The organism is Tengunoibacter tsumagoiensis, assembly GCF_003967535.1.
Classification (GTDB): Bacteria; Chloroflexota; Ktedonobacteria; order Ktedonobacterales; family Ktedonobacteraceae; genus Tengunoibacter; species Tengunoibacter tsumagoiensis.
Genome location: NZ_BIFR01000001.1, coordinates 1,828,701 through 1,944,043, shown reverse-complemented (window position 1 = coordinate 1,944,043; position 115,343 = coordinate 1,828,701). Strand labels below are relative to the sequence as shown.

Here is a 115,343-nt window from a genome sequence, read left to right as displayed (position 1 = left end):
CCTCACCGGTCGTCAGTTCACCAACAGAGGTCATCTTAGGATGAAAGTAGCCCGCTTCCAGAATTTCAGCGCTGCTCTCAGAGGCAATCAAAGCGATCCGCTCATTGACCTTTAATGAGCCATCCATCACACGTAGATACGCAATCACGCCTTTATACGCATCATAGTGTGAGTCAAATACCAGGGCTCTCAGAGGAGCGTTGAGATCCCCTTTCGGCGGTGGAATATTTTTAATGATTGCTTCCAGAATATCCTGCGTCCCGATGCCTTCTTTGGCCGAGGCGAGAATACAATCTTCTTTAGGAATACCAATCACATCCTCGACCTCCTGGCGAACACGCTCTGGCTCAGCGCTGGGGAGATCGATCTTGTTGATGACTGGAATCAAGTCCAGATTCGCCTCTAACGCCAGATATAAGTTCGCCAGGGTCTGGGCTTCGATCCCCTGTGTCGAATCAACCACCAGCAGGGCCCCTTCACAGGCCGCCAGACTGCGAGATACCTCGTAGGTAAAGTCCACATGTCCCGGGGTATCGATCAGATTGAGCTCATATTCTTCTCCGTTTAATGCCTTGTAGCGCATCCGGACAGCCTGAGCCTTGATCGTGATCCCTTTCTCGCGTTCCAGTTCCATCTGGTCGAGCGTCTGCTGCATAAGCTCACGCTTGGAGACCGTCCCGGTAAATTCAAGCAAGCGATCTGCGAGAGTAGACTTGCCGTGATCAATGTGAGCAATAATGCAAAAATTGCGAATGTGTGCCAGATCAGTCATTCAATAATTCCTCCGCACAACACCTCATCTCCATCCTCACCACCATAAAAGACGGCGGCCTGGCCGGGTGTGATGGCCCGTTGTGGGTGTAGCAGTGTGACGTGAGCACGACCTCCCTCTAAAGGAGTAACTCGTGCCGGCTGTTCAGGAGCCTTATAGCGAACGCGCACCTGCGCATCAAAGGGCTCAGCAGGCGTCTCGCCGCTGAGATAGTGCATCTTTCCGACCACAAACTCCTGCTGGTCCAATGCAGTCGCTGGCCCAACGACAAGAGCGTTGTTGGTCGCATCGATCTTTAAGACATGGAGAGGCTCAGATGAGGTAATCCCCAGGCCTTTCCGCTGCCCGATGGTATAGTACGCCAGCCCACGATGCCGTCCCAGGGTCTTCCCCTCTTGATTATAGATGGGACCTGGACGAGGAATCGTGATCAGTGATGAAGACGATCTGGTGGCCCCAACGGCGACCAGCTCACGCTCCTCTTGTTCCTCACGCCTGGACTCTGCATAGCGATCAATAAAGCCACGGTAATCGTTCTGAGCCACAAAGCAGATCTCCTGGCTCTCTGCCTTTTGGGCAACGGTCATACCACGCTCAGCGGCCATTGCTCGTACCTGTGGCTTAGTAAAGCCACCCAGCGGAAAACAGGCATGGGCCAATTGATGCTGATTAAGGACGTGCAGGACATAGGATTGATCTTTATCTGGATCAACCCCTCGACGGAGACGGCGCTTCCCGCTTTTGACTGGATGATCGTCAACCTGAACATAATGACCCGTGGCAAGGTAATCAGCATCCAGAGCCAGTGCCCGGTTAAGCAGAGTGGTAAAGCGAATCTGCCGATTACAATTCAGGCAGGGATTGGGAGTACGACCAGCCACGTAATCTTCATAAAACGTATCAACGATCTTATCTTTAAATTCTTGCTCTACATTGACCAGATAAAAGGGGATATCGAGCATACGCGCAACACGCCGGGCGTCATCGACGGCTTCCAGCGAGCAACATTTATTCTGTACCACGCGCTCAACATCGCCATATTCAATCACGCCTGGTTCTGACCAGAGGCGTAGCATAATGCCAATCACCTCGTGCCCCTGCTCTTTTAGAAGCGCCGCGGCGACCGAACTATCTACGCCGCCGCTCATTGCGACGACAATTCGTGCCATGATTCACGTCCTGCTTGTTGTGACTAGAGTGTATCGTAATAGTAGATGATGGAAAAGCTTCTCCACTTCGTTCATACAAAATTCGTTCATACAAAAGAAGATGCAGAGAAGTGCGTAGAAAAAAGGACTAGCCATCTATCGGGGCTAGCCTTCCTCACGGTTCCATACATTCTGGTGATAGATTTGTTCTGCCCTTTATGTCCAACGTAAAGAGTAGCACAGCTCGACCCATTTGTCAAAGACACTTCTAGCCCAGGCGGATGGAGAGTCTCGACTACAGCATATGTTTCATGTATAATGAATGCAATCGTCTCGTAAACGCTCGATAGTACAGGTGCAGTAACGCCTTACGCTGCGTCTCACCCAGAAGGCAGGCGTTTCAAAAGAATCAATTCGCTCGTCCAGCTTGCACTATGGTGTGCCTGACGAGTAGGGAGCAAGCAAAATTATGCCAAAGAAATCTGCAAATTCACGCGCGACTGCGCAACGTCAAAAAGCCAAAGCTCAAAAGGGTTTTGAGCTGGTACGTCCCGCTACCGCGGAGGCAGAAGAGGAGATCGCACCTCTACCAACCAGAGCTCCAGCCGCTACCGCTACGCTTCCTGAGACGGAAGAGTACTCGGCTGAGCCCATCGTCCCTGCTACACCAAAAGGAGGGAGCGCCGCTGCACGTATGGCTGCCCGCCGTCAGGCTGGCGCTCGCGTTCAACAACAGCGCAATTCCGCTTCGCTCATTACAGCTGAACACTTTGCCTATGTGCGCAAAGATCTGATCTTTATCGCTATACTGGCTGTACTTATGATTGCCATTATTATTGGCGGATATGTCATCCTTGGCCGAAACTTCTAAGCATACGCAGACGCCCGCTTAGCTGCTCTGCACAGGATGGAAACAATCACTCATGCTTCTTAAGCCCCTCTCAATCAGGGCTTTAAGACGATGCCATGAGGAGATCTGCCCTATTTTGAAGCGCCTACAACCAGACCATATCACAGGCCAAAAAACAAGAGGCTCTGCCTTTGTTCACTTCTCAAATGAGCAGAGCCTCTTTGTTTTTCTTTACGTGACCCTCAACCTTCTTCTCCACACTACAAGCCAGCGGTCTTCTTCTGCACACACATAAGATAGCAGCAAGGTCAGTGTGTGAGAGGACCGGTCCCCAGACCTGTTAAGACACCGTGGCGATGGGCCGCTGGAATAGTAACGCCCAGGACACGCTGCATCGCCATTGTATGGCAGCAATCACCCCAATCATGGAAAAAGCGACAGGTGCACTGCCATTCGCCACTACTATATGTTGTGGTATGGACGTCGTTTTCGCCCTGAAAATTGGCTTCGAAACGCGTAAATTGAATGCGCTCAGGCTCCTCGGCGTACCGTTTGGCTTTCGCAATTTTGTTAATCATACTTGAGTTCATGTTCCTACTCTCCTTTTTAATCTGACAACCACTTCGTACCACATACCATCCAGCATACACTGCCCGGATGGCTTCGCTTAAACTCGCTCTCGTCGATCAATAAAAAGAAGTCTGGGTCCTCTCTTTCTCCTATGACTATCAGGGGCTGCACTACCAGTTGCCAATCAATAAAGCCTGTACAAGAAAATGCTTGAGTCTGTCCGGTGGATATGTGTGAGGGGAATAAAAAAAGCACCAGGGAAAATGTCCCTGGTGCACCCTTTATCTGTCAGCAACAGCCTCAGTCGCAGAGATCGTGTAAAATTCGATGATTGGACGCCCCTGCATTTCAATTGAGACTGTACACATAAGCAGCTCCACCTTCAACCCAGTATTCTTCTGAGTGGTCAAAACCTGTGTAGGCAGCACTCTCTCCTTAAGAGCAGTGGCCCTCAGGTTGAACGTCTTTAAACGTGAATGTCTCTTGCTGTTGGTGTGAGTATACCATAGAGATAGGTGAAAGTCCACCCTAAACGCTATGAATTTGCATCTCAACAACATTGTCAGCGTATTGTTTCTTATTCCACTCTACATCAATGCAGATCATTACAACCAATTGTTGAGATGTGCTCAACATTTAAGCAAACATTGATGGATCGCCACTGAACACGGAGTTTTCATGTCGCGTAGTGACCCCTTTTATGACCATCTCCTCTGCATCGGTGCACAATGTGACTTCTGGCCTGATATGGATACGGAACAGATGACAGTTCAGTCTCACAATTCTGATAGCTGAGTTCTGTTTCCTCTCTTCTTTATCGGCTCCAGGCCAGAAGACCCTAGTCTTGGTAGGCATGAGGCCAGGATAAGCTCGCAATTGCAACTAATCATGGTTAGTCGCAATTCTCTTCTCTTTTCTAAAGCGCCACCAGACAGCGACCCTCTTCTACTCTATCTCCTAAAGCGCCACCAGACAGCGACCCTCTTCCACCATATCCTCATACAGCTCACGCATCTGACTGGCGACGCTCTCCCAGCCAAATTTTAGAATCGATGAGCGGGCCGCTGCACTCATACGAGCGGCTAGCTCTGGATCGCTCAACAGAAGGTCCAGCCGTTCGGCAAAGAAGCCTGGATTACGTGGCACGAGAAAGCCGGTCTGACTATGCTGAATGACGGTGGTCAGGCCACCCGCACGAGTAGCCACCACTGGCGTTCCACAGGCCAGCGATTCAACCGCCGCCAGCCCAAAGCTTTCATGATATGAGGGAACGACGGTCACATCTACAGCACTATAGAGAAGCGGCATCTCGGCACGCGGACGCGCCCCCAGAAAATGGACGCGAGATGAAAGCTGGAGCTCCTCTGCTAAGTGGCGCAGTTGCTCAAGATCTCTATCGCCCTCCAGCTGCCCACCAACAATAACGACATGCGTTTTCTTCTGCATCAATCTGGCCGCATGCAGCAAAACATCTGGCCCTTTGAAAGGATCCAGTCTGCCTGCAAACAATAAGAGAGGCTGCTCTTCCGGCAGCCCAAGTTGCTCACGTGCCCATTTTTTCGATTGAGGGGTGAAGAGCTGTAAATCGACTCCGCAGGGAATGACTTCGACCTGCTGATCTGTACCTCCACAGCTACGCATTAATTGGGTTCGCTCATCAGCGGTGGCCGCAATGATCCGATCAACATGGTGGATCAGCCGCTGCTCCATCTCCAGGCGCAACGGAGGCTCAGTAGCAGCAGGATTTGCCTGCTGTTTCAAACGTGCCAGCGTGTGGAACATCGTGATATGAGGAATACCCCACGTACAGGCCAGGCGCATAGCCGCAACTCCAGACAACCAGTAATGACTGTGGATGACGTCATAGCGATTACCCTCGCGACGTCGAAACTCATCGATATGACGCGCAAATGTGGGGGTATATTGATATAATTCATCTTTATGGATCGGTGCTAGCGGGCCCGCTTTGATATGAATAACACGGGCATTGGGGGCAAGCTGGACGATCTGGGGAACCTGTTCGTCGGTCCAACGAGTAAATATATCGATAAGTATATTTTGTTTGGCAAGCTCGCGAGCTAATTCTCGTATATAAACATTCATGCCTCCTGCATCCTTCGTCTGCCCCGGATTTGCCAGCGGCGACGTGTGGATACTGAGCATGGCGATACGCAATAACATGTCAGATCTACTCCTCATTATTTTGTAATATTAATTAGCACAGATGCGAGGCCAATGCCCCTCGCTTGCATATTGTTTCTGTATGACCATGAGACGTCCTCCTTTCTTGTCCTATACGATATAACACTGCACACCGCTCCATCTATTTCCATCTGGCTGCCTACTGCGACGAAAAAGCCCTCTGCAGGCTGTTATTCCAGGCTACGCAGTTCTGCAATGGCTTCATACATCTCTTCAAGATCTGCGCCCGATCCCTGAGAGAGCTCTTGAAGGCACTCTACCCGGCGCTTCAATGCCTGTTGAAACTGCGTAAATTCCAGGCCAATCCACGATGCCAGGTCTTCCATGACTGGCTGCTCAGCGTGTTCAAAGCTATCTTCAGATTGATTCCAATGCGATAATTCGATTGGTAAGACTGCCTCTGGCCTGGCCGCATCTTCAAAAGGCTGCACAAAATGACTGGTAAACCAGCGCCGTCGAGCTGGATGGCTTTTCCCGACCAGGCCAATATTGATGATCAGGCCCAGACGACGAATCTCATGAACGCCCAGACGAAGATCATACTGGTACATGGAGAGGACATCGGCAATGGTATCCGCATGAACGCTGGTCGCGACATGATATCCCTGTCCCGGCAATGAGAGATAGCGACGGGCAATCCGGCCCCACATATAAATTGGCAGATGGTCGCTGACCTCATTACACAGTGCGTAGGTCCTGGCTGGTTCGATATCGGGCAGGCGCGTAAAGGCAAAGTTCTCATACATTCCAGACATATAGGCAATCGATGCCCCTTCAGGAAGAAATTGTAAAAGCGCATTCAAGGTGGTCGTCTTGCCAACGCCAGGCTGAGGATCAGTGGGGCCTGCGACGGTCAAAGAGGCACCATGCTCGAGCAAGAGCCAAATCAACGCTACAGTCTCAGGGTCCACACTCTGTAGAGAGATGATCTGGGCCATGGAGAGTGGACGTCGGGATTCATAATGCCAATAATACCGTTCGTAGGGGTCTCGAGGATCAAACATGGTCTGTTTCCCTTCTCTTTGCACTGAGGTTGGACATGATCTCTAACGCCATCTGGAATCTCTATTTTAACCTACTTTTTTAACTTACTTTGCTTCATTCGCCAACTTCCTGCGATTGCTCGGCGTCCTCCTTCTGTTCAATGGATGGGGCCGGCTCTTCATCCTTTTTTTTCTCCGCTTCAGGAGCCTTTAGCCAGCCTGGTTGCGGATTCCAACCTATCGAAACAACATGCGGGGGATGCTCTTGCGTGAGTTCGATCATACTTACAGACGCATTATCAATCATAATGGAGCTAGCTCGATTGATTGGTAGACCACTATAGTGAGCGACTAAAAGCTTGATAACATCTGCATGGGCCACAAAGGCCAGACGATCTCCAATTCCTTCTCGAGCACACCATCGTTCAACTGCGGCAACGACCCGTTGCTGAACCTGTGGAAAGGTCTCCACTCCTTCGGGCGCAACGGTTGGGTCCCTCACATAAGCGGACCAGGCCGGGTCTTGCTTGTTCAGTTCGCTAATAGTCTTTCCTGCCCAGGGCCCAATATTTGTATCCATGAGATCGGGCTCAAGCAGGATCTCCAGCTCGCGCCCCTGGGCCACAAATTCGGCTGTGGCATAGGCTCGCTCTAATGGGCTGCTGATAATCGCACTGATTGAAAGAACCTTTAAGGCCTCGGCCAGACGCTCGGCCTGCTTTTTTCCGGTCTCGTTGAGGGCCACTCCAGGGACCTGACCGGGAAGACGATGCTCTACATTCCAGGTCGTCTGCCCATGGCGGATGATCAACAAGGTCTGTTTCATAAATAGTTGTGAACTTTCTCTTTGAGAACGCTTGCTCTGGATCTGATTAGTGTTCTCGTGTATATGCAGCCATAACTGAGCGCGCCAGAGCCAGAAGCGTACTCCCACTCTGATCACGATCCAGCCCAACTGGAGCCAGCTTCCTGCTGCAAACAGCCAACGGCGCAAAAAATTCGTATGGACGGCGGTCAATATCCTTCTCTCTATCGACGTTCTGCATCTTATACTTGAGTACTCGCGAATGCCAATAGCCGAACAAATGGATTGTCTTTTATTGTACCAGCGTGAACCGCGTGGTTGCAACTCTACTATCTCGCAATCTCGTAACCGGTAAGAAGAGGGGGTCCCCGTCTTTTAGCACCCCTCACCTCCTGCCCAGTCCGCGCTCCCATACCCACCGTCGGGCCTGTAAACAGCCCTTCCTGAAGCAAGCGTTATGACGCGGTCTGCCGACCCTTTAATCCTGGCGGCGGAAGGCTGCAACTGGCTCAAAGCTGGCCGCCAGTTGCGAAGAACCTGTCGATGCGGTTGCGTTGGGCAATTTCTGTTGTATGCCCTTAATCAGATCGCTATTACAGACCTCACCGGGCTGGTTCCCCGTCATCTTACAGATGGAAGCGGTCAGATAATTGGCTGAGCCCAACATTCCCTGTGAGATGGGTGTATCAGACTTCTTCATCTCGTTGACAATGGTCTGATGATCGTTGCCAATCAGGACATCGGGCGCATAGAAAGAGCCTGTCGCCACATACTGATTGCCAATACTGATAAATGGGAAGGTATTCGCACTCTGGGCAGCGACATAAGGGGGGGCATCGTATGTCTGAATCAGCTTCTGCTGATCGCTGCTTAGCTGCTCCAGTGTCTCATGCTGTTGACCACTGACCTCAACCGGCACAAAATCAAGATATTGACTGTGGTAGGAGCCACCATGGAATGTATAGGTGGGAATACTCGCTTCGCTCGAAATGATCGCATCCAGGGGCTTGTCAAAAGAGCCAAATCGACTTAAGGCGATAATCATAGACCAGCGCTGAGCCCCGCAATAGGGGCAGAACTCGCCTCCCATGTAAAAGACCTCAGGCTTGCCATTGGGCCCCTGCAAAATAGGCGGATGACCATTGGCTGCTTTCATCAGACCATTGCTGCCAGTCTGGACGCTTCCAATCCCTACCTGTGCAAGCAGGTCAGGGGAGACATGCTGTAATTCATTGAAGACTGCTGGCTTAACCGGAACTGCTGTCGTCTGGTTGCGACTCGCAAGAAACACGAATAAACCAATCACAGCCGCCACTAACACAACCAGGCTCCCGATAAATATCCAGGGATTGACACCAGATTTTTTCTTGCCACGCTTTCCACTACCACGTGGAGCACGTCCGTTGACAGTATTTTGTGAGCGTTGCCTCTGCCGCCGCTCCAGTTCGCGCCGCTGAGCCGCCGAGGTCGTATGCTGTTTTGTCTTCGCCATCGCTGATGGATAACCTCTCTATGTGTAAAGTGTCTCAAAATGTATGCTTATTGTAGCATAATGACTTACGACTGCCTACAATCGAACCTCCCAGCCAGGGCTTTCCAATTCTCACAGAAGAGGCCAGAAGCCAGGAAAGGAGAGGAAGGCGGCTAGGGACGCTCAGCGGGCGCGACTGTGGCCCCTGTCTGGGGGGACAATGAATTGAGAAGGGGTCACAGATCAATTCATTGAGGCTGATGACAGGGGCCAGACCGCAGTCGCGCCCGAGAAATAACCTGATGCATTATTTTCCTCTTGTTCGCGCTCTTCCCGATGCGAGGGCCTCTGTGACCGTCAGAGGACCAACACAGAATGGGAAAGCCCAGCCTCCCAGCACCAGAGCACTCCCGAATGGTGTGGTACACTAGAGCTATACTTTTCCTATTTCCGATATAGACTATATGATAAACATGGAAGGTTGCTTGAACAATGTCTTCTCTTCACCAGCAGCGTGGCTTAACGCTTCCCCGCTTACAACATGTCTCTCTTCCCATTCCAACTGATGGTCAGGAACAGGTGCGTGCTTTCTATGGCCGCGTCCTGGGGTTTGTCGAAAAGCCTGTCCCACAGAGTCTGACAGATCGCGGCCTGGTCTGGTTTGCGGTTGGCGATGGAGAGATGGAGCTCCACTTTATTCCTGATCCCAATCATCCCGCCAATCCTGAGGAGTCGCGCCATATCTGCTTCGAAGTCCCGGATCTCGAAACCTATCGGCAGGCTCTGGCTGCGGCTGGCTATGAGATCAACGAAGCCGGACCTATCTTTAATCGGCCTCGCTTCTTCACACTCGATCCCTTTGGCAATAAGCTAGAGCTGACAACGATCCTCGGTTCGTATCTGGCTACTGAATAAGCACATTCAATACCACGGAAAAACACGTCCAGATTATGCTTGACAAAGAGAGCTGAATAAGGTACAATCCTAACCGTTGAAGCTTAAAGCCGAAAACGCGATGCCTCGTTCGTCTAGTGGCCTTGGACGCCGCCCTTTCAAGGCGGAGATCACGGGTTCGAATCCCGTACGAGGTATTATTTTTGCAGAGAAGCCTGACATCACTTTTATTTTGAGATGTCAGGCTTCTCTGTTATTAACGTCATTTCTCTATTTGAGGCAAACAAACTATGCTTAGTGTCGAAGATGCCCTTAGCCAGATGCTGGCTAAGATTACTGCACTCCCCACAGTACAGGTCTCTCTCTCTGAAGCACAGGGTCTCCTGCTTGCTACCGATGTGATTGCGCAAGAAGAGATGCCCCCTTTCGCCAATTCCGCTATGGATGGCTTTGCGCTACGCAGCTCCGATGTTCAGATACAGGATGGGCAATCCTCTCCCCTACGCATTATCGGCGAGGTGCCCGCTGGTTCTGTCTCCACAAAAACTATTCAGCCCGGCACGACAATGCGCATTATGACAGGTGCCCCTATCCCACCCGGAGCCGATACTGTCCTCCAGGTAGAGCTCACACGTCTGATTGATGACCAGCATGTTACCTTGCTTCGGGAATCCGCTCCCGGCAATAATATTCGCCCCGCTGGTGAGGATATGCAGCGCGGCCAGTTGATTCTCTCTCAAGGCACAGAGATTGGTCCCTGGGAGATTGGTATTCTGGCGGCCCTGGGTTGGGCAAAGGTTCCAGTCATCCGCCGCGCTCGCGTTGCGATTTTAGGCACTGGTGACGAACTGATTGAGATCGATCAACCCTTACAACCCGGCAAGATCCGCAATAGCAATAGTTATCTGCTGGAGGCCGCTGTCCGCCGAGCAGGAGCAATCCCATTTCGTATCGGTGTGGCGCTCGATACAAAGGAGAGCCTCCGCGCAAAATTGCTGGAAGCTGCCCGCTATGATCTCATCCTTACCTCTGGCGGCGTCTCTGTGGGAGAGTTTGATCTCGTCAAACAGATGATGGAAGAGCAGGGAGAGATAAACTTCTGGCGCATCAATATGCGGCCCGGCAAACCAGTTGCCTTTGGGCATATTGGTCAGGTTCCACTCCTTGGATTGCCTGGAAATCCAGTCTCAACGGCAGTCACGTTTGAACTTTTCGGTGGCCCTGTCATTCGCAAATTGCAAGGCCACACGCGCCTTTATAAGCCACAGGTTGAAGTCATCTTACAGGACAGCTTTACGGAGACTGCCTCACGCCGCCACTTTGTGCGCGCACATGTAGATTGGCAGGATGGTCAGCTGGTCGCTCAAGTCACTGGAGCACAGGGCTCTCATATCCTGACCTCTCTCCGCAATGCCAATGCCTTGCTGGTCATTCCAGAAAATAGCGGAGCGCTCCCCGCTGGTTCTCGCGTACGTGCGCTGATGCTTACCTGGCCTGAGGTCGCATCCGTTCTGGCACATGGGTGAGCACATTTACGGCGCTCATGCTGGTCTAACCTGAAATCCGATCAATACATTGAGAGCCGATAGCGCAGTTGGTCTCGCGAAAGCCCCAACCTTGCTGCAGCACGTACCTGATTACCATGACACTCTTTTAAAGCCTGTGCGATCAGCCTGCGTTCAATCTCTTGAATAAACGCAGGCAGGTTGATTCCTTCTGGCGGGAGCCGCAACTGCTGCGGAAATTCATTGAGACGCTGGCTATCAGCTACGGACAATTGGCGAATCTCGTCGGGAAGATCGCGCGCGCGAAGCACCTGACCATTACAAAGGATCTGCCCTCGCTCCAATGCATGACGTAGCTCACGAATATTGCCTGGCCAGCTATACTGCATCAGCAGCTCCATAGCCTCATCACTTATCTGAATGGTAGGAGCCCCATCAGTCTGCGCTAAATGCAAGAAATGATCGATGAGAAGTGGAATATCCTCTGTTCTTTCGCGTAATGCTGGGAGATAGATAGAAAAGACATTGAGCCGATAGAGAAGATCTTGTCGAAAAGCATTCTGTTTAACCGCCACAGCGAGATCCTCATTCGTCGCCGAGATCACCCGCAGATGTACTGTATGCTCATCTACACCGCCCACTGGACGAAAAGTCATCTCCTCCAGAAAGCGCAATAATTTGGGTTGCAACGGCAGGGGCATCGAGCTCACCTCATCCAGAAAAAAGGTTCCTCCATTTGCACGCATAAGATACCCCTCACGGCTCACATGAGCATCAGTGAAGGCACCGGCTTCCACTCCGAACAGCTCAGTCTCCAGTAGACTTTCAGGAATTGCAGCGCAATTAATGGGGACAAACTCATGCAACGCGGTCAGACTGGCTTCATGGATGGCATGAGCCACCACCTCCTTGCCTGTCCCACTCTCACCGAATAGCAGCACTGGCGTCCAGGGAGAGATTGCTACCTGGCAGACCAGTTCAATGACCTTTTGAATCGCAGGGCTCTTCCCAATCATCACCTGTTGAAGAAATGCTCTTCGTGCAGCTTCATCCTCATACAGATGGAGCGTTGATAGCGGTTTTGTCCACATACCCCGGCTTCCTCACCCCTCACAGAAATAGACAACGCTTTCGTTCAAGCTCTCTTAATACCCGTTATTCCCATTGCCTCCCATAGGAGCATATATACCATTTTGTGGAGCTAAGGGACCGCTTGGAAGAGGTTGCATTGGTTGAGGAGTGGTAATCCAGCCACGACCCGGAATAAAGGTAGCACCATTTCCGCCATTCCCCCATTGAGATTGCGTCTCAAAGGGCAGCGATGAAGGAAATTGAGGGGCAGCATCTGGCGCTGGCAACGGTGGGACAGATGCGGACCATGGAGACGCAGCGGCAGCAGCATAGCCAGGTGCCACATAGTTCGCGCTTAAGCCCAGGCCTGAAACATCACGCACGAGAGGGGTCGGCTCATTCATTGGCAACTGATCCGGCAACGATACATAAATCAGACCTTCAGCCATTAATTCCCCTGCCACCTGACAGACTAATTCCGGGAGCATAGAAAGCTCCTGACAGGCCATCTGTAACGTTGTCTTTCCATCGACGCGCGTTAAAATCCGCCATTGATCAGGGGTAACCTGGATCTGCGGATTCTGCTCTCGGAATGCCGAGAGATCAATGGGGATCAAGACCATATCCGGGCGCATAAACGAAGTATCGATCCGCCGGGGGGGCACAGGATTCATCACAGGCATTGGCTGCAATGAAGGGGCTGAAGGCCCGGTACCCAGACCACTCTCACCGCCAAGAAAAGAGGGAAAACCGCTCTCCCCACTCTGTTCCTCAAAGGGGGTGATAAATGGCTCATCATTCAACAAAGACTCATAAATAGGCTCGGTCGTAGGCAGAGAAGTTGCCATAATGGGAGGAACGAAGGCCGACTCATCCAAAAATTGCGAGGCCCCCATCAGCGTAGGAACGCGTGACACATGGGTGGCGGGCTTCACAGGCTGTGGCGTTATGGGTGGCTCTTGAATAATCTGAGACGTCAATGTGCTATACGTAGCAGGTGCAGGAAGAGGGGATGTTGGAGGGATAGGGCGTGCTATTTCTGCTTGCATCTTTAGCTGGGCCATGAGCTGTTCAGCCGAGGCAATGAGCACAGAGACTTCCATGGAGGCTAATAAACGATCCGTCGGAGCTGGCAGCCCCTCATCAAAATAAATATCCCCGCTTGACCAGGGCAACAGAGCTTGCAACACATCAACAGCTTTACTGATCGCCCAGTTGCGGAGTTCATCGCGGCTCACATAACCTAACTCCATCAGAGTCAGAGCGAAGCGCGTCTCGCTGAGATCGGCATTACCAATAACCAGAAGCGTTTCCTGAAACACCGTAGGTGAGATCACACCATCATGCATTAAGCGCTCACCAAGGGTGGCACTTGTTCGAACCGGGCCAATACACAGGAGCCGACCATCACGAAGATAAAATTCGACCCATTGAGCCCCTTGTCTGACAACAAGCAGACCTGTCTTTTGATGTGCCTCAATTCGCTGTAACACATTCGATAAACTGAATTGATCTAATGTCCCAATCAGCGACACAATACTTCACCGTCCGTCCAGAAAACGGCTCCCTGCATAGTATATGGCCTCTACGTTGTGGATACATATACCTGCGCAAGAGTCACTTACGACTTTTCGCAATACATATGCCAGTGCATCCCGTGTAGATGAGCGCAAAACATCTCGCACTTGAGAACCACTGCTAGAAGTGGGTGATACAGGGTCTCCTCTGGCACCCAAGAGGGTCAAAAATAATGCGGTAAAGACAAGTTCAGGGCAGATCATCCTGCCCTGATACGGAGGGAGAGGGATTCGAACCCCCGGGGCTGTTAACCCAGCTGTTTTCAAGACAGCCGCGATAGACCACTCCGCCATCCCTCCGCAAATAATATACCACACTCCTCTGAGAATTGGAAGGGGTTTCTCGACTTTCTTTTTTTTTACCAATCAGGTCCTATTCTACAGGTGCAGCGAGCTCAGATACTCCCATATATGGCCGTAGTACTTTCGGAATGATCACCGATCCATCCGCTTGCTGATAGGTCTCAAGGATTGCTGCCATGGTGCGACCCACTGCCAGACCTGAGGCATTCAGTGTATGAGGATACATGGCTGCTCCCTGTTGTGGCCGATATTTAATCTCGGCGCGACGAGTCTGGAAGGCCTCACAGTTGCTTATCGACGAGATCTCAATGTATTCATCCATTCCTGGCATCCAGACCTCTATATCAAAGGCACGAGCCGCCGAAAATGGCAACTGGGCCGCATCAAGAGCCACTACCCGATAGGGCAGCTCCAAAAGCTGCAAGATTCTCTCGGCATGTTCTACCATCTGCCGCAGAGCATTGGCGGATTCCGTCGGGAAGACATATTGAAATAGCTCGACTTTATTGAATTGATGGAGGCGCAGAAGTCCACGATTCTGTCGCGATGACGCACCTGCCTCACGACGAAATGCCGTCGTCCAGGCAACATAACGCAGTGGTAGCTCATCAAAAGAGAATGTTGTGTGGCTATGCAGACCAATTAACGGTACTTCGGCAGTGGGATTTAAATAAAGCTCGTCTTCTTCACACACATAGGCTTGCTCTTCAAATTTTGGAAGCTGACCGGATCCAACCATAACGGAACGCTTGACTAGCTGCGGCGGTAGTATCTCTGTGTAGCCATGAAGAGTGGTATGGGTATCAAGCATAAATGAGATCAGGGCCCGCTCTAATTTTGCGCCTGCGCCCCGCAAGGCAACGAAACGACTTCCTGCAATTCGCACGCCCCCTTCACTATCTATCAGTCCTAATCTGGCACCTACCTCCCAATGGGGCAGGGGCTTAAATTGGAAGGCGCTCTGATGCCCCCAACGGCGCAGTTCATTGTCGCCTTCCTGCTCGCTATTCTCTTTGACGCTCGCCTGTGGAAGGTTGGGAAGACTTAACAGTTGCAGGTTCAATCGCGTTTTAAGGTCTGAGCCCTGCAACTCTAGCTGCTGGAGCTCTTCCGATAAAAGCTTGGTCTGCGCATTCAAAACTGCACGCTTGCCAACAGGCAACGTTTTGATCTGCTCTCTTTGACTTTTGATAGTTGCATGTAAGCCATCGCAGCGTGTGATTAAGGCTCGCCTCTGCTCCGCCAGCCGTAAAATCTCGTCCAGATTGATGGAAAGACGGCGCTTACGCAGGCCTTCTCGCACGATGTCGGGATGCTGACAGATAAAATCTAGACTTAACATATGCTTCAGTATACCATATTTTTATCTTTTTCATGCTGCTCTGGTTCAACTTGTCTGTGCTCTGGGCTGGAATTGTCAATACCAAACAATATACAATAGATAGACAGAATTACATATAAAGTGAGGAGACATTTGAGGCATGGATACAACAATGCAATTACTCTGTTCCACAGGAGCATTTAGCCGCTTCCCTGACCTCACTGGCTATCAAGCAGTCCTGAAATATGGTCCACAATTACAGGTGGATGGCTTTGAATTGATGTTCTTTCCTGGCTGGTATGGCAATATTAAATGGGTTGGACAGGATCTCCAGCATTCTCAGCTCCGCTTTCCTGCTATGCATACAGAGAAATCTATCGGCTCTGCGCTCGGCCATGCCGATCCTGCTGAACGTGAACGTGGAGTCCAGTTGCTCGCTGAAAATTGCTTACTCGGCAGTATGCTCGGCACGAAGATTCTCATTCTGCATCTCTGGAATTGGCCGGACCTGGATAATAATCTGGAGAATAATCTCTCTGTTCTCAGTCAATGTCTGGATCTGGTTGACCGTTATGACCAGAAGCTGGCGATTGAGACGATTCCTGGCCGTCATTTTGATCCGCTGGTCAATGTTCATCGTGCTCTGACCTGTGATGCTCGCTGCTCAATCGCTCTCGATACGGAATTTTTAGCGATGTATAACCATACTGAGGATGTCTTCTCACATTCCTGGATCTGGCAAAAAAATTTAATGCAACATATTCATATTAAAGATTATGATGGGCAGGCTTTTCTCAATGGACAGCGCCGCTATCTCCATCCAGGCGAAGGCAAGATCAACTTTGATCAGTTTTTTGCCCAATTAAAAACTTCTCATTATATGGGCAATATTAGTCTGGAGTCCCCGGCTCTATTGAAGGATGGTGAGGTTGATATTCCCAGAATTCAGGAGAGTCTGGATTTCCTTCGTCACTATGTCTCATAACCATCGATATCAAACCTGTGTTTGTCTTACTTATATGCTGGCTCTTCTATCGATATTGCTCAGGCATTGACTTCTCTGTACGCTCATGGTACGATCTTTGTATGTTTAATGAGGTTATCTGCCGAACCGAGCAAGATAAGATCGCTCAGTTTCTGGCCTATCACAATCCATACAAAAACCTCTCGCATGTTTCCGCCGCATAAGCCTGGCACGATTGCTTATGCGGCGGAAAGCGGTGCCGATGCCTGACCTTGCCTTTCCTTTGTAGGCAGGGATCTTTCGCATTGTTTGTACTTCTCTCCTGCCCTCTCTCTTTTTCTTTCCTGCATAACGCTTCTTTCCTCTGCATAGGAGGCCAGGCTTTCCCTCTGCCTTTTCTTTCATTGTTTGTCTATGCCTGTGCCAGGCGCTCAACGTTCTATGCACAGAAAAGAAGGAAGAAAGTCTATGCTTTTCGCCACTTTTTCGAAGGTCAGCAAAGAATATGCTGGCAATATGGTCTTTGATCAGCTTGATCTTGAAATTCAATCCGGGCAGCGCATTGGTCTGGTTGGAGAAAACGGCTGTGGCAAATCCACTCTTCTCAAACTCCTGGCAGGAGTAGAAGAGCCAACAGAAGGCACGATTTCCTATAAACGCAAGCTGACGATTGGCTATCTCTCACAGGAGATGGACCCACAATCACTCCAAAAAACGGTGTTTGAGGTTGTTGAACAGGTCTCAGATGCGTTTAAAGCAATCCTCACTCAGCTCCGTCGCTTAGAACAACAGATGGCTGATCCCTCTATCTATCAGGATGCGGATGCGATGGAGGCGGTGCTAGATGCCTATGGACGAGCTCAGGAACTCTTTGAGGCTCAGGGGGGCTATCTGGTCGAGCACAAAGCCAGATCTGTTCTCACTGGACTGGGGATAACACCAGATCAATATACGCAAAAGGTCGGCACGCTTAGCGGTGGTGAGAAGAAAATGGTGAATCTTGCTCGTATCCTTGTGCAGACGCCTGATCTTCTCTTACTTGATGAGCCCGATAATCATCTGGATATCGAGGCGAAAGCCTGGCTTGAGCACTATATCCAGGATTATCCTGGGACGGTCTTTCTTATCTCTCATGATCGCTATCTTCTCGATCAAACGGTTCAACATATCTTTCAATTGGAAGATGGGACGATTGATAGCTATCATGGCAATTATAGTTATTATGTTGAGGAGCGTCAGAAACGCTTGCAGCAACGCTATGAAGATTATCAAAATCAACAGGGAGAGATGAAACGGCTGGAAGTGATGCTCCATCAGTATCGCGAATGGGTAAGGTTTAACGATAAGTTTGCTGGACGCTTACATAGTACAGAAAAGCGGATAGCTCGTATCAAAGAAGAGATGGCTCTCCGCCCAATCATGCAACGGAAGAAAATGAAGGTTCGACTGGACCCTGAACAGAGTAGTAAGAAGGTTCTGGAGATTAAAGGCCTGAGTCAATCTATTCAGACGCGGCAGCTCTTTCGGCCCTTTGATCTTACAATCCTGGCTGGCGAACGCATTGGGATTGTGGGCGCAAATGGCAGCGGGAAAAGTACCCTCCTGAAGATCTTGTTGGGACTCGTTTCACCAACTCAGGGGACCACACGCCTGGGCGTTAGTATTCTTCCTGGTTACTATGCTCAGGAGCAGGAGACCCTCCCGATGCAGAGTACGCCACTGGAATTTGTCTGCCGCCTGAAAGAGATGAGTGAGTCAAAGGCTGTCGCATTGTTAAGTCGTCTGCTCTTCTCTTATCGTACGATGCATACGACCATCAACAATCTCAGCGGCGGTGAGAAAAGTCGGCTCCAGATCGCCCGTCTGATGGTGACCGAAGCCAATTTTCTTCTCTTAGATGAGCCAACCAATAATCTCGATATTCCTTCTGTCGAGGTCTTAGAGGATGCTCTATTACAATTTGAGGGGACGCTATTGATGGTCTCTCATGATCGCTATTTTCTCGAGAAGATTGCGACCAGAATCCTGGCAATCGATAGCGCTGGCAATGTCAGGCTCTATCCAGGCAGCTATTCTTATTATCAAGAAAAGACCTCCCAGGAAAAGACCTTCCAAGAAAAGATCTCTATCAAATAGATTGAATAGCCATTGGCAGAAGGCACTCTAATGTAGTCCAGGGATGAAGAGCACTTATCCCTGGACTATCTGCTCAGCCCCTGGCTGGCTGGCCACTTTTTGTGAGAGGGCATGTATGGCATCTCGCCCTTCGCGGAACCCCACATGGTGCTCCTCGCTATAGGCGTACACGGCATTCTCTGTATTTCCTTGTGCAAGATATGAGGCCACACGTGGTGAAGCGCCAGCATTGATAAAGGCAGAGGCAGGAATGTAGGTCTGCTTGATCTTCATCCGTAGAGCCATCGCGCAACCAGCCGCAAGAACGAGCACAAGCACCACAATGAGTAAGATGTAGATGGGATCCATTTTGCTTCCTCCTAACAACATTGTTGCTATCAGCGTATCATCCATTTTAGCTCTTTGCAAGGCCATTTGCCAGTTAATCTATTTCACTCTTCAGGTGCGGATTTACGCTTTTCTTTTTAACCTTTACTATACTAAGAGAGAGAATGAATAAAAGCTATTAGTATTAAGGGGGACTTTTTTATGCAGAAACCACTTCAACGCTCTCTTATTCGTCGCTGTCTGATTCCTTGTAGTGCACTTCTCCTCTCGTTCGGGGTCAGCCTGCCGCTGCTGGCCAGACCAGTGGATCAGACGCTTATTCCACGCAACGTTGCGCTCATTGCCAATTCAGGTTCAGTCAATACTATCGGCTATAGAATTATTGTCTCTCCTGAAGGAAACGTCTCGTTTGTCGATGGGAAAGGATCAGGTCATGGCACGTTACCAAAAAAGTTTACCCGCCACTTTTTCCATGATCTTGCACAGGCTCATCCTCTCGATCAGTTGCCTGAAAAGACTCCATGTCTTAAGTCTTATACAACAGGGACAATTACTGAGATTCAATTCAATGGAGAGCATAGTCCAGATATCTCCTGTCCTGGCAATGATAAGGCCTCTGATCTCGAGGAAGATGTCCGTACCATCACCCGTTTCTTCCACATTAAAAATGTTTTGAATGATAAAGGCACTCCTATCCCACCGCAGAATTTTATTGCACGATAAGCTTCATTTTGGAGTTCTCGTTCGATTTAAGCAATGGGAAAGTGCAGTCTCATTTCACGTTGTAAATATGTGTAATTGAACGAAAAGTAGGGAAGGTCGCTTGTCTCCTTCCTGATCGTGAAGCTCCGCTATGCCCGCCCCTCCATAGCATTATTTCCCATTGGCTATGGAGGGCCCACATTGTGGAGCAGGAACAGAGGAAAGAGACAAGCTACTTTCCCTACTTTTCATTGTATGATATGTTTTTTATGCTTTATCCGACAAGGCAAGTAGGGCAGGTCGCTTGTCTCCTGCCTAAACGTTCCATTCCCCAATGCCAGCCCCTCCATAGCTTCTGTTCCCCATTTCCAGTTTCTCATTAAACCATAGAGGGGCTCACATCTCAGAGTAGGAACAGCGGAAAGAGACAAGCTTTCTCTACTTTTCATCGTATGATATGTTTTTTATGCTTTATCCGACAAGGCAAGTAGGGCAGGTCGCTTGTCTCCTGCCTCAACGTCCCATTCCCCAATGCCAGCCCCTCCATAGCTTCTGTTCCCCATTTCCAGTTTCTCATTAAACCATGGAGGGGCTCACATCTCAGAGTAGGAACAGCGGAAAGAGACAAGCGGCTTTCCCTACTTTACATTGCATGATATGTTCTTTCGTTTATAATAAGACAAGTAGGGCGTCTCCTTCCTGCTCTTCAAGCTCCACTATGCCAGCCCCTCCATAACTCAGTTTCCAGTTGAGCTATGGCGAATATTCAGGTTGTATATTAGATGGATTTGAGTTACACTATACAATGTTTATAAGGCATCAAACGTATAGGCACAGGCGTGGAGAGTCGATGATTACGGTAAGCAAGCTCACTCTCGATGGGGCGGTCAAGGTCCGTTATACAGGTGAGATCTGCCAGCAGAAGGCCACTGAGAGGGTTATTCGAGCTTACTGGACTCAGCCCACACTCGATCTGGGCTATACATCCTTTGAACCCAATGACTGTTTCATCGAGTATTATTATACAGAACGATGGTTCAATGTATTTACCATTTGTAGTGCTAATGGTCAACTCAAAGGCTGGTATTGTAACATTACCGAACCAGCAATCTTCTCAGATACCGGGATTCAACAGGTTGATCTCTTCCTGGATCTCTGGGTTGCACCGGATGGTCACTATCTCCTTCTCGATGAGGATGAGTTTGCCGCAGCCTCTCCTATGCTCAGCCAGCGACAGCAGCTTGGAGCACAACAGGGGCTAAACGAACTTCTTCGCTTAATTGAGCAACACGAGGAGATGTTTTGCACTCTCGATGCATGATAAGAATATCTGACGTTTCGGTCTATCTTGTGTGGAGTCACAACACTACTCCAGAAGGATAAATCTTGATGGTGGACACCAGGCCATTCGAGGCAATCGCCCCGAACGTTGTAGAGCTTGAGTCTCGGAAAAATCTTCGTAGTAAGATCCATGAATTAATTGATTTGACGTTGTCCAGTTCCCTCTCCACCAATGCGATACGTGAGCACCTTGACTTCTCTATGAATCAGTTTGGCCCCCGGTTTGCTGCTCACCTGGTACGAGCCCTCCAGCGCGACAACGCAGAAGAACGCGAAGCTATCGTCTGGCTACTGACCCTATTGCATGAGCCAACTACGATCCCATTGTTACAGCAACTCTCCTCTCAAGAGCAACAAAAACATCCCATCCGTCTCTCGGCCTCCCTGGCCCTGGCTGGTATGGGGGCCACGAAAGAGATGCTCTCCCCCAATAAACCAGCTCGCTTATATGCCATTAGCTAATCAAACTGTTCATGCGTGGATTGCAGAATAGTCTCCGCAATCCACCCCTTCGATCTCCCCACCGTTTGAATGCAGCTCCCACAGATCACTTTTCCTGAGAGAGTAGCTCTGTCAGAACAACAGCTATAGTCTGACATCTCCACAGTATCTAGATTGATAATCGTCATTAGACTATTTCAAATAAAATACTATACTTTATATGGCATGTCATGTTTTTCTGTAGCCAAAGCTAGAAATTGCTCTTTCTTTGGGAAAGGAACGTTCCTATGCGACATCTCCGCTATATAGGTAAGCCACTTCTCCTTCTTACACTCTTCTTTTCTTTCACTGCCAACACTTATGCTGACACTCCAAACTATCAACTTAGCGCAACTATGCAGGGGCCCAATATTCCGGCCTTTGGCTTCTGGGTCTTTGATACTAGCTGGGTCGATGCCAGTGCCCACCGCTACTACTTCTCGGACTCCAGCAATGCTCGTGTGGACATCTTTGATACTGATACCCATCAGTATCTCAATTCTCTCTCCGGCTTTACTGGCTACCACAACAATAGTGGAACTAAAGGTCCAGATGGCTTACTCGTTGATGACCAGCACCGCATCTGGGCTGGTGATGGCGATAGTACAGTGAAGGTATTCAATCAGGATTCATTGGAGCCCATTACTACCATCTCAACGGGGGGGAAAGCCCGGGCCGATGAACTCACGTATGATGCACAGGATCACTTGCTGGCCGTGACGAACGGCTCTGAAGTCCCTCCCTTCGTCTCGTTTATTGATACTCAGACCTACCAGGTAGTGAGCCGCTTGAGCATTCCTGGTGCCAATGGCATTGAGCAGCCTCATTGGGACCCCATCTCGCAGCATTTTCTGATCGCGATACCTACGACCAATGATCATCCTGGAGGGGAGATTGCTGTTGTTGATCCTCTTACGCGTTCTCTGCTCACGACCTATCCGCTGCCAGATGCCTGTCAACCAAGCGGGCTGGCCAGTGGTCCTGGCCGTCATCTGCTGGTTGGCTGCGATGGGAACCCTGTTGTGCTGGATACACGCAATGGCAATGTGGTTGCGACGATCTCGCAAGTGAGCAGCATTGATCAGGTCTGGTACAATTCCGGCGATAGACGCTATTACCTGGCGGCTGGACGTGATCCTGCTAGCCCCTCAATCGGCGTGATCGATGCGGAAAGTTTGCAATGGCTCACAAACATTCCAGTTGCGCCTAATTCCCACTCGGTTGCCGTCGATGCGCGCACAAATCAGGTCTATGTTCCTGAAATAGGTCAGGGCATTGATGTCTACTGTGCCCAATAGATAGGAGAGAGGCGATGGGCTCCTCTGTACTCCCAACAAGGGTACCTGGAAGTACCATCGCTTTTCTTTCCATTTCATGGCTCTTACTCCTCTTCTTTTCTCCGTTTATTCGCTTGTTAACCCAATTAAAAGGTTCCAATACGCTCTTTCTGCTTCTTCTTCTCAGTAATCTTAAAGGTATCCCTCACGTACCTTGCACAAGAGCCAGAAGTTACGATATGCTTATGAAGAAAAATATTTCGATGAAGGAGCGTGTACGCACTTGTCCATTAAACTTGCGATTCCACAACGCGAAAGCATAGAGCTTCAGCATGCCGTCTTTGACATCAACGGAACTCTAGCCATCGATGGTGTGGCGATTCCTGGTGTGTCTGAACGTTTAAAAACGCTTTCTGAGCAGCTTTCAATTCACCTGATTAGCTCTGGCACCCACGGGAATCTAAAAGAATTAGAGCAGGCACTGGGTTTTCCCATTCAGAATATTGTCAAGGGCGATGAGAAGATGCGCTATGTGCAGCAGCTTGGTGCCAGCAAGGTGATCGCCTTTGGTAATGGGGTCAATGATAATGGCATGTTGCGCCTGGCTGTTATTGGCATTGCTGTGCTGGATTCAGAAGGAACAGCTATGCGTGCCATTCAGGCTGCGGATGTCTTTGTCAATGGTCCAATCAATGCCATAGACCTCTTACTCAAACCGAAACGATTGATTGCTACGCTGCGCGATTAGGGTGGGCGAAGAAGAATATGAAGCCAGACCTGGCAGGAAGATCGGATCAACTGTCCGCCGATGATGGAGCCTCTAAAGGTTCATCATCGCGGATAGGGTTGCTCTATGTGGTTGTAGCAGTTTTGTTCTTCTCAACCAGTCCGATCTTTGTGCGCTGGGCCCAGCCTTTTAATCCAGTTGAGATTGCCTTCTGGCGTCTGACGATTGCAGCACTGCTGGTCTGTTGCCTGGGACTGCTCACCCATCAACGTTTGCTCTTGCGCCGTCAGGAGTTCCCTCGCTTTCTCTTCTACGGATTGATTACAGCCCTTCATTTCCTCTTCTATATCGCCGCCTTGAGCTATACGACGATTGCTCATGCCCTCGCCCTGACCTATACATCACCAATCTTTGTGACTCTTTTCGCGACCTTTTTTCTGAAGGAGCCGTTGCCGCTCCGTAAATGGCTGGGCATTGGAGTAGCGGTCATCGGAATTGCCATTATGGCTGGCTTCGAACCTCATTACAACAGTTGCTCGCTTCATGGGCAGTGCATGGTGCTGGGCGATGGGCTTGGCCTCCTTGCTGGTATCTGCTATGCCATCTACTCGATTGCCGGACGAGGCGAACGCACGCGCCATCCCATTTTTCGCTATACCACCAATGTGTATGGATTAGCTGCCCTCTGGCTCCTCCCTCTCACCCTTATCCTGGCCTTCACCCATACCTATCCTCCAACAGCAATCGCTGCACTGGTCGCACTCGGTATCTTCCCATTGGGATTAGGACATACCCTTTACAATGCCTCCATCCGCAAGATCCATGCTACCTATGCCAACCTCATTGCCTCCCAGGAGGTCACCTTTGGCATTCTCTTAGGGATCTTCTTTGTTCATGATATTCCTTCAACGACAACCTTTATTGGGGTGGGGATTACACTGGTCGGCATTATTGGAGTACTGATCTAACGCTCAGAGAGCCTCACGCTTCAACAGGGCTGGATCAACAATCCACCCTTCACTTGCATGGCCCTCTGGAATTCCATAGCCAGGCTGCTGAGAGGCCCAGGCCGCCTGAATGGCACACAACAGAGCATCCAATTGATCGCCCGTGGCATCTGCCTCAAGCTCTTGCCTGATCTCTGATGCAAGGGACAGCTCTATTCCATATTCTTTCTGTAAAAGAGGTGAGCAGAGGAGGGTCAACAGCTCCACTCGTGCCAGCCTCTGGTCGTTGGACTGCTTTTTCCGTTCGTCACTCTTATAGCTCCGTCTACCCAGCCACCTGCGTACCATGAGCGAGGGATAACCTTCAAACACAATCCTGGTATCGTTTCGTGGAAAACAGGGCCAGATGCTCACGCCAGAGGCAAGCAGGCGAGGTGCGCCCTGAAAGAACATTTTGGCAACAGGCACGCGGTAGAGCATCATTGGACTACAGGCTCCGGCCAGTTTATCTGTCAATCGCACATGATGCTTATCGCCAGCGGGGCGACCCGCACAATAATCCAGCAAGATCTTCTCAAACTGTTCTTTGGGAAGATTCGCAATAGATTGGATATATGCTTGCCAGATGGGAGACCAGCCAAGATCTGCCAGGAGACGAGGGGGAAGGCCAAAGGGAAAATCACAGGCCGCAAACCAGGGACCAGGGGTAGAAAGGAGATCCTCAAAATCTGGAAAGTTTATCAAGTGAATGCAGCGCTCAACCGTGAGCAGTCCAGCGCTCAGACGTGCCTGAACACAGGTAATTGGTTTGCGTCGGCCTGGAGCACTCGTAAAGTCCAGACCAAAACAGACACTAGCTGCGTTCCGCTCAGGTTGAGGGAAAGCAGCTAGCGTCAAAATAGCGTTCATGCAGGGTATCCCTAAGTACAACAGGAAGAATAGTCATCATCAAAATAAAAAATAATTAGAGCTGAGCCATGACGTTCTTACTGATTGCACGCAACGTTGCAAATACGCCCCGGCCATCTGAGGCCACCGCTTCAAAGCTGGGGATTCGGCGGCGGTTGAGATACCGTTCGAGTACAGGAACTGGGAGAGCATTGGGCATGTCACGTTTGTTCCATTGCATCACCAATGGGAAAGTGGACAGATCCTTGCCAATACGACGCATATTCATCTCGAGCTCAGCAATGCTCTGAACATTCTCCTCAAACTTCTCTGCCTGTGAATCTACCACAAAGACGATCCCATCGGCCCCATTGAGTACAGCCAATCGAGTCCGCTCATAGAGAATCTGTCCCGGCACCGTATACAGATGGAAGCGTGTACGAAAGCCGTGAACTGTCCCGAGATCCAATGGCAAAAAATCAAAGAACAGAGTCCGTTCAGTCTCCGTCGCAATGGAAAGCATCTCTCCACGAGCCTGAGGATTGATGCTACGATGAACATGCTGCAAATTCGTTGTTTTCCCACAATATCCAATGCCATAATACACAATTTTGCAATGGATTTCGTGGGTAGCTATGTTGATGAGAGCCATAAATGCCAGGTTCCCCTAATCGCGGAAGAGCAGATCAATGGTATCCTCGACGGATGAACGGAACTGTAAGTTGAGCACTGACGATTTCGTGCGCGTGGTATCGCTACGCACCCGCTCCAGTATCCTTCCCAGTTCATCTGAAGCCTTCTTCGAGAGCACTTTGACCAGGCCGATATGCGTGAGTTTATCAAATATAATCACAAGAAGCCATTGCTCCTCTACCATCGACGTATAGATATTCTCCTGGACACCTTGTTGAAAGATGTTTCGGAAGTCTTTCTCGTCAAGGAGCTTTGCGACTTCTCGAGAAGATGAAAAAACACCAGCGAGTAAAGCACCCAGGGCTGTCGCGTTTCGTCTTGTACCTGTTCCCTGTACAGCAACAACCTGACCGCTTTTGTCGATGAGCATTGCCGAGGTGGCATTGGTATCGTTCATCAACTTCACCAACACTGCTGAAATAGTCGTCAGTTCGCGATCGGAAATAATTAAGTTTGTCAGTTGTTCCATGGACGCGCCGCCCTCCGTGTACACGTCTGGCTTACGGTAAGATACACCATCACCATGTTTTTTTTGCGCTATGCTATATCTAGAGCCTCTAGTATCTCGTTACGGCTCGCTTTGACCAGATGGCGTACGCGACCAATATTCGAGGCATTCTCTGAGAGAGTGACAATTAAAGCAAAGTCTCCCAATGGGTCTACACTCACAAGCCCATGCTCATATTCTATCAACAGGCCCACAACGCTGCCGCGTGCGATATCCTGCCCCAATGCCTCGGCGGTGCCAAAACTTGTGGTCATAAGCGCACCTACCGCTTCCATATCCTCTTTGCCATCTCGCGACATGCCATCTATTAACAGGCCATCTCGACCGACGAGAAGTGCCTGGCGCACGCCTGGGATCGCTAAGAAACGGCCTAGCATTTGTTTGAGATCAACCATTCATTCCTCCGCATTGGCTGGCTGCCACTTTGTTCGGTGTCAAGTGGGTATGCGAACCTTGTTATTCTAGCTTATGCATTGAAGAGGTGCAATCATATGGGACATCTTGGCTAATCAGTAAATGTTCCCTAAGCACGATTCTATACTTTTGCTCGTCTTCAATCCAGAATAATGTGAGGATCGTTACAGAACCTGGCTCCTCTGAGGAGACTGACACAAGTTGGGCAGCCCGACCTGATTTTTACGACATTTCTTTTTTCTAAAAAGCTCTTTGCCTGCTCTACTCTCTTCGGATATGAAGTCTCTCTTACTATAATATATATGTATGCACATAACAACTATCTGGCCTATGATATCTAGCGAGTGTACTGTTCGTGTACTCACAATACTGTGAGGAAGTTTAAGCGAAGATTCCCATCTCTACAGAAATTTCTGTTGTGTGAGTGATAAAAATGTCGGGCATGGTAGAATATATAAGTATGAAAGATGCAATCTCTAGTCGACAACAAGGAGTGAGGCTCGATGGATGAACCCAATGCCCTGTGGATGCCTTCGCCTAATTTCTTTCCTGGTCGCTCTGGACAGGTTCCGCGCTGGCTGATTGTCCATGGAACGGCTGGCTTTGAGAGCGCTCAAGCGGTGGGCGTGTTTTTTCAAACGATGGAGGTCGCTACCCACTATACAATTGGTCGGGATGGCGTGATTGTACAGTCTGTTCGTGAGTCCGATGCAGCCTGGGGCAATGGTGGCGTGACTGAGGGACATGATCCCTGGTGGTCACGAGATCTCAATCCCAATCTGCTGACGATCTCGATTGAACATGTGAAGCCTTCGCGCGATAATTCAGATGATCTGACAGAGATACAGCGCGCGATAAGTTTTCAATTGATCAAACGCATCTGCACACGCCACGCCATTCCTCAACGGAGAGCCGATGCCGATGGCGGTATTACCGGACACTTCTCAATGGACCCGGTCAATCGCCACTTCTGCCCAGGACCCTATCCCTGGGAGGATCTCTTTCGCTATCTCAATCAAAGCAGACATACCTGAACGCTCAGGTTCTGTGCCCAGAAGGCTTTCAAATCACCCGCTCAATGAGCACGCGATCAATCAGACGCTCACAATGCGAAAGCTATCAACCTGAACCTCTATTTTTATAGAATATAAATGAATAGGTCCGACCGATAATTGACTGGTATCCGCGCTCGAACCATAGCTTACTAACTGATTGTTTATATAGAGGCCAACCCAGGACTTTTTTACCTCGACACGATAGGTGATCCAGTTATAACCCGGCTCAAAATCATGATACTGAGATGCCGTATTGGCCTCTGATGACGAGGATGGCACAAACAGGACTAAGGCTTCAGGATGAACGGCAAAAGTGTGCAGTGCATCGGGTGCGAGGAGGTTGATCAGACCAGCTTGATAGCCACTCTTCTGCTTTGCTGGATCAGCAATGACCTCAATCCCTCCACCAGACTGGGGGATCTTGAGGATCTTCAAATGGACTTCAACTACGTAGTTTTCAAGCTGTGGGGTATAGGGCGATGTAATTGTATACATCCCATTAGCGTCAGTCTTCAATGATGCATCACTTACCTGCCAGCCACTATCCCCCTGCCAATCGCCTAAACCTTTCGACCAATCAGATTGATAGAGGACTGTCCCGGCGGGCACTTCGGTTGGCGTAGGCTTGCTCGGATGGAGGGTCACTTTTTGCGGTGCTGATCCTGCACAACCGGTCAATAGAATGACAACCATAGTTATTAGTAAGCATACAGGCGTTAAAGAACAAACTCCATACGGAGCTTTGCGGTGTGTTATGCTAAAAGCAGCCAGAACACCATTCAACGGCGAAGGTCTATTACTCATTCGTACCCTTCTTTCGAAACAAAGGTCTGTCTCATTCACCTTTCTATAAAGAATTACGCTCAAAATTCAGTTTTTCTCTCAGTGCATAGCTATCAACTCTTCCGAAAAGAAAGGTTTCATACAGGGTGGCGAAACCCTTTCATAAACGTATACTTAGAGGAGAGAAGGAGGAATGGTCAATTCACATCTCTCTTTTACAGATAATAGGAGAATGTTAGCAATGGATGATACAGAAGAAGGTAAGGCTCTTCTTAAGGATACGCCAGAAATTGTTGATCTTGATCCCATCTCTCCCTATCACAGATCAGCAAGCAAACAACGCATCTCGCTTCGTCTGCTTATGCGTTTTATGATGGCAGCAGGTCTTCTCCTGGGAATTGGCGTACTTACTTTGATGAGCTGGCCTTATTTAACCCATTCACAGCAAGATCCTGCTCCAACGCCTCAATCTTTCACAGGATCGAGTCCACAGCTTCTCACTGCAGATAATACACTGTATCTTTATACAGGGAAAAACATTCAAGCATTAAAGCTCACGACAGGAGCTCAACTCTGGAGCTATCAGTCACCAGAAGAGATACACTTCGTCCAGACCAGTGCTGACAGTAATGTTGTCTTACTAGAAGGAAAAACAGGCAATCTTATTGCTCTCGACATGAAAACGGGAGAGTTTCGCTGGCAATTACATTTAACGTCAACAGGATGGAACATTTTAACTAGCTATAACAATACTATACTTCTATTTACAGCACCACAAGGAATCGTAGCTATACGCATGACTGACGGTTCAGAACTCTGGCAATATGGTAGTACAAATACCTTAAATATTGATAGTACACAAAATGATCTTACTCTGCTCGATACCTCCAATCAGATGGTGATACGACTGGATATTCAGACAGGGCAATCGATCATGAGCTATCATCTAGATGGTACGCTTAATGGGGTCATGCAAGGAAAGATCTATATCATCGAGTCTGATCAAAGCATGAGCGCAATTCAGCTGAGTGATGGCAAGAAACTCTGGAACTATAAAAATCCCAATCTAACGATAGGGTATCTCTTTTCAGTAGGAACCAATAATCAAGCGTATCTAACTTCTCAAGATGGTCAAATCTATGCAATTGGAACGGATGATGGACAGGAGCGATGGCATACCCGAATTGATAGCGGAGATCTGCCAGTGGTACTTGAGCAGGGAGATCTAGCGAATGAAAATGTTTTTCTGAATGGGAACGCGGGGATGCTGGCTATTATCAGCTCAGTTGATGGCAAGGTTCTATGGAAAACAACAAAAGCTGTTTACAATACACTATCCTGTGCACCAACCATTATCTGCTTCCAAACAGACAATGGCGTATTAAGTGCAGTTGATAGAGAAAGTGGAAGTGAGCTCTGGAATGTCCAAAAGCGAATCGCCTGGGTACAGTATGATGACACACATCTCTATATTTTTGATCTCTCTAATACAGCCAGTAAACCAAATGCCCTCTCTGCACTGCACATGACTGATGGGAAACTGCTCTGGTCGCTTCCGATGAAGAGTCCTTTGACGGATTATCACCTTATTGCACAAAATTATTACCTTCTTCAGAGCCTGGGCACACTTGAACTCGTACGTTTAAGTGATGGTAAGATCCTGTGGAAAAAACCTTCCAGGCCACTTCTTTGACCTTTGCTTGCAGATCTATGATGATGATTGCAGCACAGATGAGAACAGGCCCTCCACCATATTGTGCTCCAGCGCAGATATCTGCGCTGGAGTACAACATGGTGGAGGGCCCATTCGTCGCTAATGGACCTTAGCGGTTCTTGGTTCCGTAGTTTGGTGCCTCTTTGGTGATCATTACGTCATGGGGATGGCTCTCGCGCAATCCAGCGTTGGTGATGCGGGTGAAGCGTGTCTTCTCCTGCATATCCTGGATTGTAGCGGCTCCCGCATAGCCCATGGCCTGACGCAGGCCACCTACCATCTGATAGACCAGCGGACCTACCATACCTTTATAAGGAACGCGGGCTTCGATCCCTTCCGCAATCAACTGAGACTCGTCCATCTCGCCCTGGAAGTAACGATGCTTACTATACTGGCGCTGTTTCATAGCACCGATCGAACCCATACCACGATAGTCTTTAAAGCGCTCACCATGTGAGATAATCAGATCACCAGGGCTCTCATCGACACCAGCCAGCAGACTTCCCAGCATTACCGTGTCAGAACCAGCGGCAATGGCCTTGGCAATATCACCTGAATACTGAATACCACCATCGCCAATGATCGGTATACCATACTTGCGAGCAATCCGGGCGCAGTCATAAATGGCTGTGATCTGCGGCATACCAATACCAGCAATGATACGGGTCGTACAGATTGAGCCAGCACCGATACCAACCTTTACAGCATCCGCTCCAGCCTGGATGAGCGCTTCCGTTGCCTCGACTGAAATGACGTTGCCAGCAACGATCTGCACACGCTTACCAAAGTTTTCGCTGATGCGAGCAACGGCCTCAATGACCATGTGTGAATGTCCATGCGAGGTATCAACTACCAGAGCATCAACACCCTCTTCGACGAGAGCGCCGCAACGCTTCAGCGAATCAGGTCCGACCCCCACAGCAGCAGCTACGCGCAGACGACCAAATTCGTCTTTAGATGCGTTTGGATAGAGAATTTTTTTCTGAATATCCTTCATCGTGATGAGACCTTTGAGCATACCATGCTCATCAACGACGGGGAGCTTCTCAATTTTATAGCGATGCAGGCTCTCACGAGCTTGCTCAAGGGTCGTACCCACGGGAACGGTGATCAGGTTTTCGCGCGTCATGAGCTGCGCAATAGGCTGTTCCAGATCAGTCTCAAAGCGAATATCGCGATTGGTCAGAATGCCAACCAGCTTGCCATGTTCAGTAATAGGAATACCAGAGATGTGGAAACGTTTCATAGCGGCAAGCGCGTCGCTCAAAGAGGCTTCAGGGTCCAGGGTAATGGGATCAGTGATCATCCCAGACTCAGAACGTTTCACCTTGTCTACTTCCTGAGCCTGATCATCCACTGACATATTACTATGGACAACACCAATGCCACCTTCACGAGCCAGCGCAATCGCCAGGCGGCCCTCGGTCACGGTATCCATAGCTGCGCTAACTATCGGAATATTTAACGAAATGGTACGGGTGAAGCGCGTCTGGGTCGACACATCACGAGGTAGAACAGACGAGGCAGCAGGAATGATCAGGACGTCGTCAAAGGTCAGACCCTCTTTGGCAAACTTCTGATCAAAATCATCTGATGAATGTACCGGAGACATAGGTTGGGGTGTCCTCCTTAAAAAAACACAGCACACTTTATGAGCGTGCTGATACCTGTAGCAATGAAAGCATCTGGTCGCTGACAGATTGACAGTGAGTAAAAAAGAAGTCCTACAAAATATTTCCTGTTAGTGTAACACCTCGCCCTGTCAGCGTCAAATTTTTTCCTTACAGACACCTCACATTATGAACTCTGCTTACAAACTGTTTTATCTACCGCAGAGAGTCTCAACACAAAAATGGTTCTCTGCTCGTAAAACGATTTTTTACAGGCAGAGAACCCTTTTTATCTTGAATGGAAAGAACTTTTGTTAGAGTGCGCGCGAACGGCTTCCAACGATCAAGTTGTAGATCAAGACGATGACTGCAATGACCAGCAGGATGTGGATCAAACCACCTGCGATGTGGAAAATGAAGCCCAGCAGCCAGAAAACGAAGAGAATGACGATAATACCCCAAAGAATGTTCGCTAACATATGATGACTCCTTTTCTACTTTATGTTTATGGAACTACCCATACCATCTCAAACCATCTACATGATTATCAATCATAACAACTACTATCTATACGTAACACAGTCCTAAATGGATGTAGGTGCAGACAATGATGGCCTCTCAAAATAGCTCTCGTCTCTGCCTCTCGTTTCTGAGGTTTCCCAGGCACGAAGCGCTCGCGGGTGCCTGGAATGATGAGCATGACCAAACCTTGTCATTCATGAAAAACTACTGTACTGTATGATCAAGAATTGTGTAGGAATTTCTAACAACGATGCAGCTCAACCTTTAGCTATTCTTTCCCTGGAAAGTGAGATACATTCGTTAAGGAGTCTTGTTATGTCTGCAAACACGCAGACAACGGCATACACTGATGAGTCGAGCCAGGCTCTTTCATCAGATGCAGCCATTGTCGTGAATACTATGAGCAAAAGTTATGGTTCTAATTGCGTCGTCGATCAGCTCTCTTTTAAGGTTCAGCCAGGCGAGGTCTTTGCTCTGCTTGGTCCCAATGGAGCTGGTAAGACTACTACAGTAGAGACGCTCGAGGGGTATCGAGCTCCAGATACAGGCAGTGTACGGGTCCTTGGCCTCGATCCAATCCGCGAGGGTCATGCTTTAAAGCCTCGCATTGGTGTGATGTTACAGCAGGATGGCCTCTATCCTGCCCTGACGGCAAGAGAGGTGCTACAGCTCTTTGCAGGATACTATGCGCAGCCTTTATCTGTTGATACGCTTCTAGAGCGTGTGGGACTGACGTCGGCAGCTAAAACACGTTGTCGCCGACTCTCTGGTGGTCAGAAGCGCCGTCTGGCTCTGGCTCTGGCTCTCGTTGGAAATCCAGAACTGGTCTTTATGGATGAACCAACTGCTGGTATGGACCCTCAAGCACGCCAGGTAACGTGGGAGATTATACGCGAGTTGAAACGCAAAGGCGTTACTATTCTCCTCACAACTCATCTGATGGATGAGGCTGAACGCTTAGCCGATCATGTGGCGATCATTGATCACGGTCAACTCATTGCTCTGGATACACCCGCTAATCTCACCGGGACGCAAAATGCCAATATTGTCCGCTTTGTTGCGCCAGAAGGCCTGGATTGTCAACAGTTGGCCGCGCTTCCCTCAGCAAGAAAAGCTGAAGAGGTCAGAGCTGGCAGCTATCTTATTGAGTCAGAGGCTATCCCCTCTCTTCTGGTTGAGCTGACGACCTGGCTGCGCGAACGCAATATAACGCTCTCAGAGCTACGGGTGGGGCATGGCTCACTGGAAGATCTCTTCTTACGTCTGACCGGATCGGAGGTTCGCGATTAATATGGCTACTCAATTGCCCTCTCTTACCACTACCAATCAGCCCGCCTCTCCATTCAAACAGGTCCTCAATCAGGTTCGCTATGAGCTCTTGTTGACGGCACGACGTGGAGAAAATCTGGCGATTACGTTTATCGTGCCGATCGTGCTGCTTGTCTTCTTCACTTCGTTAAACTTTATCCCTAATCCCGCTGGCACAACGACGGTTGAACGGCTCCTACCCGGGATTCTGGCGATGGCTATTATCGCCGCTGGCATGGTCAATCTAGGCATTGCGACAGCCTACGAACGCTATTATGGGGTCCTTAAACGGTTGGGAAGCTCTCCACTCTCGCGCAGTGGCCTGATCAGTGCAAAGATTATTACCATCTTACTGATTGAGGTCGTACAGTTCCTGGTCCTGGTTGGAGTAGCAGCTCTCTATGGCTGGCGACCGGTTGGCTCTCCCTTCCTGACTCTGCTGGCTCTCGTATTGGGGACCATTACTTTTTCGGCCCTGGGCCTGGCGATGGCTGGTGGTCTACGTGCCGAGGCAACACTGGCTGGAGCGAATATCCTGTATCTCATCTTTCTCTTTATTGGTGGCGTCATCGCTCCCCTGGATCTCTTGCCTGCACCTTTAAAGGCCTTTTCACATATTCTTCCTTCGACTGCCCTGATCCAGACCTTACAGACTACGATGAGCAGAAACTCATCTTTCCCAGGGTCTGACTTGGGGTCTAACTTGCTGGTGCTTGGCATCTGGGCTATTCTCGCCCTGGTCATTGCTATCCGCACGTTTAAGTGGGAGTAAAAACGATATCTCTGGTGAGATCAGATGGCGGCTATGCTTTGTTCGAACAAAGCGTAGCCGCCGTCTTATGTGTCTGGTAGATCACGGCTCACACAATTTCTTTCTAAAATTTCTTCCTAAAAGGAATAAGCCCGCCCTTCTTTAAAAAAATCGATCGATATCGCAATGCACATTTAGTACTACTACGCACCAAAGGGTATCACATTATCTTTTCTCTATGTTATAATCATTTGCAAAAAATAGATAATCTGCCCAATTTGCAGTAGAAAAAAGAGTAGTTATATGATTCATTCACAACAGACACCACAAGAACTTTTCTGGTCTGCATGGCAGCAGCAACAGATGCCGCGCCTTTATCCCTCTTTCTCTCTTGGCAACTACTGTGCAGATTTCGCTCATCCAGACACCAGAACGATCCTTGAGATCACGCGCCTGGCTCCAGATACGCTCCGCGATCAAGTGAAACGAGCTGGCTGGCAGATTGTTTCACTACCCGAACGAGAGATCATCACCAATGTACAGGGAGCCGTCAAACGGATCGCCAATCTCCTCGCCAATAAAGCTGTCTATCTACAAAAAAAGAGCGAGACGGCTCCTCGACTCCAGGCAGTCTCGGTTCCATCTCCTCTTCCTCCTTCCCTCTCACAACCACTGGCAGATCCTCTCCTTGCTCCAATGACGGCAACAAAGTCACCAAGTGCTCAGGTTCCACCACCTCCCCTGCCAATCTTACGCCCAACCACAAAGCAGACGGTGTCACCCTTCATGACGACAAAGCAGACCGTATCGCCCCTCATGACCACAAAGCAGGCCAGTAGCATCCGCCCCTGCCCACGCTGTGGAGCCCCTTTGCGCAAGCCTGAGCTCCCCTGCCCCTCCTGTCAGGATCAGCCTTCATCCACCACAAAGTCGGTATCGGCTATTGCATGGGCTCGAACGCTGATGCAGCGCGACGATTGGGTGGTGATTGATACGGAGACAACTGGCCTGACAAGAGATGATGAGATCGTTGAGATTGCGATTGTAGGGAGCAAAGGCCAGATCCTCGTTGATACGCTAATCAGGCCTTTACAACGTATTCCGTTAGAAGCATCCGCAGTCCATCACATTTATGATGCCGATGTGAAAGGTGCTCCTACATTTGCTCAACTCTGGCCTCAGATCGCTCCTCATTTTGAGGGGCTTGTGCTGGCCTACAATGCACAATTCGATATACGGCTCCTACGCCAGACGCTGGGCCAGTCAGCTCTCGCTTTACCTTCTCTGATGACACATGATTGTATTATGAAGCGCTATGCATCCTATCAGAAAGATTGCTATGGATCAGGGCAGCCGCGCCAGAGCCTTAAACATGCCTGCACCCACTTTGGGATTAAGCCTGGCGTCCATCGAGCTCTCGGCGATACCATTGCGGCCTGGGAGGTCGTCAAAAAGCTAAGTGAGCTTGCTTGACTGGATCAGACCTGCCTGACACATTCTCATCCAAAAGTGAGCGCCAGACGGTCTTTCTCCTATACCCTTGAACGCAGACTGCTCCACTCATGCTGTAATAATCCAAAATAGTGCTCATCCTCCAGATGATCACCTATCGGATATCTCTCTCGCAATACGCCCTCGTAAGTAAAGCCAGACTTGAGCAAAAGCCTTTTGGAACGTTCATTGGCAATATCGATAATAGCTTCAATGCGATGCAGGTTCAGTTCACTAAATGCATAAGTAAGAACGGCGGCTATGGCTTCTGACATTACGCCCATCCCCCAGGATGAGCGCTCAAGAATATAGCCAATCTCAGCCCGCCGATAATTGGCCCCGAAATTAAAGAGGCTAACGTTCCCGATCACGCGATCCGCATCTTTAAACGTGAGGATCCATTGGAGAAGCTGCCGCTCTGCATAACGCCTCTGGTTCTGCTTGATCTGTTCCTCTGTTTCATCCAGGGAGCGATGAGGATCATGACCGTAAAATTGGGTCGTCTCTGGATCTGAGAAGATCGGAAAAAGGTCCCTGGCATCAGCTATCTGAACCTGACGCAAGCGTAAGCGCTCTGTAGTCAAAATTGGAAACGTAGTGAAAGCTCTATCAATAGACATATGATAGTTCCTTTGATGCTCGATTGGCTGCTTGCTTATTTCTCTACTAATGGGCGGCCAGTGGCTCTTCCTCTTCTTCCAGGTCGTACTCTTCTTCATCTTGCTCGGGCCCTTGCAGCAGCAGGATGCTTGAGAGGAACATGATAAAGATGATGACGTGCAATCCGGTACACCAGGCACAGATAGCATGTAAGCGCACCAGTTCAGCATAGACGAGATAGAAGACGGTGAGCATGCCCAGACCAGTCCAGGCTACTTCCGCAATTCTCACCCACTTCCGAGCAGGGCCGAGAACGAGGGCCGCAACAGCCAGACCAGCCCCCACCAGCGTCCAGAGCAGGCCTGGGATGGATATAGGAATAGTTGTACCAGGAACTGAGGAATAGGTGCTCGAGAGGACAAGCTCACAATTCACAACGCCGCTGGCCGAACAGACAACGGGTGCATGGTTGTAGTGAATAACAGTTAAATAGATCGAGATGCCCACTCCGATCAGTGAGAGCACTAATAAGAGAATCTGCCCACCCTTGCGTTGAAAATATTCCATACGGCCTCTTCTTACTTTCAGAGCTACGAACCTTTGACACGTCACAAACGTCGTATGTCAATCACTAGCATAGCCCATCCTTTTCTTTATTGTCAATGGACGAAGGCTCTCAAAAAGCTCACTCCTTTGCGATCTGCTCCGAGAAATGGCAGGCTGCATAGTGCTCTCGCCCCTGTTTAGGCTCAAAGGCTGGCTCCTTTTCATGACAGATGCTCTGTGCCATGGGACAGCGCGTATGAAAGCGACACCCGGCAGGAATGTTGATCGGGCTCGGCAGATCTCCTGTCAGGATGATACGCCGCCTCTTGCGCTCAATCTGGGGATCGGGAATAGGAACCGCTGAGAGCAGCGCCCGGGTGTAGGGGTGCTGTGGAGCAGCATAGAGCTCATCCCGATCTGCCAGTTCAACGATTTTCCCGAGATACATGACGGCGATCCGATCCGCGACATGACGAACAACGCTCAGGTCGTGTGAAATAAAGAGATAGGTGAGGTGGAGCTCCTGCTGCAAATGCTGAAGAAGATTCAGGACCTGAGCTCGCACTGAGACATCTAATGCCGAGACGGGCTCGTCTGCAATGATCAATTCAGGGCTGATCGAAAGGGCACGCGCAATGGCGATACGCTGGCGCTGCCCTCCACTAAATTCATGGGGATAGCGATCGCTGTATTCAGGCCTGAGCCCGACTACACGCAACAGTTCAGCCACGCGCTCGCGGATCTCTTTCCCTGTCCCCTGTCGATAGATCTGCATGGGTTCGGCTATTAATGTCCCAATCGTAAAGCGGGGGTTAAGCGAGGCAAAGGGGTCCTGAAAGATCATCTGGATCCGTTGCCGCAGTTGACGGAGCTCTTCCCCCTGCACCTGTGCAAGATCATGCTGATCAAAGAGGATCTGCCCGCTGGTTGGCTGATACAGACGCGTAATAGTGCGGCCAATGGTGGTCTTGCCAGAGCCACTCTCTCCTACTAAGCCCAGTGTCTGGCCCTGCTCGATCTGAAAGCTGACAGTATCGACAGCTTTCACATGCCCAACGGTTCGCTGAAAAAGCAGCCCCTGTGTGAGGGGAAAATACATTTTGAGATCCCGCACGTCTAGCAGTGTCTTTTTCCCAATCTCAACCACGCTTGTTTCTTCCATCATTTCAATGCCTTTTGATCATACTCATGTTCTGTTCTACGATTGAATGACGTTCTGAATACTCTGCTGTTCATAGGCTCGCCTGGCCTCTCGCCGACGCTGGGCATAGGTCTGCTCCTGTGGATCGTTGAGATCGATCCAGCAGGCTTTCCGATGCTCACCCATACCATTAACAGGATCAAAGGGTGGCATTGTCTCGCAGATCTTATGCGCATAAAAACAGCGGGGCATAAATGGGCAGCCAGCTGGTGGGTTCATAAGATCAGGCGGCGAGCCCTCAATGGTTGAGAGTTCACTGCTCCGTTCAGCATCCAGACGTGGTACTGAGGCAAGTAGCCCGACAGTGTAGGGATGACGTGGGTTCGCAAATAGCTCGGCGGTTGGAGCCTCCTCTATGACCTTGCCTGCATACATGACGACGACACGATCAGCAACTCCTGCGACGACACCGAGATCATGGGTGATCAGGATCAGGGCCGTCCCCAAATCTTCACAGACGCCATTGATGACATCCAGGATCTGGGCCTGAACGGTAACATCCAGCGCAGTGGTGGGCTCGTCTGCAATCAATAGTTGTGGCTTACAGGCCAGAGCCATCGCAATCATTACTCTCTGTCTCATCCCCCCACTGAATTGATGAGGATAGGCCTTCATCCGCTCTGCGGCTGCCGGGATGCCAACTTCCTCCAACAATGCACGCGCCCGCTGACGCGCCTGAGAGGCTGCTAATTTAAGATGCATGCGCAGCCCTTCTGCAATCTGATCTCCAATGGTCATGGTAGGGTTCAAACAGGACATGGGGTCCTGGAAGATCATGCCAATCTGCCCCCCTCGCACGCTCCTCATCTCCCGCTCGGATAGTTTGAGCAGGTCCTGATCATGAAACAAGATCTTGCCACCAACATACTCTCCCGGGGGCTGGGCAATCAGTCGAAGAATAGAGAGCGCCGTTACGCTCTTGCCACATCCGCTCTCGCCAACAATCGCCACTTTCTCACCCGGTTTCAACGCAAAACTGACCCCATCCACCGCATGAACATAGCCTGCTTTCGTCTTAAAATAGGTCTTGAGATCCTGAATCTCCAGCAGATTCTCCTCTGTACTCGCCACAGTGATCTCCCTTTCTCAGCGCTCCGTCATATAAGGGTCCAATGCATCGCGCAGACCGTCTCCAACCAGATTACAGCTTAACACCGTAAAAAAGATCAGCAATGTGGGCGTAAAGACGAGCCAGGGTGCACTATCATAGAGCCCCTGCCCATCGCTGACCAGGTTCCCCCAGCTGGCGGTTGGCGGATGCAGGCCAAAACTGAAGTAGCTCAGAATCGATTCCAGAATAATATTGGAGCCAATTAAGAGGGTGGCATTGACGATAATAGGGCCAGCCGCATTGGGCAGGATATGGCGGAACATCAGGCGTAGATTTTTTGCTCCAATCGTACGAGCCGCCAGTACATATTCGCGCTCTTTGAGGGCCAGGAACTCTCCACGCACTACACGCGCCGCTGTCGCCCAACTAAAAATCGCAATAAACAGGACCACACGCAACGGGGACCCATCAGAGAACGAGAGGGCCAGGACAAAGAGCAGAAGATAGGTTGGAATAGCCAGCATGACATCAGTCAGTCGCATCAGAATGTTCTCAATGATCCCACCATAAAATCCTGCAACCGCACCAATGCAGACCCCAAAGACCAGGGCGACAAACATTGAGCTTAAACCTACGAGCAATGAGACCTGACCTCCATACATCGCCCGCGCAAATTGATCCCGCCCAACATTATCTGTCCCCAACGGATAGGTGAGGTTCGGCGGCTGCAATGCTTGATCAGGATGTGGTATGTCTGGCAGCGTATGGCCAGTGACAACAGGCCCAAGAAAGCAAAAGAGAAATAAGAATACCAGAAAGGTAGATCCCGCCAGAGCCACTTTGTTGCGCGTAAAACGATCAAAGATAATTCGTATCTGGCTTCGACGCTTTGGTAGCAGGACTGGCGCAAGGTCTAAGGCTGGCTCAAGCTCTTCTTCGTCAATGGCAAAGGTCCGTTTGCTATCATCAGGATGCTCCATATACATCGACCTTTCTACAGAACGGCTACGAGTAGCGAATACGAGGGTCCATGATGCCATACAACACATCCGCAACAAGGTTAAAAAAGATCACGAATGTTCCACTGAGAACTAACATCGCCAGCAGAACAGGATAATCGCGCACTTCTAATGAGTAGAAAAAGAGCGATCCCATCCCCGGCCACGCATAGATACGCTCTGTAATCGTCGCCCCACCTGCAATAGAACCAAATTCGATCGCGACCACAGTAATCAAAGGGATCACAGCATTGCGCAACGCATGCCGAAAGAGCATCGCCACAGGCGACGCGCCCTTAGCTCTCGCCGTACGCATATAATCCTGCTTCAAGACCTCGATTGTGCTCGAACGCATGTAGCGGCTCCAACTGGCGACAAACAAGAGAGAGAGCGTTAATGTGGGCAGGATCAGGTGTAAGAAATGATCATAGAAGGCATTGAAGGGATCAAAATCAACCCCCAATGTCGTTGTGCCTGAGACTGGCAGAAGATGGAGCTGCACTGCAAAGATATCTTGGAGAAAGAGTCCCAGGATAAACGCTGGTAGAGCAATACCAAAGTAGGAGATGACGGTCAAAATATAATCGACACTTGTATTCTGTCGGACCGCCGAGAGCACACCAAGCAGGATGGCCAGCCCGAGCGCAACGACCAGTGCCACCCCAAATAACTGTAACGTCGCTGGCAACCGCTGTGCCAGGATCTCAGAGACGCGCTGATGCGTTGAGAATGAGAAGCCAAAATTACCCACCAGGCTATTTCCCAACCACTTGAAATACTGGATATAGAGTGGCTGATCCAGGCCAAATTCAGCTCGTAGCGCCTGCTGGCCCGCATTATCCAGGTTCGGATTGTTCAGAACCTCATCCGGACCTCCTGGCATAGCATGAATTAAGAGGAACATCGCAATCGACAATAGGAAGAGTAACGGGATCGCTTGCAACAAGCGACGAATAATATATCGCCCCATAAATTCCTCCGCACAAAGTCTGGAAGCTCCCACATCCTTCCATTGTAGCGGACAGCTTCCAGACCAGGCTCAATCAATCAAACAGGCTTAACATTTCCCCCCTGAGCACCACCACTCCCACACATTCACGGTCTCAAGCGCTCCCATTGGGCCGGGCAGATAATTATGCACCGTATTCTTCGCCATCGAGAGATCGACTGGACTATACAGGATAATAAAAGGAAAATCGGTCAGGTAGATCTGATGCTCTTTATTAAAGGCATCCTGGCGTACGGCTGGATCAGCGGAGGTCTCCTCCTGCACCAGCAGATTCTGCACTTCGGGATCACAGTGGAAGGTACGATTCTGGCCCTTTCCTCCATTGTTGGTGGGAATCTGGCTACAGCTTACCAATGGGGCATCATCAGGGTCATAGGTCCAGGAGTTCTCATACTCCGCCAGATCGTGGTGCCCACCATTCATATAGGGACCAAAGAAGACGCTCGAAGGCTGATTATCGATATTCAGTTTAATACCAATCTTCAGAAAATTCGCCTGAATGAGGTCTTCATCGGCCTGTCGCCAGGGTTTGCCCGAGGTCGTGGCATAGCGGAATTCGAGCCGCTGACCATCCTTACTACGAATACCATCGCTTCCTTTAACCCAACCATTATCATCCAGCAGCTTATTGGCTGCATTCAGATCATACTTTGGACAGGGAGCATCCTTTTGATACCCTGGATTATAGGACTGACCATGGTCTGTACACAATGGAACTGCCTGGCCCTGACGCGCATCCTTGATCAATGCATCATGATCAATGGCCATGGCCATCGCTTTACGCACCTCCACATGGTTGCCCAGGATAGGATTGTTGAAGTTGATGGCGATAAATTCGTAGTTGGAAGCATTTGGATTCGTTACCAGATGATAATTGGAAACCGCTTTATACGTCGAGGTCTTACTTACATCCAGAAAATAGGATGAGGTAATACTTCCAGCCTTGAAATCATTGAGAATGGTCTCCTGTGAGGCAATGGGACGGAAGATAAGCGTATTGAGGTAGGGTAATCCCTCTGAGGCGCGGAAATATTTCGGGTTGCGCACCAGCGTATAGTGATCACCATGAACGCTCTCGCTAATGGTAAAGGGGCCGCTGACGACGGTTGGCTTGAGATTATCAGGCGACTTCAGGATCTCGGAGGGGTCCATACTCTCAAAATGATGCTTTGGTAACGGTGATGTACGTCCATCCGTCCAGACTGCGAGGAAAGGCGCATAGGCCTGCTTTAAATGAAAGGTGATCTGGAGTTTATTGGCGGAGACATCGGTAGAGGTAATCAGATTATAGCCATTGGTGTTGGCAGCCCCGAATTTTGGATTTGTCCATAATTTCCAGGTATAATCTACATCCTCGGCAGTCAGAGGTTGGCCATCAGACCAGAGAAGGCCCGGCTTTAATTTAAAAATCCAGGTCTTGAGATCCTTACTAATATCCCCGTTAGTATAGTCAGGTACCTCAGTTACCAGGTTGGCCGTAATCTTACCCTGGGCATTTCCTACAAAGAGGGGCGAATAGAGGGCCTGATCGACCAGAGTATTAAAATCCTGGGTTCCTCCATTAGGAATCAATGAATCGGGCTCATTCGTCAGATCATCAATCCAGGTCCCTCCCTGGACAGGCTTGTCGCTGGTCGAGGTCGATTGTGACGTCCCGGATGCAGTACAGGCACTCAAGATTAACGTCAGTAGGGCTAGCAGAGAGAACAGGGTCCGTGTCAGATAACCATTCGTTCGACTACGCATCTTGCCTCCTTAGAAAAATAAAGGACAATTGCACATCTTTCTATTCTGTTCCTGGAAACTAGCAAGAATGATACATCATTCCACTTATACCTACTTATGACGTCATAAGTAATAAGAATGTTAATACATTTTCATATTTCCTTTTCAAATTGATCGCTTTATCATTCTACCTGACTATGCTAAACACTGCTGGTAGTCTGGCCTATAGAGGGCGAACGGTCTGTTCGCCCCTATTATACCCTGGCCTCTCTGTGCTAGATTCACAGATCTCAATATTCTGGCCGATAAACTATTCGACGAGCGTCAACAAGGCGCGTGAGACAACGACTTCGATCGCCAGCGTTTTGTACCCTACTTCATCGAAGAGCACGACCATCTTATCGCCTTCATAACGCAGCACCAGTCCCTCACCCCAGACTTTATGCTGAACACGCGAATTCAGCGGAAACGGAAGCGGCTCGCCATTCTCGCTTACAACAATACCTGCATCACAGTTATCGCAATAGTCGCAAGAAGAGACGGATTCCTGCCCGAAATAATTGAGTAAAAATTCACGACGACACGCATGTAGCTCAGCGTAGCTACGCATCATTTCTATACGCGAGCGATCGAATTCACGTCGCGATTGATGGGCATCGATGGCATCTTGCAGAGCTTCATCTAAGTCAAAGTGGTGTTCACTCGCCACAACCTCACCGCTGGGCAAAGATTTGACGACACCAACCTCCTCAAGGCGCGACAGGGCTTCAGCCAATTTTGAGCGCGAGAGATGCGTTCTTTCACTTAACTCTTGCAGGACCACTGGCCCCTGATAAAAACCAATAATTTTGGCAACCTGGCCCACCTGGTCGATATCTACCCGTCCCACGCCGGCAAAAAAACGATGAATACGAAGATCTTCCTCACGGTAAAAGAGGATAGCCTCGGCCTCCTGGCCATCGCGTCCCGCTCGCCCAATCTCTTGGTAATAGGAATCCAGCGAATCGCTGATATCATAGTGGTAGACAAAGCGCACATTTGGCTTATCAATCCCCATTCCAAAGGCCACTGTCGCTACGATGACCTCCACTTCATCATCCATAAATTGCTCTTGCACCTGTTCGCGCTCAATCGCTCGCATGCCCGCGTGATAATAGGCTGCACTGATCCCTTTGTCTGTCAGTGCCTGTGCAATCTCTTCGGCATGTTTACGCGTGGCGGTATAGACAATACCTGGCTTATCCGCCTCTAGCACGCGCTCCAACAAGGCGTTGCGCTTATCGGCCTCTTTATAAAACTTCTCTACCCCCAACCAGATATTGGGACGATCAAAACCACGAACAATGACCTCAGGCTCACGCATACTTAAGCTTTCAATGATCTCTTCTCGAACCCGTGGGCCAGCCGTTGCCGTCAATGCGACGACCGTTGGATGTCCAAGCGCCTCAATAACGGAGTTTAAGCGCAGGTACTCAGGCCGGAAATCATGTCCCCACTCACTTACGCAATGGGCCTCATCAACCACAAATAAAGCCGGTGGCTGCTCTTTTAAATGTTCAAGAATATCATCGCAGTTAAATTGCTCAGGGGCAAGAAAGAGAAACTTTAGCTTGCCTTCTTTCAACTTTTGAAAGACGGCACGCCGTTCCGCTTCACGCATTGTAGAATTAATAAACGCTGCCTCACCTACCTCCATCTCTCCAATCGCTTCAACTTGATCCCGCTGGAGAGCAATTAAGGGGGAGATAATAATGGCAGCGCCTGATAACAGAAGTGTTGTAAACTGATAGATCATCGATTTTCCCAGACCTGTGGGAAGAATAACCAGCGTATCATGACCAGCTAAAATAGCTTTAATGGCCGCTTCCTGCCCTGGACGCAGTTCATCATAGCCAAATTTTTCACGCGCAAGACGCCGTAGACCTCGCGTATTTCTTCGCATATAGTTTCTATTATCCATCTAGAGACCGTCACCGGCCACATATTTTTCCGCTTTAGCAGCACAGAGAAACAGATCTGCCTCTCACATATCATCACGGATAAGTCAGAGGTCTAGATGTAGATATAAACCACTCTATTCTTCGCCCAAAAATTTTTCCACGTCATAGTATGGAGTACGTCAGATACGTAAAAAAAGAGAGAAGAGTTGGACTCTTCTCTTCAGGCCTGGCAGAAAAACATTTTGCGATTACTTGAGCGATAGACTGGTGAGAGTGCATTTTAGAGAGAAACCTTGCATCACATCCAGCTATCGCTTATCTTCTCAAAGAGGATCGCCACAGCCATCGCCCCTGCATCAGGTGCATGCTGGCTCTCTTCGCCTGTATAAGATGCTCGTCCACGTTTGGCGACAAGGTCTCTGGTGGCCTCTGCGCTCGCTCGTGCAACTCTGGCCGCCTCTGCCAGTACTTCTTTGTCTGTTTTTGACGAACTCAACCCTTTCGTTAAGCTCTCAACTGCTGGAATAAGTGCATCGAGCAGGGTCTTATCGCCTAGTTTAGCTCGTCCACGCTCTTCAATTCCCTGGACGGCTGCCTGGAACATTTCGCTCACATCAGCCCGATGTAATTCTTGTTTATCCCCAGCCGCTGTGCCAGCTCGAAGAAAAGCAGTCCCCCAGATAGGTCCAGAGGTGCCTCCCATATAGCGAATGAGAATAAGTGTGACGTCCTTCAAGAACTCACCTGTTCGAGTGTCTTTCTCTAATCTCTTCCACTCGGCCAATAACGAACGAAAACCCCGCGCCAATGTGGTACCAAAATCGCCATCCCCTGCTGCGGAGTCTAACTCGTTAAACTCTTTCTCTTTCTCAATCGCGGTCTCCGCAATGGTCTTGACCACAAACCTCACTGTCTCTAGACTTGAACCTGCCATATATTTTCTCCACGAGAGTTCTTTGCCTGCTCTCTCAATCAATATAACGCACATGGGTCCATCATTGATCCATTGCGTCTCTTTCTGTGTGGGCACGCACACTGTAACATGGAGAGAAGCCGCCTATCAATGCATGCTAAAATCTGGCTGGCTCATCGCAATCGATTACTATTACTATTCCCATATCTTTGGGGTATGATACAGACATCGACGAAGATCAAGACACCCTGTAGCCAGAGGCAGCTTCCTATGCAGATAGAATTGGATGACTGCTGCACGAAGCCCGGTGCCAGGTGAAGACTGGAAACGATGCCGCTCTCCACAGATGGGCAGAAAGCTGCGCCTTACCGTTGTCAGCATTTCCATTGACCATTTGGATCAGATCATGGTCTACTGCTGACAGAAGGAGGACGACCATGATGCAATGGTGCTTAAATGTACTCTCCTGGAATGACACACATGTACAGAATCAGTACATGCGCAGACACCTGCACTATCTACACATCTACTACGTACTAATAGCTCTCCTTGCGGCAACAATTCCAGGTATCATGCAACTGCCACAGAGGTCGAGGGCCGCTGGTGGCATTACCGATGCTGGCCTCATAGGTTGGGAAGGCGATGGACGAGGGCCAACAACACATATGAATGGCTCATTCGATATCGGTAATGACAAAAACTTCACGGTACACTTTGGCATCTATGATTCAGGAAACTATCCTCTCAACTGGACAAACTGCGAAGGCTATCTTCCTTGCGATATAACGGAATTTGAACGCAACAACAGCATTATCAAGATCACTAACTTTGGTGATAAAGTGCTTATCAATGGCCATGATTTTGTTCTGGTCTATTCACGTGTCTCGGTCTATAACCATGGGCATGACGCTGTGACGCTTGATCCAGCTCCCTCTCCCCATGCTTTACTGGCACTTAATGCGGTCAGCTCTACCGTTCATCCTGATCAGACAATCAATCATGACTATGTGATCGCCGTTGATAAATTTAATCAATCGTATAGCTGGCCTACTGATCGTCTCGTTGTCGCACAAGGAGGATATGATCAACATTACCTCCATATGAAGAACTACTGGAATAAGCGCTTATCCGCCCTGGCACAGATCAATCAATTGCCCGATCAACGCATGGCGGATGCTTATAAAGCTGGCTATATCTATAGTAAGATCATCGAAGACGATGATGCCAGCTTTAGTGCCGACAGTATCCATCCAGGCGAGAATGGCTATGACAAGTATTATGATCATGATGCCCTGGGCATTGTGCTCTACTACATCGCGATTGGAGATTATCTGCACGCGCAGTCTTTTTTGAAGACGCTGCACTGTGCATGCTATGCTGACTTCAATTATAAGTATGCATGGCCCTGGGCCGAGTATCTCATGAAGACTGGCGATGCCGAGTTTGTGCGTCAAAATTTTGCACTTATTCAGAACGCGACACATAGTATTGAGTCGAGCCGGACTGGTCCTGGCAAGACGATGCATAGCTCAAACACCATTGATGCTCTGGGCAATTGGACGGCGGACGACGAAGCGGCATTGCTGGGACTCTCCAGTTATCTGTATATTACAGAAAAACTAGGAAAGAGCAGTGAGCTCAACTGGGCCAGATATCAGTATACTGATCTGCTCAACTCTATCAACACCGAGCTGAACACAACGCTACAAAAGAATAGCCTGAGCTCTATCACCTGTGCAGTCGATGTGCCCAACTCGCGAAATCGCTGCTCCCAGCCGCAAGATTCCAATAACCTGAGCTTCTGGGCCATCGCTCCCTGGGGCTGGGAGGGCTACCTGCTGAATGCCCCCGATCAGACCGGTCCATTAATTGATCTGATTGATGCCACCTACCATCACAACTACAATCGCTTACGCGGGATTCTAGCAGCACATGATATTGGTGGTTTCCCTGGCTTTTCAGAGGCATACCAGGTTGGTGCAGCCTCTGAGGGCTTGCGTGGCAACGGGCTATACAGACCAGAGGCCATTCGCGTCTACAAGTTTATGATTGATGAGAATATGGATGGCCCGTACTCCTGGTGGGAATCAAATGGTGTTGGCATCACCTCAAGCCCCTGGAAAGGCAATCATCCTAGCGATGGACAGGGATCGGCTCCGCATGCCTGGGGCATTGCCCAGATGAACAAGGCTTTGCTTGACTCATTCATTGCTCAACGAACTGATGGAACCGTCCTGGTTGGACGGGGTGTGCCCGAGGAGTGGATGAAACGAGGGCAGGTCATTGATATTAGTAATTATCCGATCTTGGATAATCACCGTATGGGCATGCACATAACCATGGGGAACGATGGGAAGACAGTGACACTCACGCTCTCGGGCGATACTCCAACCAATAATGTGATCTTCAATCTCCCCGGCTTCAGAAGCAATCTTGCGTCAACCACCAGTGGCTCCATGGACAACAACGAAGGCGCTGTTACCATTCCACCTTCTACGGCTACTGTCACTGTAACGCTCAACCATCAACCAGATAATAGAGACTGAGTGAGTCCATTAAGAGTGCATTGAGATACGGTGCCGATAATAAAATAGTGATGGATATGTGATATCAATCACTTCTTTGTGCACAGTTAGTGATTTCGCTCTTCTATACTTCGGATGTCTGAAAAATGGTCATGCTGAACATGCCCAGGCTTCCTGAGGCGTAGAAAGGAATGATCTCTATGGTATTCGATACTCATCGTGCCTATGAGGTACTGTCTCACCATTTTCATAAACGAGTTCATTGTCAGGAACCACTGGCCCAACACAGTTCCTTCAGTGTTGGAGGTGAAGCCGACCTGTGGATTACACTCGAAACGCCCAGAGAGCTGGCAGATCTGATCGGTCTCTGTTCGCAAGAGCATTGGCCTCTGCTGGTCGTTGGATCTGGTTCAAATACGCTCTATGCAGATAATGGAGTGCGCGGGATTGTGGCTCGCATGGATGCCCATAATTATCAGGTCGAAACACAACCCGATGGGTCCGCTATTGTGACTGCTACGGCTGGAGTAACCTGGAGTGAACTGTTACATGCGGTTGTCCCGCTTGGCTGGGGCGGCCTGGAATTTGGCATTGGTATTCCAGGAACCCTGGGAGCCGGGGTGGTTAGCAATGCAGGCGCACATAATCAGGATCTTGGGCAGGCCCTTTTATGGATCGAGGTTCTGGACGCTCGCGGCTGTAATGTCGCCATGGAAGATGAGTATGCTCATCCTCTGCTCCGACGATACGTTCATGCCGATCTAGAGTTGGGCTATCTCCATAGCCGTTTTCGCAAACAACCTGCGGCACAGATTGATCCAGATGGCAATCTGCTACTCGCTGCCCACCATCTTATCAGTCCAGCCGAATTCATTGTAACGCTCGCACTACGTCTTCATCGACAAGATCCTACAGAGTTGCTTGCTCTATTGGATCAACACAGAGAGTATCGCAAACAGACTGAACCTTCCCAGTTGCATCTTGGCTCTATTTTTAAAAATCCGCCCGATACAACTGCACATGACCTCATTGATAAGGCTGGCCTGCGAGGAAAGACGTGCGGCAATGCACAGATCTCTCTGCAAAATGCAAATTATATCGTGAACCTGGGGGGAGCTCGGGCACAGGATATTGTGGATCTGATGATCGAGGCACACCAGCGGGTCCTGAAGCAATCCCATGTGTCTCTGGAATTAAATGTTGAACTCCTTGGAGCATGGCCCTATCGCGAAACTGAGTGATCGAGAAGCCAGGCCAACATAGATAGTGAGATAATATCAATGGACAAACAGAAAACACACGTTTTAATGATGGAAGCCAACGAGAAAGAGGCTTCTTATGTTCGACATCGGCTAGATGTCGAAGATTTTCTGGAGACACGCTCAAATACTTTATTCAATGGTACGATGAATTTGAGTGAGGTCGAGGTCGTGCTTCCATTTGTTCATTCCCATATCGGAGCCGAAGAGATTGCGGCTATGCCTAATCTTAAGTTAATTGCAACGCGTTCAACCGGATATGATCACATTGATCTCCATGCAGCCTCGGCTAGAGGGATTAAAGTGGCCAATGTCCCTGCTTATGGCGAGACTGCGGTCGCCGAATATACATTTGCTCTCCTGCTGGCACTTTCACGCAAGATTCATCAGGCCTGGGTCCATATGCGAGATGGCGAGTATAGTATAGAGGAGCTACGCGGCTTTGATCTGTATGGCAAGACGCTTGGAGTTATCGGTGCGGGCGCTATTGGCCTGCATGTCATACGGATCGCTAAGGGGTTCGGTATGAATGTGCTGGCTTATGATGTTGTACACAACCAGCTCCTCTCTGAAGTGTTGGGGTTCCAGTACGCCGAACTGGATGAGGTCCTCAAACAATCCGATGTGGTGACGCTCCACGCTCCCGCACTGCCAAGCACCCATCATATGATCAATCGCGAGAAGCTCGAACTAATGAAGCGTGGCTCTCTCATCATCAATACAGCTCGCGGGTCGCTTATCGATACACGAGCGCTCGCCTGGGCCCTTGACACTCGGATCCTGGCTGGCGCTGGCCTGGATACGCTCGAAGGCGAAGAATTTCTGGAACATGAAGAGGAACTGTTGAATGCGGCAGATACCGAAGCCGAACTTAAATTGCTGGTCAATAACAATATGCTGCTACGCCGCCAGAATGTGATCATTACACCACATATTGCTTTCAACTCTGACGAGGCGCTGCTCCGCATTCTCGATACAACTATTAGCAATGTACAGGCATTTCTCGCCGATCGTCCACAAAATATTGTGAAAGTACAATAATCCAAAGGACAATAATCCATAACGCAAAGAGACAGACCTGGGATGAAGAGGCTCTTCATTCCAGGTCTGTCTGTTTAAAACAGGCTTTCTTCTCAGAGGCCTCTGAGAAGAAAGCCTGGCATCTGCCCCGTCTCTAAAAGACGACCACATCAGCCTTTTTCTGCTTGTTCGTCTCTTTTTGTTTGCTTGATTGAGAACCATGATCCGTTTTTGCTGCATGCACAACAAGTATGGGCTGTGGCGCAGCATCAAACACAGCTTCTGTAAAGCTGCTGAACAGAAAATGCTGAAAACCGTGGCGGCCATGGGTCGTCATGGCAATAATATCACACCCCGTGAAACCAGGCTCATCGCCAATACAAGAGCTCTCTTCGATGATCCTTCTGGTAATATCTTCTATATCCGAGTAGGTCACCACAGAACCAGTCACCGTTAAACCAAAGGATGCAAGCTCGCCAGAGGAAAAACGCTCTTTAATCTGGTGAAGATACGCCTCAGCCTCAGCTCTACAGGCTTTGTTTTGCTGTTCGACGATATCTTTCTCCTTCTGCCGATGCGTAATGAGACGCTCAACAACTCTTGTGAGATGGATAGAGCCCTGCCCTACCTGAGCGAGAGCGGCACTGAGCTGCGCGGCTGGACGGATTGCTTCCTCTGAGAGAGATGAGCCATCCAGTGCGACCAGAATGCGTGGCGCATGAACAAGAGGCAGAAGCTGGCTTTGTGTCCCTCTGATTACCAGAACCGGAACTGGACAATAGCGTACAAGCTGCTGTGCAGTACTCCCCATCACCCAGCGCGTAAACCCGGTCTCGCCATGGCTACGCATGACAATGAGATCTATTCCATACACACGCGCAGTGTCGATAATCGTTGCCGCTGACCCCCCCATCTGTACGTCGATATGCACTTTCAGCGCATCAAGATGAGCAGAGGTAACGACCTGCTTCAAGTAATCACGAGCTTTTGTGAAGGCTGCTTCTCGCATGGGCTCTGCCAGTTCTAGCGGGGCGTATGGGTAAAGCGGCACACAACTGGAGGGTGGAACCACACGGAGGAGATAGACTTCTGCGTTACATGCACGCGCAATATGAACTGCAAGCGGGATCGCCTCTTCTGCCAGAGAGGAGCCGTCCAGCGGCACGAGGATCTTCTGGAACTGCATCATATTTGTCTGCTCTTTCATACTGTCTCCCTTCCTGCAACCAGGAATTCTTCTCTTTCTGCTGAGCGGAGTAGAGGCTAAACCCTCATCAGCTTCTTACTGATATTCTCTTCCTCGTAGAATACTCCCAATCTCAACATTCTCTTGGTGATTAATCTTCTCTGCTTTATAACTTTTACTCTATGAGAGATAGTAAAAGATGTATGTCTCGGAAAAGTCACTGCAAGAGAACCGGTATCACAAAGAAATCACAGGCAAACTCTTTGATTTGTGTCTTAATTGCCAGGCCTGCCTGCGTAGTATCAATGCAGCTAGACTACGCAGGCAGGCGAACAAAAATTGTTGGAGGAAAGGGAAAGACAGGTGCTCAGCGCATATTGTGAACCATCCCATCCACTGGAATCGCCCTGTTGAGCTGGCTCTACCTGGAACGCTGCTATCTTTCCGGAGCGACAGATTCCAGTTTATCTTGAGGGTGCGCCATAATGGGGTTTCCCATATCGGCAGGGCGTATGATCAACATCGGAAGCTGCGTTGCTGCACGTACCCTCTCAGTTACGCTTCCCATTGTCCAGAAAGGCAGACCAGTCAGACCATGCGTAGTGATTGCAACGAGGTCACAGCCGCCAAACACGCCACTGTTTTCCGCATCTTCCCCGTTTTCTGCAACACGCACGATGGCATCCGCCGGGTCTGCATTGATAGCTACCGACCATGTAACCGCTATCTGCTGACGGGCAATAATTGGCACCATCTGTCCTGACTCGATTCTCGCAGTGATGGCTTGCAGGTAATCTCTGGCTGCTGGCAGCTTCTCGCGGGTGTCAACCGCTCGAATCAGATGTAGTGCATTGTTCGTTGCCGAACTTAACATCGTAAGCAATTCTGCTGCAGGTTCTAATGCTGTGGTTGCAAGCTCTGAGCCATCTAAAGGCACAAGGACACGCAATGGCTCACTGGGATCGGGGTGGGGGCCCAATGGGAGGGCACTCCTATCACGGAAGAGTAACACTGGCATCTCAGCATATCTGGTGACCTTATCAGCGACACTCCCCATAACCCAACGCGACATCCCTGTATCGCCATGCGAGTTAATGATCACAATGTCAGCATGATGCAGCATCGCCGCAGTCAGGATCGTTGCTCCGGCAGAGCCAAAGGGAAGGACTATCTCTGTCCGAACGCCCTGAAATGGCTCGCTCCTGGAGAGTGCCTCCAGATAGTCTTTTGCTTCGGCCCTGGCCTCATCTAATAATTCCTGGGAGGGCATTGTCTGAGAGAACAAAGGTTGGTTAGGATTAATTACGCGTAGGAGAATTATCGTTCCACCATTGGAACGAGCCAGACGTAGAGCAACTGGAACAATACGCTCCGCGCGTTCTGAACCATCTAGTGGCACAAGGATACGTTGAAACATGAGGGTATCCTTCTTTCTTTCTGCTCGATATGCTTGCAAATCAATGGATCAGGCTACTCTCCCAGCAGGAAAGATGCCCTTTCTCTTCCATTCACTTACAACGGAAGCCATTACTTCTACACAAAAACAACTCATCATCCCATCATATACATGATATGGCTTCTATGCGACGTCCAGGCAGAGTAACCACTCAAAGCACGTTTGGAAAAAGCTGTTTCTGCTGTACATTTTTCTCGCCAGGAATACCACCTGGGGGAAGCTTGCCCAGGCAGTGAATAATGCACAAGGGTATAGTTGTTGATAAATGAGGTAGGTAGATGGCACAGGCCCCATGGTCTATAATCATCTCCGCAGGAGCCTCTAATAGATGTGGTGTAGTCATGGCCAGCATCTTCACCACTTCGGCAGCTCTCCTTCCTGCTAATGCAGCCCCTTTTGTCTGAATGATTCCAGGATTGATATCTACAAGGTGGTTAGGGTACCGGCTTTCCAGTGCATACAAGCAAACTTGTAGATTATCGTGGAGATACATAAGAGCCTCCTTTGGCCTACAGGTCGTTTAATACGTCCCCTGAAAGAGAGGGGATAGTGCTCTCACTCATTACGATAAGATACCTCTCTCTCAAAATGCTCTCATGATATTGCTCCATCTCTCATAGAGATCACAATTTAAGGCTGAGTTGAGGAGCATTGAGAGAGGCGCGAAGGTATCCCAGGAAGAAGATTGATCAATCGAGTATATGGAGGGGCGTAGATAGTTCAGGAGATGATCTGTGCTTCGTTGCTATCATCAGCCTCTTCGTCAAAGGCATGCGCAATGAGAGGAAGGGCAACAAAAAAGGTCGTACCTTTATTCTCACTGGATTGAAACCAGATGCTGCCTCCATGCCGCTCAATAAACTCTCGGCTGAGATAAAGGCCCAGCCCTGTTCCATAGATACCATTGGCTTGAGCATTATCCGCACGTGTGAAACGGCTAAAAATACGTCCCTGCTGTGAGACTGGAATGCCAATGCCCTGATCTTGAATACTCAGAAGAGCCTGCTTTGTTGTACTTACTTCTTCTAGAGAGATACAGATCTGCCCGCCATCCGGACTGTACTTTATGGCGTTGCTTATTAGATTAGTGAGAACTTGCTCGATACGCATAACATCCATGAAAACAATTAAGAAGGGCGCCTGATTCAGAAGCACAAGCTCATGTCGACCTTCAATCATCTGATACCGTCTCACGACACGTTTCACCAATGAAACCAGATCCATCGCTTCCTGACGCAATTCCAATCGACCTGCCTGTAACCGGGTCACATCCAGAAGGTCATTGGTAAGGTCGACGAGCCGGCGCGTGGCCTGATCAACATTCTGCAACGATTCTTGCTGCCCTGCGGTCAAGATCACATTCTGTTGCTCTGTCAGTTGGAGCTGAAAAAGTTCGATAAATCCCTGGAGAGCGGCCAGGGGGGTACGCAATTCATGAGCAGCGATTCCAATAAAGTCATCTTTCAGATACTCAGCTTCTTTTAATGCTGAGACGTCCTGATGCACAACCAGGGCAACTGGATCACGCTCGCCGTGAGAAGCCGCCGGTAGATTAAGGGGCGTTTTCCGGGCATCCAGCGCAATGGCATTCACAAGGACAGGTAACGAGGAACCATCTGCATGACGAATAATCTCCTGATGCTGATAAATACTCTTGCTCTGTCGAACAGCCTGTAAGGTTGCCAGTTGTTCCTGTGGCAATAGACGTCCATCTGTGCGAAAGATCTGAATGCGATTCTCTTGTAAAAAGCTCTCCATGGATTGCCCCTGAGACCAGCTTGCACCCCACAGGGTCTTAGCAGCATGGTTGGAAAGCACAAGACGGGCGTCATAACCATGAACCAGATAGACGCTGGTTGGTAATTCGTCCAGAATATGTTGCAACAACGAACGGCGCGCTTCCGTTTCGGCGTACACATGCCTCTCGCGCAGCATACGGCGTGTCTCGGTCTCATCATGCCAGATGATAACAGCGCCCATAATAGATTGCTTCTTGCTTGTAGGATCGCCTGGAGATAATTGTTGATACAACGTAGAGGAGGTGACCCGATACTCTAAAGGTTCGTGATTTTCATTGACCAGAGAGACTAGTCTATCCTGTTGTGCTTGCCCCAGCAACGCTTGTCGAGCGGGACCATAGAGCAACACATCTAAGGAGCTGGTGCCCTGTGGAGATGCTTCTAGTTGATGACGAAGACGTTGTGCTTGCGTATTCTCACGTACAATGCGGCAGTGAGGATCAACTAACGTCACCCCATCCGTAATACTATGAAAGATAGCATCGAGTTCCTGCACCCGCGCATGCATAGCTTGATACAGCCGTACATTATCAAGCGCAACCGCAGCATGTGAGGCCAGACCAACCAGAAGCGCTTCATCTTCTGCCTGAAAACGATTCGGGTCCGGATGACCTAATAATAATCCGCCGCGTACCTGCTTCGCATGATCCAACAAGGGAGCACCCAGGAAGCTTCGAATACCTGGATGCCCGGGTGGCACACCAAGAGACTGCAAATCCTCGGATGATATTTTTCCATGTGCATACGCAAAGGCCGAGCTTTGAGCACTGCCTTTGAGTTGTTCAAACTCTAGACTACTCTCTGCCGTCGCCCGCTGCACGATCAGGCTGGATACATCAGCCACCCGAACTGGAACCCCATACCGAAAAATAGGTGCGAGCAATCCTTCCCCTCCCAGGGGCATACGGCTGAACAATTCCCTTTGCTCGTCAGTCACACCAATGACCTCTGCCAGATGAAACATATTCCCTTCAGATGGGACAAGAAGTTCTCCTTGCTCGTTTATTGGCCGCAATGAGAACGCAGCGAAGCGAGCACCTATCAGATCAACAGCAGTCTGCGCAATCATGTGCAGTAGCTGCTGTTCATTGTGTTCACTCAATAGCGCTGCACCTATATGGTTTAATGCCGCAATACGCTCATCCTTGAGAAGGGATTTTCGCTTCTTTCGTGGTTGCATAGCTTCACACCGATTTCTAAAGGGATTACTTTATGATGTTTACTCTCTCGATTTGAAATATTGTTAACTATCCTTTATCATAAAAGCAAACAGATAATCTGGCAATAGCCCATTCTAGCTCAAAGGATAACCGTGCTAATGGATGACACATCCAAAACAAATAGCTTCTTTGGATCTGCCACCTCTCCTGATCAAGCTCTCATGATGAATGCTGAATGGCTAGCAACTGTCAGTCATGAATTGCAGAGCCCTTTGATGGTCATTCAAGGGTATGTACAGCTTCTGTTACGACATGAAGATCACCTTTCGGATGAAGAACGTCACGAGTTTCTTCAGGAGATTGATAAAAAAAGTACTCATATGATCTCCCTACTCGATCGCTTACTGATGTTAGCGCGTTTTGAAGCGGGCGATATATACGCTCATCTCGAACCAATAGATCTAGTACAATTAATACAGCAGACCATACTCAAGTTTTCTGAAGGAATCAATCGCAACGTCAGTACAGTGCACCGCTCAATCAATCTCCTCCCCAGGCCTGATGAAGGGAAAGATCAATCTGACACGATACTGCTTATGGCAGATAAGAGGCTTTTGCAGGAGATGTTCATGCAGCTGCTAGATAATGCACATAAGTATTCTTCTATAACAGTACCAATCGAGATAGGGATTGATATCAAGCCAGCTGCACAATGGAAAACGCTCGTACCGGATCAAATATCAACATCTATCGAAGCAACACCACAGATGATGGTAGAGATACGTATTCGAGATTATGGCATTGGCATTCCGGCTCGCCATCACGATGCTATTTTTCAGAGGTTTTATCGTGTAGATATGAAGCTTACACGAAAAGTTGCAGGCCTTGGCCTGGGCCTCACTCTCTGTCAACATATTGTGACGCTCCTTGGGGGTATAATCTGGATCGAAAGCCTTCCTGATACGGGAAATACAGGCAGCACTATTCATGTTCTTTTGCCTGTTCAATAAAGATTGATAAAGGATATTTATATGGGAGTTAAAAAGCAAACCATCCTTGTCGCCGATGATGATCCTCAATTGTTGCGCCTTGTAACGCGTAGTCTTGAACTTGTTAAATTTCATGTGCTTAATGCAAAAGATGGTGAAGAAGCTCTGGCAATGATTGAAGCAGATCCGCCAGATCTCGTCCTTTTAGATGTTATGATGCCACATATGGATGGTTTTACAACGTGTCAACACGTACGAGAATTTTCTCAGGTCCCAATCATTATTATTACAGCCCGCGGTCGCGATGATGATAAGGTTAAGGGCTTAAATCTCGGTGCAGATGACTATCTTACTAAACCATTTAGTATTGAGGAATTAGAGGCACGCGTACGAGCTGTACTCCGGCGCTCACAATGGGTGGCCTCTGGACAGCCTCAGAAGGATCAAAAAAAGAAAGTCATTGGAGACATCTGTATTGATTTTGAACAGTGTGTGGTGACTATACGCAATGAGGAGATATCTCTCACAGCGACTGAATATCGCATCCTGGCGTATCTAATGCAGAATGCCGGTCGCGTGCTGACGCAAGACCTCTTGCTTGAACATATCTGGGGACAGGAGTATACGGGAGAGAGCCATATGCTACAGGTGAGTGTTAACCGCCTGCGCCGAAAAATTGAACCCGATCCAGCTCACCCTACCTATATACACACCAAAATTGGTATTGGGTATCAGTTCTCAACTACTCCAAAACTTGCTTGATTGGTATCTTCTTATTTCTATCCGCGTTCAAAACACACTTGAAAGCATACTTGCCAGGAGAGGTTGACTCTCTCCTGGCAAGCTCATCTGCTATTTCGCTTCTAATCTCTCTCCCACCGGAATAGAGGAGGCAAGTTGATTTTCTATCAATGCCTGCTCAATACGTTGTTGCAAACGAGCAGGTTGTGGTCCAACAATATGGGCAATTGGCTGACCCGCGTTAAAGAGGATCAATGTGGGTAGACCTTGAACCCCAAATTGGGCGGCTATCTGAGGGTTCTCGTCAGCATTGATAGTGGCAAAACGCACCTTGCCTGCATAGAGTGTGCTCAATTGAGCATATCTGGGAGCAAGCGTATGGCAGTGATGGCACCATTCGGCCCAGAAGTCGACAATAACGGGCAGTGTTGACTGCAAAACCTGCAATGAGAAATCCTGATCTTTGACGGCTAATAGATTACTATGTACATTCATACTGTTCCTCGTCCTTCCCTTTTCAAAACAATTGGCCAATCCCATCTTTATCGGCTACACAATCCCATCTTTATCGGCTACAATGAAGTGTACTTCTTAAAGTTCACTTTAAGTCAAGAGGATGCTATCTGATCAATGGCTTTCTTCTGATGGAGCATATTTTTATAGTGTAGAAGATTTCAGGACCAGAACACATTGTGAGAAAGGGACGTTATCTTATGATCACAGTTTATTTTCTTGTTCTTGATTCGATAATCGATGTCTCTCTCCTCCAGCCACCCATAGAAAAGGCTGGAGCGAGCATTATTCTTGTACCATTAGAAACCATCGCAAACCAAAAATTTTACCTGTCTTCTCATGACGTGCTAGTGATTCTCTTACACGATGATAATCAGGCTTCTACACAATTAGACCGAGAAATGCTCTTGAACAACATACAAAATGCTGCCTCCCATTTCTCGTTAAAAGGTACGCTGGTGCTCAACCTCTCAAATATAGGGGGAGGGCCAGGGCTTGCAACATTGTTTCTTGAGCAAGGGGCGCTCTACTATACGTGGCCTGTCGATAAGTACGATTATCCTGGCTTTCTCCAATACGCCTTCGAGTTCTTTTCTTTTTATTTCATGGCACATCAAAATGTTCAGCAAGCACATCAGCAGGCAAATAAAGGAAAGATCCGTTTCTTCCTGGATTCATCTTCAATCGATGCACACTCACGATTTGGGCAATTCCATCCAGCCACTTCCGAAGAGCAAAAATCCCGCAAAAAAAATTCTTGAATGAGCGATAGGTGTGTATCGTCGAGACAGATGAGGTAGCATTTTTATGTCTTTCTTCCTTTCTTTCTGCTTTGCTCAACATGTCTCAGTGCCCGAATATTTTGATTTTATCCGTTAAATTCCACTTTAAGTTATAAGAGTGTGTCCTAAAACCAGTAAGTAGCCGATAGAAAAAAGAAAGGAGTCAAACAAGCGATCAGAAAGGATCACAGCCAATGGAAAGAAGCATCACGCGAAAGCCGTACGCCACCGATCTGACGGATGCCCAATGGGAGTTGCTGGCTCCCTTCATCCCAGATGTCTCGCCCAATGCTACCCAAGAGACCATTCCCAGGCGCGAGATCGTCAACGGCATCCTCTACGTGTTGCGAACAGGCTGTTCGTGGAGACTGACACCCCACGATTTGCCCAACGGCAAGACGCTGCACCATTATTTGCGTCAGTGGAAACACAGCGGGGTTTGGGAGACTGCCATGACCAGCTTACGCAAACAAACCCGTCAGGCCATTGGCCGAGAAGAGGAACCCAGTGCGGTCATCATCGACAGCCAATCGATCAAAACCAGTCCCGTCCGAGGCATCGAGCGTGGGTTCGATGCGGGAAAAAAAAATCTGGGGTCGTAAACGACATCTTCTCGTTGACACGCAAGGCTTCGTTCTGGCGGTCAAAGTGCATACCGCGGGCTTGACCGACCGCAAGAGCGCTCCTCTGCTGTTGGCCGGGCAAAAAGAATACTTCCCACGAGTTTCGCATCTGTTCGCTGATCGGGGATACACTGGGCCGCTTCTTGATTGGATCAAAGAGCACCTTGGCTGGGAACCGGAGATTGTCCCTCATGAACACAACGACTCCCAGAGCGATTGGGTGCTCGTCAATGGGGAACCGGTCAAGATTGCCAAACCAAAAGGCGGTTTTCAGGTTCAACGAAAACGATGGGTTGTTGAACGCACCTTTGCCTGGCTCACGCGGTTTCGTCGCTTGGCGCGCGATTATGAGGGTCTCCCTTCGAGCAGTGAGGCTCTTATCCAGATCGCTGCGATCCGTCTCTTTTTGACGCGTTTGGCTCCTTTCTAGGCCTTTGCGTTTATCTTAAGACATACTCTAAGAAAAAAGGGGCTATTAGATGACAGAACTAACCATCAGTGAAGTAGCCAGGCAAGCTGGCGTGCGAGCTTCAGCCATTCGTTACTATGAGAGTGTAGGACTGTTGCCAGCGCCACGACGCGTTAGTGGGCAACGGCGTTACCAGGCGGACATTCTGCGAAGATTGGCATTTATCCAGACCGCTCAGGCAGTTGGATTTAGTATCACTGAAATGCAAACGTTGCTCCGTGAACTCGACGGCGATATACCACTTTCGACACGCTGGCAAAGCCTGGCACAACAGAAATTAGCCGAAGTAGAGTCGCTGATTCATCAAGCCCAAACAATGAAACAGATGCTCGAAAATGGCTTACACTGCCACTGCTCAGATCTTGAACAATGTATCAATTGTGTGATCAAGCTCCATTGCAAAGAACGTATCGCGAATCGAAAAGAGCTGCTCCGCGTATTCAACGAGTAATTCAGCAAGGTTGAGCGATCATCCTCGTATCCTGACTTTGAGACTACCAGGGTGCTCTTCTGTCATTCCGCAAGTGAAAGGGTGAAAAAGAAGGTTGCCCCTTGATTGGGAGCACTTTCTACCCAGATCTTGCCCCCTTGCTGCCTCACAATCTGCGCAGCAATATAGAGTCCCAACCCCATGCCTTTCACAGCATGATGTTCTGGCGCATCAATCCGCACGAAGCGCTCAAAAATTCTGGCTTGCTGATCCTGTGGAATCCCTTTTCCCTGATTCTGGACACTGAACTGAATTATTGCATCGATGACCTGAACGCTGACCCACACTGGCTCCTGGATAGGAGAATATTTCAATGCATTGCTGAGCAGGTTACGTAAGACTTGTCCCGTACGTTCACGATCAGCATAGGCTCGTATCGAAGTCAGAGTCTCTAGTCGAATCCGATCAGGCCAGATGCTTTGCTGCTCCTTGATAACTTCTTGTACGAGATCATTGACAACAAAGGTGTCCGGGTGGATAGAGAACATGCCTGCTTCCAGTGCACTCTCATCGAGTAAACCTCTGATTAAATCTGATAATCGATCCAGGCTTCCATCGATCTGCACAAGTTCGGATACCATTTGCTGATCTTCAGCTTTCTTCATCCGACGTTGGAGCAGTTGAACAAACCCTTTCGCACTGGTGAGAGGCGTGTTCAATTCATGACTGACCATACTAAGTAAGGTTTCTTTCTGTCGCTCCAGTTCCTTTCGTGCGGTGATATCTTCTATGGCCAATAAGATTAAATGATCCCTGGTTCCCTTTCGCTCGCTGATAATGGAACGGCCACTCAATAGCACCACTCTGTGTCCAATAGTGGGAAAATCGTGTTCGACCTCGATATCATGGAATGTGTGGTGGATATCCTGTGCCTCCTGGATCAATCTATGGACATCGGGCCGATCCCATTGTCCATTCCCCAGTTCCCATAACGTTCGTTGTATCACTTGTGGAGGCACCACATGAAAGAAGGTGTAGAAAGAGGTATTTGCACTCTGAACTCGCATATCGGCATTAAGAACTACCAGTGGTTCGCGAACCGTCTCAACAATCGATTCCGCATAGTCCTGGGCAATACGCAGCTGCTCATTCCGTGTTTGCAGTTCTTGATTGGTGCTCGTCAATTCTTCATTAATGGCCTGTACTTCGGCCTGAGAGGTTTCTAATTCTTCGTTGATACTCTGTAGCTCTTCATTGCTTGAATGAACCTCCTCATTGGCTTCCTGTAAAGACACATTGGCTTTCTCATCGGCATCTAGTGTTAACTGCACCTCGGCCCAGGTCTTTGCCAGCTCCTGTTCCAGGACGGCGATGCGGGCAGCCCCATCACGTCTGGCTCCTCTACCCAGAAAGTTGCTCAGCAATGTTGGTGTTATGACTGGTCCATCATCTTCAAATATGACGAGAAAGCCATTGACCAGGGAAGAGGCTTTAAGAGGCACGACAGTAATTCGCACCAGATTATTCATGTTGCTCAAGCGCAATTGGTCCCTGCTTACAGGACGATCCTCTTTCTGGGCCGCCAGAATGGTCGCACGCAAACCTAATTTCAACCCTTCACGAGCCCATTTCAGCACATGAAAGGTGGCTTTCCCTGCAACTGGTTCCAGGTAAAGGTTCGTATTCCCACGAAGATGGAGAATCTGCAAGTCTGCATCGAGAACAACACAGGCTGGTGCATATGTGGTTAACAGGAGGCGTTCAGCTTCTTGTTGAAGTGTAGGCATATGAAGCATTTTCTGTACCTCCTTTTTGACACCTTCTGGCCTGGCAACACGGTCATCTCCAGGTCCAATCACAGGTGGCAAAAAGTTTTGTTTCCAACTTTTTTTTGTAAATATTTTTTGGTGCGGTTCCACACGTGTAAAGAGGCCGGAATCCGGTCCTACACTTTCTGAAGCTCCAAGCACCAGGAACCCATGTGGTTTCAGGGCATAATGGAGCGTTTGCAGGACTTTCTCTTGTGCAGAGGGCATCAGATAAATGAGAACATTTCTGCAACTGAGCAAGTCCAGACGCGAAAAGGGGGGATCATATGCCAGATTGTGTCGCGCAAAGACGCACTGTTCGCGAATGGATGCGTTAACCTGATAGCGCTCCCCGCTTCGATCGAGGGGAAGGAAGAAACGCTGTAAACGCTCAGATGAAACATCCTGCAACGCCTTTCTCTGATAGATACCCGCCCTGGCCTGTTTGAGAACTCCTGTATCAATATCAGTTGCAAAGATCTGAAAAGGAAGGGCAAGGCCGTGAGTCTCTCGAAACTCTAGTAATAAGATAGCGAGAGAATACACTTCCTCACCAGTAGAACATCCTGCAATCCAGATTCTGATAGGGTTTCCAGGCAAGAGATGGGGGACAATCCCAGGAAAAACCACACGAGTGATTGCTTCGAAGGCTGATTGATTGCGAAAAAAACGTGTTACATGGATCAGAACTTCCTGACTCAACGCCTCCATCTCAGATGGATGATCTTTCAGGTAGAGGGAATATGCAAGAAACTGATCAACCTGTACAACTGCCATACGACGCAAGATTCGCCGCTGTAATGTAGTCATTCGATATGCAAGAAAGTCCACACCAGTTGCCTCACAGAGCAACTGGCGAATCACTGTAAATGCCTGCAACTCATCAACTGATAACCTGTCTGGTTCCAATGGAAAGAGCGTCTCAAAGTATGGATGCTCGATAAGATCCTGTAGCTCCAGAGCTATCCCCTCTGGCGACAGAATCTGATCGACACAATTAGAGGCAATCGCGTGCTGGGGCATCTGTGGATATGCAGATGATTCTATCGTCTGGGCAAACGTCATGCCTCCTTGCTCATGAATGGCTTGCAAACCCGCAGTACCATCACTAGCAGTTCCAGAAAGCACAACACCAATAGCCTGCTGCTTCTGATCAGTTGCCAGCGAACGGAAAAAGCGATCAATCGTCAGGTGCTGACCACCTTGCTGCGTTCGTGGCAGAAGACGAAGCGTTCTTTGTTCTATGATAAGATCGACGTTTGGAGGGATAACATACACATGATCGGGCTCTACCCGCATCAGGTCCTGGATAACATACACAGGTATCCTGGTCACACGTGCAAGGAGATCTGGTAAAATACTTTGATGGTTAGGGTCCAGATGCTGCACAAATATATAGGCCATCCCTGTTACAGATGGTAAGTGAGATAAGAGCTGTGTAAAAGCTTCCAATCCACCAGCCGAGGCACCAATTCCCACAATACGAAAGGATTCCTTAGCAGGCTGGTCGCGAGCAGGCTGATCGTGCAGTGCAGGCCCATCAAGATCTTTTCCTCTATCCAACATCGTTTCCCTTCTTCTCTCAATATACTAATACATGAGTACAATGAAACATAAAATGGGTAGCAAAAGCAGAAAAGAAGGACATCGAGGGATAATTTCTGCCTCATTGAAGCCTTACGCATATCGTCTCATCAATCGCCTTTTCACTACTTCAACAAGCAGCAGGTAGCTAATAATCATCGCTGCAAGAAAGAGAAAGTAAAGAGGTGGCAATGGCATAAAACCAAGAGGTCCAGCCATTGGCGTATAGGGAAGGACAAAACCAAGTACAACAATAAAGAGCGTCGTCATCGTGAGTGAGAGGCTTGGACGGCTGCGCAGCGGATTGCCTGCTGTACGAATAACAAACAGCACCAATGTCTGAGTTGCGAGTGATTCCACAAACCAGCCAGTATGGAAAAGCGTCTCCCCCGCATTGAAGACTCGTAGCATGATAAAGAAAGTCAGGAAGTCAAAGATTGAGCTAACTGGCCCGATGAAGAGCATGAAGTTGCGAATCAGTCCGATGTTCCACTGTTGTGGCTTTCTCAGATAGCTTGCATCCACGTTATCACTGGGAATAGTTACTTGAGAAATATTGTAGAGAAAAGTATTCAGCAGAATCTGTGATGGGAGCATTGGAAGGAAAGGAAGAAAGACATATGCCCCCGCCATACTAAACATATTCCCAAAATTTGAGCTGGTACCCATCAGAAGATACTTGACGACGTTGCCAAAGGCCTTGCGCCCCTCTAAAATGCCGTCGTGCAGGACCTGCAAACTCTGTTCAAGCAGGATAATGTCGGCTGCATCCTTAGCCACATCAACGCCAGTAGAGACTGAGATGCCAACATCGGCAGCATGGAGCGATGGAGCATCATTGATCCCATCCCCTATATAACCAACCACATGCTTCCGGCTCTTGAGAGCCAGAATAATGCGGTTTTTCTGAGACGGGGAGACACGTGCAAACACATTCGCTTCCTCAACCACTTGCGCCAATGCAGGATCGGTCATATGATCCAGTTCACTACCCAGTACGATCCTTGTACTCTCTATCCCAACCTGATTACACACATGTCGAGTAACCAGTTCATTATCGCCCGTCAGGATCTTTACCTGTACCCCATCACTTTTGAATGTCTGCAATACCCGAGCAGCATCCTCCTTAGGGGGATCGGCAAAGTTCAGAAAGCCAAGCAATACCAGAGATTGCTCGTCGTTTTTCTGATACTTTTCTTGTCGCGAGATGACGCGATAAGCAACTGCAAGCACACGGTATCCTTGCGAATTAAGATCACAATACATTTTTACAAAAGCCGTTTGCTCATCGCTCGCATCAGCGAATAGCTTCTGTTCACCGTTGATCTCATACGCGGTGCAACGTGCCAGGACGCTCTCAGGAGCACCTTTAGTAATAATGAGATACTCATCCCCCGATTGAACAACGACGGAAAGACAGCGCCGTTCAAAATCGAAGGGGATCTCGCCTACTTTTGTATACCCATTCATATCGATGGGGCCATGACTGAGAATAGCTTCATCAAGCGGGCTTTTCATCCCCATCTGATAGGCACTATTCAAAGAGCCAAATAATAGAACTTGTTTGGATTCTTTCGCCAGGAGATCCACAAAACCTTCAAGCCTCGTCTCGCCGCTGGTCAGTGTCCCTGTCTTATCGCTACACAATGTGTCAATGCTCCCGAAGTTTTGGATAGACTCCAGGTGCTTGACGATGACCTTACGCTTTGCCATCCGCAAAGCCCCCTGCCCCAGTGTAACCGTTGTAATCATGGGCAAAAATTCAGGCGTCAGACCAACTGCAAGGGAGATCGCAAAGAGCACTGTCTCAAATGGCTGATGATGGCCAATGATGCCAACCAGAACGATAAAGATCACGAGAAAAAACACGGTCTGTGTAATCAATACACCAAAGCTCTTGATGCCACGCTCAAACTCAGTCTCAGGCGCGTGGCTGGCCAGCCGTACCGCAATATCGCCAAAGGCTGTCTGTTGGCCCGTTGCCGTCACAAGGGCGATGCCCAGGCCACTCACTACAGAAGTCCCAAGGAAAACACAGTTGGGTGCATTGGCAAAATTTTCCGTAGTATCACTCACGTCAACAGCCCTTTTATCCACAGGGAACGACTCACCTGTCAGCGCAGCCTGCTGCACATGAAGATCCGTTGCCTGGATCAGACGAGCATCAGCAGGGACCATATCTCCTGCGGTAAGACGAACAATATCTCCAGGCACAACCTCACGGCGCGCCAATTCAAGCCATTTGCCATCGCGTAGCACACTGGCAGTGGGAGCTACATCTGCACGTAGCTTCTCTACAGCATTCTGTGATCGGGACGTCTGGATAAAATTGAGCACATTGCTAAGGAGCACAATAATAATGATGATGCCAGCATCAACGGCATCACCCAGGATAGCCGAGACGATGCTCGCAATAAGCAGAATAGCAATCAGTGGGTTCAAAAACAGGTGCAGAAAGTGAAGCAACGGTGCTGTATGCTTCAATCCTGACATATCATTTAGACCATATTTTTTTAGATGCTTGCTTGCCTGTATACCTGTCAGTCCTTGCTCGCTGCTCTCGAGTTGAGCGAACAATTTCTGTAACGGAACCGTCGATATATCTGCTTTTTCCTCGTCAGGCCGGGTCCGGGTTACCTGAGGAGAAGGTGACTGTTGCATATGCTGCTCCTAAATATGTACCCTATCTATGCCTGCAAACAGCGCTGGCTGCATCTATAAGACCTGGAATAAGCCTGGATGGGACCTGGAAGTTGATCAGCACCGTACTCAAAGCTCGATCCTCTTCCATTCATGTTTCGACCACTGAGATGAGAAACCCGAACTGGCCAACGGTGGTTTGCTTCATGAAAAGCTTCAGTGCTTCATGCCTGGGATGGTTGGTGCTACAGATAAAACGTGAAAATTGCTTGAGGAGGATTGTTGGTCGTTTGCATTAATGGTTTTTTGATCGGCTCTGATTAAGCCTTTAAGTGGTGAAGCCTCTGTTACAAACCTGCATTCAATGGAGAAGTGTTCTGGTAGAAGTATAACACGCGATAATGAAAGATGCTATTTCGTCTCTCTCCTCCCCTACATTTCGTAGCTTTCTGGCTCTCTCTAAAAAATGTATGTAATGCAGTTCAAGTTACTCTATTATACACTTTTCATGAAACATTACAATGAATTTGACCAGCATATGATTTTTGCCACAGGATAGCGAATCTGCCTTTATCTTATCTAATGAAAGCATAGAAGAGCAAAAGAGAGTGGCGACAGGCCTGACAATCACTTTTACATGACTGCACGATGTCAAAAAACCCTTCTCGCCTCTCTTATTGCTGAGTTATTCCTGGCTCAATTGGGCACCTGACTGGAATATCTTAAAGGATTACGCTTCACCCCACAACATTTTCATCTCTTCTGATATTGTGAGCAGTTCCTGCAAAGGACCAACTGCTTCTATCTGCCCATCTTTCAAGACAATGATCTGATCGGCACGACGCAACACGGATCGACGATGAGAGACGACCAGACAAGTATTTACACGTGGATGATCGCCAGCCAGAGAGGAAGCTGATTCTTGACCCTTTTCAAAAATGTTTTGCCAGAGTTCCCTCTCCGTTTCAACGTCGAGTGCACTGGAAAGATCATCGAACACCAGCAACTCTGGTGTTCGCACGAACATGCGTGCGGCTGCAACACGATGCATCTGGCCCCCAGATAGCCTGATACCACGAGGACCAATCACCGTTTCTACATCCTCAATGAATGTCGCCAGATCCCTTTCAAGCGCAACTGTTTTCACTGCAGTATTCACCACTGTCTGGTCAAAATCTACCCCTAAAGAGATATTTTCTGCTATCGTGGTGCTGAACAGATGGGGAGTTTGGGGAGTGTAGGCACAACGTGGTGGAAGAAAAAAGCGCGCTGGATCGGTAATTAACCTGCCATTCCAATACATTTCCCCACCCTCACGGTCCAACAAACCAAGCAGCGCACGAAGTAGCGTTGTTTTTCCTGCGCCAATCCGTCCAGTGATAACGACAAGTTGCCCTTGACAAATACTAAATGAGATATTGGCAATACCACACGTTCCATCTTTATAGGTACAGGAGAGGTTACGCACTTCTAACTGCTGCAAAACATCCTCTCTTGTTTTCACCGGAAGCTCTATAGTTGGTAGCGAGCCCCGTAGATAGATAGGCCCATAAGCGACCAATGCTTGACCCGATGGGTCATCCAATAAGGTTGTTAAACGCTCATGAGCCACCTTTACCTGGCGATAATGCGTAACCAATCCCATACACTGACTGATAAGAGAGGCAATGAATGGCAAGTATGTCACAAATAAGGTAAAGTTCCCCACGGTAAATTGGCCAGATTTTAAGTAGCTTCCCGCTAACAATAGAATACATCCAGTGCTCAGGGACGACATACCAGTATCAAAGACACCCAGGACCGTATTGAGAAAAAGGTCTTCACTTAAAGAGGTCTGTCGTCTTCGATCATTTAAGTCTTTGAAATGCTTTATAATATGCCGAGTCGACCCTGTTACCTGGATAACCTGTGCAGACTTAAAAATCTCCATGAGAAAACTGCTTACCCTATCGGACGCCTCATTATTTGCGCGTCGGAAGTGCTCTGTTTTCTTTCCAAATATATAGACGACGACATTGCCCAGAACGATTGGTCCTAACGCAATCACGGTTAAGAGGATACTGGCACGAGCCATAATAATCACTGCCGCCGCAAATTGGAACAGGCCAACACAAAAAAACAAAAAGATTGTCAAGAAAAATGGAATGCGGAACGTATCCCATTGCAAGCGGTTCATAATCTCTCCGGTATCATGTGAGAGCGCTTTTGCCGCTGGCTGATCCAAGATATACTTCACAATGTTTTTACGCATCAATGTACATCCCTCGTACATTGTGGAGCGCTCGCTCACAATAGCGACCGGAACCGTTAGCGCACGACCAAGGGATGCGCCAAGGACGATAGCGATTAAACTCCAGAAGTTTGGTCCAATCTTCATGCCATGTGACAGGCCATCTACTATCTGCTGTACGAGCAATCCTGGTATCAGGACGAGCAGACAGCGTGGAAACTGCAACAAAAAGCTTACCGTATAGCTTCGAGGAGCGAATCTCAGGATCTTCCATAACAGTACCCAGGTTTTCATAGCAACACCTCCTCTGAGTCTGAATCCATCATGTGCAAAAGCTGAGCGTAGCGCGATGTTGAACTGGCAGCTAATTCACTCCGTGGCCCAAATTCTACGATCTGTCCCGCGTGCAGGACCATGATATGATGGACGTGTGCGATAGTAGCAAGGCGGTGCGCTATTACAATACCTGTACGATTATCGAACAGACGCAGCATAGCATGCGTAACCAATTCTTCTGTTGCTGGATCGAGCCGAGACGTGGCCTCATCAAAGATCAAGAGTTGTGGGTCACGGAGAAAGACACGCACACATGCCAATAATTGAGCCTCTCCTGCTGATACACCCATACCATCGCTAGAAAGTTTTGTGTCAAGCCCTGCGGGTAGGGCGTCAAGCCAGGTCTCCAATCCGAGCGCATAAATGGCTTCAAGAATACGGGTGTCATCGATTGACGGATCAAAGAGCGTAATATTATCGCGCAAGCTGGCCTGGAGCAGCTGCACATCTTGCGTCACAATCCCAATCCGCTCACGCAAATCGTCGATGTGAGCATCACATACATTCTGGGCACCGAGTTTGATGACGCCACTTGTTGGATCATAAAATCGTAAGAGCAAACGTGCAATGGTGGTTTTGCCACTCCCCGTTCGGCCAATGACCCCAATCAATTCACCGGGTTTCGCTGAAAAAGAGAGATGCTGAAGCACTGGCTGATCAGGCTCGTACTCAAATGAAACATCTTCAAAGGTGATAGCGAGCGGGCCAGCAGGAAAATCCACTCCAGGCCCATCCTGTACTTTGCTTTTCGTATGATAGAGTTCGTTGATCCGCTCAATACTGGCAGTTGCCCGCTGTAAAGTATCTAGCTGATCAGTAATATCAAAAGTGTTCGTCAGCAACTGCGTGGCATAGCTCAGGAGTAGAACGATTGCTCCGATGCTTAAGACACCTTGCGTAAAAAGGTAGGCGGCCATCACCAGCACCAGCACAGTGCAGGAAGTAAAAAAGAGTTCACAGATTCCTTCGTAAGAGGACCAGTAGACCTCACTGCGCACATCTGCCTTGCGCTCCTGGCGCTGAAGTGTAAAATAGCGATGTAAAATGTAATTCGCGCCGCCATTGACTGCCATATCTTCTAGACTTCCCAGTGCTTCTCCCCAGAAACCACTCATGTTAGCTTTGGCTTGTCTGGAATTTTTATATGCTGATTTGCCTACTTTCTGGAGGCGCGTGAAGAGGGTCAACCCAAGCAGCATATAGACGATCAATACCATGCCGATCCAGGGGTATTGCCATGTGACCAGCACAAGTATACCGACGATAAACAGTCCGCTCCCTAGAATGCGCACAACAAACTGAGAGAAAAAACTGCTAAGACCATTAATATCACCATCAACCCGCTCAATGAGTTCACCTGGACTATATTTCATGTAAAATGAGCGGTCAAGCCTCAAACAATGTTCAGCAAGATCTGCGCGTAAGAGGTTCGTTGCATATAAACTGACATTCTGACTCCAGTAATTGGCAAAGGCAGCGACTATCCGTCCACCAATCGCTACAGCCAGAAAAATACACCCGATACGTGTCAGTACCCAGATATCGGTATTTCTCTGAGCGGTGTCGATAAATACACGAAGTATTTGCGGATTTAACAATTGCAGACCAATGCTCGTAAATAAAAAAAGAATCATTATGGCGACTCTTTTCCATTGGGGTTGTAAATAGGTTATCAGTAATGATGTATACTGTCGCATAGTGATCCGAGATTGTGCTACAGAGCGAGAATGAGAGTCAAGTGCTGTCATTGATATCTCCTTCATCAAAAGTAGGCTGTTTTTGAGATGTATATCAGAAGATCGGCTTCTTCCTTCGTGCTCGTTGCTTTCTACACAGAAATGACCCTGAATACCTATTCACATGTACTACCATTGCTACAAAAAGAGGCGATAAATCTGCTCAATACACTGCAGTCCAGGACTGTCTGGCGACGTTACTGTCAACCGAGCATCTCGGGGAGCGGGGCAAAAAATAACCCGCCTGCGAGGCGGGCTTGTGGAGTGTTCCCGACTGGAATCGAACCAGCGCCACCGGTTCCGGAGACCGGTGCTCTATCCACTGAGCTACGGGAACTTCATAAGCGATTATACCATATTCGTCAAGCTTTCTCAAGTCGCATCTCAAGCCAGATTACACCACAGCAAAACAACATCCCTTAGAGCTAGTTTTTAAGGAATACACCACGCACTTCAAATAGAAGAGAAAAGCCCTGTAACCTTGTAACGGTTGCAGGGCCTCTCCATCCCTCTTCTCTCTCTCGTGAAGAGAAAGAAAATGAAGGTTGTACGGTTCGACATGCCTTGTACTCTCTATCTACGGCAGAAGACACACAGGAATACATGAATGGACACCATGAAACATAGATCACCAGACAGGTTAGAAACGGTTCCCCTCATCCTCAATTGAGGATGTTATGACTTGTAACGTTCCAGCATTCTTATCACCAACAGCATAGACATTGATGTTCACACCCTCAGTGACGGTCACAATTGTACTCAGTAGAGGCTTTTTTGAACAATCCGTAGCACCAAAGTCAAAGAGCCGCACTTCATATTGTCCAGCGCGGAAATATTGACCCAGGCTACCTACTGTTGGGAAGAAGCTCGATGTTGTACCAACTGGATTGACACACCCTTGCAGATAGGTGAAACCACCATTGGATGCATCACGAACGGCAACCATTCCCTCGCCCGGAAAGATAACGAAATCATTACTCTCCTGGATCGCTTGCAACGTTGGTTTGCCTCGGCCATCCAGCCGGGCCACAATCGAGGTTGGGTTAAGCGAGGACAGAATTCCTACTGGCGTGTTTACAATAGCAGCGGTCGTTGCGGGATTAGCTCCTACAGGGTAGAGCGCAATGACATAGAAACCGGTCGGCAGGTTAAAGGGACCAGCCGTCGTTCCAGGCTGAAAATTAGACAACATCAACTTTTTATTGACATAGACATCGACTGGCACACCAGGAATCCCATGCACGACATAGGTAGGATACACCTTGTCCGAGAATGAAAGAGGGGCCGCCTTACCAGCAGCTCGGGCTGGCTGGACACCAATATTCGCAAAAAATGCGAGAAACACGAATGTCAATACACCAAGTGAGAGAAGAGTCTTTTTAATCATCTGTTTTTCCCCAACTTCCTTGTTTTTTACGACTTTTTTTGAGCGATACAAGCTCCGTACCCAGATAAAGAAAAGAGGCAAGTTCACTTTGTTCGTGAAATCATATTGTAGACGAGTCACAAGAGCCAGAACTGGAAAATTATGTAACCTTTTTTTCCATATCTGCTTTTTGCAGACCACTCTAGCGGAGCACCATACTTATTTATGCGAATCTATTCGAAATCATAAATTTTAAGTATTGATATCTATGATTCATTACAGTACTCTTTGAGTGTCGAAGTATTTAGTGGAGGAGGGAGCTATGGCTACAGTGCCGACAGAACAGCGTAAAAGCTTTAATTTGCGCCAGTTCCATCTCTCACAACAACAAACGGCACCTTTTCCTGCTGTCTCATTGACGCCCATTACACCACCTGTTGTTGATCCTCCACCTCTTGCTGCTCACGAAACTCTTGAGCCGTCTCCACGCAAACAGGTACCTTTGCGACGACGGCTCCTGATTAGTGGTATCATCCTGGCTCTGGCTGTGGTGCTCTATATCATATGGCATCCCACAACAGCTACAACGCCCAGTTCTCTCTCAGCCCAGAATAATCCATCGACAATGTTCAACACAACGCCTTCGGTAGAGACACCACATACCACAACAGGTGATATCCAGGCGTATGTGGCTGGAGCAGTCCTGCATCCAGGCGTTTACACTCTGATGACCAATGCTCGTGTCTATCAATTGCTTCAAGCGGCTGGAGGACCTCTTTCGTCGGCTAATCTGGCAATGATTAATCTGGCAGCTCGCCTAATCGATGGGCAGGAGGTCTATGTTCCCCACATCGGTGAGACCCCTCCTGTCAGTCTTATGAGTGGTACAGCGACTGTCCCAACCACTACGTCGGATGGCTCTCCTGGCCAACTGGTCAATATCAATAGCGCCAGTTCCGATGAATTACGTCAGCGGCTCCACCTTAGCAGCCGCACAGCACAGACCATTATTAATTATCGTGTGCAACATGGACCTTTTACATCCGTAGATCAATTGTTGCAAGTTGTAAGTAAAACCATTTATACAAAAATACAAGGGATGGTGACTGTTACATGACTATCTCAGGGGGTCTGCTCTCAATTCTCGATATTGTGATCTGGGTAATCTGTATTCTCCTCGGATTGGCTGTTGGTGTCCTGGCCGGTCGGCTCATCGGGATACTGCTGGGATGGCTGGTCGCTAATTCGCTGGATGAAAGCCTTACAAAAGGTGGACGCATTGGTCGCCAGTTGGGGACTCTTTCAGGGATGATCCTGGGAATAGGGATCGGCATCTATAGCGCTATGCATTTTACAGGTCTGGTCATTCAATCCGTCCCTCATTAGTACCCAATCAGATTATTCATACAGACAATTTGTAATAGTATCTACTCTCTATTCGCTTTTCTCTCGCCTAAAAATCGAAATGACTCGATCATACAGCCATGTCTGGAGTTCATTCTATCGTACAATCGTGTCTTAGAAGTGCCTGGGAGGATGGGGATGAAAGTGTGGTGGCAACAGCAGCTGGCAACTGAACACCCTTTTCAGGGGCTGTTGCTGGTTGTTCTGGGTAGTATGTGGTTGGTTGGCATGATGATCGCTTCCTGGCTGGCTCTCTCTGCGCTCTTTCTTCTGGCTGGAATGGGGATACTACTGATCACTTTCTTGATCGTGTATCCCTCTCGAGCGTGCCGCTGGCTACTGCTGATGCTGTTCTGTCTACTCTCTGGCTCCTGGCGCTATACCATTGCTCTCCCCTCCAATGATCCACAACAGATCGCTTCGTTCATTGGATCAACGAAGGTGACTATTCGAGGTGTTGTTCTTGAGGAACCAAAATTGCAGGGGCGCAGCCGAAGTTTTGTTGTTGAGGCCCATACTCTTTCTAGAGGCACTCAGGCTCCCTGGCTGGATGTCCATGGTTCTCTTACGGTTCAAACGCTCGGAACTTCGCTTGAAGATCCGTATGGGGCAAGCTATGGTGATGAGGTTGAGCTCCAGGGAAAGCTCCAATCACCTATGATGCCAGATACGCCTGGCATCTTTGCTAGCATGAGCTTTCCACGTGTGAAAGTCACTGGCAATAGTGGAAACCCTCTCTTGCTCTGGCTCTATCATCTGCGCGTTCTCCTGGCAACTGCAATGACCCAATCACTTCTACAACCGGAAGCTGCATTGCTCATCGCCATTGTGTTAGGGCTTCGCACGCCCGCGCTCCAACCACTTGCCTCTGATTTTGGCGTGACTGGGACTGCTCACATGATTGTTCCTTCAGGCTTCAAAATAACTATCTTGAGTGGCCTGGTGGCCAGCAGTACCCGCTGGCTCTTCCCGACACACAACACAAGACAGCTTCCAAGCACAACGTTGCGCGATTGGCATGGCTGGCTCTCAACGCTCCTCCAACTCCTCTGTATCGGGGGCTATACGGTTCTTAGTGGCAGTGGATCAGCAGCACTACGCTCCGGAATGATGGGGGCCGTCTTAGTCCTTGCTCCTCGCCTGGGACGCTCTTACAATGTCTATACGGCTCTGACTTTCAGCGCTTTCCTGCTCACTTGCTTTAATCCCTTTGTACTCTGGGAGACTGGCTTTCAGCTCTCTTTTTTGGGGACTTTAGGCATTGTTCTCTTTACACCAACGTTGCAACGTTTCTTGCATCCTCTAGAACGTTTGCCTGCCGGCCATTTGATCGTGGAGAATAGTGCGGTAACGCTGGCCGCTCAGTTAGCTACGCTGCCTATTTTTGCTCTAACTTTTCATCAGTTCTCACTCATTGCTCCACTCGCAAATGTGCTGACGGTTCCGCTCTTAAGTCCTCTGATCTTATTGGGTCTGTGGATCAGCCTCGCAGGTTTAGTGACTCCGCTTTTTGCGCTACCTGCTGCCTGGATCGCATGGCCCCTCCTCTGGTATGTCCAGATGATCGTTCATTTCAGTTCGAAGGTACCAGGGGCTTATTTCATTGTCCAGACGCTAGACCTGACGTTCTCATGGCTCTACTATCTTGCTTTGATTCCCTTTGCACTCTCTCTCCGTCAATCTGTAATCACTCTTCCTTCAAAGCAATCGACAAAGCTTCTATGGCCGCCTCGCATATGGAAGAGGCTACAGATTGGTCTGGCACTTCTCATTTTACTCCTCACATTCTTGAGCATACAGTTCCAACCAGCTCACTATGCCATGACGCTGCAGTTTTTTGCCGTTGGCCCCGCCAATCAGCCAGCTCAAGGTGAGGCGATTTTTCTCCGCACAGCCGAGAATAAAACTGTTTTGATTGATGGCGGTCTGGATAGCAGTTCTCTGGCTGCGGCTCTCGATCCTCAATTCTTCCCCTGGCAACATACTCTTGATGCGGTTATTCTGACATCACCTCGCCTGGATCAGATCACCGGATTGATGGATATTATTACACGCTATCAGATTGGAACGGTGATAGATGCCAGAATGCTCCATCCAACTACAACCTATGCCCACTGGCGACGTACAATAGATGAACGCAATCTTCATTATCTTCCAGTTACTCAGGGAATGACCATTTCACTGGATCATGAAACTCTGGTACAGGTTCTCTGGCCACAGGCTCAAGGACCTGCTGGAAGCGATGAGGTCCGTGATAGAAGTCTCGTGCTCCGCTTGCTTCTGCCAGGGCTCCATATTCTACTGTTAGGGACAGGGGCTCAGAGCAAACAAACCTTGATGGCGCTCTCTAACCCATCATTCGCTCCTCTGTGGCAAGCTGATATTGTACAGATGGTCGGCGATCAAGAGACAACGGTCTCACCTGAGTTGGTGGAGCTCTTACAAAAAGCTCACCCAACCTGTCTGATGCTGACGCCACCACAGCACACACAAAAATTGCCAGCACAGACGTTCCCTGGAACAATGACCATTAAGGATTGGCAGAGAACCTTCACTGGCCAGATTATTGCTGTTGCTCAATCTGGCACAGCCGAATGGAGGCTACAAGGGAATAGCTGGAGACTTCAATTTACAGCCTGACAATCTTTATGATTTAAAGCAGAAGAACGTCGTCTACCGATGATGAACCTTCCATGACGAGACTGGTTTATCATTATTGAGGATTATAAGTAACTATGGTTTGTGAACGCTGCCACGCCACCATTGACGAATATGTAGCTATCTGCCCCTCTTGTGGTCAAGCTAATCCAAAAGCTCGGTCCAGGCCTCAACCATCAACTGTTTATGGCCGCTCTGGCTATACGTATCAACAGGGCTATGAAGGTTCACCTTTCGATTATTCTCTGCCCAATCACAAACAGTCATCTTCACAGGATTATCACTATTCACAGACTCCTCCACACTCCTCAAACCCCTATTCGTCTTCATACTCCAATACATTTACTCCCCCTCAGATGGTTACAGTGAGCAATAAAAATGATACAGCTCTTATTGCTGAGATCGTTCTCTCACTTGTTGGTATCTTCGGTGTCGGCTGGCTGATGGCGGGAGAAACGACGGTGGGGGTGCTGTTGTTGCTGGGAAGTTTCTTACTCTACTGGCCGCTTGTGATTCTCGCTCTGATTTTTACATTGGGATTGGGTATCTTCTGCCTTGTGCCAATGGCTGTTGGTGCGATTATTCTCAATGCACTTTTGCTTAATGGGGTCCTGAATCGTAAAGCTATGCGCTTTCTGATTCTCCATGGCCCTCCTCCCTCTCAATAAGATGCAGGCAATGACAAAAATGATTTTTCATTGCCTGCCGCATTTCTGCGCTCTTATTTAGGGAAGGCCAGACGACGATATTTCTCACGCGTCTCCAACCAGGCTTCGTCGGAAAGCCCCAGCTTTTCACGCAAGGTATCAAATGATTCTTCGCTCTGTAAAAGACGAACTGCAAACGTGTCTCGTAAAAGCTGTAATGTGACACGCCTGGTAATGCCAGCGCGTTTAACTGCGCGAGCCAGGATATAATTCAAATTGCGGTCGGTGCAGGCAAATACGGTATCAGTAAGACCATAGCTCTCTTTATAGCTCTGAAAAATTCCACTAAACTCCGACGGTAACGCCAGACGGCGCTCGCGATGTTGCTTTCCCGCCGATGCAGCAAAATGGACAGTGACCATTGGGACCTGCGGATCTGCCAGATCAATATAATGAACTTTTAAGGCCATGACCTCTTCTTTTTTTAAGCCTGCATAGAGAACCAGATAGACTAGCGATTGGCAACGTACATCTTCTGCTGCTGCCTCCAGCAAACGATTCACTTCTTCTTCTTCTAGTAGCTCTGGCAATGGGGGAAGTGGGCGCTCCAGGGTCAGGCTGGCCGATGGGTCCTCTCGAATAATACCTTCCCGCGCCAGCCAGGAAAAGAAATTCTTGAGAAAGGTTACGCGCCTCGCCATGGTTTTTGGAGCAGGCACTTGCCCCTGGTTGCCAAATTTTAACTTCATAAGCCAATCCGTCAGCGTCTCTTTGGTGAGACGTCCTACAGGGGTATCATGGCCCATAAAATCGCTAAACATTTTCAGGTCAGAGAGGAAACAGGTTACCGTATAGTTTGATTTACCCTTGAGCATTAATTCTTGCCGATAGGGGCCCACGCAGTCCAATAAGCTAGACTGGTCCGTGAGAGCCGGGACAGACTCTTTTTCTTCTTGCTCTTCTGACTCTGAAAGTGCCGTGGACAGACCAAACAGGCTCGCCTCAACAGGACCCTCTTCTTCTGTCAGGATCGACGAGGAGTGTCTTATCTGTTCGCTATCCTTCTCAGCATCCTTCTGCATGAACCTACTCCTTGACTCTCTATAGTGTACTTCAATGTCATGTACGTCAAATGCAACTTTTCTTAAACGTCCCTATGCTTTTCATTATAGCAGAATTTAGTGGCCTGGTATAGGCAACAGAGCACGCAAACAGAATTTCCGTCACCTGACCATCTATCATCGCTATTTCTCAAAACTCAACAACATTGTAAAAAGGACGAAAGCTGCGTTAACATAGTGTATGCTTCATGAGGAAGGGAAGGTTTTGCTCACAAAAGCTACACACCATCATCAGCGAGGTCAAAAGGCTTTACTTTTTTTTTCATAGCTACTATACTATGGATAGTTACATCTAATAAGTTAAAAGCAAGCCAGACGATGTATCGGAATGGTCAAGTAGTACACGCAGCAATGAAGCTACCAATTTATATTTGATGCAAGAAATGGCTCTCCCAGTGTTGGGTTAGAAAAATGCTTTTTGACGATCTCTATAGCTTGCTCAGTTTTGACACAGAGGAAATTGAAAAAGATGAGTACCGAGATTTTAACTGGTGAGAATGCTCTACAGGTCGATCAGGCTGGACTGGATAGTTACCTCAATCATGTATTGAAACGCCGCTCGATTCGCAAATTAACTGCTGGCCCTGTCTCGGATGAGACGATCCGCGCCATTGCGGAAGCTGGACGCTGGTCAGCTTCTTCAGGCAATTCACAACCCGCACGTATTGTTATTCTGAAAGAACGAAATACAGACTTCTGGAACTTTGTTGAGCAGACCCTTAGCACAAAACTACAGGGCGAACAGTTGGAACGTGCTATAGCTCGACTGGCTGGCTATCGCAGCGGCGTGTTCACTATTGTTGTGTATGAAGATACCACCATCTCCCACAATCCTCCTGCTGGCTTTAATCCTGAGCTCTGGAAAAACTTTGCAGCTCAGGCTCTGGGTATCTTTCAGGCTAATCTCTGGAATGCTATCTCCGCTGCTGGATTGGGTGCCTCCAATCAGCATATCAACTTCCAGATCGAGGAAGAGCTTCGCAGCTTTTTACATGTGCCCGAAACATGGCAGAGCTACTGCATCTTGCCGGTTGGCTTCCCCGCCGAAACCCCTGCTGAGGGCAGCCGCCATCCTCATGAAAAGGTCGTGTTCTACGAAAATGGTCCTGCCGAATAAGTTTCATGCAGCACTGTTGATACGTTGAAGAGAGTCGCCCTGTTCTGGCAGTATATCGCTAGAGTAGAGAGGCTCTCTTTTTTCTCCCGCTTATATGCATGACAGGTAGCATTCAGAGAATGGCTGCTGGTAGGGCGCATCTGGCTTTCTCTAGCATATCTAAAGATGCAATCTACGGAATCTCCAGACTTTTGTATCGCTCCTCTATGTTACTGCACAAAGATCAATTCGTTCTTTATTGCAATAGAGAAGATTTTATGTGGCTGGCGAGGGGAAGGCGAAACGATGGTTGCTACAAAAAAATGGTTTGTTCACTACTCTTTTCTCTGCGTGGCAGTAGTTGCTCTCGTAGTACGGCTCGCTTATAATCTTACCGTTGCTCATGGCTATTTCCCTCTTCACGATTCTCTTACCTACCAGACGATCGCTGATCATCTACGCCTGGATGGCTGTTATTGTTTTAGCCCACATGTGCCTACGGTTGAGCGTGCTCCGCTCTGGCCTTTTGTGATTGCAGGTCTGGAGATGCTCATTGGTCCTTCCAATCAAGGGGTGAGACTTTTTCTCTGCTTTGTTGGTACTGGCACATGCCTGTTATTGTTCTGCTTTGCTCGTGATCTCTTTGGGCTGTGGTTTGGCTTCCTCTCTGGTCTGATCGGGGCCCTCTATCCATTCCTCTTTATGTATGATGGCTGGCTCTATGCGGAATCGCTCTATACGTTTCTCCTGCTGGCCTTTTGCTATAGCCTCTTTTGCTTTCATCGTTCGCCTGAGAAAATTTCACCCTGGCTTCCTGGTCTGCTACTGGCGCTGCTGGCACTCACCCGTCCCAATGGACTTTCGCTACTGGCCCTGTTCTGGCTCTGGTGTGGTCTGGTGGGTTGGGCACAGGTCCTTTCATGGGTGCAGGTAAAGAGATGCTGGTTATGTGTATCGCTAGTGACGCTCTTGTTTGTTGCCCCCTGGACGATACGCAATGTTATGGTAAGTGGTGCCTTTATCCCAGTTGCGGTTGGGGATGGTAAGGTATTAGTTGGAGCATACAATGATAGTGTCTTGCATCTTCCCTATTATCTAGGCATCTGGGTCAGACCAGAAGAGTCGGTCCCTCAGATGAATCAGAGCTTTCCTGCTGTATGTACTGCTAGCTGTGAGGTCAAACGCGATGCCGCCTATCGTAGTACAGCCTGGCAGTGGATGCTCTCTCATCCCTCGCAACTACCCTACCTTCTCAGTCTCCATTTTCTCAATACCTGGCAAAATACGACTCAAGAGGCCGATCTTCCCAGTAATCGCTTTCTCGAACGGCGCTCCTCCCACAAGCTTATGACGGCAACGAAACTGCTTACTCCTCCGCTTCTTCTTTGTGCAGCGCTCGGGTTTGTGCTCAGCTGGCAACGCTGGCGTGATTGGATCTTTGCCTATCTCTTCTTGCTTTTTACGATCGTACAGAATATTGTTCTCTATGGCATTCCCCGCTTTCGAGCTCCTCTGGAACCATTGCTGATCCTCTGGGCCGTGGGCGTGCTCTGGTGGTGCATGCTCCATCTCCGGCGATTGCGCAAAAAATAAGCAGCATGCCCATCGACTCCTGGTCGCCAGGAGTCGATGGGCATGCTGCTTAAGGATCTATCGAAAAGATCGAGAGGGATCTAGTAGAGATCAGCCTCTAAATCTTCAGGTTCCAGTTCATCCTCCTCCTCATCTTCCTCTTCGTCTTCAATCTCCTCAAAAGCGTAGTCATCCCAATAAGAATATTTGGGCGACTCTTTGCGGATCTGAATCGTTGGGTGAAGAGTCGGGAAGGCCTTTAAGCCTTTCTCTGCATTTGGACCTTCTAGTTGTGGTTCGTAGGCAGGAGAGCCCTCGCGCACCAGCACTTCTTCTCCCATTGCCGTAGCTTCAAACCCAAGACGGCGAAGATCCATAACAATGCCAGGCCAGATATCCTCGGTGTCAATAGCCCACCATTCGCGCGCCAGATAGCGCACAGGTCGGACACGTAAAGGCCGATGGAGATCGCCCAGGTTTGCCACTAATGCTGCTCGTTTGTGTTCGACCTTTTTCACGATATATACCATCCCTTCTTCAAGTTGAGACTACTCTGTTTTGCTTCACCTAGCAAGAAAATATTTGTTAATACACACTTCTTTTTCCAGTCAAACTAAATGGAAAATCCTTTGTGTTGTCATACGATACCACATCAACGCCGCTCTTTGCCAATGCCAGATCTATCAATTTGCTCGCAGTTTTTCTTTCTGTCCTCTAGAACAAAACAAACGATCAGTATCATCCCCTTTCATTGACAAACTCAGCGGAAAACAGGCATACTTTTCAGAGCAAACCCTTTCATTGAAGCTATTTTTGCAGAGAGGCTATGACGAATAGAGTATGGTACAGCGGTTAAAGTCTTTTTTACCGGCGAGCGGTACCCTTGATACGACTCAACGCCGACTGCGGGCAGTTCCAGGTTCGTTCTTTCTCATCTGGCGCTGGAGTATGTGGCTCTATGCGCTGATCGTTATTGTAAGCTTTGAGCCCAAATATAAACCTGCATCTGGCATGGCTATCTCTTATCAACAGATTGCGACAATCCTGTTGACTGTTACATTTATTCAGACGCTCGTGGTTACTTTTTATGCGCCACTCTTCCGACGATATCGATCTCGCTTGCACTATTTTACGCTCCGCGTCACGCAAGCCACGAGTGGTCAGCAGAAACGGCGAGGTATCCTTCGTCTCCTGGATGAGAAAGAACAGGATATTATGCCAGCTCTAGCCAGAACACGAAATATCTACTGGGATACTGCTATCTATAGCCTGGATCTGCTTGTCTGTGGCCTGGTGATGTATTATAGTGGTCCCTTTGCGGCCCCTCCCTTTGGCAATGGCTCGCCTTTTTATCGCTATGGGATGTCGACGGCCTTTGCTGCGGCCCTGGCCTATCGCTATCGCGGTGGTCTCCTGGTCGCGTTGGGGTATGATTGCTTTGCGATTCTGGGGATGCTTGTACCCGCCCCTGGCTCAAGTACCACTCATTATCCAGCAACGGTTATTGATATTATCGGATCATTGATTGATACGCCCATTGCCGCACTCTTAGCTGCCTATCTCACCACTCTCATCGAGAGCTATGCTCAGAGTAAGCGCCGCGAACAACATAACGCTCGAACACAGCGTGCTCTGGTCCATGTCGGTGAAAGTCTACTCAAATATAATGGCGATCCAGAAGGACTCCTCCAACAGAGCGCTCAACAGATACGCCAGGGCGGACATTTCCAACGGACAATTATTGCACTCCTCATTCAACAAGAACAGGACGCTGGACCTCCCAATCCTATTATCTCAACTATTATCGAATCCAATCTTACCGATGAAACGTCCTTCGGCGCTCCAACCATCTATCTGCAACAAGCTCTTCTCTCAAAACAGAAGGTTGCTGCCTTTGAGCCTCAGACCGAGGATAATGGCATTGCTCGCTGTTATCTTCCTCTTTTTAAAGAGGGTCAATTACAACTGATTCTAGGTGCTGAAAGCTGGCGTATGACTCCTTTTGATCAACGCCAGGAAGAATTTCTAACTATTGCTGGCTCACAGCTTTTGATCGCGCTCGAAAATATGCGTCTAACAGTGCAAATGATTGAGCTAGCAGCCAGCGCCGAACGAGGCCGCATCGCCCGCGAGATCCATGATGGTCTGGCTCAACTCATCTATATGCTCTGCCTGACTGCCGAAACCTGTGAGGCTCAGGCTCAACGCATCAGCGAAAGGACAACAGATGATCCTGCATTGCTCGATCCTCTAACTGAACGACTGAGCAGACTGGTCCTTCTCTCCAAGCAAGCTCTCTGGGAGACACGCCATTATATGTTTTCACTCAAACCTTTGATGAGCGGTGCTACCACGCTTACACAGATGCTCAGTAATCAGGTGCAGGAGTTTGAGACGATTAGCGATCTACCAGTTCACCTCATTGTGTTGGGTGATGAAGAACAGCAGAAAGTTGAGCAGCGACAGACCAGACACTATGCCCAGGTAGGAGCTGCTATCTTTCGAATTGTGCAAGAGGCTTTAACAAACGCCTATAAGCATGCAAACGCCACTGAGCTCACACTCCAGATTCATTTTCAAACCCATGAGATTGCAGTCAATATTGATGATAATGGACAGGGGCTACCCGTTCGCCCCCAGGGGGGAGCCATCTATTCCGGTCGCGGTCTGGATGGTATGCGCGAACGGACCAGTGAGTTGGGAGGAAGTTTTGCCATCCAACCCAGTCCCTCTGGAGGGGTAAGAATCTCTGCTTCTATCCCTCTCTAAAGCGAAAGGATTGCGCTTATTATGAAAAAAATACGTCTAATGCTAGTGGATGATCATGAAGTAGTGCGTCTGGGCATGCGAGCAGCGTTTGAGTTGGAGCCCGATATCCTTGTGGTGGGTGAGGCCAGCAATGGAGCAGAGGCTCTGGCAAAGGTTCCTGTGCTGGACCCGGATGTCATCTTGATGGATGTGCGCATGGAGAAACTGGGTGGAATTGAGGCCTGCCGGGAGATTAAAAATCTTTCTCCCACTCTCCAGGTGCTGCTTATTACATCGTATCCTGATGATGAGGCGATGGCAGCCTCAATCCTTGCTGGCGCAAGCGGCTATCTAATCAAAAATGTCAGCCGCGCCGAGCTACTCAAAAGTGTACGCACCGTGGCAGCAGGAGAACCCTTACTCCTTCCAGCCGCGACAAAACAGTCTCTTCAACGCATAACTTCGACAGTCACACAAGGACCAGAAGATGAGCTGACCCGTCAGGAACGGAATGTTCTGGCTTTCATTGCCCGTGGCTATACTAATAAACAGATTGCAGAAGCACTTACTATCACTGAAAAGACTGCTCGCAATCATGTCAGCAACATACTCGAGAAGCTGGATCTCTCCCGGCGCAGTGAGGCAGCGGTCTTTGCTGTTCAACATAAGCTAGTACCGCCACCTCAGTAGTGTGCCTTCTGATAGATTGTTCTATCGCAGGAAACTAAGAGACTGGATAGATGTTGAGGTTGCTGTAAACCACCTCAGCGCTCTGGTCATTCCCATCAAAACTGGCCAGAAAACCAATGTCTCCGCTTTTATACTTTGTATCATTTGCCGGTGCAGCTACAAACGTCCCATTAATATAAAATAACAATGTTCCATCCTTCGCAATAAGTTGCAGCGTATTTGTCGCATTTCCAGTTTTTAGGGCTGAAGTCTGGGTCCAATCTTGCAAAGGGGTATTATTACTGCTGAAATTGTCTGAACGCGAGATCTTATATTTACCGGCATTATCTACCTCAAAGAGATAGCCAGCATAGCCTCCCAGAGCCAGTGGATTAGGGGAGACGCGAAAAAAGATGCCACCGGAATGTCCACTTTTGATACTCAGATTAACAGTCGCTGAAAAGTTTGTATATGCCTGACCTTTCTCACGGCAACCATTAAGCATGCTGCCTGAGAGCAGGTTACTCTTCGCCAGGACATGATAGCCATCGCCATGAAACGCGCAATTATCGTTCTGGTCCCACTGTTCATTCTGAGTCACCGTTGCATCCTTGTTCGTTAATGGATCGGTGTAGATGGCCTGGCCCGCAATGGCAGTTTGCAGCACACCCGGGGTTGCTGTAGCATTGGCCACAGACGTAGCGGTTGCCCCTGCAACTGCTGTGGTGGTCGCCTGCGCCTGAGATTGCTGCGTTGCCGTCGCCTGAACCTGAGCAGTTGCGGTCGCCCCTCCAGCTTTTGCGGTCGCGGTCGTCTGAGCCTGTTGAGTAGCGATCGCACCAGATGCCTGGGCGGTACCAGTGAGATCAGGTCCGACAGTAGCAGTAATACCAGGGGTTGATGGCGCGTTTGGTGTAAAGGGGTGGGCAATGACGATATAGGCGACCGGCCCCAGGATCACAAGGAGTGTCACCAGTGCCAGCACCGTGACAATTCGAGCCTGCGTGCGAGCTGGCGCATTTGTACGTTGTGGAGGGTAGGGAGCCGCATAACCTTGCTGGGCATAGCCTTGCTGGGCATAACCTGGATAGGAGTTCTGTACCTGCGTTGGATAATGACCTGTTGTATAGACCGGGGCAGCGGCAGTCTTACGCGTTGAAGGAGGCAAAACAAGTTGCTGCTGAATATCCTGTCGACCTTCAACTGGATAAGCACCATCATTGCTCTGTGCCCACAATGGATTGGTCGTGAGTGAGACCGCTGATGGACGGGCAGTGGTGGCTCGACAGAAGGCCTGGGCTAATTCAGTGGCACTACTATAACGCAATTCAGGACGCTTCTCCAAAGAACGAAAGATTACTTGCTCAACTGCTGGTGAAATAGTCGGCACCAGGGTGTGAGGGGCAGGAGGCCTCTTATTGACATGCATCGCCACAACAGCAATCTGGCTCTCCGCCATAAAAGGAAGGGCTCCAGTCACCATTTCAAAGAGTAAGACGCCTAACGAATAAAAGTCGCTGCGCTGATCAGCCTTTTGATTGGTCTCAAATAGTTCTGGGGCCATATAGTCTACTGTCCCCAGCACATTGCCAGTACTGGTCATCTGCGAGGAATCGGCGAGGGCGCGGGCAATGCCAAAATCTGAAAGATAGCAGTTGCCATCTTCGTCCAGCAAGACATTTGAGGATTTGATATCGCGATGGATAATACCCTGACGATGAATATAATCAAGCGCACTACCAATGTCAGTAATGTAGCGGCAGGCCTCCTGAAGCGAAAGTGGCGATTGACGAATAAGTCCGCGTAATGACCCACCACTCATCACAGGCATGACTATGTAATAGAGGTTCATTCCATCCAACTGGCTCATGCCCGTATCGTAGACTGGAATGAGATGAGGGTGACGGAGAGACGCCATCATATGTGCTTCACGCACAAAACGCCGTAGGAGATCCTCGTCTTCTCGCTTGAACACCTTGATTGCAACATCTCGCTCGAAATGAGCATCATAGGCGAGATAGACATCTGCCATACCACCACGACCGATGATTTGTTGTAGCTCATAACGATCAAGGGTCCGTCCTTCAAGACCGGCCATACAATTCTCCAAACACAGAATGGGGAAACAGAACAATACTGCTTCTATTTGTTATAGTATACATGTTTTAAGACGATTCAGTTTACTATTCGTTACAAAAGACTGGAAAAGTACCAAGCTGTGAGCGTAAGTAGGCCGTTGCCCTTCTCTTGTAGCAACGTATTTTACGCCTCTTCATCCAATCTTTTTGTCCCAACAAAAAAAGAGGAGTGCTCTTCATTGCCACTCCTCTCATGGTACTCTGCTTCGTCAAGCCCACTCAACGACATGCTTATGCCTATATTTTAACATAGACATGAGTTGCATCGTCATAACGATAGGCAGGGTCGCCCTTCTGATAGCTTAGACCATTCTTCCCTTTCGATAACCAGAGCAAGACCCGCGTTCCCTGGGGAACGTTGATCGGGTAATGCCAGTGGTCCAGTCCCGCCGGACCAGTCACTGCAAAGAGCCAGGAACCTCCATCCGCATTCACAGTATTGGGCTTCATCTGCGAACAGGATAAAGCATCGTCATCATGGACATCGTCAACCTGGAGATCACAGGCTGAAAGCTTCATGGTGTTCAAAGCAGCCTTCGGATCAGCATATGGATACGTATCAAAACCATGAACAGGCTTACGAGCCAGCTGTGCCAGCGCCCAGACCCAGGAATTAGGATAGATGGATAACGAGCTCTTGACAATCAGATGGATCTGTATCTCAGGTGTAATGCGCACTGTAAGCAGACATCCATCTTCACAGTTGGGGGCATATTGCTTCTGATCTGGTATGGTAATCAGCGGAGTTGGTATCACCTGCTGAGGTGAGGTTGGATCGATCCGCAAGACAATCCCACCAATCGCGACCAGGGGATAGTGTGGAGCAAGTGGAAGCACTAATCCTGGCTGCAAACGCCCACAATTCTGCCCAAGCTGGGCATTAAGCGCGGCAACAGTCTCTGGCTTCACGTCGCTGAAGATCTGCCCTGAGGTATTCATATGCATCTCGTAGGCCAGAATGCTGTCGCAGGAGTCACCATCCTGAACGGTATACAGTACAGATCCTATCTGTGGTAATAACGTGGGAAACGTGGGGTAGGGAGTTGGAGTGGTCAGGGGCACAGGAGCTGACAGCTTATAAAACATCTGTGCCATGCCTGGGACTACGTTCCCTCCCAATAAGGCTGCTATCACATACGTAGGAATCGCTACAATAATCAGAACTGGCAGCACCAGGAGTAGCCGCCAGGGAAGTGAGCGCACCATGATCTGCGCATTCTCACCAGGCGTACTTCGAGGTCGAAAGCGACGCACCATCACCAACTCTCCAATCCACACTCATCTGATTTCTCATGCAGTATACCAGAAAAGATTCATGAGCACCAGTCATAAAAATGACTAAAAACGCTGCTGTTCCATGCTTTCTTATCAGGTTCAATCATCTGGCATGGGCTTTTTTTTTCTCATCAAACCCAGCCGTAGGGACTGATCCTCTTATTTTCTATAACGCTAGCATAGCGCAAAAAAACGCTCGCCACTTATGACAAAAGTTTTCTTTAGACTGACTTCTTCCCATCTTTATGCGCTTCACTGTCAGGGAAAATTCGCGTCATTCATGAGTTAATAGCAAAAAGAAGCGCACCCTGAACGGATGCGCTTCCTTTTAGACATGAAAGAAATGAAAGGGGTCGATCAAAAGGCCAATTGGCTAGGCCGTAAGATCGTCGTTACATTTCTGTGCCATGATTGTTAAACCAGCATCAGGGGTCTGCTGTCCTTTGAGGACTCCTGTGAAGACACTGCCAATGTCCGTTCGGCAGGTCTGCCAGCCTGGCTCAAAGGAGGCAACAAAGGCATGATCGATCACCTGTGGTCCAACTTTCCGCGCTGGCACTTCTGCATAATAGGTCTGAAGGTCTTTGCTGTTGAATGCCGATTTGCGGATAGGCATATATCCTGTGCCTTTCACAAAATCTATATTCGCTTTGGCGCTGATCAGGAACTTCAGATAATCCCAGGCTGCCGCACGCGTGCCTGCATCCACGCCACTAAAGAGGGAGAGGTTCGTTCCGAAGAGAACCGTATACTGCCCGCCAGGACCGGCAGGAATCGGAGCTTCGTTGAATTTAAAGGTGCTGCCAATCGGTTTGGCCAGGAAGGGATAGCTGGCAATGGTGCTGATGACAAAGACAGATTTCTGAGCAATGAAATCATTCTGCCAGGCATATCCATTCGTGATATGAACGGCGCCTGCTTTCACCAATGGAGCCAATCCACCCAGTGAGCTCAGTGATGCTGTTTTGTTGGCACCCTGATCAAAGGTCTCACTCTTACCATCTTTGGAGACAAAATCTTTTCCACCAAAAGATTTGTAGAGAATCGACCAGAGGTCAACATCAGGTGTGACTGACAGACCCCACTGAGAGCCATCAGCTTTGGTTACTTTCGTGACATCGGTCAACAGTTCATCAACCGATTTCGGAGCCGACAAATTGTATTGCTGTAAAGCATCCGCATTATAATAGATGACCATGTCGCTCTTATTAAATGGGAGCATATACTGCGTGCCGTTGATCTTGCCATCGTTCACCAACGAAGGGTAGAAGTCCGACAGGTCGCTCAGGCCGTTCTGCTGACCAGAAATATAGGGCTGCAAGGAGACGATATTATTGTGCTGCTGATACTGCACTGCCCAGTTCTCATAGACCTGTGCAATGGCAGGTGGGGTCTTGGCGGCAATGGCTGCATTCAACTTGGTCTGCAATGTCCCATAGGAATCAAAGGCATTGAGGTTGATTTTGATTTTTGGATGCGCATCCATATACTGCTTAGTCAATGCCTCTAACGCAGATTTATTGGGATCGGTTGCAAAGGCTTCATAAAAATCAAAAGAGTAACTCTTGGTGGTATCAAATTTGGTCGGATCATTGGCGGTGTCAGTAGAAGTACTTGCAGGACCACAAGCACTCATAAGGACCATGGCAATGATGGCGAACAACAGAACCATGTATGACCGGGTACGAAGCATAATCGACCTTTCCTTTTTCGCGCTTTCACGAATGAAGAACAATCAACAACAATACTATGTATAAAAACTCTCAGATGGTCTGTAACAACCATCTGCCAGTGAAGGCTGGCTTTATAAAAAAAGGCCGCTACCCTTTGGTGCTGCCTGCTGAAATTCCTTCGATAAATTGGCGCTGGGCGATGAGAAAGACAATTAAGACGGGAAGGGTGGTAAATGCCGCCGCTGCCGCCAGCCCCGTTGGATCGGTTCCACCCTCGCCACCCACAAAAGCCTGCAATCCAACCTCGACGGTACGGAACTGATCCGATCTCGTGACTAGATAAGGCCACAGAAAGGCATTCCAGCTCCCAATAAAGACCTGCAATGCGATGACTGAGAGCGCTGGCCGCGCCAGGGGAGCCGCCACACGCCATAAAAAGCCTGAACGTGTACAACCATCTAGCTGGGCCGCCTCCCACAATGAGGTCGGCAGTGAGAGAAAAAATTGCCTCAATAAGAAGATTCCTGAGATACTTACGGCAAATGGGATAATCTGCGCTTGATAACTATCGATCCATCCTAATGTAGAGATGACCAGATAGCTGGGAATAAGGGTGGCCTCTCCTGGGATCATAATCAAGGCCAGGATGAGGAGAAAGAGAAGATTACGTCCAGGGAATTTCATGGTTCCAAAGGCATAACCTGCCAGGAGCGAGGTCATGGTTGCCAGGACCACTGTACTCAGCGCCACGATCAGGCTGTTGGTGAAATAGTGAAGCCAGGGGGCCTTGCTCCAGGCATCGCTATAGTTCGACCAGGACCAATCAGGCCAGAAGTGCGGATTGAAATCCAGGGCACTATGGCTGGTGAGCAGTGAGGTGACTGTAACCCAGTAGAGTGGGAAGAGCGAGATGATTGCCGCCAGAACAACAAACAGGTAGACCCAGCCTCGCTGGAGCACTCTAAAACCCCGAGACTTATGTGACAAACGTCGTGGCTTTCCTTGAGAAATACTGGCCATAAAACTGAAGCGCTCCTTTACTCCATTGAGTGATTCTGGCGACGCGTGAGACCAAATTGTCCTACTGCGATCGTAAAAACAATCAGAAAGAGAATGACTGAGATGGCTGCTCCACGCCCATCATGGGGATTATCGGAGAAGCCCTGTGCGTAGAGATATAGCCCCAGGGTGCGCGCTGCGTTTGCCTGACCTCCACTGGCTCCAACAAAGAGAAAGACTGGCTGGAACATTTTAAACGCATCAATGGTTCCCAATAGCAGCACGACTAATGTGATCGGTAGGAGTAACGGCCAGGTGATATGGCGCAACACCTGGGCAGAATTGGCTCCATCCACACGCGCCGCCTCTCCCAGACTGGGCGAGATATTGGCCAGACCTGCCATAAAAATAACGACGCTAAAACCAACGGACTTCCAGGTCGTGTAGAAAATAATGCTAAGCAAGATCCAATGCGGATCTCCCAGCCAATCAATGGTCTGGAGGTGCAGGAGGCGCAAGATTCCATCAAATAGTCCATGATAAGGATCAAACATCCAATACCAGATGGTTGTGGTTGCTACCATAGGCAAAATAAAGGGTGAAAAGATGGCCAGACGCCAGAAGGCTTTCGCTCGAATCCCTGTCATGAGACAGAGCCCTAACAGCAAGGAGAGGATCAGATGGATAGGGACCGAAAGCAGGACATACAGAAGTGTTACTTGCAGCGATTGCCAGAAGGCTACATGCTGAAAAATATAGGTATAATTGCTCAACCCTACATAGGGCTGGTCTCCCTGATTGAGAAAGCTCCAATCAAACAGGCTCATGTAAAAGACAAATGCTGAGGGTAGGTAGGAAAATACGCCGAGGACCAGGATGGCTGGCAAAACATATAAATACGCTTGCCCGATAAACCAGCCACGCTTCATACGCTGGATTGGAGAGTGGCTCTGTGCCTTTACTGTCGCTTCTTGATAAGTGCTGTGTTCTACTTCCATACAGCCTCCAGTCAGGATTGCAATACTCGTCTATAGTATCTATACCCCGTTAAGCCTGTGTAATGCGAGGGCAAACTTATTGTTAAATAAACAATTTCTGTTTACACCCCAGCCCTTCATTGTATCATGGTTGACAACTATGCCTTTTTCGTTAGTAGCTGTTGGGCAGGGGTCTGGCACAAAGCTCTCTCTGATTTCACGTCAGGTTATGGGTGGGCTCACAGAGCGGAGGGGGAGCTGAGGAAAGAGACAAGCGGCTTTCCCTACTTGATAGTGCAATAAATCTAATTAGCTATGGTGGGGCTCACAGAGCGGAGGGGGAAGAGAGGAAAGAGACAAGCGGCTTTCCCTACTTGACATTGCATGGTGTGTTTTTTTGTGTATTTTTAATGAGAAGAAGCTTCTCTTCGAAATGAAGGGAAGCTTCTTCTCATTATTTTCTTAGACAGCTCTCCGGCTATTCTGGATATGGATTGCTCGCAGAATACGTTCGGGAGTTAACGGGAGCTGGTAAATAGAGGTCCCAATAGCATGCGCAACGGCATTAACAATAGCGGGCGCAACACCATAGACACCAATCTCGGCACTGGACTTGGCTCCAAGTGGACCCGTTGGATCCGTTGTCTCAACAAGATAGGTCTCTAGCTTTGGCATCTCTGCCGCAGTATAGAGATGATAATCACGCAGGCTGGTATTCAACAAACGGCCCTGAGATTCATAGAAGAGTTCGTCACTGGTCGCTAATCCCAGACCCTGCACTACGCCACCTTCAACCTGAGCCTCGATCAAAAGTGGATTAAGCACACGGCCAGCGTCAATGGCAGTAATAATTCTTAAGATCTTGATACAACCATTCTCTGTATCAACCTCAACTTCAGCCCCCTGAACGGCAAAGGTAGTTGGAGTCTGCCCGCCTTTCCACGAGGCTGTGGCCATAAGATGGCGACCCTCATTAGCCAGTGCATAGGCTGCGACATCAGAGAGCGCCACTTTTGTCACTTGCTGTTCACCTGTACCAACAATCAGGCCTTTCTGAATGGCGAGAGATTCAGGCACAACATTGAGCATGCGACCAGCTACGGTCAGAATCTGGCGACGCAGTTGCTCAGCCGCTTTAAGAATTGCACCTCCACTGCTGTAGAGAACAGTGGCCGGGCTTACACCTACCTCAGTTGGAGCGATATCTGTATCACGATTGTGCACGACAACTTCTTCCAATGACACTCCCAACGCCTCCGCAGCCAATTGAGCAAGCTGCGTGGTGCTTCCATTGCCACCATCATTGATCGCGCCAAACACATCAAATGAACCATCTTCGCTCAGCTTGATAATCGCACCACTGGTCATAGCAACCTGACCGCTCTGACCGTGTAATACCAGTGCAATGCCGATACCACGACGGAAACGCCCCCCTTCAGAGACGCCCCGTCTGGCCGCCCATTGCAGCTTTTCCTCAACAATCTGCAGGCAGGTGGGCAAACCACAACTCTCAACACGCTGCCCTTGCTCTCGACCTCCGCGTAGTTCCTTGAGTAGACGATAGGTTGCTCCAGTCTTGATCCAATTCTGCTGGCGCAAGGAGATGGCATCGAGATGGAGACGGCGAGCAATCTCATCGATATGAACTTCCAGCGCAAAGCTCTCTACGGTTAAGGCCAGGCCCGCATCAGCCGCCGCTGGCTGATGATTCGAATACAATACTTCGGCCACAAAGCGCATATTTGGGCAGGGATAAAGTGAAAGGGCCGATGCAGCCGTCGTCTGTAAGACTAATGGATGGGTGGCATACGCACCTGTATCAGCAAGGATCATGAGCTGATTGGCAACAATCGTCCCGTCATTCATGACTCCAGTCTTCAAACGGACAATATGTTGAGGTGAGATCCGATTGCTTAAAAACTCTTCGGTCCGCGTCGAGACAAGTCTGACTGGTCTATGCGTTGCCAGCGTCAATAGAGCACAAAGATCCTCCAGCACAATCTCTTGTCTGGCACCTAGATTCCCCCCTATTTCCGGCTTCTCAACGCGGATGCGCCTGAGTGGAAGATCCAGAAGTTGCGCTAAAGTTCGTCTGATATAGTGAGGAACCTGTGTGCTGGTACGGACGACAAGCGTATCATCTTCGTCAAAATAGGTTAGAACACTATGCGGCTCTAGCGAGACAGGCTGAGTCGGGGGCAGCAGATATTCACCTTCTACAATCACATCGGCACCGGCAAAACCTTGTTCGACATCCCCATAATCTGCTCGTACTCTCATGGCGATATTGCGCGATGCATCATAAATATGACGCGAATCAGATTCCGGATGGATTCGTATCGTAGAAGATTCCAGGGCCTGCCTTGGATCAAAAATACCTGACTGAATATCGTACTCAACTTGAATCAGATCCAATGCCTGCTCTGCTATCTCTGGCGTATCCGCTGCGACAACGGCCACACGGTCGCCAACATAGCGCACAATGTAGTCCAGGCTGTAATGATCCTGCACAACTGGCTCAGAGGTCAATCCTTCGGCAGTGGCAAAGGGATGACGAGGAACATCTTTATAGGTTAAGACTGCATGGACGCCAGGAAGGGCTCGTGCGACAGAGGCATCAATGGTCCGAATGATAGCATGCGCATAAGGACTTGTCAGTACACGTGCATAGAGCGTTCCCCGGGGCTCGTAATCTGCGGCGAAGCTGGCTCGGCCAGTCACCATCTTGGGAGCATTCAGTAATGGCAGCGGCCTCCCAACAACTTGAGCACCGAGATGCTTACTCATACTCATCTGGATAGGGCCAGAGGGCCGATTCGTTCCATTGGGCGAGGGAGCTGAACGCAATTTCCCATTGGCTCCGACCAGTGCGGTGAGATGTCCGGTTACCGAGGTATTTTCTTCTGCTACGCTGGTGATAGCATAGTCGATAAAGGGCGTCTTCTCGCCCCGCAAGACTGTAGCGGCACGCAAGACGGCCTGCACTGGTTTCTCATATCCAGAACAGCGGCAAAGGTTCCCCGACAACGCAGCCCGCACCTCATCTTCGGTGGGAGATGCGTTCTGTTGCAGGAGCGCATAGGCCGAGAGAAGCATACCGGATGAACAGAAACCACAACTGGCAGCCCCTACCTCTATAAATGCCTCCTGCAAAGGATGCAACTTTTTCGTTGATCCCAATTTCTCTACTGTAGTAATCGAACAGCCACCAGCCTGAGCTGCAAGCATGACGCAACTGACTCGTGGCACACCATCGATCAGAACCGTACACGCTCCACATTCCCCCGTCTCACAGCCCTGCTTCACACTATGATGACCTTCGCGGCGTAACAGTGTGAGCAAAGATTCATTGGGAGCAACGTCCTGAGATTCAATAACACCATCAATACTTAGTTCAAGTTCCATCGCCTATACCCCTTTTTCCGATGCCAACATGCTGCGCCAGGAGGCGATTGTCATGGCTTCTTCCAGAGCCCGATAGCCCACACTCATCGCACTTACCCGTCGATAACTACCACTCACAAGCAGGTCAGAAGCAGGTCGAAAATTGACCATTCCCGCCTGCAATGCCGCTATCAAAGCAGTGTTATTAAATGGTTGAATGACAGGCTGACCCTCCAGTTGCCGTTCAACTACAGGCATTCTGACAGGCTCCATACCCCGTCCTCCAAAGGCCAGGCGCACGCGAGAATAGAGACCATTCTGCGTCTCTACTATCGCAGCAGCATTCAAGAGCGCAACATCGTTGGGAGTCCGAGCTACACGTTGAAAAGAGGCACCCGATGCCACGGAGGGATGTGGAATGATGACTTCAATTATGAGCTCACTGGGCCTGCGTTCAAGCTGCAAAGAAGTTGAAGCAATGCGGCGCTCCTGTTTCCCTTTAAAAATAACACCAGCCAGTGGCAGGCCAGGACGCTGCAAGGTTCCTCCGCTGAGGTCCAGCTGTGTTTTTGAGCCGGAACGCACCACAACTTCTGCATCTAAGGCCGCCAGTACGGTCAGTAGATCCGCCTGGGCAGCGATACCAGCCCCCAGGGTACCACCCAGTGTGGCTCCATTCCGAATTAAATGCGAGGATGAGGAGAGGAGAGCAGACCTGGCCAGCAGGCCAGAAGCAAATTCCTTCAAAAGTGGCTCATCGGCAAGCTGTTGCAATGTAGTCATGGCTCCAATATGAAGCCCCTGACGATCCTCTGAAATATAAGCAAGCCCTAAATCTCGGAGATCGACAACGGCTTCAATAGTCTCATCCTGTAAACTGAGCAGATGAGTGCCACCAGCTAGCGGCACCGTTTTTACATCAAGTCGCCCCAATAAGAGAAGCACATCATCGATGTCTTCAGCCCAATGATATTCAACGAGCTTCAGTAGCATACGCCTTACCTTTGTAGCGGGCTAAGTGTGAATGTCTCCACATCTATCAGACCTTGATCCGTCAGTTTCAGCGACGGAATGACCGAGAGAGAGAGGAAACTCAGCGTCATACCAGGATGCTCTAAACGACATCCTAGCTCGGCTGCGACGGCATCTAATGTATGCAGTTGCTGCACCAGTTCAGTAACGGGCAATGGCGAGACCAGGCCTGCAATTGGCAATGGTACGCGAGCACGCACCAGACCATCTACAACACAGGCAAAGCCTCCTCCCATCTCTTCTAGAGCATATGCTGCACGCAGAATATCGTCATCACATGCGCCCGCAATGACTATATTATGAGCATCATGAGCAACACTGGAAGCAATCGCTCCCTTGTGCAGCCCGAAACCTTTTACAAGGCCCAGACCAACACGCTGGCTGGCGTGGTGTCGCTCTATCACTACCAGCTTCAGTAGATCACGAGCAGGATCAGCAACCACCGCTCCTTCAAACAAGGGAGCCTCTTCCCGCAAGTGCCGAGTAATAATCTGCCCCGGCTCAATGCCAATCACTTCCACCAGTCCAGGGCGACCGGGAATACGCAGATGGTCTTTGGTGATCGTGCCAATATGAATGGTCCCTGTCGCAGCCTCAACAGTTGGCAAGGTCTCTGGCACCTGGCCAGGGAGAAGCGTTCCATCCTTCGCTACCAGTTGACCCGCTTTATACACTGCTGCAACCTGAAAGCTCCTGAGATCATCCAATACAACGAGATCTGCAATAGAGCCAGGGGCAATCGCACCCCGATCATACAAGCGAAAATATTGAGCAGTATTATAGGAAGCCAGCCGAATCGCTTCAACTGGATCGAGCCCTAACTCGATTGCTCGACGCACCATGGAATCGATATGGCCACGGCTGGTGAGATCCTGTGGATCGCGATCATCTGTGACAAAGAAGGCTCGTGGTGGATGAAGCTCTTGAATCAGTGGCAATAAGGCCTCAAGATTACGAGCAGCCGAGCCTTCACGGATCATCAGCCACATACCCAGGCGAAGGCGTTGCCGCCCCTCTTCCGCTGTAACGCATTCATGATCAGACATAATCCCTGCGACTGCGTAGGCGCTTAAGTCAAATGAATTCACCCCTGGCGCATGTCCATCCACGACCAATCCATGCTGCAAGGTTGCCGCTATCTTGGCAAGAACCTGCTCATCCCCTCCCAATACGCCTGGAATATTCATCATCTCCGCCAGACCAAGCACCTGAGGATCATCAAGCAAAGGCAGCAGATCTTCAGCCAGCAGAACCTGATAGGGGCTCTCAAATGAAGATGCAGGAACACAGGAAGATAGCATCACATACGCAGAGAGAGGAAGATTACGCCCAGACTCCAGAACATAACGAATTCCCGCAACGCCCATGACGTTCGCGAATTCATGTGGGTCCAACATAACGGTCGTTACACCTCGAGGTACAACCAGACGAGCAAACTCAGGCAAGACCAACATAGTACTTTCAATATGCATATGCCCGTCCATCAGCCCGGGAGCAAGCCACCGCCCTGTTAGATCAACCTCTGTAACGCCTCTATAGCCAGCTCCCGGTTCGCTTATCCCTACCACTCTCCCATCTGCCACTGCTACATCGGCAGGATAACACTCGCCACTACAGACATTTACCAGCATCGCGTTACGCAGCACGAGGTCTGCATAGTGCTGTCCCCTTGCTATCTGGATACGCCGTTGCACATTCTTCATCTCAGACCCCTCCTCAATCGCTGTAAGCAATCACTAAACCACTTCCCCACAAAAGAAAACTTTGATGCTGATTCTAACACATACAGCATAGTTTCCCGTAATTATTTCTCTTCTCATCCCCCTTATGGGTAAACTAAAATGAGAATGTTCATCCAAATTTCATAAGAGAGAGAATACTATCTCCAATGTTTCCATCCTAAAGGGGGGGTATGGTCGTATACTATAATAACAAACTAAGGATGGCTAGAGTGCGTCATCTTGCTGCATGGAATCCATATAAGGCCATGAACCCGTAGGCTACGCCAGTACGTGCTAAGAACGTAGCAAAAGACCATGTAACACCTTGTCTTTAAACAGTGCAGATGAAAGGGATGAACTATGAGCAATAATGTAGGGACGGCAGTCATTAAGGTCGTAGCCCTGGCCAGTGGCGCAGTATTGGGAACGTTAATTGCCCGCTGGTGCGATGAGTTGCTGACACAGCGCGCTCAGACGCAGTTCGATTACGATAAGACGCGCTATGAACAGGGGCTCACTCCTATTACACTTCCACCTCAACAACAACCGCCAGTTCTAGAGGAGCAGGAACAGGAACAGTATTAAAGTCGTTGTAGTAGAAAAAAAGGAGATCGCCTATGGCTATCAGTATGACTCCTCGCCAGCGTGTGGCGGCTGCCCTACAGGGTCTGGCAGTGGATCGCGTTCCATTCTGCTTCTGGCATCATTTTCACCCAGAGGGTTCCGGTGAGCGTCTGGCTGCAGCGACGCTGGAGTTTTTCCACCAGAAGTTTGATCTGGATATCATTAAAATTATGCCCGATCTCCCCTATCCTGAACCAGCTGCACAACTGGTTGAAGCCGATCAGGTCCGCATGCTCCCAAGGCTGGATCTAGAGACGCCGAGTTTCCGCGAGCAGTTGCACTGTATTCGTCTATTACGTAGCCAGCTTGGCGAAGAGTATCCCATCATTTTAACGTTATTTAGTCCTCTTACCTATCTGCTACAGTTTATGGGCAAGCAGAAGGCTCTAGCGGAGATCCGCCGCAATCCCCAACCCATTGAAGAGGGTCTGGGCACAATTGCAGCCAATCTCCGCCAGCTGATGGATGCAGCTATCTCATCTGGAGCCAGTGGCATCTTCTTCTCTTGCATGGGCGCAACCAGCGCTGATCTAACTCCCGATGAGTATCTTCAGTTTGGCCGACCCTATGATCTTGAGGCGCTGGATGGCGCTCAAACGGGATGGCTGAATATCGTCCATATTCATGCTGAGCCCAATCAGGTGAACGATGAGATTCACTTCGATATCTTTGCTGATTATCCAGTCTCTGCAATTAGTTGGAGCGATCGTTTGACTGGCCCTGGTCTGAGCGAGGCTCACGAGTTAACGGATAAGTGTCTGATGGGAGGGCTGGCAGAGCGAGGCCCTTTAACACATGGAAGTGCTGTGGAGTTGGAGAACGAGATCCTAAGCGCCATTGCCCAGACGAAAGGTCATCATCTTATTCTTGCCAATGGCTGCTCCATTCCAGATGACACTCCTGAGGAATGGCTCTCTACTGCACGTACACTGGTTGAGAAGCTTAGCTAAGCTGTTTTTACTACCTACAACAAGAGGAGGAGTTTCATGGGATATACAAGCGCATCAGCTCAAGTCTACGATCTATCCCAACTGGCAAAATATGATGACGCAAAACCTCATCCGCAGATTCTCTCGGATAATGGAAGTGCCCGGTTGCTTCTATTTAGCTTTAAAGCGGGGCAGACCTTGCCCGCTCACACCAATCCCAGCAATTTGCTGGTCCAGGTTATCCAGGGCGAGATCACCTTTACGGCTTCGGGTCAGCCACATGATTTGAAGGTTGGTACAATTCTAGAGGTCCGTGGTCATGCTTTACATGAGGTTACAGCTAAAACGGATGCGCTTGTGTTAATAACCATGACACCCAGCCCCAGCGAGATCCATAAGGATCATCCAAAAGCCTGAACAGAGTCGAATGGTTCTCCTCGGCCATCATGAATGATGGGCCCTACCTTCTTTATGCGATAAATCGCTTATACAGCGCGATTTATCGCATAAGAGAGAGAAGATGGGGACACAGGGCGGAGGGTCGCAACGGCCATCATAAATGACGGCCGAGGAATGTCACCTTTCTCCCCCTGCCCAACCAAAGACCGAAGGATCGGGCCACTGCGACCATCATGAATGATGGCCGGAGAATGTCACCTTTCTCCCCTATCCCACCATAGGATCGTCGCAACCATCATGAATGATGGCCGAGCACTCGCCATCTTTCCCTCTTGCGCCGAGGGAGAGCGCGTCACAAACGGCCATCAGGTTGGGCACTGGTATTTATGCCACCACAATATTGGTCTCACCGCCTCCAACAATTGGAGCCGAGACGCTGGTATGAAGCCCTTGAATGGTATCCTCCAGACGATTTAAGATGGTATCGATCTCTTCACGAGTGATGACGAGAGGGGGCTCAATTCTGATGACTCGCGAATTGTTGAGCGTACCGGAGATCAGTACGCCCCTCTTGAAGAGGCCAGAGGCGATCTCATATCCAATATCGTCGTTTACAAAGTGCTGTCCAATCAGCAGACCTTTGCCCGTAATATCTGTGTAGATATCGCTATGGCGGCTCGCAATCTCGCGCAACTTTGTGATAAAGTAGTCACCCTTCTCTGCTGCCTGCTCAGATAAGCCTTCTTCAAGCGTGACGTTGATAGCAGCTATGGCGGCTGCACAGGCCAGCGGATTCCCGCCAGTGGTGGAGGTATGAATAAACGGATTACTATTAAAGACGCTCCAGATCTTCGGGGTCGCCATAAAGGCTCCAATTGGCATGACGCCACCACCCAGTGCCTTCGCTGAGGTAATGATATCTGGCGCAACATCCCAATGGTTCACTCCCCACAGCTTTCCAGTGCGACCCATTCCTGTCTGCACTTCATCAGCTATGAGCAGTACTTCATATTCGTCGCAGAGCTGGCGTAGTCGCGGCCAGAAATCATCTGGTGGCACAATCGCGCCCGCTTCTCCTTGTATGGGCTCCATTACAACGGCTGCGATATCATTCCCAACTTCGCGTGCAATCTTCAGTTGTTGCTCAACCGCATCGGCGTCACCGTAGGGGACATGATAGATGTTGTTATGCAGTGGCATCGCTGGTCGGCGGAAAACGGCTTTGCCAGTCAAGGCTAACGAACCTGTCGTCTTGCCATGAAAGCCGCGAACAGCCGCAATAAAACCACTCTTCCGTGTATAGAGTTTCGCCAGCTTCATCGCACCTTCAACCGCCTCGGTTCCACTCCCCACAAAGAAGCTATACTGAATATCACCTGGAGTAATCTCTGCTAACAGATGAGCTAGCATACCTCGCAGTGGATCTAAGAGCTCCTGAGTAGGAAGAGGGCTCTTCTGTAACTGCGCTTGAACGGCCCCGACGACTTTAGGATGCGACCAGCCCAGGTTGAAAATACCAAATCCTCCCAGGCAGTCGATGAACTCTCGTCCCTGTACATCGCGAAATGTTGCGCCACTCCCAGTCCACTCGACTGAGGCAAAATCGCCAGCCTCTGCGACAGACTTACGATATTCGATGAAGCCACTATTATAATACTTTGCAAAGTTACTGACGGTTGTCTCAATTAACCACTCGGCCTCGCTCTTGCCAAGATGTGGCTTGTGGACAACATCTAGATAGCGCTGTGAATCGTTCAGGGCCTTTAGTAATCCATCGGTACTCATAAAAAACCTTTCTGGTCATGCGGACAAATGCGTTCCACACTCTTCCCCAACCCGCATTGTTGGGTACACAGGTACAGTGAAACATGGTCCACTTTCAGGCACCTGCATAAGAGATGGTAAGGGTCCCTTTCACAAAAAAGGGTATAATGATTGAAGACTGGTAGCTAAACAAGCATCACCTTAAAAAAGGGCGCAAGAAGCTCCAGATGCAGTATAAAATTGGGAAGTTCTCATCCTCTTCTCTTTGAAGAAGATTATTGAGGGGGAGGAGGGAAGCTCAGGGATAGCACGTGGACAGATGGAAGCCACGAAATACATAGAATTTCGGAATGTACCCACCACGACGTTTGCCAGGAAGCTCTGTTGCCTTCATAAGGATACCCATCTTTGTGTTAAGCGCAGAAAACATAGCTGTTTCTTCTATCCAGTATACCCGAGCCCCCTTCAGAATGCAAGCGACAAAATTTGTCAACGTATGAAGTTAGATAGAGGTTTCGTTCCTCTCTTCCTACTTCACTCTATCAGTCCTTCCATTGTTCAATGGGAAATAATGTTATGGAGAGGCTACCATGGCGGAGCTTCACGTTTTGGAAGGAGACAAGCAACCTTCCCTACTGCTTTTGCCATCTCAAACTTATATAATCATATCATACACTTTCAAGTAGGGAAAGTCGCTTGTCTCTTTCCTCTCGTCCCCCTCCGCTGTGTGAGCCCCACCATGGCTTCATTGGAAACGATACCTATGGGGGTGCTACCATGGCGGAGCTTCCCGATTCAGGAAAGAGACGAGCGACCTTTCCTAATTTTTTACTCTAATTATGTAATAATATACATTTATACATTTATTGCTTTAACTTGTATACTCTCCGTTGATACGAACATATTCATAGGTGAGATCACAACCCCAGACGGTTGCCTGCTCGTGCCCTAATCCCAGGGAGACGTGAATCTCAATCTCCGAATGGTGGAGATAACTCTTGAGCTGATCCAGGCTGACATGCTCAACTGGCTCGCCCCGATAAACAACGATATCGCCAAAAGCAATCGTAACTTTCTCGGGGTCGATCTCTTCTTGCTCGCTACACTTGCCGATGGCCATAGCGATTCGGCCCCAGTTGGGATCAGCCCCGAAGACGGCGGTCTTCACCAGCGGCGAATTGACAATGGATTTTGCAATCCTCTTTGCCTGCCCAAAGGATGATGCCTCATCTACTGTAACCTCTATCAGCTTGGTCGCACCCTCTCCATCGCTGGCCAGATCTTTGGTTAGCTCGACTGCCATTTTGCAGAGAGCCTGCCGAAATTCAATCATGTTTACATCGCCAGCCAGACCGTTCGCCATGATCGCCACAGTATCGCTCGTACTGGTATCCGTATCGACGCTAAGCATATTAAAGGAGAGGTCGACCGCTTCTTTTAAACAGGCTTGTAGCTGATCGGGCTCGATACGGGCATCAGTCATAAAATAACTTAACATCGTGGCCATGTTGGGCTCTATCATGCCTACCCCCTTGGCAATGCCCACCAGGACCGCATTCCCGATCTTACGAGCGCGCATCTTGGGACGCGTATCTGTGGTCATAATTGCTCTCGCTGAGACATGCAGGCAGCCTGGTTGCATCTCAGCACTGAACCCCCGAATGCTAGCTCGTAGCTTCTCCATTGGGAGCTGCCAACCAATCACACCTGTAGAGGAGGGAAGAATATCTTCAGGGGCAATACCCAGCTCTTCTCCCACCAGACGCACAACCTCACGAATATTGCGGATGCCTTGTTCACCAGTGGCGACGTTGGCATTTTTGCTATTAATCACAAAAGCTTGCAAACGACCATTTGCCACATGTTCGCGCCCAACAGGAATGGCTGCTCCACAGAAGCGATTCTGTGTAAACATTGCAGCGGCTGAGGCGGGAACATCGGAGGCAATGACGGTAAAGTCAAGGCTCTCATCGCGAATGCCCACATTTTTGGCGCAAGATCGAAAGCCCCGTGGATGAAAAGGCAAGGTCTGCATACCCTTACTCCTTTGAATTTTTGTTAGTACTTAATGATGGAAAGAGAGAGAAAAGATATATCCAAAGACGTCTGAAGATAACAGTAAGATACAATAAAATGTCTCAAAAGTGGAGCATCCTTACAAACAAAATGGTCAATTTCTGCTCAAACAAGCGAGAGTGAGAAAAATGCTCCATCTGGAAGCTCTTTCCAGCCACGCTTGAGGTAGAAGCCGCGCTGATACGATTCACGAATTCTTCTATTCATCAGAAGCAGACGATTACAGTGACGCTGGCGTGCAACTGTCGTGATCTCATCTAATAAACGGCTTCCGATCCCCTGCCCGGTGGTGCCCGGCAATAAAAAGAGCTCTGAAAGATAGCCATCATTGCCCAATGCTAGATGGGGAAACCAGTGAGCCGACACGTAGCCAACAATCTGGTGCTCCAGCCCCCAATCTCGGCGTTCAGCCACCAGAATGGTATGCGTCCGTTCCTGCTGTGCCTGTTCAATGCGTGAGACAATCTGTTGCTCTGTCAATTCAATGCTCTGCTCATTGATGGCTGCAAACCAGCCCAGCACATGTAGAATAGCCGCGATACCGGCTCCATCTTCAACATTCGCCTGACGTATAATGATCTCCATTGCACCTCCCAAAAACAAGCGTGCCAGGCTGCTCTCCTTGAAGGAAAACAGCCTGGCACAAATGGTTAGATAGCCTTGATTGTTCGTAGCCAGGATTGGGCCATGAGGGCATGTCCAGCTTCTGAAGGATGGACACCATCATAAGCCCAGAAGGCCGGTTCACGCTGCGTAGAGGCCTGGGCAAAGATGCCATCAAATGGGACGAGCAGAGCATTATACTCACATGCCAGCTGTCTGACGAGATGAATCCTTGGGTCCAGATCTTCGCGCCAGGCCACCCGATCCTCTGGTACAGGCAGGACAAAGGGCTCGCAGAGAATCAGTCGTGCCTGGAGTTCTCTGGTTGTGCGCTCTAATATGGCTCGATAGGCCTCTTCATATACAGATAGCTCGGTAATAGTCTGACTATCGTAGCGCCGCCAGGTATCATTAATGCCAATCAAAATAGAGACCCAGGTTGGTTTTAAGTCAATACAATCTTCCTGCCAGCGAGCTCGCAGGTCGACGGCACGATTCCCACTAATGCCACGATTGAAAAATTGGACCTTCTTCTCAGGATAGAGTGCCTGGAACCATGCCGCTGCCTGCAAAGCATAGCCAGTTCCTAGATCTGTCGCGCTCTCACGATTGCGGCCTGCATCGGTGATGCTATCGCCCTGGAAGAGCACAACGGCGTTATCTTCAATCAACAGGGACATACAAGACTTCCTTTCAATTTCACATCAAAAGATGACTACCTCATCTATAAAATATATACCATATTTTCGATAATGTATTTTTAGGTGAACATTCGATCATCGCGATGTTGAAAAGAGCACGTTTTCCGGGGTATCATATCACTACTGTAGCTAGATAAGAAAAAAAGCAGAAAAGCTCCATTCAATTCCAGTGTAAAGGCAGGAGGTATTTCCCCCGTGATTAGTTACGATGAGTTCGAAAAGGTTGACATCCGTGTGGGCAGAATTATTCGAGTAGAGGAGTTCCCTCAAGCTCGCAAACCTGCCTATAAACTTTTGATCGATTTTGGGCCAGAGATTGGGATAAAAAGTTCATCCGCGCAGCTTACCAAAAACTATGCGCGCGAAAATCTGGTAGGTCGTCAGGTCTTAGGTGTTGTTAATTTTGCACCTCGCCAGATTGGTCCTTTTCTGTCAGAAGTCTTAACGCTGGGTCTGGCCGACGAAAATGGCCATGTTGTGCTTGTCACCCCTTCCAAAGAAGTCCCCCTGGGCGGTAAATTATTTTAGCCAGTCCGATACCTTCCCTATTGGGAAGAGTGTAAAGCTCGCTTCTTTAAAAAGAAGATCCATCAATAAAAGGAAGATGCTCTCCAGGAGGGAATATCGTTTGCCTTCCATCCTGTCTTGCCGCTTACGCATCTCAACTTCTTCAGCGCAATCATCTGAACGGTTGCGCTGAAGAGGCTCGCATGGTCAAAGCTTCAGAAAGAGAGCTGCCACGCTTGATCGATACTTAGTACGAACGTGCGAAGATGGCTTCACAGGTGGCTGGCTTGCCAGTGTAGATACACTTGCCCTGCACTCCACCCTCTGGCTGATCAAAGGGGATGACACGTACGGTTGCTCTGGTCTCTTCTTTGATCGCCTGTTCGGCTTTGCTATCTTCAGCCCATTTGACACGGACGAAACCACGTTTCTCGGCAATGATCTGCTTGAATTCGTCATAGCTCTCAGTGGTATGCGTATTCTGTTCGCGGAACTCAAGGGCGCGCTGGAAGAGTGCTTTCTGAATCTCGTCCAGCAGTTGTGGGAGACGAATCTCCAGACCATCTACTGAGACAGGCTCTTTGACACGATTATCACGGCGCACCAGCATCACATTGTTGTTCTGGACGTCGCGTGGGCCAATCTCCATGCGCAGAGGCACGCCACGCAGCTCCCATTCGTTATACTTCCAACCTGGAGTATTTTCGCTGCGATCAACCTTGACACGCACTTTCCCTTTAAGCATCTTCTCAACGCGATCAACCAGTTCGTTTACAGCCGCCTTCTCATGATCTTTACGCCAGATCGGCACAATCACAACCTGATAAGGTGCCAGGCGTGGTGGCAGGATTAACCCTGATTTGTCGCCGTGTACCATAATCAGACCACCAATCATACGGGTGCTCATACCCCAACTGGTGGTGGCACAGTATTTCCGCTGGCCGTCTGCATCGAGAAACTGAATATCAAAGCTTTTAGCAAAGTTATGGGCCAGATTATGGCTGGTGGCCGATTGTAGAGCCTTTCCATCGCCCATCATGGCCTCAATTGAATAGGTGCGTAAGGCTCCGGCAAACTTCTCGTTTTCGCTTTTGCGACCAGCAATCACCGGAATGGCGGCCTCTTCTTCAGCAAACGAACGATAGACCTCAAGCATCTGGCGCGTGCGCTCCTCGGCTTCTTCCAGGGTACGATGGGCGGTATGGCCCTCCTGCCAGAGAAATTCAGAGGTGCGTAAAAAGAGAGCTGTTCGTTTCTCCCAGCGCATGACGTTGTTCCACTGATTAATTAAGACTGGGAGATCGCGATAGCTCTGAATCCATCGGGCATAGGTATGGCCGATAATCGTCTCACTGGTTGGCCGGATTGCCAGTGGCTCCTCTAGCTCCTCGCCTCCGCCTCGTGTGACCCATGCAAGTTCCGGGGCAAAGCCCTCAACATGCTCGGCCTCTTTCTCCAGAAAGCTCTTCGGAATAAGTAGTGGAAAGTAGGCGTTGACCACATCCGTCTCTTTGAAGCGTGCGTCTAATAAGCGCTGCAAGTTCTCCCAGATGGCATAGCCATAAGGACGAATGATCATACAACCGCGCACTGGAGCATAGTCCGCCAGTTCGGCTTTTCGTACGACCTGGTTATACCACTTGGAAAAATCGTCGTCCTGATCGACAATATCCTCAACAAACTTCTCTTCGTTAGCCATAAAGCCTTCACACCCTTTCTGCCTATCAAAAACAGGCACAAAAAAACTCGTCCAGCCTAAGGACGAGTCGATGCACCCGTGGTACCACCTCTTTTGAACGCATACCCTCTCTATAAGGGGCAACACGTTCCACTTTCGCAATCACGTATGTTGATTGCCTCTTCCCATAACGGCGAAGAACACCGGTCAATTTCTCACTGACACTCTCAGGGGGGATTCGACGAGGAAGGATTCTACCGCCTTACACTCTCGCGGCTCGCTGTTGGCCATCCAGACGTCTACTAGTCCTGATCAGCGCGTTATCACTATTTATTTCCTGTTTTTTTTAGCATACACGAAAGGTATACAGGTGTCAAGCATAGAACGATCAAAAATGGGAGCCAGCCCCATAAAGCGACCAGTTCAACGCACCAATACACACCTCTCAACACTTCCAACGTGCCTTGACGCGCATCACCATCTGCAAATTTTAATCCATCAGAAAAAAAAGCCGGGGATCTGCAAACATGATTTGCAGATCCCCGGCCAGAAGCCAGTTCGTTAGTTCGTTAGTTCGTTAGTTCGTGGGAGTCACGGCACTATACGAGGTTCCGAAGCGAATTTCGTCGATGGAGCTCAGGCCAGAGCCATTGCCACCATAGTACGCGACACTCTGGAACGCAATGTTCGTCGTGGTCGTCGTTTGAGCACTGGCGCTGCTCGGAGCATTCCCGCCCAATGAGCTGGGATTGACATAGAGGTTCAACGCGTTGGTCGACGCGAAATCAATCCGCAACACGAGGAGCGCTGTCTGCCCGATCTGTACGGGGGTGGTCGTTTGATAGACGGTTCCACCCACTTTCAGGCTCCAATAACGCGTCCCACCAGAGTTTGAACTTCCTCCAAAGTAGCCAATGGCTACATCAGAGCTCGCCTGTCCAGAATTCCAGTTGATCGAGTTATTGTGCAGGTTAAGGGAGGCCTCATCATCGGAATTGGCATCCTTGCGGAGCAAGGCGCTGACCCAGAGCGTCTGTCCCGACTGGCCAATCTTGCCATTGGTCAGGTAAGAGCTAAATGGGCTACTGCTACTGACATCCAAACTCCGTCCAGATGACAGATAGGATGAGCCACCAGTCGCATAATTGCCTGAGGTCTGAAGGGTGCTATAGGTCAGGGCAGAGGAGGTACTGACAGCGTAGCCAGGAACAGAGGTATTTGCATTCTGAACCGACCATGCGCCAGCCCAGCCCGTTCCAGAGGTCTGACCATTAAGTGCACCAGCTGATCCGCTAAAGGAATCAGAAGCGATCAATGAGCCTGACGGGATTGGCGTTGGAGTTGGAGTTGGCGTGCTACCTGGTGTTGGGGTTGGTGTGCTCGTTGGTGTGCCTTGAACAACTGTGCCATTGAGGCTGACGTTGTCAAAGTCGCCAGTGAGCAATGTACCATTATCATGAGCATCGACAGCCAGACCAACATAAACGGTTGATGGGAAACTATAGGTATCTGAGCCAACCTGTGTCCAGTTGGTTCCATCAGCAGAGATGAAGCTGGTGACGGTATTTCCCGAACGAACCAGTTTGATCCAGTCAGGCAGAGCTCGCTGCGGAGGTGTCCCATGAGTTGTACCGCCGTTATCGGTCAGTCGTTCCTGGAAGGTCGTATCCCCACTGGGGCTGTAGTAGGTGATGGCATTGGCAGCCCCACCATCCAGAGAGCTTCGGATCATCACACCAGCCTTAGCGTAGGAATTAGAGTCGCCAAGCCAGGTAACGCGTGCCACAATGGTGGTATCTCCAGTGACCTGCTGATACACAAAGTGGAACTGGTCTGATGTGTTGGAGATGTCTCCACCAGAACCCGTGACACTGAAGGTCCCATTATTAAATGTAGCAGAGCCAACCTGACCCACGCTTCCAATATCCTGACTGAGCCAGCCGTTGGGCAGTGCTCCAGGAGCTGGAATGCTGGGAGGTGTGCCCGTTCCAGGCTGGATAATCACTTCATTAAGCGTACCCGCATTGCCGCCCGACGGTTGTCCGGAAGCGCGAAGCGTAATGCTGTGCAATCCTGGCGAGAACGAGGTTGAGCCTGCGACCACTGTCTGATAGCTTGTGGTGCTCCCAGTATTTGGAACTGAGATCGTCGAGAGTAACGCCCCATCTTCATAGACGCCGATCTGGCCGCCCGCCGCTGTATTACCAGCACTAACAGAGACCTGATAGGTATTGGTTGTACCAATATTGAGCAGATAGCTTGTCTCGTTGCCTAGATTGGTGCGAGCTCCGTTGAGCCCGGTGCGATTCATGCTATAGTGAGCAGCACCGATAAAGGTGGGATTATTGGCATCTACAACCTGTCCCAGATTGAGTGGTGCAGGTGTAAAGTCTGAAGCGTTAATGGTTGCGGCAGCCTGGACTAAGGGATAGCTGCTGGCCTGTTTGAAATCATTCCACTGGCCAAAAGTGCCTGCGGTATACATTTCGCCACCAGCTCGACTCCAATCATTGAATGAATCGATGAGAGCCTGCTTGGCACGTGGGTCGACGCGCCCCTGATCACCTACGGTCCCTTCGATGCCCCAACTGCCTTCATAAGCAGCAGCATGAAGTCCAAAGTAGCGAGCCCAGCTCGTTTGATTATTGAGGCGGCCCTGATACGAGGCTTCAGGAATGCCAGAGGCGAACAGATCATCAACTGTTGCGGCACTATCATTGTTGCTGTTGAAGTACGCAGCACCACCACCACCCCAGAAGAAGTAAGACAGAGGATGAGGAGTACTCACATGCTGAATGCCATCAGCATTGTTATAGTAGTCATTCAGGAATAAGAGCTCATCTTCTGCACTGCTGTTCAGGTTATTATACTGCCAGAAGATCAATGGGCGAACCCGAGAGATCATCGCGCTATCGCCAAAGACACTGCGGAAGACCTGGCTAACATTGAGCGCGCGATTGGCATAGTTGCGATACCAGACCACGTTCCCATTGGTATTCCCATCATAGATCAGCGGCGAATTTGGATTGTTGGCAATCTCTTGCTGAGCGCCAATCGGACCATCATAGAGGTCATGAGCCTGATCGAACTGGAAGTTCCAGGCCTCGTTGGTATACTCAACGTAGAGCTTCAAGTTGGACTTCAGAGGAGCCCAGACGGGATTTGCTTGTGGGCTCGTATAGGGATTGACACCATCACTTCCGTACAACAGCAATTGAGCAAGTTTGGTGATGTAGTCATTATTGGCACGATCTGGAACCACTACATAGAGGTCCTTGTTGTTATCGTTGGCAATCTTGACCATGTACTCGAAGGCCATCTGGTTGCCTTCAAAACCATTATCACCAGGAAGAAGCTTGTGCTGGGTCGCGTAATCGACCGTCGTACGATCAGACCAGTTGACCGACTTGTTCCAGTTGGTCCCAAACATAAAACGAATGTAGGTGTAAGGGGCAACTGCCTGCGCCACATAGGGTGTGAAGATCGATGATGAATCGTAGCTTGTGGTCGATCCCTCACTCACTGGCTTGAACAGCTTCACATTGGTAATGCCCGTATCGACGGCGCTGGTCGCTGTCCTCTGGGTATTCTTAAAGGTCATGTAGAAGTTTGTAGAGCCAGTATCGGTGAAAAGAATCGTCGCAGTGGTTGTATTAGTAGATGAATTGTACTGCTGATTATTGATCTGAGCACTGGTTCCAGGGGTGGTGATGGTGGCCTGGCCATTAAAACTGAAACTATACGTTCCATCAGCCTTACTGGCACCTTGCCAGATATAGAGACCTGCATCGGTCGTAGGCCAGCCATTCGCATCCACGGGAGCTGGACCGGTTGTCCCATCCTGACGATCCCATGACCCACTGGTCTTCATGGCATCCGTAAACGAGTCAAAATCCGGTTCGCCCAGGTTAATGCCGAGCATTGATTTCTGATTGGCTGTCTCTGCATGGGTCCGCTGGGTGGCCGTAAACACAAACACGGTCGCAACCATTGAAAGCAGGCAGACAAAAGGAAGAATGAGCCTCAGAGCTTTTTCGCGTGTACTCCGCACTGGGGAGAGCGTTCTCTGGCCCTTCACTGGTTGTCCATCGGTCGTTTGATGGTACTGAGAGAACATGGTTTGCTCCTTCAAATGAAAGAAAAAAAGTAACCGTCGTCCTTAAAGGTATTTTTGCAGGCGAGTGCATGCAGCTTTCCTCCTCAAGCGCATACTCCTCATAACCCATCAGTATGAGCTGATAGGCTGACGATAGGACAAGTATAACCATACACAAGCGAGTACAAAAAATGACTCGTTGAGAGATGGATCATATGGAGATAAGGCGATAAAGTGCGGATGCGATCGTCTTACTGAAAGGAAGAACCTCAAGCAGGCTGAGGTTTTTCACCTAGGGTGGAGGAATAGTCGTATGCATCAGTTTGACCTCTTTGTCTGTTCCGTCAATGGAACTATTCAACGTCAGATTGTGGGATCATCAAATACTCAACGTCTGTTGGTAGCAGCATCGACTATTCAACGAATTTTTGGGTGAATATCTATATAAGCGTGTTGAGGGATCTCGCCAGCTAACAATCGATCTAAACAGGTAAACATAGTTTGAACAAGTTCAGCCGGGTCGATCTCAACCAGGGTAATATATTCTGTTTCGCGAAAGAGCATCGGCGAGCCTGCATTGGCGTGCGTGGCAATTTTTAGCTCGTTCCCAATTGAGATACCAAGCTTTCGCAAGCCAAATAAGACGCCGGATGTTAACATATCGTCAGTGATAAAAATCCCGTCAGGCTTAGGTTGAGCAGGATCGCCAAAGACCTTTAGCGCCATCTGGTAGCCTCGTTCTTGCCTGCTTCCATGTGAGTACGCATCCGGATTATTCCACTCATTATTAGTAAGCTCTTGCAGGCTATGCGTCCCAATCTGGACCAGAGTTGGATGAAATTCAAGTCCATACTCGACCAGAGACTCTCTGAAACCTTGAAAAGTGACGTTCTTTGTCCAATCAAACAGATTGCTATCCAGGCTCCAAAAGCCAATCGAGCGGCAGCCCTGTTCGTAAAGAGAAGAGACAGCTAGGCGAGCCTGTTCCTTATACGCAGCCTCCACCATATAGGTGCCCAGTCCAGCATAGGCAACAGAGGGGATGTTCTGTTGTGTAATCCAATCAAATGTGATGGATTCCATCCCCACTGATAAGACGCCATGAACTTTTTTGTCAAGAATGAGGGTGATGACATCCTCAGGTAATGACATGTGTTTGGATGTCCTTTCACCGTCAATCGGGTCCAGTACCAGATGAAAACTATAGTATTCTTTGCCCACAGCTGAACGTTTCTCCATCTCCCGAGCAAAGAGGGTCCAGAAGATGCCCCAGAAAGGAGAGTCGTCCTTTCCCATAAACAGACGTGAGTAAAAGAGCACACAGATCGCTTTGCGATGGACCTTGGGCGAGACAAAAATGCCACTTCCCTGTTTACGATAAATGATATTCTGATTCTCTAGTTCTCTGAGCGCACTACTCAATGTGGCCAGGCTGGTATTTAATTGGACACAGAGTTCACGAGTAGTTGGCAATTTCGCTTCAGGCCCCTCTCGAAAGGCCAGCTCACGTAGATGAATACAGATCTCCTGCACTTTTACATCCAGTCTGGATCGAGAGAGATGAGCCACAAGCGTAATTCCTTACTATTTCCTAATTGCTTTTGTTTCGAATTTGCCTGAATTGATCTAAATCAATAGTAACTGAGAAGCAAAAGCTTTGTCAAGTCCTTATAGGACGAAAAGCGTAGACATCACAAAAATCAAAGCGGAGAGTATGAGCTGGTCGTCCGATGGATGGGAGCACCCTGCAAATGGCCCCTTACTGCGCCTACCTGAGGCAGAAATCAGGTAGCTTTTTACACATTTCAGCCGCTATAATATGAATGGAAAGCTCAGGAATAGGCCACAGTGTACGACACGGCCACATACTCATCCAGACAATCTCTGACGATAACAAGAGGAGCTGCATTCATCAATGAAAACATATAAGTCTACAATCATACTCATTGGTTTACTCACCCTTTTCAGTCTGTTCTTTGCCGCCTGCGGGAGCACGCCCAGTGGTCCCAATCAGGTTCATATGAACGATTCTAACTTTACACAGGACAGTATAACTATTAAAAAAGGCGAGACCATCACACTTGTTAACGATACTATGACAGCCCATATTATTGAAAATGGAACCTGGGATACAAATGGGAACGCAAAATCAGGGCAAGAAGCCGGTGCCCCCAAAGTTGACTATAATGTAGGTGGCTATGCGAATCAGTCGGTTGGCCCTTTCAATACTGCTGGCACCTTTGAGATCTATTGCACTATTCATCCAAGCATGAAATTCACAATTATTGTGCAATAATTCCATGAGTTGGAAAGGGCATGCACTTCTGCAGACTGCTCTTTCCAGCTCTTTCCTCTTCCTTCCAGATAACAACCTCATCTTGCTCTTCGTTCCAGATAACAACCTCATCTTGCTCTTCCTTCGCTCGTTTCTCAATTTCTTACTTCAGATGGCCGTATTTACTCTGCTCCAGGAATAAAAAGGGGATGGCGTAACGTTCTATAAGCAGGAGAGCTCTATTGTATACTCCACACATGGTCAAAATTTAACAATTGTTCTATACTTAGAATATGTAACATCAGTTACATATCATTGCCACCTACTAACTGCTTGACAGATCGCTATCAGAGACGATTTGCTCGGTTGATACGTATTATAGTGGTATAAATTGGTGGTATCTACTGATGACCTGTCTCTGCAAGCATGGCAAGCAGCTACTTTGCATCTGGCAGGCGTATCGCATACAATAGAACAGATGCCTATTTTTTGTGAGCGAGAGGAATAACGACAGGATGGCAACCATTGTATTTCAGCAGATCACGAAACACTATGCCGGAACAAATACACCTGCGGTGGATGCTGTGAGCTTTGAAGTGCCTGAGGGGAGCACCTGCATGCTTGTGGGAACCTCTGGCTCAGGCAAAACGACGCTCCTGCGGATGGTGAACCGCTTGATCGAGCCTACATCAGGAGAGATCTTGATTGATGGCAAAAATGTGCTGTCTGAGAATCCTATTCAGTTACGCCGCCGTATTGGGTATGTCATTCAGCAGGTAGGACTCTTTCCGCATCTTACGATTGCCGAAAATGTGCGCGTTACCGCTGAGATTACTGGTGGTTGGGATAAAAGGAAGTTAGCCAGCCGCGTAGATGAGCTTCTCGATCTGGTTGGCCTTCCGCCTCATGAGTTCCGTAAACGGTATCCACGTCAGCTCTCTGGTGGACAGCAGCAACGCGTTGGACTGGCGCGGGCCCTGACAACTGATCCCAGTATCTTATTGATGGATGAACCCTTCGGGGCACTCGATGCGATTACCCGCGCTCGTATGCAGGATGAGCTCTTGCGTATTCAACGCGATGTCCATAAAACTATCCTATTTGTTTCGCATGATATTGAAGAGGCCTTTAAATTAGGGAATCAGATTGCTGTTCTCTCAGAGGGACGGCTGGTACAAATGGGTTCGCCTGTGGAGTTATTGGCGAGGCCCGCGAACAGTTTTGTGAGCCAGTTAGTTGGGGCTGATAATCGTATGCGCCAGCTCCAGTTCTTATCTGTGCTCGATGCTATCGATGGACGTCCCGAAGCCGTTTCGTCGGCTCACTGGGGAGACTTGCCAGGAATTGCAGCCGATACATCTCTCTTCGATGCTCTCTTGCAACTCCTCTCCACGAATGCTCCCGCCCTGGTAATTACGAATCCTTCGTCCGATACTCCCTATGGTGCTGTAACACTCGCCAGTCTCACGCAACAGATTAACCGCTCTCGGCAAGAGACGCCGGTTGAGACGACAAGATAGATTCACTTATGGATAGACGGAGGATTTATGCGCTATCTTTTTAGCTCGTACAACTATGATTTAAGCGACAGCTCGAGCATTCCAAATCTTTTTCTTGTCCATCTCAATCTGGTTGTAACTAGCATGCTCATTGCGATTGTGATTGCTATTCCACTGGGAGTTCTGCTGGCACGCTATCGCTGGCTCTATCTGCCAGTGATTGGCCTCGCAGACATTCTCTATACCATTCCAGGCCTGGCTTTGATTGGTATTCTGATTGCATTTATCCATACGGGACCAGCTACAATCATTATCCCGCTGGTGCTCTATGCT

94 protein-coding genes and 3 tRNA genes (2 of these 97 cut by a window edge) are annotated in these 115,343 nt (G+C 49.2%); 41 read left to right on the top strand and 56 right to left on the bottom strand.

The genetic code is table 11. The annotated features are described in order from the left end of the window. Positions 1-772: the start of a translation elongation factor 4 gene (lepA, locus tag EL628_RS07560; RefSeq protein ID WP_126579350.1), read on the bottom strand. It extends 1,040 nt beyond the left edge of the window; 772 of the gene's 1,812 nt are visible here — the first part of the coding sequence; the start codon lies at positions 770-772; its stop codon lies off the left edge, out of view. Then, complete coding sequence (mnmA, locus tag EL628_RS07555) at positions 769-1,941, bottom strand: tRNA 2-thiouridine(34) synthase MnmA (RefSeq protein WP_126579349.1); 1,173 nt, start codon at positions 1,939-1,941, stop codon at positions 769-771. Before mnmA ends, lepA begins: the two co-directional genes overlap by 4 nt. Before the next feature lie 448 nt (positions 1,942-2,389). Between mnmA and EL628_RS07550 the strand changes: the two genes are divergently transcribed. Beyond that, a complete protein-coding gene (locus EL628_RS07550) occupies positions 2,390-2,791 on the top strand; it encodes a hypothetical protein (protein ID WP_126579348.1) in 402 nt (133 codons plus the stop codon). Between the two features lie 287 nt (positions 2,792-3,078). Here EL628_RS07550 and EL628_RS07545 read toward each other — a convergent pair whose 3' ends face one another. The 5 genes from EL628_RS07545 to EL628_RS07525 form a co-directional block, all read right to left on the bottom strand. Further along, positions 3,079-3,360: a hypothetical protein gene (locus EL628_RS07545; RefSeq protein ID WP_126579347.1), complete on the bottom strand. Its 282-nt coding sequence runs from the start codon at positions 3,358-3,360 to the stop codon at positions 3,079-3,081. A gap of 937 nt (positions 3,361-4,297) precedes the next feature. Continuing rightward, a complete protein-coding gene (locus EL628_RS07540; RefSeq protein ID WP_161975331.1) occupies positions 4,298-5,521 on the bottom strand; it encodes a glycosyltransferase in 1,224 nt (407 codons plus the stop codon). A gap of 191 nt (positions 5,522-5,712) precedes the next feature. Further along, positions 5,713-6,546, bottom strand: a complete 834-nt coding sequence (locus EL628_RS07535; protein ID WP_126579345.1) for a hypothetical protein — start codon at positions 6,544-6,546, stop codon at positions 5,713-5,715. 94 nt (positions 6,547-6,640) lie between these two features. Continuing rightward, positions 6,641-7,543, bottom strand: a complete 903-nt coding sequence (locus tag EL628_RS07530; protein ID WP_126579344.1) for a histidine phosphatase family protein — start codon at positions 7,541-7,543, stop codon at positions 6,641-6,643. 265 nt (positions 7,544-7,808) lie between these two features. After that, positions 7,809-8,822 (bottom strand): DUF929 family protein, encoded by a 1,014-nt coding sequence (locus tag EL628_RS07525; RefSeq protein WP_126579343.1) that lies wholly within the window; start codon positions 8,820-8,822, stop codon positions 7,809-7,811. Between the two features lie 471 nt (positions 8,823-9,293). On the opposite strand from EL628_RS07525, the gene EL628_RS07520 reads away from it, so the two are divergent. From EL628_RS07520 to EL628_RS07510, 3 genes are all read left to right on the top strand, one after another. Further along, positions 9,294-9,716, top strand: a complete 423-nt coding sequence (locus tag EL628_RS07520; RefSeq protein WP_126579342.1) for a VOC family protein — start codon at positions 9,294-9,296, stop codon at positions 9,714-9,716. A 102-nt stretch (positions 9,717-9,818) separates the two neighbouring features. Next, a tRNA-Glu gene (locus EL628_RS07515) sits at positions 9,819-9,892 on the top strand. 93 nt (positions 9,893-9,985) lie between these two features. Next, positions 9,986-11,221 carry a molybdopterin molybdotransferase MoeA gene (locus EL628_RS07510; protein ID WP_126579341.1) on the top strand — a complete coding sequence of 412 codons (1,236 nt, stop codon included), beginning with the start codon at positions 9,986-9,988 and terminating at the stop codon, positions 11,219-11,221. A gap of 41 nt (positions 11,222-11,262) precedes the next feature. Here the strand turns inward: EL628_RS07510 and EL628_RS07505 are convergent, their stop codons facing one another. The 4 genes from EL628_RS07505 to serS all read right to left on the bottom strand — a co-directional run bounded on the left by EL628_RS07505 (position 11,263) and on the right by serS (position 15,493). After that, entirely contained in the window at positions 11,263-12,291 is a 1,029-nt protein-coding gene (locus EL628_RS07505; RefSeq protein ID WP_126579340.1) for a sigma-54 interaction domain-containing protein, read from the bottom strand. Between the two features lie 54 nt (positions 12,292-12,345). Further along, positions 12,346-13,806 (bottom strand): DUF4388 domain-containing protein, encoded by a 1,461-nt coding sequence (locus tag EL628_RS07500; RefSeq protein ID WP_161975330.1) that lies wholly within the window; start codon positions 13,804-13,806, stop codon positions 12,346-12,348. Between the two features lie 258 nt (positions 13,807-14,064). Continuing rightward, positions 14,065-14,148, bottom strand: a tRNA-Ser gene (locus EL628_RS07495). A 73-nt stretch (positions 14,149-14,221) separates the two neighbouring features. Further along, on the bottom strand, positions 14,222-15,493 hold the full coding sequence (gene serS, locus EL628_RS07490; protein ID WP_126579338.1) for a serine--tRNA ligase: 1,272 nt from the start codon (positions 15,491-15,493) through the stop codon (positions 14,222-14,224). A gap of 139 nt (positions 15,494-15,632) precedes the next feature. Here serS and EL628_RS07485 point away from each other — a divergent pair, with 139 nt between their 5' ends. Both EL628_RS07485 and abc-f read left to right on the top strand, forming a co-directional pair. After that, entirely contained in the window at positions 15,633-16,457 is an 825-nt protein-coding gene (locus EL628_RS07485) for a sugar phosphate isomerase/epimerase family protein (protein WP_126579337.1), read from the top strand. A 447-nt stretch (positions 16,458-16,904) separates the two neighbouring features. Beyond that, positions 16,905-18,572, top strand: a complete 1,668-nt coding sequence (gene abc-f / locus EL628_RS07480; protein WP_161975329.1) for a ribosomal protection-like ABC-F family protein — start codon at positions 16,905-16,907, stop codon at positions 18,570-18,572. 54 nt (positions 18,573-18,626) lie between these two features. Here abc-f and EL628_RS07475 read toward each other — a convergent pair whose 3' ends face one another. Then, positions 18,627-18,965, bottom strand: a complete 339-nt coding sequence (locus tag EL628_RS07475; protein ID WP_126579335.1) for a hypothetical protein — start codon at positions 18,963-18,965, stop codon at positions 18,627-18,629. Positions 18,966-19,100: 135 nt separating this feature from the next. Between EL628_RS07475 and EL628_RS07470 the strand changes: the two genes are divergently transcribed. The 6 genes from EL628_RS07470 to EL628_RS07445 all read left to right on the top strand — a co-directional run bounded on the left by EL628_RS07470 (position 19,101) and on the right by EL628_RS07445 (position 24,394). Further along, a complete protein-coding gene (locus tag EL628_RS07470; RefSeq protein WP_126579334.1) occupies positions 19,101-19,622 on the top strand; it encodes a hypothetical protein in 522 nt (173 codons plus the stop codon). An 829-nt stretch (positions 19,623-20,451) separates the two neighbouring features. Next, complete coding sequence (locus tag EL628_RS07465) at positions 20,452-20,922, top strand: ribonuclease FAU-1 family protein (protein WP_161975328.1); 471 nt, start codon at positions 20,452-20,454, stop codon at positions 20,920-20,922. 68 nt (positions 20,923-20,990) lie between these two features. Further along, positions 20,991-21,404 carry a hypothetical protein gene (locus EL628_RS07460; protein ID WP_126579332.1) on the top strand — a complete coding sequence of 138 codons (414 nt, stop codon included), beginning with the start codon at positions 20,991-20,993 and terminating at the stop codon, positions 21,402-21,404. A 266-nt stretch (positions 21,405-21,670) separates the two neighbouring features. After that, positions 21,671-22,720: a YncE family protein gene (locus EL628_RS07455; RefSeq protein WP_126579331.1), complete on the top strand. Its 1,050-nt coding sequence runs from the start codon at positions 21,671-21,673 to the stop codon at positions 22,718-22,720. Between the two features lie 262 nt (positions 22,721-22,982). After that, positions 22,983-23,447 (top strand): HAD family hydrolase, encoded by a 465-nt coding sequence (locus tag EL628_RS07450; RefSeq protein ID WP_218028885.1) that lies wholly within the window; start codon positions 22,983-22,985, stop codon positions 23,445-23,447. A gap of 17 nt (positions 23,448-23,464) precedes the next feature. Further along, positions 23,465-24,394, top strand: coding sequence for a DMT family transporter (locus EL628_RS07445; RefSeq protein WP_126579330.1), 930 nt, complete (start codon positions 23,465-23,467; stop codon positions 24,392-24,394). 3 nt (positions 24,395-24,397) lie between these two features. On the opposite strand, the gene EL628_RS07440 is transcribed toward EL628_RS07445, so the two are convergent. The 4 genes from EL628_RS07440 to EL628_RS07425 form a co-directional block, all read right to left on the bottom strand. Continuing rightward, on the bottom strand, positions 24,398-25,282 hold the full coding sequence (locus EL628_RS07440; RefSeq protein ID WP_126579329.1) for a DUF429 domain-containing protein: 885 nt from the start codon (positions 25,280-25,282) through the stop codon (positions 24,398-24,400). Between the two features lie 55 nt (positions 25,283-25,337). Then, complete coding sequence (locus EL628_RS07435; protein WP_126579328.1) at positions 25,338-25,913, bottom strand: GTP-binding protein; 576 nt, start codon at positions 25,911-25,913, stop codon at positions 25,338-25,340. Between the two features lie 15 nt (positions 25,914-25,928). Next, positions 25,929-26,423, bottom strand: a complete 495-nt coding sequence (locus EL628_RS07430) for a roadblock/LC7 domain-containing protein (protein WP_126579327.1) — start codon at positions 26,421-26,423, stop codon at positions 25,929-25,931. 68 nt (positions 26,424-26,491) lie between these two features. Then, the gene (locus tag EL628_RS07425; protein ID WP_126579326.1) at positions 26,492-26,857 is read right to left on the bottom strand and encodes a roadblock/LC7 domain-containing protein; all 366 of its coding nucleotides are present in this window, start codon (positions 26,855-26,857) and stop codon (positions 26,492-26,494) included. A gap of 522 nt (positions 26,858-27,379) precedes the next feature. Between EL628_RS07425 and EL628_RS07420 the strand changes: the two genes are divergently transcribed. After that, positions 27,380-27,910 carry an N-acetylmuramoyl-L-alanine amidase gene (locus tag EL628_RS07420; RefSeq protein WP_126579325.1) on the top strand — a complete coding sequence of 177 codons (531 nt, stop codon included), beginning with the start codon at positions 27,380-27,382 and terminating at the stop codon, positions 27,908-27,910. A 60-nt stretch (positions 27,911-27,970) separates the two neighbouring features. On the opposite strand, the gene EL628_RS07415 is transcribed toward EL628_RS07420, so the two are convergent. Next, positions 27,971-28,735: a hypothetical protein gene (locus tag EL628_RS07415; RefSeq protein ID WP_126579324.1), complete on the bottom strand. Its 765-nt coding sequence runs from the start codon at positions 28,733-28,735 to the stop codon at positions 27,971-27,973. Positions 28,736-28,955: 220 nt separating this feature from the next. Between EL628_RS07415 and EL628_RS07410 the strand changes: the two genes are divergently transcribed. Beyond that, positions 28,956-30,407, top strand: a complete 1,452-nt coding sequence (locus tag EL628_RS07410) for a PQQ-like beta-propeller repeat protein (RefSeq protein WP_161975327.1) — start codon at positions 28,956-28,958, stop codon at positions 30,405-30,407. Positions 30,408-30,537: 130 nt separating this feature from the next. Here the strand turns inward: EL628_RS07410 and guaB are convergent, their stop codons facing one another. Continuing rightward, the gene (gene guaB, locus EL628_RS07405) at positions 30,538-32,040 is read right to left on the bottom strand and encodes an IMP dehydrogenase (RefSeq protein ID WP_126579322.1); all 1,503 of its coding nucleotides are present in this window, start codon (positions 32,038-32,040) and stop codon (positions 30,538-30,540) included. A gap of 312 nt (positions 32,041-32,352) precedes the next feature. Further along, positions 32,353-32,517, bottom strand: a complete 165-nt coding sequence (locus tag EL628_RS07400; RefSeq protein WP_174719956.1) for a lmo0937 family membrane protein — start codon at positions 32,515-32,517, stop codon at positions 32,353-32,355. 358 nt (positions 32,518-32,875) lie between these two features. On the opposite strand from EL628_RS07400, the gene EL628_RS07395 reads away from it, so the two are divergent. From EL628_RS07395 to EL628_RS07385, 3 genes are all read left to right on the top strand, one after another. Beyond that, positions 32,876-33,850, top strand: coding sequence for an ABC transporter ATP-binding protein (locus EL628_RS07395; protein ID WP_126579321.1), 975 nt, complete (start codon positions 32,876-32,878; stop codon positions 33,848-33,850). A gap of 1 nt (position 33,851) precedes the next feature. After that, on the top strand, positions 33,852-34,640 hold the full coding sequence (locus EL628_RS07390) for an ABC transporter permease (protein ID WP_126579320.1): 789 nt from the start codon (positions 33,852-33,854) through the stop codon (positions 34,638-34,640). Positions 34,641-34,922: 282 nt separating this feature from the next. Then, a complete protein-coding gene (locus EL628_RS07385; protein ID WP_126579319.1) occupies positions 34,923-36,092 on the top strand; it encodes an exonuclease domain-containing protein in 1,170 nt (389 codons plus the stop codon). A 59-nt stretch (positions 36,093-36,151) separates the two neighbouring features. Here EL628_RS07385 and EL628_RS07380 read toward each other — a convergent pair whose 3' ends face one another. The 9 genes from EL628_RS07380 to dhaL form a co-directional block, all read right to left on the bottom strand. Next, complete coding sequence (locus EL628_RS07380; RefSeq protein ID WP_126579318.1) at positions 36,152-36,730, bottom strand: GNAT family N-acetyltransferase; 579 nt, start codon at positions 36,728-36,730, stop codon at positions 36,152-36,154. Positions 36,731-36,776: 46 nt separating this feature from the next. Beyond that, positions 36,777-37,277, bottom strand: a complete 501-nt coding sequence (locus tag EL628_RS07375) for a vitamin K epoxide reductase family protein (RefSeq protein ID WP_126579317.1) — start codon at positions 37,275-37,277, stop codon at positions 36,777-36,779. Between the two features lie 118 nt (positions 37,278-37,395). After that, positions 37,396-38,421 carry an ABC transporter ATP-binding protein gene (locus tag EL628_RS07370; RefSeq protein ID WP_281276524.1) on the bottom strand — a complete coding sequence of 342 codons (1,026 nt, stop codon included), beginning with the start codon at positions 38,419-38,421 and terminating at the stop codon, positions 37,396-37,398. Between the two features lie 33 nt (positions 38,422-38,454). Further along, complete coding sequence (locus EL628_RS07365; RefSeq protein WP_126579316.1) at positions 38,455-39,528, bottom strand: ABC transporter ATP-binding protein; 1,074 nt, start codon at positions 39,526-39,528, stop codon at positions 38,455-38,457. 15 nt (positions 39,529-39,543) lie between these two features. Continuing rightward, positions 39,544-40,488, bottom strand: coding sequence for an ABC transporter permease (locus tag EL628_RS07360; RefSeq protein ID WP_161975326.1), 945 nt, complete (start codon positions 40,486-40,488; stop codon positions 39,544-39,546). A gap of 25 nt (positions 40,489-40,513) precedes the next feature. Continuing rightward, positions 40,514-41,476 (bottom strand): ABC transporter permease, encoded by a 963-nt coding sequence (locus EL628_RS07355; RefSeq protein ID WP_126579314.1) that lies wholly within the window; start codon positions 41,474-41,476, stop codon positions 40,514-40,516. Positions 41,477-41,563: 87 nt separating this feature from the next. Further along, a complete protein-coding gene (locus EL628_RS07350) occupies positions 41,564-43,261 on the bottom strand; it encodes a peptide ABC transporter substrate-binding protein (protein ID WP_126579313.1) in 1,698 nt (565 codons plus the stop codon). Positions 43,262-43,550: 289 nt separating this feature from the next. After that, positions 43,551-45,182 carry a RecQ family ATP-dependent DNA helicase gene (locus EL628_RS07345; RefSeq protein ID WP_126579312.1) on the bottom strand — a complete coding sequence of 544 codons (1,632 nt, stop codon included), beginning with the start codon at positions 45,180-45,182 and terminating at the stop codon, positions 43,551-43,553. A gap of 296 nt (positions 45,183-45,478) precedes the next feature. After that, positions 45,479-46,114: a dihydroxyacetone kinase subunit DhaL gene (gene dhaL / locus EL628_RS07340; RefSeq protein ID WP_126579311.1), complete on the bottom strand. Its 636-nt coding sequence runs from the start codon at positions 46,112-46,114 to the stop codon at positions 45,479-45,481. A gap of 416 nt (positions 46,115-46,530) precedes the next feature. Between dhaL and EL628_RS07335 the strand changes: the two genes are divergently transcribed. The 3 genes from EL628_RS07335 to EL628_RS07325 all read left to right on the top strand — a co-directional run bounded on the left by EL628_RS07335 (position 46,531) and on the right by EL628_RS07325 (position 50,918). After that, on the top strand, positions 46,531-48,639 hold the full coding sequence (locus EL628_RS07335) for a hypothetical protein (RefSeq protein ID WP_126579310.1): 2,109 nt from the start codon (positions 46,531-46,533) through the stop codon (positions 48,637-48,639). Between the two features lie 179 nt (positions 48,640-48,818). Continuing rightward, entirely contained in the window at positions 48,819-49,859 is a 1,041-nt protein-coding gene (murB, locus tag EL628_RS07330) for a UDP-N-acetylmuramate dehydrogenase (RefSeq protein ID WP_161975325.1), read from the top strand. 39 nt (positions 49,860-49,898) lie between these two features. Continuing rightward, positions 49,899-50,918, top strand: coding sequence for an NAD(P)-dependent oxidoreductase (locus EL628_RS07325; RefSeq protein WP_126579308.1), 1,020 nt, complete (start codon positions 49,899-49,901; stop codon positions 50,916-50,918). 133 nt (positions 50,919-51,051) lie between these two features. Here EL628_RS07325 and EL628_RS07320 read toward each other — a convergent pair whose 3' ends face one another. The 4 genes from EL628_RS07320 to EL628_RS07305 form a co-directional block, all read right to left on the bottom strand. Then, positions 51,052-52,104: a universal stress protein gene (locus tag EL628_RS07320; protein WP_126579307.1), complete on the bottom strand. Its 1,053-nt coding sequence runs from the start codon at positions 52,102-52,104 to the stop codon at positions 51,052-51,054. Positions 52,105-52,519: 415 nt separating this feature from the next. Then, entirely contained in the window at positions 52,520-53,500 is a 981-nt protein-coding gene (locus EL628_RS07315) for a universal stress protein (protein ID WP_126579306.1), read from the bottom strand. A gap of 190 nt (positions 53,501-53,690) precedes the next feature. Continuing rightward, positions 53,691-54,032 carry a hypothetical protein gene (locus EL628_RS07310; protein WP_126579305.1) on the bottom strand — a complete coding sequence of 114 codons (342 nt, stop codon included), beginning with the start codon at positions 54,030-54,032 and terminating at the stop codon, positions 53,691-53,693. Between the two features lie 227 nt (positions 54,033-54,259). Beyond that, positions 54,260-56,518, bottom strand: coding sequence for an ATP-binding protein (locus EL628_RS07305; RefSeq protein WP_126579304.1), 2,259 nt, complete (start codon positions 56,516-56,518; stop codon positions 54,260-54,262). Positions 56,519-56,656: 138 nt separating this feature from the next. Here EL628_RS07305 and EL628_RS07300 point away from each other — a divergent pair, with 138 nt between their 5' ends. Both EL628_RS07300 and EL628_RS07295 read left to right on the top strand, forming a co-directional pair. After that, positions 56,657-57,508 carry a sensor histidine kinase gene (locus EL628_RS07300; protein WP_126579303.1) on the top strand — a complete coding sequence of 284 codons (852 nt, stop codon included), beginning with the start codon at positions 56,657-56,659 and terminating at the stop codon, positions 57,506-57,508. A 21-nt stretch (positions 57,509-57,529) separates the two neighbouring features. Next, positions 57,530-58,249 carry a response regulator transcription factor gene (locus tag EL628_RS07295; RefSeq protein WP_126579302.1) on the top strand — a complete coding sequence of 240 codons (720 nt, stop codon included), beginning with the start codon at positions 57,530-57,532 and terminating at the stop codon, positions 58,247-58,249. 90 nt (positions 58,250-58,339) lie between these two features. On the opposite strand, the gene EL628_RS07290 is transcribed toward EL628_RS07295, so the two are convergent. Then, the gene (locus tag EL628_RS07290; protein WP_126579301.1) at positions 58,340-58,723 is read right to left on the bottom strand and encodes a thioredoxin family protein; all 384 of its coding nucleotides are present in this window, start codon (positions 58,721-58,723) and stop codon (positions 58,340-58,342) included. A 218-nt stretch (positions 58,724-58,941) separates the two neighbouring features. Between EL628_RS07290 and EL628_RS07285 the strand changes: the two genes are divergently transcribed. The 3 genes from EL628_RS07285 (at position 58,942) to EL628_RS07275 (ending at position 61,066) form a co-directional block, all read left to right on the top strand. Further along, positions 58,942-59,502 carry a hypothetical protein gene (locus EL628_RS07285; RefSeq protein WP_126579300.1) on the top strand — a complete coding sequence of 187 codons (561 nt, stop codon included), beginning with the start codon at positions 58,942-58,944 and terminating at the stop codon, positions 59,500-59,502. Between the two features lie 215 nt (positions 59,503-59,717). Continuing rightward, positions 59,718-60,576, top strand: a protein-coding gene (locus tag EL628_RS30955; protein WP_371859636.1) for an IS5 family transposase whose coding sequence is annotated in 2 segments (ribosomal slippage) — positions 59,718-60,104 and positions 60,106-60,576 — 858 coding nt in all. Because the reading frame shifts where the segments join, the coding sequence is not laid out codon by codon here. 49 nt (positions 60,577-60,625) lie between these two features. Beyond that, positions 60,626-61,066 (top strand): MerR family transcriptional regulator, encoded by a 441-nt coding sequence (locus EL628_RS07275; RefSeq protein WP_126579299.1) that lies wholly within the window; start codon positions 60,626-60,628, stop codon positions 61,064-61,066. Between the two features lie 62 nt (positions 61,067-61,128). Here EL628_RS07275 and EL628_RS07270 read toward each other — a convergent pair whose 3' ends face one another. The 6 genes from EL628_RS07270 to EL628_RS07245 all read right to left on the bottom strand — a co-directional run bounded on the left by EL628_RS07270 (position 61,129) and on the right by EL628_RS07245 (position 72,766). Further along, the gene (locus EL628_RS07270) at positions 61,129-64,419 is read right to left on the bottom strand and encodes a chemotaxis protein CheB (protein WP_126579298.1); all 3,291 of its coding nucleotides are present in this window, start codon (positions 64,417-64,419) and stop codon (positions 61,129-61,131) included. A gap of 111 nt (positions 64,420-64,530) precedes the next feature. Further along, positions 64,531-67,098: a magnesium-translocating P-type ATPase gene (gene mgtA, locus EL628_RS07265; protein WP_126579297.1), complete on the bottom strand. Its 2,568-nt coding sequence runs from the start codon at positions 67,096-67,098 to the stop codon at positions 64,531-64,533. Between the two features lie 709 nt (positions 67,099-67,807). Then, entirely contained in the window at positions 67,808-69,601 is a 1,794-nt protein-coding gene (locus EL628_RS07260; RefSeq protein WP_126579296.1) for an ABC transporter ATP-binding protein, read from the bottom strand. Then, complete coding sequence (locus EL628_RS07255) at positions 69,598-71,277, bottom strand: ABC transporter ATP-binding protein (protein ID WP_161975324.1); 1,680 nt, start codon at positions 71,275-71,277, stop codon at positions 69,598-69,600. The genes EL628_RS07260 and EL628_RS07255 overlap by 4 nt, the downstream gene beginning before the upstream one ends. 367 nt (positions 71,278-71,644) lie before the next feature. Then, positions 71,645-71,716 (bottom strand) — tRNA-Arg (locus EL628_RS07250). A 303-nt stretch (positions 71,717-72,019) separates the two neighbouring features. Further along, positions 72,020-72,766, bottom strand: coding sequence for a DUF4397 domain-containing protein (locus tag EL628_RS07245; RefSeq protein ID WP_126579294.1), 747 nt, complete (start codon positions 72,764-72,766; stop codon positions 72,020-72,022). A 301-nt stretch (positions 72,767-73,067) separates the two neighbouring features. Between EL628_RS07245 and EL628_RS07240 the strand changes: the two genes are divergently transcribed. From EL628_RS07240 to EL628_RS07225, 4 genes are all read left to right on the top strand, one after another. Continuing rightward, positions 73,068-73,862, top strand: a complete 795-nt coding sequence (locus tag EL628_RS07240; RefSeq protein ID WP_126579293.1) for a ComEA family DNA-binding protein — start codon at positions 73,068-73,070, stop codon at positions 73,860-73,862. Beyond that, a complete protein-coding gene (locus tag EL628_RS07235; RefSeq protein WP_126579292.1) occupies positions 73,859-74,131 on the top strand; it encodes a hypothetical protein in 273 nt (90 codons plus the stop codon). Before EL628_RS07240 ends, EL628_RS07235 begins: the two co-directional genes overlap by 4 nt. Before the next feature lie 156 nt (positions 74,132-74,287). Beyond that, positions 74,288-76,789: a ComEC/Rec2 family competence protein gene (locus EL628_RS07230; protein WP_161975323.1), complete on the top strand. Its 2,502-nt coding sequence runs from the start codon at positions 74,288-74,290 to the stop codon at positions 76,787-76,789. 95 nt (positions 76,790-76,884) lie between these two features. Further along, positions 76,885-77,475 carry a hypothetical protein gene (locus EL628_RS07225; protein WP_126579290.1) on the top strand — a complete coding sequence of 197 codons (591 nt, stop codon included), beginning with the start codon at positions 76,885-76,887 and terminating at the stop codon, positions 77,473-77,475. A 53-nt stretch (positions 77,476-77,528) separates the two neighbouring features. Here the strand turns inward: EL628_RS07225 and EL628_RS07220 are convergent, their stop codons facing one another. Then, on the bottom strand, positions 77,529-78,536 hold the full coding sequence (locus tag EL628_RS07220; RefSeq protein ID WP_126579289.1) for a tyrosine-type recombinase/integrase: 1,008 nt from the start codon (positions 78,534-78,536) through the stop codon (positions 77,529-77,531). Between the two features lie 508 nt (positions 78,537-79,044). On the opposite strand from EL628_RS07220, the gene EL628_RS07215 reads away from it, so the two are divergent. Beyond that, positions 79,045-79,692, top strand: a complete 648-nt coding sequence (locus EL628_RS07215) for a nitroreductase family protein (RefSeq protein WP_126579288.1) — start codon at positions 79,045-79,047, stop codon at positions 79,690-79,692. A 285-nt stretch (positions 79,693-79,977) separates the two neighbouring features. After that, entirely contained in the window at positions 79,978-81,264 is a 1,287-nt protein-coding gene (locus EL628_RS07210; RefSeq protein ID WP_161975322.1) for an ArnT family glycosyltransferase, read from the top strand. An 80-nt stretch (positions 81,265-81,344) separates the two neighbouring features. Here the strand turns inward: EL628_RS07210 and EL628_RS07205 are convergent, their stop codons facing one another. Continuing rightward, complete coding sequence (locus tag EL628_RS07205) at positions 81,345-81,761, bottom strand: hypothetical protein (protein WP_126579286.1); 417 nt, start codon at positions 81,759-81,761, stop codon at positions 81,345-81,347. Positions 81,762-82,083: 322 nt separating this feature from the next. Between EL628_RS07205 and EL628_RS07200 the strand changes: the two genes are divergently transcribed. Further along, positions 82,084-84,012 (top strand): GAF domain-containing sensor histidine kinase, encoded by a 1,929-nt coding sequence (locus EL628_RS07200; RefSeq protein ID WP_126579285.1) that lies wholly within the window; start codon positions 82,084-82,086, stop codon positions 84,010-84,012. A 21-nt stretch (positions 84,013-84,033) separates the two neighbouring features. After that, complete coding sequence (locus tag EL628_RS07195; protein ID WP_126579284.1) at positions 84,034-84,681, top strand: response regulator; 648 nt, start codon at positions 84,034-84,036, stop codon at positions 84,679-84,681. Between the two features lie 34 nt (positions 84,682-84,715). Here the strand turns inward: EL628_RS07195 and EL628_RS07190 are convergent, their stop codons facing one another. The 8 genes from EL628_RS07190 to ade form a co-directional block, all read right to left on the bottom strand. Next, positions 84,716-86,758 carry a serine/threonine protein kinase gene (locus EL628_RS07190; protein WP_126579283.1) on the bottom strand — a complete coding sequence of 681 codons (2,043 nt, stop codon included), beginning with the start codon at positions 86,756-86,758 and terminating at the stop codon, positions 84,716-84,718. A gap of 277 nt (positions 86,759-87,035) precedes the next feature. Beyond that, on the bottom strand, positions 87,036-88,055 hold the full coding sequence (locus EL628_RS07185) for a hypothetical protein (protein ID WP_126579282.1): 1,020 nt from the start codon (positions 88,053-88,055) through the stop codon (positions 87,036-87,038). 391 nt (positions 88,056-88,446) lie between these two features. After that, positions 88,447-89,766: an ABC transporter substrate-binding protein gene (locus EL628_RS07180; RefSeq protein WP_126579281.1), complete on the bottom strand. Its 1,320-nt coding sequence runs from the start codon at positions 89,764-89,766 to the stop codon at positions 88,447-88,449. A gap of 127 nt (positions 89,767-89,893) precedes the next feature. Continuing rightward, entirely contained in the window at positions 89,894-90,766 is an 873-nt protein-coding gene (locus tag EL628_RS07175; protein ID WP_126579280.1) for a carbohydrate ABC transporter permease, read from the bottom strand. A gap of 17 nt (positions 90,767-90,783) precedes the next feature. Continuing rightward, positions 90,784-91,743, bottom strand: coding sequence for a carbohydrate ABC transporter permease (locus tag EL628_RS07170; RefSeq protein WP_126579279.1), 960 nt, complete (start codon positions 91,741-91,743; stop codon positions 90,784-90,786). A gap of 441 nt (positions 91,744-92,184) precedes the next feature. Then, entirely contained in the window at positions 92,185-95,127 is a 2,943-nt protein-coding gene (locus tag EL628_RS07165; protein ID WP_126579278.1) for a molybdopterin-dependent oxidoreductase, read from the bottom strand. A gap of 3 nt (positions 95,128-95,130) precedes the next feature. After that, on the bottom strand, positions 95,131-96,099 hold the full coding sequence (locus EL628_RS07160; protein ID WP_126579277.1) for an FAD binding domain-containing protein: 969 nt from the start codon (positions 96,097-96,099) through the stop codon (positions 95,131-95,133). Positions 96,100-96,104: 5 nt separating this feature from the next. Continuing rightward, positions 96,105-97,841, bottom strand: a complete 1,737-nt coding sequence (ade, locus tag EL628_RS07155; RefSeq protein ID WP_126579276.1) for an adenine deaminase — start codon at positions 97,839-97,841, stop codon at positions 96,105-96,107. A 378-nt stretch (positions 97,842-98,219) separates the two neighbouring features. On the opposite strand from ade, the gene EL628_RS07150 reads away from it, so the two are divergent. From EL628_RS07150 to EL628_RS07140, 3 genes are read left to right on the top strand one after another with little or no spacing between them, the layout of a single operon-like run. Beyond that, on the top strand, positions 98,220-98,444 hold the full coding sequence (locus EL628_RS07150) for a hypothetical protein (RefSeq protein ID WP_126579275.1): 225 nt from the start codon (positions 98,220-98,222) through the stop codon (positions 98,442-98,444). 32 nt (positions 98,445-98,476) lie between these two features. Then, a complete protein-coding gene (locus EL628_RS07145; protein WP_126579274.1) occupies positions 98,477-99,433 on the top strand; it encodes a uroporphyrinogen decarboxylase family protein in 957 nt (318 codons plus the stop codon). A gap of 36 nt (positions 99,434-99,469) precedes the next feature. Continuing rightward, the gene (locus EL628_RS07140) at positions 99,470-99,829 is read left to right on the top strand and encodes a cupin domain-containing protein (protein ID WP_126579273.1); all 360 of its coding nucleotides are present in this window, start codon (positions 99,470-99,472) and stop codon (positions 99,827-99,829) included. 366 nt (positions 99,830-100,195) lie between these two features. Here EL628_RS07140 and EL628_RS07135 read toward each other — a convergent pair whose 3' ends face one another. The 4 genes from EL628_RS07135 to EL628_RS07120 form a co-directional block, all read right to left on the bottom strand. Next, a complete protein-coding gene (locus EL628_RS07135) occupies positions 100,196-101,596 on the bottom strand; it encodes a putrescine aminotransferase (RefSeq protein ID WP_126579272.1) in 1,401 nt (466 codons plus the stop codon). Between the two features lie 850 nt (positions 101,597-102,446). Continuing rightward, positions 102,447-103,610, bottom strand: a complete 1,164-nt coding sequence (gene argJ, locus EL628_RS07130; protein WP_126579271.1) for a bifunctional glutamate N-acetyltransferase/amino-acid acetyltransferase ArgJ — start codon at positions 103,608-103,610, stop codon at positions 102,447-102,449. A gap of 146 nt (positions 103,611-103,756) precedes the next feature. Then, positions 103,757-104,236 carry a GNAT family N-acetyltransferase gene (locus EL628_RS07125; protein WP_126579270.1) on the bottom strand — a complete coding sequence of 160 codons (480 nt, stop codon included), beginning with the start codon at positions 104,234-104,236 and terminating at the stop codon, positions 103,757-103,759. Between the two features lie 65 nt (positions 104,237-104,301). After that, positions 104,302-104,934 carry an SGNH/GDSL hydrolase family protein gene (locus tag EL628_RS07120; protein WP_126579269.1) on the bottom strand — a complete coding sequence of 211 codons (633 nt, stop codon included), beginning with the start codon at positions 104,932-104,934 and terminating at the stop codon, positions 104,302-104,304. Between the two features lie 207 nt (positions 104,935-105,141). Here EL628_RS07120 and EL628_RS07115 point away from each other — a divergent pair, with 207 nt between their 5' ends. Continuing rightward, positions 105,142-105,483 carry a tRNA-binding protein gene (locus EL628_RS07115; RefSeq protein ID WP_126579268.1) on the top strand — a complete coding sequence of 114 codons (342 nt, stop codon included), beginning with the start codon at positions 105,142-105,144 and terminating at the stop codon, positions 105,481-105,483. 226 nt (positions 105,484-105,709) lie between these two features. Here EL628_RS07115 and proS read toward each other — a convergent pair whose 3' ends face one another. Together proS and EL628_RS07105 are read right to left on the bottom strand one after the other, a co-directional pair. Next, the gene (gene proS / locus EL628_RS07110; protein WP_126579267.1) at positions 105,710-107,161 is read right to left on the bottom strand and encodes a proline--tRNA ligase; all 1,452 of its coding nucleotides are present in this window, start codon (positions 107,159-107,161) and stop codon (positions 105,710-105,712) included. A gap of 556 nt (positions 107,162-107,717) precedes the next feature. Next, positions 107,718-111,257 (bottom strand): carbohydrate-binding protein, encoded by a 3,540-nt coding sequence (locus EL628_RS07105; protein ID WP_126579266.1) that lies wholly within the window; start codon positions 111,255-111,257, stop codon positions 107,718-107,720. Between the two features lie 292 nt (positions 111,258-111,549). Between EL628_RS07105 and EL628_RS30750 the strand changes: the two genes are divergently transcribed. Next, positions 111,550-111,672, top strand: a complete 123-nt coding sequence (locus tag EL628_RS30750; protein WP_281276523.1) for a hypothetical protein — start codon at positions 111,550-111,552, stop codon at positions 111,670-111,672. Here EL628_RS30750 and EL628_RS07100 read toward each other — a convergent pair. Further along, complete coding sequence (locus tag EL628_RS07100) at positions 111,654-112,805, bottom strand: substrate-binding domain-containing protein (RefSeq protein ID WP_126579265.1); 1,152 nt, start codon at positions 112,803-112,805, stop codon at positions 111,654-111,656. The two genes, EL628_RS30750 and EL628_RS07100, sit on opposite strands and share 19 nt — an antisense overlap. A 346-nt stretch (positions 112,806-113,151) precedes the next feature. On the opposite strand from EL628_RS07100, the gene EL628_RS07095 reads away from it, so the two are divergent. The 3 genes from EL628_RS07095 to EL628_RS07085 all read left to right on the top strand — a co-directional run. Continuing rightward, positions 113,152-113,532 carry a cupredoxin domain-containing protein gene (locus tag EL628_RS07095; RefSeq protein ID WP_126579264.1) on the top strand — a complete coding sequence of 127 codons (381 nt, stop codon included), beginning with the start codon at positions 113,152-113,154 and terminating at the stop codon, positions 113,530-113,532. A 494-nt stretch (positions 113,533-114,026) separates the two neighbouring features. Beyond that, entirely contained in the window at positions 114,027-115,031 is a 1,005-nt protein-coding gene (locus EL628_RS07090; RefSeq protein ID WP_126579263.1) for an ABC transporter ATP-binding protein, read from the top strand. Positions 115,032-115,058: 27 nt separating this feature from the next. Then, positions 115,059-115,343 carry the beginning of an ABC transporter permease gene (locus EL628_RS07085; protein WP_126579262.1) on the top strand. 372 nt of this gene lie beyond the right edge of the window, so only the first 285 of its 657 coding nucleotides appear in the window; the start codon lies at positions 115,059-115,061; its stop codon lies beyond the right edge, outside the window.

What these genes read in the sequence shown, in the direction of transcription:
- mnmA (WP_126579349.1), bottom strand. Translation starts at nt 1,941, where the DNA reads ATGGCACGAATTGTCGTCGCAATGAGCGGCGGCGTAGATAGTTCGGTC.
- EL628_RS07550 (WP_126579348.1), top strand. Translation starts at nt 2,390, where the DNA reads ATGCCAAAGAAATCTGCAAATTCACGCGCGACTGCGCAACGTCAAAAA.
- EL628_RS07545 (WP_126579347.1), bottom strand. Translation starts at nt 3,360, where the DNA reads ATGAACTCAAGTATGATTAACAAAATTGCGAAAGCCAAACGGTACGCC.
- EL628_RS07540 (WP_161975331.1), bottom strand. Translation starts at nt 5,521, where the DNA reads ATGTTATTGCGTATCGCCATGCTCAGTATCCACACGTCGCCGCTGGCA.
- EL628_RS07535 (WP_126579345.1), bottom strand. Translation starts at nt 6,546, where the DNA reads ATGTTTGATCCTCGAGACCCCTACGAACGGTATTATTGGCATTATGAA.
- EL628_RS07525 (WP_126579343.1), bottom strand. Translation starts at nt 8,822, where the DNA reads ATGGCGAAGACAAAACAGCATACGACCTCGGCGGCTCAGCGGCGCGAA.
- EL628_RS07520 (WP_126579342.1), top strand. Translation starts at nt 9,294, where the DNA reads ATGTCTTCTCTTCACCAGCAGCGTGGCTTAACGCTTCCCCGCTTACAA.
- EL628_RS07510 (WP_126579341.1), top strand. Translation starts at nt 9,986, where the DNA reads ATGCTTAGTGTCGAAGATGCCCTTAGCCAGATGCTGGCTAAGATTACT.
- EL628_RS07505 (WP_126579340.1), bottom strand. Translation starts at nt 12,291, where the DNA reads ATGTGGACAAAACCGCTATCAACGCTCCATCTGTATGAGGATGAAGCT.
- serS (WP_126579338.1), bottom strand. Translation starts at nt 15,493, where the DNA reads ATGTTAAGTCTAGATTTTATCTGTCAGCATCCCGACATCGTGCGAGAA.
- EL628_RS07485 (WP_126579337.1), top strand. Translation starts at nt 15,633, where the DNA reads ATGGATACAACAATGCAATTACTCTGTTCCACAGGAGCATTTAGCCGC.
- abc-f (WP_161975329.1), top strand. Translation starts at nt 16,905, where the DNA reads ATGCTTTTCGCCACTTTTTCGAAGGTCAGCAAAGAATATGCTGGCAAT.
- EL628_RS07475 (WP_126579335.1), bottom strand. Translation starts at nt 18,965, where the DNA reads ATGGATGATACGCTGATAGCAACAATGTTGTTAGGAGGAAGCAAAATG.
- EL628_RS07470 (WP_126579334.1), top strand. Translation starts at nt 19,101, where the DNA reads ATGCAGAAACCACTTCAACGCTCTCTTATTCGTCGCTGTCTGATTCCT.
- EL628_RS07465 (WP_161975328.1), top strand. Translation starts at nt 20,452, where the DNA reads ATGATTACGGTAAGCAAGCTCACTCTCGATGGGGCGGTCAAGGTCCGT.
- EL628_RS07460 (WP_126579332.1), top strand. Translation starts at nt 20,991, where the DNA reads ATGGTGGACACCAGGCCATTCGAGGCAATCGCCCCGAACGTTGTAGAG.
- EL628_RS07455 (WP_126579331.1), top strand. Translation starts at nt 21,671, where the DNA reads ATGCGACATCTCCGCTATATAGGTAAGCCACTTCTCCTTCTTACACTC.
- EL628_RS07445 (WP_126579330.1), top strand. Translation starts at nt 23,465, where the DNA reads ATGAAGCCAGACCTGGCAGGAAGATCGGATCAACTGTCCGCCGATGAT.
- EL628_RS07440 (WP_126579329.1), bottom strand. Translation starts at nt 25,282, where the DNA reads ATGAACGCTATTTTGACGCTAGCTGCTTTCCCTCAACCTGAGCGGAAC.
- EL628_RS07435 (WP_126579328.1), bottom strand. Translation starts at nt 25,913, where the DNA reads ATGGCTCTCATCAACATAGCTACCCACGAAATCCATTGCAAAATTGTG.
- EL628_RS07430 (WP_126579327.1), bottom strand. Translation starts at nt 26,423, where the DNA reads ATGGAACAACTGACAAACTTAATTATTTCCGATCGCGAACTGACGACT.
- EL628_RS07425 (WP_126579326.1), bottom strand. Translation starts at nt 26,857, where the DNA reads ATGGTTGATCTCAAACAAATGCTAGGCCGTTTCTTAGCGATCCCAGGC.
- EL628_RS07420 (WP_126579325.1), top strand. Translation starts at nt 27,380, where the DNA reads ATGGATGAACCCAATGCCCTGTGGATGCCTTCGCCTAATTTCTTTCCT.
- EL628_RS07415 (WP_126579324.1), bottom strand. Translation starts at nt 28,735, where the DNA reads ATGAGTAATAGACCTTCGCCGTTGAATGGTGTTCTGGCTGCTTTTAGC.
- EL628_RS07410 (WP_161975327.1), top strand. Translation starts at nt 28,956, where the DNA reads ATGGATGATACAGAAGAAGGTAAGGCTCTTCTTAAGGATACGCCAGAA.
- guaB (WP_126579322.1), bottom strand. Translation starts at nt 32,040, where the DNA reads ATGTCTCCGGTACATTCATCAGATGATTTTGATCAGAAGTTTGCCAAA.
- EL628_RS07400 (WP_174719956.1), bottom strand. Translation starts at nt 32,517, where the DNA reads ATGTTAGCGAACATTCTTTGGGGTATTATCGTCATTCTCTTCGTTTTC.
- EL628_RS07395 (WP_126579321.1), top strand. Translation starts at nt 32,876, where the DNA reads ATGTCTGCAAACACGCAGACAACGGCATACACTGATGAGTCGAGCCAG.
- EL628_RS07390 (WP_126579320.1), top strand. Translation starts at nt 33,852, where the DNA reads ATGGCTACTCAATTGCCCTCTCTTACCACTACCAATCAGCCCGCCTCT.
- EL628_RS07385 (WP_126579319.1), top strand. Translation starts at nt 34,923, where the DNA reads ATGATTCATTCACAACAGACACCACAAGAACTTTTCTGGTCTGCATGG.
- EL628_RS07380 (WP_126579318.1), bottom strand. Translation starts at nt 36,730, where the DNA reads ATGTCTATTGATAGAGCTTTCACTACGTTTCCAATTTTGACTACAGAG.
- EL628_RS07375 (WP_126579317.1), bottom strand. Translation starts at nt 37,277, where the DNA reads ATGGAATATTTTCAACGCAAGGGTGGGCAGATTCTCTTATTAGTGCTC.
- EL628_RS07370 (WP_281276524.1), bottom strand. Translation starts at nt 38,421, where the DNA reads ATGATGGAAGAAACAAGCGTGGTTGAGATTGGGAAAAAGACACTGCTA.
- EL628_RS07360 (WP_161975326.1), bottom strand. Translation starts at nt 40,488, where the DNA reads ATGGAGCATCCTGATGATAGCAAACGGACCTTTGCCATTGACGAAGAA.
- EL628_RS07355 (WP_126579314.1), bottom strand. Translation starts at nt 41,476, where the DNA reads ATGGGGCGATATATTATTCGTCGCTTGTTGCAAGCGATCCCGTTACTC.
- EL628_RS07350 (WP_126579313.1), bottom strand. Translation starts at nt 43,261, where the DNA reads ATGCGTAGTCGAACGAATGGTTATCTGACACGGACCCTGTTCTCTCTG.
- EL628_RS07345 (WP_126579312.1), bottom strand. Translation starts at nt 45,182, where the DNA reads ATGCGAAGAAATACGCGAGGTCTACGGCGTCTTGCGCGTGAAAAATTT.
- dhaL (WP_126579311.1), bottom strand. Translation starts at nt 46,114, where the DNA reads ATGGCAGGTTCAAGTCTAGAGACAGTGAGGTTTGTGGTCAAGACCATT.
- EL628_RS07335 (WP_126579310.1), top strand. Translation starts at nt 46,531, where the DNA reads ATGATGCAATGGTGCTTAAATGTACTCTCCTGGAATGACACACATGTA.
- murB (WP_161975325.1), top strand. Translation starts at nt 48,819, where the DNA reads ATGGTATTCGATACTCATCGTGCCTATGAGGTACTGTCTCACCATTTT.
- EL628_RS07325 (WP_126579308.1), top strand. Translation starts at nt 49,899, where the DNA reads ATGGACAAACAGAAAACACACGTTTTAATGATGGAAGCCAACGAGAAA.
- EL628_RS07320 (WP_126579307.1), bottom strand. Translation starts at nt 52,104, where the DNA reads ATGAAAGAGCAGACAAATATGATGCAGTTCCAGAAGATCCTCGTGCCG.
- EL628_RS07315 (WP_126579306.1), bottom strand. Translation starts at nt 53,500, where the DNA reads ATGTTTCAACGTATCCTTGTGCCACTAGATGGTTCAGAACGCGCGGAG.
- EL628_RS07310 (WP_126579305.1), bottom strand. Translation starts at nt 54,032, where the DNA reads ATGTATCTCCACGATAATCTACAAGTTTGCTTGTATGCACTGGAAAGC.
- EL628_RS07305 (WP_126579304.1), bottom strand. Translation starts at nt 56,518, where the DNA reads ATGCAACCACGAAAGAAGCGAAAATCCCTTCTCAAGGATGAGCGTATT.
- EL628_RS07300 (WP_126579303.1), top strand. Translation starts at nt 56,657, where the DNA reads ATGGATGACACATCCAAAACAAATAGCTTCTTTGGATCTGCCACCTCT.
- EL628_RS07295 (WP_126579302.1), top strand. Translation starts at nt 57,530, where the DNA reads ATGGGAGTTAAAAAGCAAACCATCCTTGTCGCCGATGATGATCCTCAA.
- EL628_RS07290 (WP_126579301.1), bottom strand. Translation starts at nt 58,723, where the DNA reads ATGAATGTACATAGTAATCTATTAGCCGTCAAAGATCAGGATTTCTCA.
- EL628_RS07285 (WP_126579300.1), top strand. Translation starts at nt 58,942, where the DNA reads ATGATCACAGTTTATTTTCTTGTTCTTGATTCGATAATCGATGTCTCT.
- EL628_RS07275 (WP_126579299.1), top strand. Translation starts at nt 60,626, where the DNA reads ATGACAGAACTAACCATCAGTGAAGTAGCCAGGCAAGCTGGCGTGCGA.
- EL628_RS07270 (WP_126579298.1), bottom strand. Translation starts at nt 64,419, where the DNA reads ATGTTGGATAGAGGAAAAGATCTTGATGGGCCTGCACTGCACGATCAG.
- mgtA (WP_126579297.1), bottom strand. Translation starts at nt 67,098, where the DNA reads ATGCAACAGTCACCTTCTCCTCAGGTAACCCGGACCCGGCCTGACGAG.
- EL628_RS07260 (WP_126579296.1), bottom strand. Translation starts at nt 69,601, where the DNA reads ATGAAAACCTGGGTACTGTTATGGAAGATCCTGAGATTCGCTCCTCGA.
- EL628_RS07255 (WP_161975324.1), bottom strand. Translation starts at nt 71,277, where the DNA reads ATGATTCTTTTTTTATTTACGAGCATTGGTCTGCAATTGTTAAATCCG.
- EL628_RS07245 (WP_126579294.1), bottom strand. Translation starts at nt 72,766, where the DNA reads ATGATTAAAAAGACTCTTCTCTCACTTGGTGTATTGACATTCGTGTTT.
- EL628_RS07240 (WP_126579293.1), top strand. Translation starts at nt 73,068, where the DNA reads ATGGCTACAGTGCCGACAGAACAGCGTAAAAGCTTTAATTTGCGCCAG.
- EL628_RS07235 (WP_126579292.1), top strand. Translation starts at nt 73,859, where the DNA reads ATGACTATCTCAGGGGGTCTGCTCTCAATTCTCGATATTGTGATCTGG.
- EL628_RS07230 (WP_161975323.1), top strand. Translation starts at nt 74,288, where the DNA reads ATGAAAGTGTGGTGGCAACAGCAGCTGGCAACTGAACACCCTTTTCAG.
- EL628_RS07225 (WP_126579290.1), top strand. Translation starts at nt 76,885, where the DNA reads ATGGTTTGTGAACGCTGCCACGCCACCATTGACGAATATGTAGCTATC.
- EL628_RS07220 (WP_126579289.1), bottom strand. Translation starts at nt 78,536, where the DNA reads ATGCAGAAGGATGCTGAGAAGGATAGCGAACAGATAAGACACTCCTCG.
- EL628_RS07215 (WP_126579288.1), top strand. Translation starts at nt 79,045, where the DNA reads ATGAGTACCGAGATTTTAACTGGTGAGAATGCTCTACAGGTCGATCAG.
- EL628_RS07210 (WP_161975322.1), top strand. Translation starts at nt 79,978, where the DNA reads ATGGTTGCTACAAAAAAATGGTTTGTTCACTACTCTTTTCTCTGCGTG.
- EL628_RS07200 (WP_126579285.1), top strand. Translation starts at nt 82,084, where the DNA reads ATGGTACAGCGGTTAAAGTCTTTTTTACCGGCGAGCGGTACCCTTGAT.
- EL628_RS07195 (WP_126579284.1), top strand. Translation starts at nt 84,034, where the DNA reads ATGAAAAAAATACGTCTAATGCTAGTGGATGATCATGAAGTAGTGCGT.
- EL628_RS07190 (WP_126579283.1), bottom strand. Translation starts at nt 86,758, where the DNA reads ATGGCCGGTCTTGAAGGACGGACCCTTGATCGTTATGAGCTACAACAA.
- EL628_RS07185 (WP_126579282.1), bottom strand. Translation starts at nt 88,055, where the DNA reads ATGGTGCGTCGCTTTCGACCTCGAAGTACGCCTGGTGAGAATGCGCAG.
- EL628_RS07180 (WP_126579281.1), bottom strand. Translation starts at nt 89,766, where the DNA reads ATGCTTCGTACCCGGTCATACATGGTTCTGTTGTTCGCCATCATTGCC.
- EL628_RS07175 (WP_126579280.1), bottom strand. Translation starts at nt 90,766, where the DNA reads ATGGCCAGTATTTCTCAAGGAAAGCCACGACGTTTGTCACATAAGTCT.
- EL628_RS07170 (WP_126579279.1), bottom strand. Translation starts at nt 91,743, where the DNA reads ATGGAAGTAGAACACAGCACTTATCAAGAAGCGACAGTAAAGGCACAG.
- EL628_RS07165 (WP_126579278.1), bottom strand. Translation starts at nt 95,127, where the DNA reads ATGGAACTTGAACTAAGTATTGATGGTGTTATTGAATCTCAGGACGTT.
- EL628_RS07160 (WP_126579277.1), bottom strand. Translation starts at nt 96,099, where the DNA reads ATGCTACTGAAGCTCGTTGAATATCATTGGGCTGAAGACATCGATGAT.
- ade (WP_126579276.1), bottom strand. Translation starts at nt 97,841, where the DNA reads ATGAAGAATGTGCAACGGCGTATCCAGATAGCAAGGGGACAGCACTAT.
- EL628_RS07150 (WP_126579275.1), top strand. Translation starts at nt 98,220, where the DNA reads ATGAGCAATAATGTAGGGACGGCAGTCATTAAGGTCGTAGCCCTGGCC.
- EL628_RS07145 (WP_126579274.1), top strand. Translation starts at nt 98,477, where the DNA reads ATGGCTATCAGTATGACTCCTCGCCAGCGTGTGGCGGCTGCCCTACAG.
- EL628_RS07140 (WP_126579273.1), top strand. Translation starts at nt 99,470, where the DNA reads ATGGGATATACAAGCGCATCAGCTCAAGTCTACGATCTATCCCAACTG.
- EL628_RS07135 (WP_126579272.1), bottom strand. Translation starts at nt 101,596, where the DNA reads ATGAGTACCGATGGATTACTAAAGGCCCTGAACGATTCACAGCGCTAT.
- argJ (WP_126579271.1), bottom strand. Translation starts at nt 103,610, where the DNA reads ATGCAGACCTTGCCTTTTCATCCACGGGGCTTTCGATCTTGCGCCAAA.
- EL628_RS07125 (WP_126579270.1), bottom strand. Translation starts at nt 104,236, where the DNA reads ATGGAGATCATTATACGTCAGGCGAATGTTGAAGATGGAGCCGGTATC.
- EL628_RS07120 (WP_126579269.1), bottom strand. Translation starts at nt 104,934, where the DNA reads ATGTCCCTGTTGATTGAAGATAACGCCGTTGTGCTCTTCCAGGGCGAT.
- proS (WP_126579267.1), bottom strand. Translation starts at nt 107,161, where the DNA reads ATGGCTAACGAAGAGAAGTTTGTTGAGGATATTGTCGATCAGGACGAC.
- EL628_RS07105 (WP_126579266.1), bottom strand. Translation starts at nt 111,257, where the DNA reads ATGTTCTCTCAGTACCATCAAACGACCGATGGACAACCAGTGAAGGGC.
- EL628_RS30750 (WP_281276523.1), top strand. Translation starts at nt 111,550, where the DNA reads ATGCATCAGTTTGACCTCTTTGTCTGTTCCGTCAATGGAACTATTCAA.
- EL628_RS07095 (WP_126579264.1), top strand. Translation starts at nt 113,152, where the DNA reads ATGAAAACATATAAGTCTACAATCATACTCATTGGTTTACTCACCCTT.
- EL628_RS07090 (WP_126579263.1), top strand. Translation starts at nt 114,027, where the DNA reads ATGGCAACCATTGTATTTCAGCAGATCACGAAACACTATGCCGGAACA.